The 109,797-nt window shown below is 71.0% G+C and carries 113 protein-coding genes (1 of these 113 only partly in view); 50 read left to right on the top strand and 63 right to left on the bottom strand.

Annotation, left to right across the window (positions count from 1 at the left end; all coding sequences use genetic code 11):
* Nucleotides 1-1,622 carry the 3' end of a family 78 glycoside hydrolase catalytic domain gene (locus GH747_RS01990; RefSeq protein ID WP_205602721.1) on the top strand. It extends 1,663 nt beyond the left edge of the window, so only the last 1,622 of its 3,285 coding nucleotides appear in the window; its start codon lies off the left edge, out of view; it ends in the stop codon at nucleotides 1,620-1,622.
* A 93-nt stretch (nucleotides 1,623-1,715) separates the two neighbouring features.
* Here the strand turns inward: GH747_RS01990 and GH747_RS01995 are convergent, their stop codons facing one another.
* From GH747_RS01995 to GH747_RS02040, 10 genes are all read right to left on the bottom strand, one after another.
* Nucleotides 1,716-1,946, bottom strand: coding sequence for a helix-turn-helix domain-containing protein (locus tag GH747_RS01995; RefSeq protein ID WP_149767776.1), 231 nt, complete (start codon nucleotides 1,944-1,946; stop codon nucleotides 1,716-1,718).
* Nucleotides 1,947-1,990: 44 nt separating this feature from the next.
* A complete protein-coding gene (locus GH747_RS02000; protein ID WP_149767778.1) occupies nucleotides 1,991-3,220 on the bottom strand; it encodes an alpha-hydroxy acid oxidase in 1,230 nt (409 codons plus the stop codon).
* Nucleotides 3,220-4,677 (bottom strand): rhamnulokinase, encoded by a 1,458-nt coding sequence (locus GH747_RS02005; RefSeq protein WP_149767780.1) that lies wholly within the window; start codon nucleotides 4,675-4,677, stop codon nucleotides 3,220-3,222. The genes GH747_RS02000 and GH747_RS02005 overlap by 1 nt, the downstream gene beginning before the upstream one ends.
* Before the next feature lie 8 nt (nucleotides 4,678-4,685).
* Nucleotides 4,686-6,740, bottom strand: a complete 2,055-nt coding sequence (locus tag GH747_RS02010; RefSeq protein WP_149767782.1) for a bifunctional aldolase/short-chain dehydrogenase — start codon at nucleotides 6,738-6,740, stop codon at nucleotides 4,686-4,688.
* A gap of 5 nt (nucleotides 6,741-6,745) precedes the next feature.
* Nucleotides 6,746-7,909, bottom strand: coding sequence for an L-rhamnose isomerase (gene rhaI / locus GH747_RS02015; protein ID WP_149767784.1), 1,164 nt, complete (start codon nucleotides 7,907-7,909; stop codon nucleotides 6,746-6,748).
* A 1-nt stretch (nucleotide 7,910) separates the two neighbouring features.
* A complete protein-coding gene (locus GH747_RS02020) occupies nucleotides 7,911-8,330 on the bottom strand; it encodes an L-rhamnose mutarotase (protein WP_149767785.1) in 420 nt (139 codons plus the stop codon).
* 114 nt (nucleotides 8,331-8,444) lie between these two features.
* Nucleotides 8,445-9,491, bottom strand: coding sequence for a rhamnose ABC transporter substrate-binding protein (gene rhaS / locus GH747_RS02025; protein WP_149767786.1), 1,047 nt, complete (start codon nucleotides 9,489-9,491; stop codon nucleotides 8,445-8,447).
* Nucleotides 9,488-10,645, bottom strand: a complete 1,158-nt coding sequence (locus GH747_RS02030) for an ABC transporter permease (RefSeq protein ID WP_149767787.1) — start codon at nucleotides 10,643-10,645, stop codon at nucleotides 9,488-9,490. The genes rhaS and GH747_RS02030 overlap by 4 nt, the downstream gene beginning before the upstream one ends.
* The gene (locus tag GH747_RS02035) at nucleotides 10,642-11,685 is read right to left on the bottom strand and encodes an ABC transporter permease (RefSeq protein WP_149767788.1); all 1,044 of its coding nucleotides are present in this window, start codon (nucleotides 11,683-11,685) and stop codon (nucleotides 10,642-10,644) included. Before GH747_RS02035 ends, GH747_RS02030 begins: the two co-directional genes overlap by 4 nt.
* Nucleotides 11,682-13,199 (bottom strand): sugar ABC transporter ATP-binding protein, encoded by a 1,518-nt coding sequence (locus tag GH747_RS02040; protein WP_149767789.1) that lies wholly within the window; start codon nucleotides 13,197-13,199, stop codon nucleotides 11,682-11,684. Before GH747_RS02040 ends, GH747_RS02035 begins: the two co-directional genes overlap by 4 nt.
* Nucleotides 13,200-13,361: 162 nt before the next feature.
* Here GH747_RS02040 and GH747_RS02045 point away from each other — a divergent pair, with 162 nt between their 5' ends.
* Nucleotides 13,362-14,387 (top strand): LacI family DNA-binding transcriptional regulator, encoded by a 1,026-nt coding sequence (locus tag GH747_RS02045; protein WP_228552736.1) that lies wholly within the window; start codon nucleotides 13,362-13,364, stop codon nucleotides 14,385-14,387.
* A gap of 88 nt (nucleotides 14,388-14,475) precedes the next feature.
* Here the strand turns inward: GH747_RS02045 and GH747_RS02050 are convergent, their stop codons facing one another.
* The 3 genes from GH747_RS02050 to GH747_RS02060 form a co-directional block, all read right to left on the bottom strand.
* Nucleotides 14,476-15,912, bottom strand: coding sequence for an ATP-binding protein (locus tag GH747_RS02050; RefSeq protein WP_228552737.1), 1,437 nt, complete (start codon nucleotides 15,910-15,912; stop codon nucleotides 14,476-14,478).
* Nucleotides 15,909-17,597 (bottom strand): NAD(P)/FAD-dependent oxidoreductase, encoded by a 1,689-nt coding sequence (locus tag GH747_RS02055; protein ID WP_149767791.1) that lies wholly within the window; start codon nucleotides 17,595-17,597, stop codon nucleotides 15,909-15,911. The genes GH747_RS02050 and GH747_RS02055 overlap by 4 nt, the downstream gene beginning before the upstream one ends.
* A 78-nt stretch (nucleotides 17,598-17,675) precedes the next feature.
* Nucleotides 17,676-19,451 carry a cation:proton antiporter gene (locus GH747_RS02060; protein ID WP_149767792.1) on the bottom strand — a complete coding sequence of 592 codons (1,776 nt, stop codon included), beginning with the start codon at nucleotides 19,449-19,451 and terminating at the stop codon, nucleotides 17,676-17,678.
* Between the two features lie 193 nt (nucleotides 19,452-19,644).
* Between GH747_RS02060 and GH747_RS02065 the strand changes: the two genes are divergently transcribed.
* On the top strand, nucleotides 19,645-21,720 hold the full coding sequence (locus tag GH747_RS02065) for a PhoX family protein (RefSeq protein WP_149767794.1): 2,076 nt from the start codon (nucleotides 19,645-19,647) through the stop codon (nucleotides 21,718-21,720).
* Nucleotides 21,721-21,799: 79 nt separating this feature from the next.
* On the opposite strand, the gene GH747_RS02070 is transcribed toward GH747_RS02065, so the two are convergent.
* On the bottom strand, nucleotides 21,800-22,516 hold the full coding sequence (locus GH747_RS02070; RefSeq protein WP_149767796.1) for a hypothetical protein: 717 nt from the start codon (nucleotides 22,514-22,516) through the stop codon (nucleotides 21,800-21,802).
* Between the two features lie 132 nt (nucleotides 22,517-22,648).
* Between GH747_RS02070 and GH747_RS02075 the strand changes: the two genes are divergently transcribed.
* From GH747_RS02075 to GH747_RS02090, 4 genes are all read left to right on the top strand, one after another.
* Nucleotides 22,649-23,350, top strand: a complete 702-nt coding sequence (locus tag GH747_RS02075) for a GAP family protein (protein ID WP_149767798.1) — start codon at nucleotides 22,649-22,651, stop codon at nucleotides 23,348-23,350.
* Between the two features lie 137 nt (nucleotides 23,351-23,487).
* A complete protein-coding gene (locus GH747_RS02080; RefSeq protein ID WP_149767800.1) occupies nucleotides 23,488-23,988 on the top strand; it encodes a hypothetical protein in 501 nt (166 codons plus the stop codon).
* Nucleotides 23,989-24,097: 109 nt separating this feature from the next.
* Nucleotides 24,098-24,691: a DUF1707 SHOCT-like domain-containing protein gene (locus GH747_RS02085; RefSeq protein ID WP_149767802.1), complete on the top strand. Its 594-nt coding sequence runs from the start codon at nucleotides 24,098-24,100 to the stop codon at nucleotides 24,689-24,691.
* Nucleotides 24,692-24,826: 135 nt separating this feature from the next.
* Nucleotides 24,827-26,512: an ABC-F family ATP-binding cassette domain-containing protein gene (locus GH747_RS02090; protein ID WP_205602722.1), complete on the top strand. Its 1,686-nt coding sequence runs from the start codon at nucleotides 24,827-24,829 to the stop codon at nucleotides 26,510-26,512.
* A 50-nt stretch (nucleotides 26,513-26,562) separates the two neighbouring features.
* Here the strand turns inward: GH747_RS02090 and GH747_RS02095 are convergent, their stop codons facing one another.
* Nucleotides 26,563-27,081 (bottom strand): DUF222 domain-containing protein, encoded by a 519-nt coding sequence (locus GH747_RS02095; protein WP_149767804.1) that lies wholly within the window; start codon nucleotides 27,079-27,081, stop codon nucleotides 26,563-26,565.
* A 95-nt stretch (nucleotides 27,082-27,176) separates the two neighbouring features.
* On the opposite strand from GH747_RS02095, the gene GH747_RS02100 reads away from it, so the two are divergent.
* The 8 genes from GH747_RS02100 to GH747_RS02135 all read left to right on the top strand — a co-directional run bounded on the left by GH747_RS02100 (nucleotide 27,177) and on the right by GH747_RS02135 (nucleotide 38,627).
* On the top strand, nucleotides 27,177-27,908 hold the full coding sequence (locus GH747_RS02100) for an ABC transporter ATP-binding protein (RefSeq protein ID WP_149767806.1): 732 nt from the start codon (nucleotides 27,177-27,179) through the stop codon (nucleotides 27,906-27,908).
* Nucleotides 27,905-29,260, top strand: coding sequence for an FtsX-like permease family protein (locus GH747_RS02105; protein WP_149767808.1), 1,356 nt, complete (start codon nucleotides 27,905-27,907; stop codon nucleotides 29,258-29,260). The genes GH747_RS02100 and GH747_RS02105 overlap by 4 nt, the downstream gene beginning before the upstream one ends.
* A gap of 254 nt (nucleotides 29,261-29,514) precedes the next feature.
* Nucleotides 29,515-30,663 carry a hypothetical protein gene (locus tag GH747_RS02110; RefSeq protein WP_149767810.1) on the top strand — a complete coding sequence of 383 codons (1,149 nt, stop codon included), beginning with the start codon at nucleotides 29,515-29,517 and terminating at the stop codon, nucleotides 30,661-30,663.
* Entirely contained in the window at nucleotides 30,660-31,823 is a 1,164-nt protein-coding gene (locus tag GH747_RS02115) for a sensor histidine kinase (RefSeq protein WP_149767812.1), read from the top strand. The genes GH747_RS02110 and GH747_RS02115 overlap by 4 nt, the downstream gene beginning before the upstream one ends.
* Nucleotides 31,820-32,467, top strand: coding sequence for a response regulator transcription factor (locus tag GH747_RS02120; protein ID WP_149767814.1), 648 nt, complete (start codon nucleotides 31,820-31,822; stop codon nucleotides 32,465-32,467). Before GH747_RS02115 ends, GH747_RS02120 begins: the two co-directional genes overlap by 4 nt.
* Nucleotides 32,468-32,689: 222 nt before the next feature.
* Nucleotides 32,690-35,782: a M14 family metallopeptidase gene (locus tag GH747_RS02125; protein WP_205602723.1), complete on the top strand. Its 3,093-nt coding sequence runs from the start codon at nucleotides 32,690-32,692 to the stop codon at nucleotides 35,780-35,782.
* A 224-nt stretch (nucleotides 35,783-36,006) separates the two neighbouring features.
* Nucleotides 36,007-37,629, top strand: a complete 1,623-nt coding sequence (locus GH747_RS02130) for an ABC-F family ATP-binding cassette domain-containing protein (protein WP_149767816.1) — start codon at nucleotides 36,007-36,009, stop codon at nucleotides 37,627-37,629.
* A gap of 125 nt (nucleotides 37,630-37,754) precedes the next feature.
* The gene (locus tag GH747_RS02135; protein WP_149767818.1) at nucleotides 37,755-38,627 is read left to right on the top strand and encodes an AraC family transcriptional regulator; all 873 of its coding nucleotides are present in this window, start codon (nucleotides 37,755-37,757) and stop codon (nucleotides 38,625-38,627) included.
* Between the two features lie 47 nt (nucleotides 38,628-38,674).
* Here GH747_RS02135 and GH747_RS02140 read toward each other — a convergent pair whose 3' ends face one another.
* Nucleotides 38,675-39,505, bottom strand: a complete 831-nt coding sequence (locus tag GH747_RS02140) for an SDR family oxidoreductase (protein ID WP_149767820.1) — start codon at nucleotides 39,503-39,505, stop codon at nucleotides 38,675-38,677.
* A gap of 124 nt (nucleotides 39,506-39,629) precedes the next feature.
* On the opposite strand from GH747_RS02140, the gene GH747_RS02145 reads away from it, so the two are divergent.
* Complete coding sequence (locus GH747_RS02145; RefSeq protein WP_149767822.1) at nucleotides 39,630-40,580, top strand: AraC family transcriptional regulator; 951 nt, start codon at nucleotides 39,630-39,632, stop codon at nucleotides 40,578-40,580.
* Here GH747_RS02145 and GH747_RS02150 read toward each other — a convergent pair.
* Nucleotides 40,531-41,046, bottom strand: a complete 516-nt coding sequence (locus GH747_RS02150; protein WP_149767824.1) for an NUDIX hydrolase — start codon at nucleotides 41,044-41,046, stop codon at nucleotides 40,531-40,533. The two genes, GH747_RS02145 and GH747_RS02150, sit on opposite strands and share 50 nt — an antisense overlap.
* A 74-nt stretch (nucleotides 41,047-41,120) precedes the next feature.
* On the opposite strand from GH747_RS02150, the gene GH747_RS02155 reads away from it, so the two are divergent.
* The 3 genes from GH747_RS02155 to GH747_RS02165 all read left to right on the top strand — a co-directional run bounded on the left by GH747_RS02155 (nucleotide 41,121) and on the right by GH747_RS02165 (nucleotide 42,965).
* Nucleotides 41,121-41,708: a DUF1707 SHOCT-like domain-containing protein gene (locus GH747_RS02155; RefSeq protein WP_149767826.1), complete on the top strand. Its 588-nt coding sequence runs from the start codon at nucleotides 41,121-41,123 to the stop codon at nucleotides 41,706-41,708.
* Between the two features lie 61 nt (nucleotides 41,709-41,769).
* A complete protein-coding gene (locus GH747_RS02160; RefSeq protein ID WP_149767828.1) occupies nucleotides 41,770-42,105 on the top strand; it encodes a PadR family transcriptional regulator in 336 nt (111 codons plus the stop codon).
* A 5-nt stretch (nucleotides 42,106-42,110) separates the two neighbouring features.
* Nucleotides 42,111-42,965, top strand: coding sequence for a permease prefix domain 1-containing protein (locus GH747_RS02165; RefSeq protein WP_149767830.1), 855 nt, complete (start codon nucleotides 42,111-42,113; stop codon nucleotides 42,963-42,965).
* Here GH747_RS02165 and GH747_RS22135 read toward each other — a convergent pair.
* The 3 genes from GH747_RS22135 to GH747_RS02180 are packed head-to-tail and all read right to left on the bottom strand — an operon-like array spanning nucleotide 42,962 to nucleotide 45,312.
* Nucleotides 42,962-44,164, bottom strand: coding sequence for a putative protein N(5)-glutamine methyltransferase (locus GH747_RS22135; protein WP_149767832.1), 1,203 nt, complete (start codon nucleotides 44,162-44,164; stop codon nucleotides 42,962-42,964). The genes GH747_RS02165 and GH747_RS22135 overlap by 4 nt on opposite strands.
* 21 nt (nucleotides 44,165-44,185) lie before the next feature.
* Complete coding sequence (locus GH747_RS02175) at nucleotides 44,186-44,866, bottom strand: alpha/beta hydrolase (protein ID WP_228552738.1); 681 nt, start codon at nucleotides 44,864-44,866, stop codon at nucleotides 44,186-44,188.
* Nucleotides 44,863-45,312, bottom strand: coding sequence for a hypothetical protein (locus GH747_RS02180; RefSeq protein ID WP_149767835.1), 450 nt, complete (start codon nucleotides 45,310-45,312; stop codon nucleotides 44,863-44,865). Before GH747_RS02180 ends, GH747_RS02175 begins: the two co-directional genes overlap by 4 nt.
* Nucleotides 45,313-45,367: 55 nt before the next feature.
* Here GH747_RS02180 and GH747_RS02185 point away from each other — a divergent pair, with 55 nt between their 5' ends.
* The 3 genes from GH747_RS02185 to GH747_RS02195 all read left to right on the top strand — a co-directional run bounded on the left by GH747_RS02185 (nucleotide 45,368) and on the right by GH747_RS02195 (nucleotide 47,688).
* Nucleotides 45,368-45,916 carry a GNAT family N-acetyltransferase gene (locus tag GH747_RS02185; RefSeq protein ID WP_149767838.1) on the top strand — a complete coding sequence of 183 codons (549 nt, stop codon included), beginning with the start codon at nucleotides 45,368-45,370 and terminating at the stop codon, nucleotides 45,914-45,916.
* A 1-nt stretch (nucleotide 45,917) separates the two neighbouring features.
* The gene (locus GH747_RS02190; RefSeq protein WP_149767839.1) at nucleotides 45,918-46,367 is read left to right on the top strand and encodes a YdeI/OmpD-associated family protein; all 450 of its coding nucleotides are present in this window, start codon (nucleotides 45,918-45,920) and stop codon (nucleotides 46,365-46,367) included.
* A 211-nt stretch (nucleotides 46,368-46,578) separates the two neighbouring features.
* Nucleotides 46,579-47,688, top strand: a complete 1,110-nt coding sequence (locus GH747_RS02195; protein WP_149767841.1) for a fatty acid desaturase family protein — start codon at nucleotides 46,579-46,581, stop codon at nucleotides 47,686-47,688.
* On the opposite strand, the gene GH747_RS02200 is transcribed toward GH747_RS02195, so the two are convergent.
* The 3 genes from GH747_RS02200 to GH747_RS02210 form a co-directional block, all read right to left on the bottom strand.
* A complete protein-coding gene (locus GH747_RS02200; protein ID WP_149767843.1) occupies nucleotides 47,689-47,976 on the bottom strand; it encodes a DUF1905 domain-containing protein in 288 nt (95 codons plus the stop codon). It lies immediately after the preceding gene.
* A gap of 76 nt (nucleotides 47,977-48,052) precedes the next feature.
* The gene (locus GH747_RS02205; protein WP_149767845.1) at nucleotides 48,053-48,799 is read right to left on the bottom strand and encodes a VOC family protein; all 747 of its coding nucleotides are present in this window, start codon (nucleotides 48,797-48,799) and stop codon (nucleotides 48,053-48,055) included.
* On the bottom strand, nucleotides 48,796-49,296 hold the full coding sequence (locus GH747_RS02210; RefSeq protein ID WP_228552739.1) for a winged helix-turn-helix transcriptional regulator: 501 nt from the start codon (nucleotides 49,294-49,296) through the stop codon (nucleotides 48,796-48,798). The genes GH747_RS02205 and GH747_RS02210 overlap by 4 nt, the downstream gene beginning before the upstream one ends.
* A 102-nt stretch (nucleotides 49,297-49,398) precedes the next feature.
* On the opposite strand from GH747_RS02210, the gene GH747_RS02215 reads away from it, so the two are divergent.
* Complete coding sequence (locus GH747_RS02215) at nucleotides 49,399-50,601, top strand: thiolase family protein (RefSeq protein ID WP_149767847.1); 1,203 nt, start codon at nucleotides 49,399-49,401, stop codon at nucleotides 50,599-50,601.
* A gap of 13 nt (nucleotides 50,602-50,614) precedes the next feature.
* Here GH747_RS02215 and GH747_RS02220 read toward each other — a convergent pair whose 3' ends face one another.
* Genes GH747_RS02220 through GH747_RS02240 form a run of 5 tightly spaced genes read right to left on the bottom strand, consistent with a single transcriptional unit; the run spans nucleotide 50,615 to nucleotide 55,513 of the window.
* Complete coding sequence (locus tag GH747_RS02220; protein ID WP_149767849.1) at nucleotides 50,615-51,094, bottom strand: PaaI family thioesterase; 480 nt, start codon at nucleotides 51,092-51,094, stop codon at nucleotides 50,615-50,617.
* Entirely contained in the window at nucleotides 51,091-51,477 is a 387-nt protein-coding gene (locus tag GH747_RS02225) for a MerR family transcriptional regulator (protein WP_149767851.1), read from the bottom strand. Before GH747_RS02225 ends, GH747_RS02220 begins: the two co-directional genes overlap by 4 nt.
* 45 nt (nucleotides 51,478-51,522) lie before the next feature.
* A complete protein-coding gene (locus tag GH747_RS02230) occupies nucleotides 51,523-52,017 on the bottom strand; it encodes a GNAT family N-acetyltransferase (protein WP_163695256.1) in 495 nt (164 codons plus the stop codon).
* 29 nt (nucleotides 52,018-52,046) lie between these two features.
* Nucleotides 52,047-52,802 (bottom strand): class I SAM-dependent methyltransferase, encoded by a 756-nt coding sequence (locus GH747_RS02235; protein WP_149767852.1) that lies wholly within the window; start codon nucleotides 52,800-52,802, stop codon nucleotides 52,047-52,049.
* Entirely contained in the window at nucleotides 52,799-55,513 is a 2,715-nt protein-coding gene (locus tag GH747_RS02240; RefSeq protein WP_149767854.1) for an ATP-binding protein, read from the bottom strand. The genes GH747_RS02235 and GH747_RS02240 overlap by 4 nt, the downstream gene beginning before the upstream one ends.
* Before the next feature lie 139 nt (nucleotides 55,514-55,652).
* On the opposite strand from GH747_RS02240, the gene GH747_RS02245 reads away from it, so the two are divergent.
* Together GH747_RS02245 and GH747_RS02250 are read left to right on the top strand one after the other, a co-directional pair.
* Nucleotides 55,653-56,042 carry a cupin domain-containing protein gene (locus GH747_RS02245; protein ID WP_149767856.1) on the top strand — a complete coding sequence of 130 codons (390 nt, stop codon included), beginning with the start codon at nucleotides 55,653-55,655 and terminating at the stop codon, nucleotides 56,040-56,042.
* On the top strand, nucleotides 56,039-56,701 hold the full coding sequence (locus tag GH747_RS02250; RefSeq protein WP_149767858.1) for a sigma-70 family RNA polymerase sigma factor: 663 nt from the start codon (nucleotides 56,039-56,041) through the stop codon (nucleotides 56,699-56,701). The genes GH747_RS02245 and GH747_RS02250 overlap by 4 nt, the downstream gene beginning before the upstream one ends.
* Here the strand turns inward: GH747_RS02250 and GH747_RS02255 are convergent.
* Nucleotides 56,682-57,254, bottom strand: coding sequence for a dihydrofolate reductase family protein (locus GH747_RS02255; RefSeq protein WP_149767860.1), 573 nt, complete (start codon nucleotides 57,252-57,254; stop codon nucleotides 56,682-56,684). The two genes, GH747_RS02250 and GH747_RS02255, sit on opposite strands and share 20 nt — an antisense overlap.
* Before the next feature lie 77 nt (nucleotides 57,255-57,331).
* Here GH747_RS02255 and GH747_RS02260 point away from each other — a divergent pair, with 77 nt between their 5' ends.
* Nucleotides 57,332-57,910: a TetR/AcrR family transcriptional regulator gene (locus GH747_RS02260; RefSeq protein ID WP_149767862.1), complete on the top strand. Its 579-nt coding sequence runs from the start codon at nucleotides 57,332-57,334 to the stop codon at nucleotides 57,908-57,910.
* Nucleotides 57,911-57,914: 4 nt separating this feature from the next.
* Here GH747_RS02260 and GH747_RS02265 read toward each other — a convergent pair whose 3' ends face one another.
* A complete protein-coding gene (locus GH747_RS02265; protein ID WP_149767864.1) occupies nucleotides 57,915-58,289 on the bottom strand; it encodes a DUF4180 domain-containing protein in 375 nt (124 codons plus the stop codon).
* A gap of 66 nt (nucleotides 58,290-58,355) precedes the next feature.
* Here GH747_RS02265 and GH747_RS02270 point away from each other — a divergent pair, with 66 nt between their 5' ends.
* Complete coding sequence (locus GH747_RS02270; protein WP_149767866.1) at nucleotides 58,356-58,751, top strand: VOC family protein; 396 nt, start codon at nucleotides 58,356-58,358, stop codon at nucleotides 58,749-58,751.
* Between the two features lie 7 nt (nucleotides 58,752-58,758).
* Here GH747_RS02270 and GH747_RS02275 read toward each other — a convergent pair whose 3' ends face one another.
* Genes GH747_RS02275 through GH747_RS02285 form a run of 3 tightly spaced genes read right to left on the bottom strand, consistent with a single transcriptional unit; the run spans nucleotide 58,759 to nucleotide 61,184 of the window.
* Nucleotides 58,759-59,271, bottom strand: coding sequence for an SRPBCC domain-containing protein (locus tag GH747_RS02275; RefSeq protein WP_149767868.1), 513 nt, complete (start codon nucleotides 59,269-59,271; stop codon nucleotides 58,759-58,761).
* A gap of 56 nt (nucleotides 59,272-59,327) precedes the next feature.
* Nucleotides 59,328-60,212: a CAP domain-containing protein gene (locus tag GH747_RS02280; protein WP_149767870.1), complete on the bottom strand. Its 885-nt coding sequence runs from the start codon at nucleotides 60,210-60,212 to the stop codon at nucleotides 59,328-59,330.
* Between the two features lie 60 nt (nucleotides 60,213-60,272).
* Nucleotides 60,273-61,184, bottom strand: a complete 912-nt coding sequence (locus GH747_RS02285) for a M15 family metallopeptidase (protein WP_149767872.1) — start codon at nucleotides 61,182-61,184, stop codon at nucleotides 60,273-60,275.
* 79 nt (nucleotides 61,185-61,263) lie between these two features.
* Between GH747_RS02285 and GH747_RS02290 the strand changes: the two genes are divergently transcribed.
* Nucleotides 61,264-61,746 (top strand): YqeB family protein, encoded by a 483-nt coding sequence (locus GH747_RS02290; protein ID WP_149767874.1) that lies wholly within the window; start codon nucleotides 61,264-61,266, stop codon nucleotides 61,744-61,746.
* Between the two features lie 27 nt (nucleotides 61,747-61,773).
* On the opposite strand, the gene GH747_RS02295 is transcribed toward GH747_RS02290, so the two are convergent.
* Both GH747_RS02295 and GH747_RS02300 read right to left on the bottom strand, forming a co-directional pair.
* Nucleotides 61,774-63,891 (bottom strand): M1 family metallopeptidase, encoded by a 2,118-nt coding sequence (locus GH747_RS02295; RefSeq protein WP_205602725.1) that lies wholly within the window; start codon nucleotides 63,889-63,891, stop codon nucleotides 61,774-61,776.
* Between the two features lie 69 nt (nucleotides 63,892-63,960).
* Nucleotides 63,961-64,383, bottom strand: a complete 423-nt coding sequence (locus GH747_RS02300; RefSeq protein WP_194842875.1) for a DoxX family protein — start codon at nucleotides 64,381-64,383, stop codon at nucleotides 63,961-63,963.
* 42 nt (nucleotides 64,384-64,425) lie between these two features.
* Between GH747_RS02300 and GH747_RS02305 the strand changes: the two genes are divergently transcribed.
* Nucleotides 64,426-67,308 carry an AAA family ATPase gene (locus GH747_RS02305; protein WP_205602726.1) on the top strand — a complete coding sequence of 961 codons (2,883 nt, stop codon included), beginning with the start codon at nucleotides 64,426-64,428 and terminating at the stop codon, nucleotides 67,306-67,308.
* Here the strand turns inward: GH747_RS02305 and GH747_RS02310 are convergent.
* Complete coding sequence (locus tag GH747_RS02310; RefSeq protein WP_149767876.1) at nucleotides 67,230-67,868, bottom strand: TetR/AcrR family transcriptional regulator; 639 nt, start codon at nucleotides 67,866-67,868, stop codon at nucleotides 67,230-67,232. The genes GH747_RS02305 and GH747_RS02310 overlap by 79 nt on opposite strands.
* A gap of 284 nt (nucleotides 67,869-68,152) precedes the next feature.
* Between GH747_RS02310 and GH747_RS02315 the strand changes: the two genes are divergently transcribed.
* From GH747_RS02315 to GH747_RS02325, 3 genes are read left to right on the top strand one after another with little or no spacing between them, the layout of a single operon-like run.
* Entirely contained in the window at nucleotides 68,153-68,974 is an 822-nt protein-coding gene (locus GH747_RS02315) for an alpha/beta fold hydrolase (RefSeq protein WP_149767878.1), read from the top strand.
* Nucleotides 68,975-69,016: 42 nt separating this feature from the next.
* Complete coding sequence (locus GH747_RS02320; RefSeq protein ID WP_149767879.1) at nucleotides 69,017-69,859, top strand: alpha/beta hydrolase; 843 nt, start codon at nucleotides 69,017-69,019, stop codon at nucleotides 69,857-69,859.
* Nucleotides 69,859-70,635, top strand: a complete 777-nt coding sequence (locus GH747_RS02325; RefSeq protein ID WP_149767881.1) for an MBL fold metallo-hydrolase — start codon at nucleotides 69,859-69,861, stop codon at nucleotides 70,633-70,635. Before GH747_RS02320 ends, GH747_RS02325 begins: the two co-directional genes overlap by 1 nt.
* 50 nt (nucleotides 70,636-70,685) lie before the next feature.
* Here the strand turns inward: GH747_RS02325 and GH747_RS02330 are convergent, their stop codons facing one another.
* Together GH747_RS02330 and GH747_RS02335 are read right to left on the bottom strand one after the other, a co-directional pair.
* Nucleotides 70,686-71,882 carry a M14 family zinc carboxypeptidase gene (locus tag GH747_RS02330; protein ID WP_205602727.1) on the bottom strand — a complete coding sequence of 399 codons (1,197 nt, stop codon included), beginning with the start codon at nucleotides 71,880-71,882 and terminating at the stop codon, nucleotides 70,686-70,688.
* 85 nt (nucleotides 71,883-71,967) lie between these two features.
* Nucleotides 71,968-72,633, bottom strand: coding sequence for a 4a-hydroxytetrahydrobiopterin dehydratase (locus GH747_RS02335; protein ID WP_149767883.1), 666 nt, complete (start codon nucleotides 72,631-72,633; stop codon nucleotides 71,968-71,970).
* Nucleotides 72,634-72,667: 34 nt separating this feature from the next.
* Between GH747_RS02335 and GH747_RS02340 the strand changes: the two genes are divergently transcribed.
* Both GH747_RS02340 and GH747_RS02345 read left to right on the top strand, forming a co-directional pair.
* Nucleotides 72,668-73,165, top strand: a complete 498-nt coding sequence (locus GH747_RS02340) for a DinB family protein (RefSeq protein ID WP_149767885.1) — start codon at nucleotides 72,668-72,670, stop codon at nucleotides 73,163-73,165.
* Between the two features lie 38 nt (nucleotides 73,166-73,203).
* Nucleotides 73,204-73,677 (top strand): acyl-CoA thioesterase, encoded by a 474-nt coding sequence (locus GH747_RS02345; RefSeq protein ID WP_149767887.1) that lies wholly within the window; start codon nucleotides 73,204-73,206, stop codon nucleotides 73,675-73,677.
* Nucleotides 73,678-73,700: 23 nt separating this feature from the next.
* Here GH747_RS02345 and GH747_RS02350 read toward each other — a convergent pair whose 3' ends face one another.
* Nucleotides 73,701-74,138: a winged helix-turn-helix transcriptional regulator gene (locus GH747_RS02350; RefSeq protein ID WP_149767889.1), complete on the bottom strand. Its 438-nt coding sequence runs from the start codon at nucleotides 74,136-74,138 to the stop codon at nucleotides 73,701-73,703.
* Nucleotides 74,139-74,212: 74 nt separating this feature from the next.
* On the opposite strand from GH747_RS02350, the gene GH747_RS02355 reads away from it, so the two are divergent.
* The gene (locus GH747_RS02355; protein ID WP_228552740.1) at nucleotides 74,213-75,619 is read left to right on the top strand and encodes an MFS transporter; all 1,407 of its coding nucleotides are present in this window, start codon (nucleotides 74,213-74,215) and stop codon (nucleotides 75,617-75,619) included.
* A 1-nt stretch (nucleotide 75,620) separates the two neighbouring features.
* Here the strand turns inward: GH747_RS02355 and GH747_RS02360 are convergent, their stop codons facing one another.
* Both GH747_RS02360 and GH747_RS02365 read right to left on the bottom strand, forming a co-directional pair.
* Nucleotides 75,621-76,208, bottom strand: coding sequence for a TetR/AcrR family transcriptional regulator (locus GH747_RS02360; RefSeq protein WP_149767891.1), 588 nt, complete (start codon nucleotides 76,206-76,208; stop codon nucleotides 75,621-75,623).
* A gap of 9 nt (nucleotides 76,209-76,217) precedes the next feature.
* Complete coding sequence (locus GH747_RS02365) at nucleotides 76,218-76,841, bottom strand: TetR/AcrR family transcriptional regulator (protein ID WP_149767893.1); 624 nt, start codon at nucleotides 76,839-76,841, stop codon at nucleotides 76,218-76,220.
* A gap of 103 nt (nucleotides 76,842-76,944) precedes the next feature.
* Here GH747_RS02365 and GH747_RS02370 point away from each other — a divergent pair, with 103 nt between their 5' ends.
* Nucleotides 76,945-77,601, top strand: a complete 657-nt coding sequence (locus GH747_RS02370; protein WP_149767895.1) for a DUF998 domain-containing protein — start codon at nucleotides 76,945-76,947, stop codon at nucleotides 77,599-77,601.
* Here the strand turns inward: GH747_RS02370 and GH747_RS02375 are convergent.
* On the bottom strand, nucleotides 77,564-78,346 hold the full coding sequence (locus GH747_RS02375) for an MFS transporter (RefSeq protein WP_149767897.1): 783 nt from the start codon (nucleotides 78,344-78,346) through the stop codon (nucleotides 77,564-77,566). The genes GH747_RS02370 and GH747_RS02375 overlap by 38 nt on opposite strands.
* A gap of 78 nt (nucleotides 78,347-78,424) precedes the next feature.
* Between GH747_RS02375 and GH747_RS02380 the strand changes: the two genes are divergently transcribed.
* Nucleotides 78,425-79,012, top strand: coding sequence for a QsdR family transcriptional regulator (locus GH747_RS02380; RefSeq protein WP_149767899.1), 588 nt, complete (start codon nucleotides 78,425-78,427; stop codon nucleotides 79,010-79,012).
* A gap of 1 nt (nucleotide 79,013) precedes the next feature.
* Here the strand turns inward: GH747_RS02380 and GH747_RS02385 are convergent, their stop codons facing one another.
* Nucleotides 79,014-80,594 carry a carboxylesterase/lipase family protein gene (locus tag GH747_RS02385; RefSeq protein WP_149767901.1) on the bottom strand — a complete coding sequence of 527 codons (1,581 nt, stop codon included), beginning with the start codon at nucleotides 80,592-80,594 and terminating at the stop codon, nucleotides 79,014-79,016.
* 168 nt (nucleotides 80,595-80,762) lie between these two features.
* Between GH747_RS02385 and GH747_RS02390 the strand changes: the two genes are divergently transcribed.
* On the top strand, nucleotides 80,763-81,719 hold the full coding sequence (locus GH747_RS02390; protein WP_149767903.1) for a DUF389 domain-containing protein: 957 nt from the start codon (nucleotides 80,763-80,765) through the stop codon (nucleotides 81,717-81,719).
* Here GH747_RS02390 and GH747_RS02395 read toward each other — a convergent pair.
* The gene (locus GH747_RS02395; protein WP_149767905.1) at nucleotides 81,716-84,547 is read right to left on the bottom strand and encodes a M4 family metallopeptidase; all 2,832 of its coding nucleotides are present in this window, start codon (nucleotides 84,545-84,547) and stop codon (nucleotides 81,716-81,718) included. The two genes, GH747_RS02390 and GH747_RS02395, sit on opposite strands and share 4 nt — an antisense overlap.
* 169 nt (nucleotides 84,548-84,716) lie before the next feature.
* Between GH747_RS02395 and GH747_RS02400 the strand changes: the two genes are divergently transcribed.
* Nucleotides 84,717-84,884: a hypothetical protein gene (locus GH747_RS02400; protein ID WP_153816610.1), complete on the top strand. Its 168-nt coding sequence runs from the start codon at nucleotides 84,717-84,719 to the stop codon at nucleotides 84,882-84,884.
* A 1-nt stretch (nucleotide 84,885) separates the two neighbouring features.
* Here the strand turns inward: GH747_RS02400 and GH747_RS02405 are convergent, their stop codons facing one another.
* The 3 genes from GH747_RS02405 to GH747_RS02415 form a co-directional block, all read right to left on the bottom strand.
* Nucleotides 84,886-85,347 (bottom strand): VOC family protein, encoded by a 462-nt coding sequence (locus GH747_RS02405; protein WP_149767907.1) that lies wholly within the window; start codon nucleotides 85,345-85,347, stop codon nucleotides 84,886-84,888.
* 36 nt (nucleotides 85,348-85,383) lie between these two features.
* Nucleotides 85,384-85,845: an iron chaperone gene (locus GH747_RS02410; RefSeq protein ID WP_149767909.1), complete on the bottom strand. Its 462-nt coding sequence runs from the start codon at nucleotides 85,843-85,845 to the stop codon at nucleotides 85,384-85,386.
* 125 nt (nucleotides 85,846-85,970) lie between these two features.
* Complete coding sequence (locus GH747_RS02415) at nucleotides 85,971-86,531, bottom strand: TetR/AcrR family transcriptional regulator (RefSeq protein ID WP_149767911.1); 561 nt, start codon at nucleotides 86,529-86,531, stop codon at nucleotides 85,971-85,973.
* Nucleotides 86,532-86,630: 99 nt separating this feature from the next.
* On the opposite strand from GH747_RS02415, the gene GH747_RS02420 reads away from it, so the two are divergent.
* A complete protein-coding gene (locus GH747_RS02420; RefSeq protein WP_149767913.1) occupies nucleotides 86,631-87,482 on the top strand; it encodes a DUF4437 domain-containing protein in 852 nt (283 codons plus the stop codon).
* Nucleotides 87,483-87,529: 47 nt separating this feature from the next.
* Here GH747_RS02420 and GH747_RS02425 read toward each other — a convergent pair whose 3' ends face one another.
* Genes GH747_RS02425 through GH747_RS02440 form a run of 4 tightly spaced genes read right to left on the bottom strand, consistent with a single transcriptional unit; the run spans nucleotide 87,530 to nucleotide 90,227 of the window.
* Nucleotides 87,530-88,300 (bottom strand): MerR family transcriptional regulator, encoded by a 771-nt coding sequence (locus GH747_RS02425; protein ID WP_149767915.1) that lies wholly within the window; start codon nucleotides 88,298-88,300, stop codon nucleotides 87,530-87,532.
* On the bottom strand, nucleotides 88,300-88,671 hold the full coding sequence (locus GH747_RS02430) for a DUF1048 domain-containing protein (protein WP_149767917.1): 372 nt from the start codon (nucleotides 88,669-88,671) through the stop codon (nucleotides 88,300-88,302). Before GH747_RS02430 ends, GH747_RS02425 begins: the two co-directional genes overlap by 1 nt.
* A 22-nt stretch (nucleotides 88,672-88,693) precedes the next feature.
* Nucleotides 88,694-89,458, bottom strand: a complete 765-nt coding sequence (locus tag GH747_RS02435) for an ABC transporter permease (RefSeq protein ID WP_149767919.1) — start codon at nucleotides 89,456-89,458, stop codon at nucleotides 88,694-88,696.
* Nucleotides 89,451-90,227 carry an ABC transporter ATP-binding protein gene (locus GH747_RS02440; RefSeq protein WP_149767921.1) on the bottom strand — a complete coding sequence of 259 codons (777 nt, stop codon included), beginning with the start codon at nucleotides 90,225-90,227 and terminating at the stop codon, nucleotides 89,451-89,453. Before GH747_RS02440 ends, GH747_RS02435 begins: the two co-directional genes overlap by 8 nt.
* A 111-nt stretch (nucleotides 90,228-90,338) precedes the next feature.
* On the opposite strand from GH747_RS02440, the gene GH747_RS02445 reads away from it, so the two are divergent.
* Nucleotides 90,339-91,421 carry a cytochrome P450 gene (locus GH747_RS02445; protein WP_149767923.1) on the top strand — a complete coding sequence of 361 codons (1,083 nt, stop codon included), beginning with the start codon at nucleotides 90,339-90,341 and terminating at the stop codon, nucleotides 91,419-91,421.
* A gap of 18 nt (nucleotides 91,422-91,439) precedes the next feature.
* Here the strand turns inward: GH747_RS02445 and GH747_RS02450 are convergent, their stop codons facing one another.
* From GH747_RS02450 to GH747_RS02470, 5 genes are all read right to left on the bottom strand, one after another.
* Entirely contained in the window at nucleotides 91,440-91,991 is a 552-nt protein-coding gene (locus GH747_RS02450) for a mycothiol transferase (RefSeq protein WP_149767925.1), read from the bottom strand.
* A gap of 77 nt (nucleotides 91,992-92,068) precedes the next feature.
* A complete protein-coding gene (locus GH747_RS02455; protein ID WP_149767927.1) occupies nucleotides 92,069-92,947 on the bottom strand; it encodes an aldo/keto reductase in 879 nt (292 codons plus the stop codon).
* Between the two features lie 30 nt (nucleotides 92,948-92,977).
* Nucleotides 92,978-93,685, bottom strand: a complete 708-nt coding sequence (locus GH747_RS02460) for a flavodoxin (RefSeq protein ID WP_149767929.1) — start codon at nucleotides 93,683-93,685, stop codon at nucleotides 92,978-92,980.
* Nucleotides 93,682-95,103 carry an MFS transporter gene (locus tag GH747_RS02465; protein ID WP_149767930.1) on the bottom strand — a complete coding sequence of 474 codons (1,422 nt, stop codon included), beginning with the start codon at nucleotides 95,101-95,103 and terminating at the stop codon, nucleotides 93,682-93,684. Before GH747_RS02465 ends, GH747_RS02460 begins: the two co-directional genes overlap by 4 nt.
* The gene (locus tag GH747_RS02470) at nucleotides 95,100-96,149 is read right to left on the bottom strand and encodes an alcohol dehydrogenase catalytic domain-containing protein (RefSeq protein ID WP_149767932.1); all 1,050 of its coding nucleotides are present in this window, start codon (nucleotides 96,147-96,149) and stop codon (nucleotides 95,100-95,102) included. The genes GH747_RS02465 and GH747_RS02470 overlap by 4 nt, the downstream gene beginning before the upstream one ends.
* A gap of 101 nt (nucleotides 96,150-96,250) precedes the next feature.
* On the opposite strand from GH747_RS02470, the gene GH747_RS02475 reads away from it, so the two are divergent.
* Nucleotides 96,251-97,138: a helix-turn-helix transcriptional regulator gene (locus tag GH747_RS02475; RefSeq protein ID WP_149767934.1), complete on the top strand. Its 888-nt coding sequence runs from the start codon at nucleotides 96,251-96,253 to the stop codon at nucleotides 97,136-97,138.
* Between the two features lie 5 nt (nucleotides 97,139-97,143).
* Nucleotides 97,144-97,566, top strand: a complete 423-nt coding sequence (gene arr, locus GH747_RS02480; protein WP_149767936.1) for an NAD(+)--rifampin ADP-ribosyltransferase — start codon at nucleotides 97,144-97,146, stop codon at nucleotides 97,564-97,566.
* Nucleotides 97,567-97,583: 17 nt separating this feature from the next.
* Here the strand turns inward: arr and GH747_RS02485 are convergent, their stop codons facing one another.
* Nucleotides 97,584-97,970 (bottom strand): VOC family protein, encoded by a 387-nt coding sequence (locus GH747_RS02485; RefSeq protein ID WP_149767938.1) that lies wholly within the window; start codon nucleotides 97,968-97,970, stop codon nucleotides 97,584-97,586.
* A 139-nt stretch (nucleotides 97,971-98,109) separates the two neighbouring features.
* On the opposite strand from GH747_RS02485, the gene GH747_RS02490 reads away from it, so the two are divergent.
* Together GH747_RS02490 and GH747_RS02495 are read left to right on the top strand one after the other, a co-directional pair.
* A complete protein-coding gene (locus tag GH747_RS02490) occupies nucleotides 98,110-98,505 on the top strand; it encodes a VOC family protein (RefSeq protein WP_149767939.1) in 396 nt (131 codons plus the stop codon).
* 30 nt (nucleotides 98,506-98,535) lie between these two features.
* Complete coding sequence (locus tag GH747_RS02495) at nucleotides 98,536-98,895, top strand: MmcQ/YjbR family DNA-binding protein (protein ID WP_149767941.1); 360 nt, start codon at nucleotides 98,536-98,538, stop codon at nucleotides 98,893-98,895.
* A gap of 21 nt (nucleotides 98,896-98,916) precedes the next feature.
* Here the strand turns inward: GH747_RS02495 and GH747_RS02500 are convergent, their stop codons facing one another.
* Nucleotides 98,917-99,390, bottom strand: coding sequence for a VOC family protein (locus GH747_RS02500; RefSeq protein ID WP_205602728.1), 474 nt, complete (start codon nucleotides 99,388-99,390; stop codon nucleotides 98,917-98,919).
* A 69-nt stretch (nucleotides 99,391-99,459) separates the two neighbouring features.
* Complete coding sequence (gene sigJ / locus GH747_RS02505; protein WP_149767945.1) at nucleotides 99,460-100,389, bottom strand: RNA polymerase sigma factor SigJ; 930 nt, start codon at nucleotides 100,387-100,389, stop codon at nucleotides 99,460-99,462.
* 228 nt (nucleotides 100,390-100,617) lie between these two features.
* Here sigJ and GH747_RS02510 point away from each other — a divergent pair, with 228 nt between their 5' ends.
* Both GH747_RS02510 and GH747_RS02515 read left to right on the top strand, forming a co-directional pair.
* Nucleotides 100,618-101,193: a hypothetical protein gene (locus GH747_RS02510; RefSeq protein WP_149767947.1), complete on the top strand. Its 576-nt coding sequence runs from the start codon at nucleotides 100,618-100,620 to the stop codon at nucleotides 101,191-101,193.
* 129 nt (nucleotides 101,194-101,322) lie between these two features.
* The gene (locus GH747_RS02515) at nucleotides 101,323-102,270 is read left to right on the top strand and encodes an NAD-dependent epimerase/dehydratase family protein (protein ID WP_149767949.1); all 948 of its coding nucleotides are present in this window, start codon (nucleotides 101,323-101,325) and stop codon (nucleotides 102,268-102,270) included.
* A gap of 28 nt (nucleotides 102,271-102,298) precedes the next feature.
* Here the strand turns inward: GH747_RS02515 and GH747_RS02520 are convergent, their stop codons facing one another.
* The 3 genes from GH747_RS02520 to GH747_RS02530 all read right to left on the bottom strand — a co-directional run bounded on the left by GH747_RS02520 (nucleotide 102,299) and on the right by GH747_RS02530 (nucleotide 104,590).
* Entirely contained in the window at nucleotides 102,299-103,303 is a 1,005-nt protein-coding gene (locus tag GH747_RS02520) for an RNA polymerase subunit sigma-70 (RefSeq protein WP_149767951.1), read from the bottom strand.
* A 124-nt stretch (nucleotides 103,304-103,427) separates the two neighbouring features.
* Nucleotides 103,428-103,775 (bottom strand): hypothetical protein, encoded by a 348-nt coding sequence (locus GH747_RS02525; protein ID WP_149767953.1) that lies wholly within the window; start codon nucleotides 103,773-103,775, stop codon nucleotides 103,428-103,430.
* 83 nt (nucleotides 103,776-103,858) lie between these two features.
* Nucleotides 103,859-104,590 (bottom strand): hypothetical protein, encoded by a 732-nt coding sequence (locus tag GH747_RS02530; protein WP_149767955.1) that lies wholly within the window; start codon nucleotides 104,588-104,590, stop codon nucleotides 103,859-103,861.
* Nucleotides 104,591-104,688: 98 nt separating this feature from the next.
* Between GH747_RS02530 and GH747_RS02535 the strand changes: the two genes are divergently transcribed.
* The 3 genes from GH747_RS02535 to GH747_RS02545 are packed head-to-tail and all read left to right on the top strand — an operon-like array spanning nucleotide 104,689 to nucleotide 108,202.
* A complete protein-coding gene (locus GH747_RS02535) occupies nucleotides 104,689-105,126 on the top strand; it encodes a hypothetical protein (RefSeq protein WP_149767957.1) in 438 nt (145 codons plus the stop codon).
* Nucleotides 105,123-106,310, top strand: a complete 1,188-nt coding sequence (locus tag GH747_RS02540; protein ID WP_149767959.1) for an ATP-binding protein — start codon at nucleotides 105,123-105,125, stop codon at nucleotides 106,308-106,310. Before GH747_RS02535 ends, GH747_RS02540 begins: the two co-directional genes overlap by 4 nt.
* The gene (locus GH747_RS02545; RefSeq protein WP_205602729.1) at nucleotides 106,307-108,202 is read left to right on the top strand and encodes a T6SS immunity protein Tdi1 domain-containing protein; all 1,896 of its coding nucleotides are present in this window, start codon (nucleotides 106,307-106,309) and stop codon (nucleotides 108,200-108,202) included. Before GH747_RS02540 ends, GH747_RS02545 begins: the two co-directional genes overlap by 4 nt.
* 22 nt (nucleotides 108,203-108,224) lie before the next feature.
* Here GH747_RS02545 and dnaB read toward each other — a convergent pair whose 3' ends face one another.
* Complete coding sequence (gene dnaB / locus GH747_RS02555) at nucleotides 108,225-109,589, bottom strand: replicative DNA helicase (RefSeq protein WP_228552797.1); 1,365 nt, start codon at nucleotides 109,587-109,589, stop codon at nucleotides 108,225-108,227.
* Nucleotides 109,590-109,797: the final 208 nt, after the last annotated feature.

Genomic DNA, 109,797 nt, shown 5'->3' on the forward strand with positions numbered 1-109,797 from the left:
AGATGCGGGCCGGGTACACCCTCAACGAGGACGGCCGCGTCGGCACGTCCACGCTGCAGACGCAGGGGACCAACATGGTGTACCCGTACACCCAGGTCGACGGCGAGCAGTCGTTCGAGGCGTTCACGCACCTCGGCTTCCGCTACCTCGAGATCCCGGCGGCCGGGGAGGAGATCGATCGCCGCGACGTGTCCGCCGTCGTCGTCCACACCACCGTGCCCGAGGGGCAGGAGGCCACGTTCGACAGCGACGACGAGACCCTCGACGCGGTGTGGGACATGATGCAGCGCTCGGCGCTGTACTCGGTCCAGGAGGCGTTCGTCGACACCCCGACCCGCGAGAAGGGACAGTTCCTCGGCGACGCCGCCAACATCTCGTACGCGACGATGCAGGGCTTCGCGGAGCGGGACGCGACGCAGCAGGCGATCCGCGAGTTCCTCGCCTCGGAGAAGCGGCACTGGAGCTCCAACCCGAACGATGCCGGCCGCTACAACGCCGTCTATCCGAACGGTGACGGCAAGCGCGACATCCCGGACTACACCGAGATGTTCGTCGACTGGGTGTGGCGCTACTACCAGGTCACCGGCGATCGGGCGCTGCTCGAGGAGGCGTACCCGTCGATCCAGCGGACCGCCGAGTACGTCCGCCGCCACATCCCCACGTCGGGGCCGACCGCGGGGCTGGTCACGAACCTGACCGGTGGCAGCGGGGCATACCAGTACGGCATCGTCGACTGGCCCGAGCCCGGACGCTTCGGGTACGACATGGGCACCGCCGCGCGGACCGTCATCAACGCCCTTGGCGTTGAGGTCCTGCGCCGTACGGCCGACATGGCGGAGGCGCTCGACCGGCCCGCCGCGGAGGCGGCGGCGTACCGGTCGGCGGAGGACGGACTCGTCGAGGCGATGAACGGGAAGCTCCGCCGTACGGACGGGGTGTACGTCGACGGCCTGCGCGCCGACGGGACGCAGAGCGACCACGCCGGACAGCACAGCACGTCGTTCGCGGTGGCGTTCGACGTCGCGCCGGCCTCGGACCTGCCGGCGCTGGCCGAGCACCTCGCCGGGATGGGGATGAAGCAGGGGCCGATGACCGTGCACCGCCTGCTCCAGGCGCTGGGGAAGGCCGACCGGCCCGACGCGGTGCTGCGGCTGCTGACGAATCCCGACGACCTCGGGTTCGCCAACATCCTCGCGCAGGACGGCACGTTCACCTGGGAGGCGTGGACGCTCGACGCCGGCTCGAACCACAGCCAGTCGCACGGCTGGGGAGCTCAGGCGGCGGTCGACGTGACGGAGACGCTGCTGGGCATCCGGCCGGACGGCGCGGGCGGGTCGACCGTCCGGATCGTCCCGCCGGCGTCCGGGCTCGACCGCGCGTCCGGCTCCGTGCCGACGCAGCGCGGCGAGGTCGCGCTGAGCTGGGAGCGCAAGCGGCACGGCGTACGCGCGTCGCTCGAGGTGCCGGTCAACGTGACGGCGCGGGTGGAGCTGCCGAAGATCGACGGTGCGTCGTACAAGGCCGTCGGCAACACCGATGCACGACTGGTCGGGACGGTGGGTGACCGCGTGGTCTTCGAGGTCGGGGCAGGGAAGACGCAGTTCGTCCCGCTCCCCCGCTGACGCCCTCCCCGGGACGCTGTCCTGGCTCCCCGGGTCACCGCTGGTGACCCGGGGAGCCAGGGAGTGACCGCAGGACGCCAGGACGTGGTCGGGTCAGATGAGGTCGCGGCGGACGGCCCAGACGACGGCCTCGATCGGCGTCGAGACGTCCAGGGTCGAGCACACCGCCCGCAGTCGTCGGCGCACCGTCCGCTCCGAGAGCAGCAGACGACGGCCGACCGCCTCCACGGTCAGGCCCTGCGAGACCAGGTCCAGCAGGACGAGGTCCTCGCGGTCGAGCGGGCTCGGACGACCGACACGCCGGACGTGGCCACCCCGCGTCATCGTTCCCCCCATCCCCCTCATCGAGGTCAGCCCCTCACCTGTGGTCAGCTCCTCGGCAGGAGCCGTTGCAGCTGCGTCACGTGTCCGGGCTCGAGCTGGTCGAGGCTGCTGACCCCGAGCAGTCGCATCGTCCGCTCGATCTGGGTGGAGAGGATCTCGATCGCCCGGTCCACGCCGGGGCGCCCGCCGGCCATCAGGCCGTACAGGTACGCGCGGCCGATCAGCGTGAAGTCCGCCCCGAGCGCGATCGCCGACACGATGTCGGCACCGGACATGATCCCGGTGTCGAGGTGGATCTCCGTGGAGCCCTTGACCTCCCGTGCGACCTCGGGCAGCAGGTGGAACGGGATCGGCGCCCGGTCGAGCTGGCGGCCGCCGTGGTTGGACAGCACGATGGCGTCCACGCCCATCTCGGCGAGGCGCGAGGCGTCCTCGACGCTCTGCACACCCTTGACGACGAGCTTGCCGGGCCACTGCTCCTTGATCCAGGCGAGGTCCTCGTAGTCGACCGTCGGGTCGAACATCGTGTCGAGCAGTTCCGCGACGGTGCCGGACCAGCGGTCGAGCGACGCGAACGCGAGCGGCTCGGTCGTGAGGAAGTTGATCCACCACGCCGGGCGCGGGATCGCGTTCAGCACGGTCCTCGGCGTCAGGGTCGGCGGGATCGTCATGCCGTTGCGGGCGTCACGCAGGCGCGCGCCGGCGACGGGGACGTCGACCGTCACGACCAGCGCCTCGAACCCGGCGGCCGCGGCGCGCTCGACCAGCGCCATGGAGCGGTCGCGGTCCTTCCACATGTACAGCTGGAACCAGTTGCGCCCGGCCGGGTTCGCGGCGCGGACGTCCTCGATGGAGGCGGTGCCCATCGTCGACAGCGCGAACGGGATGCCCGCCGCGCCGGCCGCCGACGCGCCGGCGTACTCCCCCTCGGTCTGCATCATCCGTGTGAAGCCGGTCGGCGCGATCCCGAACGGGAGCGCCGACGGGGCCCCGAGGACGACACGCGACGTGTCGACCTTGGAGACGTCGCGCAGGATCCGCGGGTGGAACGTCACGTCCTGGAACGCCTGACGTGCACGAGCCAGCGACAGCTCCTCCTCCGCGGCGCCGTCGGTGTAGTCGAAGGCCGGCTTCGGGGTACGCCGCTTCGCGATGGCGCGCAGGTCCTCGATCGTGAGCGCCGCGGCGAGCCGGCGCTTGCGCGGGCTCAGCACCGGCTTCTTGAACTTGAGCAGCGGTCCGAAGTCACGGGGACGGGGTACGCGGCGATCCATCAGAAGACCTTTCGAGCGACGAGCGGGTTGGTGCTGCGGAGCGGGCGAGGGCGGTAGTGCTTCTGCTCCAGCGTGCGCCCGACCAGGGCACGCAGCGCATCCAGGTCCCCCGAGACGGCGCCGAGGGTACGACCCTGGACGAGCGCGTTGCCCAGCGCGGTGGCCTCGACGGGGCCGGCGAGGACCTCGAGGCCCGAACGGTCGGCGGTGAGCTGGCACAGCAGGGTGTTGAGGGCGCCGCCTCCGACGACCTGGATCCGGTGGATCCGGCGGCCAGCGAGCTCGGCGGCCCGGTGCAGCGTCGTCGCGAAAGCGTCGGCGAGGCTCTCCAGGATCGCCCGTGTCGTCTCGACGCGGTCCGCCGGCGGGCGCAGCCCGTGCTCGGACGCGTACGCCCGGATGCGCGCCGGGATGTCGCCCGGCGGCAGGAAACGGGGGTCGTCGACGTCGAACACGAGCGGCGCCTCCACCTCGGCCGCGGCCGCGAGCAGCGACGGCAGGTCGATCGCCCGGCCGTCCTCGCGCTCCCACGTGCGCACCGACTCGCTCAGGAGCCAGAGCCCCATGACGTTGTGGAGGAACCGGACCCGTCCGTCGACGCCGCCCTCGTTCGTGAAGCCGGCCTGGCGCGCCTCGTCCGCGAGGACGGGACGCTCGAGCTCCAGGCCCGCCAGCCCCCACGTCCCGCAGGACACGTACGCGTCGTCCGGCCCGAGCACCGTCCCGGCGATCGCCGAGGCAGTGTCGTGGGAGCCGACGGTCGTGACGGCGAGGTCGTGGCCACCGAGCTCCGCAGCGACGTGCGGGAGCAGCCCGCCGAGCGTGGCGCCCGACGGCGTCAAGGGCGCCAGGATCTCCGCAGGGATGCCGAGCGTCGTGGCCAGCTCGACGTCCCACGACGCGTTCGTCACGTCGAGCAGGCCGGTCGTCGAGGCGTTGGTGACCTCGGCCCCGACGTAGCCGGTGAGCCAGTGCCCGATCAGGTCCGGGACGAGCAGCATCGTGTCGGCGTGCTCCAGGTGGGCGCCGTCGGCGACGAGCTGGAAGACCGTGTTGAACGGCAGGTGCTGCAGCCCGTTGCGGGCGTACAGCGCGGCCGGGTCCACCGCCGCGTGCACAGCCTCGACCGCGGCGGCGTTGCGGGAGTCGCGGTAGTGGAACGGCGTCGAGACCATCCGGCCGTCGCGCAGCAGGGCGTAGTCGACGGCCCAGCTGTCGACCGCCACACCGGCGACGTCGGGTGTCGAGCGTACGGCGAGCCGCAGGCCGTCGACGACCTCCCGGAACAGCCCGACGACGTCCCAGTGCAGGCCGTCGGTCAGGCGTACCGGGGTGTTCGCGAAGCGGTGCACGACGTCGAGCCGTACGCCGCCGGGGCCGACCTCGGCCACCACCACGCGTCCGCTGGTGGCACCGAGGTCGACCGCTGCGACGTGCACGGGACCGGGCTCAGCCATGCCCGCCCTCAGCGGAGGAACGCGGCAGCGACGCCCGCGTCCACCGGGATGTGCAGTCCGGTCGTGTGGCTCAGCTCGGCGCTGCAGAGCACGAAGACCGCGTTGGCGATGTTCGACGGCAGCACCTCGCGCTTGAGGATGGTGCGCTGCGCGTAGAACTTGCCCAGGTCCTTCTCCTCGACGCCGTAGACCGCGGCACGGTTGGCGCCCCAGCCGCTGGCGAAGATGCCGGAGCCCTGGACGACGCCGTCGGGGTTGACGCCGTTGACCTTGATGCCGTGCTCGCCCAGCTCGGCGGCGAGCAGCCGCACCTGGTGCGCCTGGTCGGCCTTCGCCGCGCCGTACGCGACGTTGTTCGGTCCCGCGAAGATCGAGTTCTTCGAGGAGATGTAGACGATGTCGCCGCCCATCTCCTGCTCGATCATCACCTTCGCGGTGGCCTTGGCGACGAGGAACGAGCCCTTCGCCATCACGTCGTGCTGGAGGTCCCAGTCCTTCTCGGTGGTCTCGAGCAGCGAGCGCGAGAGCGAAAGGCCGGCGTTGTTCACGACGAGGTCCACGCCACCGAAGGCGAGGACCGCCGCCTCGACCATCGACTGGACGGCGTCGGCGCTCGACACGTCGACGTGGACGCCGACGGCGACGTCGGTGCTGCCGATCTCGGCGGCGGCCGCCTGGGCGTTCTCCAGCGACAGGTCGGCGATGACGACGCAGGCGCCCTCGGCGGCGAGCTTCTCCGCCGTGGCCTTGCCGATGCCGGATGCGGCGCCGGTGACGAGCGCGACGCGGGTGGCGAGCGGCTTCGGCTTCGGCATCCGCTGGAGCTTGGCCTCCTCCAGCGCCCAGTACTCGATGCGGAACTTCTCCGACTCGTCGATCGGCGCGTACGTCGACAGGCCCTCGGCGCCGCGCATCACGTTGATCGCGTTGACGTAGAACTCACCGGCGACGCGGGCGGTCTGCTTGTCCTTGCCGAAGCTGAACATGCCGACGCCCGGGACGAGCACGATGAGCGGGTCCGCGCCACGGATGGCGGGGCTCTCCGGGGTGGCGTGCCGGTCGTAGTAGGCCTGGTAGTCCTCGCGGTAGGAGACCGCGAGCTCCTTGAGGCGGGCGATCGAGTCCTCGACCGAGGCGCCTGCGGGGAGGTCGAGCACGAGCGGCTTGACCTTCGTGCGCAGGAAGTGGTCAGGGCACGACGTGCCGAGCTCGGCCAGCCGCGGGTGCTCGGCATGGGCGAGGAAGTCCAGCACGACGTCGGCGTCGGTGAAGTGACCCACCATCGGCCGGTCCTGCGAGGCGATGCCGCGGATCGTCGGCGCCAGCGCGGCAGCCTTGGTCCGGCGGTCGGCCTCGGGCAGGGCGGCGTACCCGTCGAGGGCCGGGCCGAACGGCTCGGCCACGCTGTGCTCCTCGATGTACGCCGCGGCCGTGCGGATGATCCAGAGCGAGTTCTGCTCCGCCTCCTCGGACGTGTCGCCCCAGGCGGTGATGCCGTGGCCGCCGAGGATGCAGCCGATCGCCTGCGGGTTCTTGTCCTTGATCTCGGCGATGTCGAGACCGAGCTGGAAGCCGGGGCGGCGCCACGGGACCCACACGACCTTGTCGCCGAAGATCGTCTCGGTGAGCTTCTCGCCGTCGGCCGCGGTCGCGATCGCGATGCCGGAGTCGGGGTGGAGGTGGTCGACGTGCGCGGCGTCGACGAGGCCGTGCATCGCGGTGTCGATCGACGGGGCGGCGCCGCCCTTGCCGTGCAGGCAGTAGTCGAACGCGGCGACCATCTCGTCCTCGCGCTCCACGCCCGGGTAGACGTTGACGAGCGAGCGCATCCGGTCGAGCCGGAGGACGGCGAGGCCGGACTCCTTGAGCGTGCCGAGGTCTCCGCCGGAGCCCTTCACCCAGAGCAGCTCGACGGCCTCGCCCGTGACGGGGTCGGTCTCCGTGCCCTTGGCGGACGTGTTGCCGCCGGCGTAGTTGGTGTTGCGCGGGTCGGCGCCGAGGCGGTTCGAGCGCTCGATCAGCGACTGTGCAGTCACGTTCGTGTGGGACTCGGTGGTGGTCATCGTGTTCAGCTCCATCCGGCCTGGGTGCCGCCGACCCGCTCGGCCTCGATCTGTTCCTGGTACCCGCTGGCGAGGTAGGCCTGCATCGGGTTGCCCGGCAGCCCTCGTTCCTCGCGCCACGCGGCGAGATCTGTGCGCACGTCGGTGTAGAAGGCGTCCATGAAGATCTCGTTCGCGAGCAGGACGTCCCCCTCCTCCTGTGCCGCGGTCAGCGCGGCGGTGTCCACGAGCAGCGCGCGCGCCGTCATCTCCTGGACGTTGAGCACCGAACGGATCTGCCCGGGGATCTTCTTCTCGATGTTGTGGCACTGGTCGAGCATGAAGGCGGTGTCGCCGTCGGTGCCGTACCCGCCGCCACGGATCACCTCGAAGAGGATCCGGAACAGCTGGTACGGGTCCGCGGCGCCCACGATCAGGTCGTCGTCGGCGTAGAAGCGCGAGTTGAAGTCGAACGAGCCGAGCTTCCCGAGCCGCAGCAGCTGGGCGACGATGAACTCGATGTTGGTGCCCGGTGCGTGGTGGCCGGTGTCGAGGCACACCAGGGCGTTGTCGCCGAGCGCTGCCACCTGGGTGTACGCGGTGCCCCAGTCCGGCACGTCCGTGTGGTAAAACGCCGGCTCGAAGAACTTGTACTCGAGGACGAGGCGCTGCTCGTCCGAGAGACGCTCGTAGATCGTCGCGAGCGACTCCGCGAGGCGGTCCTGGCGTCCCCGGATGTCGGCCTGGCCCGGGTAGTTGCTGCCCTCGGCCAGCCAGATCTTGAGGTCGCGCGAGCCCGTCGCGTCCATGACGTCGATGCAGGCGAAGTGGTGGTCGATCGCCTTCTGGCGGATCTTCGCGTCGGTGTGCGTGAGGGCACCGAGCTTGTAGTCGTCGTCCTGGAAGGTGTTGCTGTTGATCGTGCCGAGCCCGATGCCCTGGTCCTCGGCGTAGCGGCGCAGCGCCGCGTAGTCGTCGACCTCGTCCCACGGGATGTGCAGCGCGACGCGGGGCGCGAGGCCGGTGAAGCGGTGTACGGCGGCCGCGTCGGCGATCTTCTCCTCGACCGTGCGCGGGGTGCCGGGCGAGCCGAAGACCTTGAACCGCGTCCCGGAGTTGCCGTAGGCCCACGAGGGGACCTCGATCTCCTGCTCCGCGAGCCGCGACGAGATGTCAGCGAAGTTCGTCATGTCAGTTGCTCTCTCCATGCGCACGGGTCTCGTACGCGCTCGTCTCTTCCGTCGGGATCTGTGCCGCCGGTGTCGTGGCCGCCTCGTGATGAGCGGCCAGCTGGTCCTCGAGGTGGAAGATCTCCTCCAGCTCGAGGAAGCCTTCGTCGGGCGCTCCGTCGAGGTCCTCGAAGAGCTCGCCCATCTCGGCCTGCCAGCGACGGTTCACGTCGGTGGCCGCCATCTGGGCCTGCGCCGCCTCGAGCGACTCCGTCTCCAGGTAGCCGATCAGGAGCCCGTCGGGCCGGAGGAACAGCGAGTAGTTGTGCCAGCCGGCGGCGTACAGCGCCTCGAGCATCTCGGGCCACACCGCGGCGTGGCGGCGCTTGTACTCGTCGATCCGGTCGTGCCGGACCTGCAGCTGGAAGCAGACGCGGCGCATCGTTCCTCCGAGTGGTGTGGTGTGTGGTCCCCGGCCGCCCCATGCCGCAGCGGCGGCCGGGGACCACGTTCGTCGCCAGGCGGTCAGCCTGGGCGGTCTGTCAACCTCGTCGACTCAGAAGTTGAAGTCGTCGATGTTGTCCTTGTTGAACTCGAGCGGATCGCCGAGGATGACGGTGTTGTCGGCGCCGACGGTGTACTCGCCGAGCTTGCCTGCCTCGAACGTGTCGCCCTCGTCGCCCTTGATGTCACCGTCGATGAGCGCCTTGGCCGCGAACGCCGTCAGGTAGCCGAGGTCCTCGGGGCTCCACAGCGCGAACGAGCCGACGGTGCCGTCCTTGACGTACTCACGCATCTGGTCCGGGGTGCCGAGACCGGTCAGCGCGACCTTGCCCTTGTACTGCGAGTCCGACAGGTAGCGGGCCGCAGCGGCGATGCCGACCGTCGTCGGGGAGATGATCCCCTTGAGGTCGGAGTGCTTCTGAAGAAGCGCGGCGGTCTTGTCGAACGACGTCTGGTCGTCGTCGTCGCCGTAGACCGTCTCGACGAGCTCGATGTTCGGGTGGTTCGCCGCGAGGTCCTCCTCCATCAGCTTGATCCACTCGTTCTGGTTCGTCGCGTTCGCCGAGGCGGAGAGGATCGCGATCTTGCCCTCGTCACCGATCGCCTTGGCGATGAGCTCGACCTGCTTGGTGGCGATGCCCTGCGCGTCGGCCTGGCTCACGAAGAGGTCGCGGTACTCCGGGTTGGTGTCGGAGTCGAAGGTCACGACCTTGGTGCCCGCGTCGCGAGCCTCCTGCAGCGCGTCGCCGATGGCCTCGGGGTCGTTGGCGGAGATCGCGATCGCGCCGACGCCCTGCTGGGTCAGCGTGTTGATGTAGCTGACCTGCGAGTCCGGCGTCGACTCGGACGGGCCGACCTCCTTGAAGGTGCCGCCGAACTCCTCGACGGCGGCCTTTCCACCGGTCGAGGATGCGTCGAAGTACGGGTTGCCGAGGTTCTTCGGCAGGAAGGTCACCGACAGGTCACCGCCGCCGTCGCCGGAGCCGCCCTCGTCGTCGCCTCCGCCACAGGCCGTGAGCACCAGGCTCAGGCCGAGAACTGCGGCGACGGCCGGGACGAACCGGGCGAGGCCGCGTCGCCTCGGGGTTGCTGTAGTCATCGGTCATCTCTCTCTCGCTCGCCGACCGGTCCGTCCGTGTCGGTCAGGGTGTTGCCAGGCTCTGTCTGTCCGGATCCGGTCGTGCCGGATCCGGTGCTGTCGTGCTGGGGTTCGGGGGCGCCACGCCTTCGCCGCTTGCTGCTGATCCAGCCGAGGACGCTGGAGCCCACGACCGAGACGACCAGCAGCAGGCCGGTGACGATGTTGATGACGTCGGCGGTCTGGTCGGCGAGGCGCAGCGCGCTGCCGATCGCCCCGATGAGGAGCACACCGGCGATGACGCCGGGAAGTGCACCTCGTCCGCCGAAGATCGAGACTCCGCCGAGGAGCACCGCGGCGATGACCTGCAGCTCCATGCCGTTGGCGTTGTCGCCACGGGCGCTGCCGTAGCGGAGCGTGTAGTAGATGCCGGCCAGCGCGGACACCGCGCCGGCGAGCACGAACAGGATCAGCTTGGTGCGCTCGACCCGGATGCCGGAGAAGCGTGCCGCGCCCTCGCTGAGGCCGATCGCGTAGACGCCGCGTCCGAAGGCGGTGAAGTGGAGCAGGATGATGAACGCGATCGCGAGCACCGCGAACGGGATCATGATCGACGGGATGTCGGACTCGCCGATGCGGCCCCGCGCCCAGTCGGTCCAGCCGTCCGGGAAGTCGGTGATCGCCGTCGTGCCGAGCAGGCCGACCGCGATGCCGCGGTAGAGGGCGAGCGTGCCGATGGTGACGGCCAGCGACGGCAGCCCGACCACGGTCACGAGGAACCCGTTGAACGCGCCGCACACGACGCCAACCAGCAGGGCGGCGACGGCCGCGAGGACGATCGGCGCACCCTTGTCGTACAGGACGCCGAACGAGACGCTCGCGAGCGCCACGGTGCTCGCCACCGACAGGTCGATCTCGCCCGTGATGATCACCAAGGTCATCGGCAGCGCGATCAGCAGGATCGGCGCGACGTCGAGGAGCAGGTACGTGATGGTGATCGGCCGGTCGAAGAACGGCACGGTCGCCGACGCGTACAGGTAGACGACGACCAGCGCCGCCCACACGGCCACGTCGCGGCTGAACAGGACCCGCTGCCACAGCGGGCGCTGGTGGTCGCGGTACGTCCGGGCGCGCTGCTGCGTGGAGGTGTCGGAGGGGTGGATCAGGCTGGTCATTCGGCGTCCCTCTCTGCCAGCAGCTTCTTGTGCTGTCGGTCCTTGAGGACCTTGTCCAGCACGATCGCGACGATGATGAGCAGGCCGACCACGGCGCGCTGCCAGAAGTCCTGGATGCCGAGGATCGGCAGACCACGGTTGATGGTCATCAGGAGGTAGGCGCCGACCGCGGCCCCGAGGACGGTGCCGCTGCCGCCGAAGATCGCGACGCCGCCGATGACCGCGGCACCGACCGCCTCGAACTCGATGCCGAGACCGGCGCCGGAGCTGATGGTGCCGTAGCGCGCGACGTACAGGACGCCGGCCAGACCCGCGAGACCACCGGAGGCGGCGAACGCGACCAGCGTGCGCTTCGTCTTCTTGAGGCCGTAGAGCGTGGCCGCGTCGGGGTCCGAGCCGATCGCGTACATCTCGCGGCCGCCGCGGGTGCGGCCCATGAGGTACGCCCCGATGGCGAGGACGATGAACGAGATCCAGGCGAGCGACGGGATCCAGAGGATCGACGACGTGCCGAACGAGAGCAGACCGCTCGGGATGTCGGAGGCGTTGATCCGGTCAGAGCCGGCCCACGACATCATCACGCCGCGGTAGACGTACAGCGTGCCGAGCGTGATGACCAGCGCTGGCACCTTCGCGAACGCGACCAGCGCGCCGTTGATCAGTCCGAGCACGACGCCGAAGAGGACGCCGAGCAGCAGCACGACGAGGATCGGCAGGCCCGTGTCGACGAACATCCGGCCCGTCGCGTACGCCACCAGGCCAAGGATCGAGCCCACGGACAGGTCGACGTTGCGGGTGATGATGACGATGGCCTGGCCGACGGCGAGGACGACCAGGATCGACGGCGTCAGGAAGAGGTCGCGCCACCCGTCCTTGCTGAACAGGAACGACGGGTTGATCGCCGTGGTCACCGCGAGCACGGCGAGGAACGCGAGGACGATGCCGGTCTCACGCGCCTGCAGCAGCTTGCGGACCCGGTCGCCGGTGGTCGGCGGGGGCGGCGGCGCGGTGGTGGGCGCGGTGGGCGTGGCGGTGCTCATGCGGAAGCCCCCTGGGTGTTGGTCGCGGCATACATGACGGCTTCGGGTGTGGCGTCCTCGCGGTTGAGCTCGGCCGTGATGCGGCCCTCGTGGACGACGACGACCCGGTCCGCCATGCCGAGGACCTCGGGGAGCTCCGACGAGATCATCAGCACAGCCATCCCCTCGCCGGCGAGCTCGGAGAGCAGCCGGTGGACCTCGGCCTTCGTGCCGACGTCGATGCCACGGGTGGGCTCGTCGACGATCAGCACGTCCGGGCGGGTGCTCAGCCACTTCGCGAGGACGACCTTCTGCTGGTTGCCACCGCTCAGGGTGCCGGCGAGCGTGTCGAGGGTGGTGGTCTTCACCTCGAGGCGCGATGCCCAGTCACGCGCGGTGGTGACCTCGGCGCCGGACGAGAGCAGTCCGGCGCGGCTGAGCCGGCGGCGGATCGCCATCGTGATGTTGCGGGTGATGGTGGAGTCCAGGACGAGGCCGTGCTTGCGGCGGTCCTCGGGGACGAGCGCGATGCCGAGCCGGATCGCGGCCGCAGGGTCGTTCGGTGGCACCTTCTTGCCGTTGACCTTCACCGTGCCCGCGTCGTACGGGTCGACACCGAAGGCTGCCTGCACGATCTCGCTGCGGCCGGCGCCGACGAGGCCCGCGAGGCCGACGATCTCACCGCGGCGCACCTGGAGGTCGACGTCGTGGAAGAGTCCGGCGCGCGTCAGGCCGGAGATCTCGAGGACGACCTCCCCGATCTCGGCCTCCTGCTTGGGATAGAGGTCGTCGACGTCGCGCCCGACGAGGCGGCGGACGATGTCGTCGACGGTCACGTCCGCGATGCGGTCGGTGGAGACGTACGCGCCGTCGCGCATGACCGTGATCGTGTCGCAGAGGCTGAAGACCTCGTCGAAGCGGTGCGAGATGAACACGAGTGCGCGACCCTCGTCGCGCAGCGCGCGGGCGATCGTCATGAGGCGCTCGACCTCGACGCCGCTGAGTGCCGCGGTCGGCTCGTCCATGATGAGGACGCGGGCGTCGAGGGAGATCGCCTTCGCGATCTCGATGATCTGCTGGTCGGCGATCGAGAGGCCGTCTGCGGGGCGCTCGGGATCGATCGGCACTCCGAGCCGCGCGAACAGCGCGCGCGCCTCGGTGTCCATCGCCTTGCGGTCGATGCGTCCGAGGCGGCCGCGGGGCTGACGGCCCATGAAGATGTTCTCGGTGACGCTGAGGTCGGGGAAGAGCGTCGGCTCCTGGTAGATCACGGCGATCCCGGCGTCCTTGGCCTCCGCGGTGGTGCGGAAGTCGACGGCCTCGCCGAAAAGGGCGTACGTGCCCCCGTCGGGGCGGTACAGTCCGGCGATGATCTTGACCATCGTGGACTTGCCGGCGCCGTTCTCGCCGACGAGAGCGTGGATCGACCCCGTCGTCACGGTCAGGCTGCCCGAGCTGAGGGCGACCACCTGTCCGAAGGTCTTGGACACGTCACGCAGCTCGAGCGCGACCGTCCCGGGGGCGGCTGTTGCCATCGACTAGTTCACCGACTTCCGTTCGCACGGCGCAGAGGGTTCCGCGTTTGAATCGTTTCAATTAACCTGGCGTTCACAACGTATATGACCTGGGACACATGGTCAAGAGAGATTTTGAAACGATTCAGTGGCAGACTTCTGTCACCCGTACGAGGAGTTCCCGTGGCAGCACAGCACCCCCACCCCGCGACCAGCCTGCGCGACGTCGCGGCGCGCGCCGGCGTCTCCGTCGGCACGGTGTCCAACGTGCTGAACCACCCGACCAAGGTCTCGGCCCAGACGGCGGAGCGCGTGTTCGCCGCGATCGAGGAGCTCGGGTTCGTCCGCAACGAGGCCGCACGTCAGCTCCGCCAGGGCCGCTCCCGGTCCGTCGGGCTCATCGTGCTCGACATCCGCAACCCGTTCTTCACCGACGTCGCCCAAGGCGTCGAGGACGAGGTGACGGCGCGGCTGCGCAGCGTGCTGCTGGCCAACTGCGCGGAGGACGCCGCCCGCGAGTCCGCGTACCTCGACCTCTTCGAGGAGCAGCGCGTCGACGGTGTCCTCATCTCCCCCGTCGGCGACGTGCTCGACCGGCTCGACCGGCTCCGCTCCCGCGGGATGGCCGTGGTCCTCGTCGACCGGCTCGCCTCGACCGAGTCGTACAGCTCCGTGTCCGTCGACGACGTCCTCGGCGGACGCCTCGCCGTGGCGCACCTGCTCGAGACCGGCCGGCGGCGCATCCTCTTCGTCGGCGCGTCCACGGAGATCGAGCAGGTCCGGGACCGCCTCGAAGGCGCACGACAGGCGGTCGCGGAGTGCGCGGGCGCGACCCTCGAGTACCGCGAGATCGCAGGCATGCACCTCGAGCCGGCCCTGGCGGAGGGCCAGCGCATCGTCGCGCTCCCGCCCGACGAGCGCCCCGACGCGGTATTCGCGGCCAACGACCTGATCGCGATCGGGATGCTGCAGGCGTTCACCCTCGGCGGCGTGAGCACCCCGCAGGACGTCGCGCTGATCGGCTACGACGACATCGAGTACGCCGCTGCGGCGGCGATCCCGCTGTCCTCGATCCGGCAGCCGTCGCGCGAGATGGGCCGGCGCGCCGCGGAGATGCTGCTCGCCGAGATCGAGTCAGGCAGCGACGGCGAGCGACAGCACATCGTGTTCGAGCCCGAGCTCGTCGCGCGCGCCTCCACCCTCGGCTGACCCTCCCGTCCGCGATTTGTGGCATTCAGCAAGGAACTCCCGCCTCGATTCCTTGTCAAAGCCCACAAATCGGGGACGCGGCCGGTCGTCAGGTGGCCGGGGTGTCGTACGGGATGCGGACCGTGAAGCGCGTGCTTCCTGGCTCCGACTCCACCCGGAGGTCGCCGTGGTGCTTGCGGACGACGATGCGCCACGAGATGTCGAGACCGAGCCCCGTCCCCTCACCAACCGCCTTCGTCGTGAAGAACGGCTCGAAGATCCGGTCCCGGATGTCGGGCGCGATCCCGGGACCGGTGTCGCCGATCTCGACCTCGCACCAGTCCTCGACGCGCCGCGTGGTGATCGTGAGCGTGCCCGACCCCTCCATGGCCTGCACGGCGTTGACGATCAGGTTGGTCCACACCTGGTTCATCTCCGCCGCGTACATCGGCACCTCCGCGATGCTCCGGTCGTACTCCTTCACGACCTGCAGACCCGTCAGCTTCTTCTGCAGCATGACGAGCGTGGCGTCGAGCAGCGTGTGCACGTCGGTGCGTACGAACGGCGCACGGTCGAGCTGCGAGTACTGCTTGGCGGCGTCGACCAGCGTCGAGACCCGGGTGGTCGCGTCCTCGATCTCGGCCATCAGCTCCTCGGTCTCGAGGGTGTACGAGAGCCAGTGCAGCGCACCTCCGAGGGCGTCGGCGTCGACCCGGTCCTCGACGCTGCGCAGCCACTCCTCGTCGAGTCCGCTCTGGACGAGCACCGGCGCGACGTCCCAGGCATCGGTGAGTCCGTGCTCGTCGAGCCAGTCGGCGATCCGGTCCTCGCGGTCGGTGGCCTCGAGCGCGCCCACGGGCTCCTGCTGCAGGGCCTTCGCCCGACGCTCGAGCGCCTCGTCCTGCAACCGCATGAGTGCGGCGATCGTCGCGCGGTCGTACGGGCCCTCGGCGATGAAGGCGAGCTTGCGCCGCATCGCCGCCACCCGCTCCCGCAGCGTCGACGTGGCACGCACCGCCGCCGACGCCGGATTGTTGAGCTCGTGGGTGAGCCCGGCCGACAGCTGCCCCAGGGCCTGGAGCCGCTCGCGCTGGCCGATCGCGGCCTGCGTGTTCTGCTGCCCGAAGAACAGGCCTTCGAGCAGGTGCACCGCCATGGGGAACCAGTCGTGCATGAGGGTCGAGAAGTCGGCAGCGTCGATGACGAAGAACCGCGACGGGGCGAGCACGCGGGTGGAACCGCCGTACCCCTGGGGGGCGCGGTCACCGAGGTACGCCGACCACGCACCGGTGTACACACCCGGCTGCGTCGTGCGCGAGACCTCGACGTCGTCCCCGCCGACGGTGCGGAAGAGCGCGACCGACCCCTCGAGCATCACGTAGAAGCACGTGGCCGGGTCGCCTTCCCGGACCAGCCACCCGGGCTCGACCTGCTCCACGTGCCCGTGCTCGCACAGCCACACCAGCTGCCAGTCCTCGAGCCGCTCGAACAGGAACATCGTGCGCAGCTCGGCGATGTCGCACGGGAGGTGTCCGGGCGTACTCACAGCTGCTCCAGATAACGGTGCACCAGCATCACGGCCATCGCTCCTTCTCCCACGGCGGAGGCGACGCGCTTCGCCGACTCCGCGCGGACGTCGCCGGCCACGAAGACGCCGGGGACGCTGCTCTCGAGGTGGTACGGCATCCGGTCGAGGGTCCAGCCCGGCGGCCTCGCGCCGTCCTCGACGAGATCCGGCCCGGTGGGGACGAACCCGTGCGGGTCGCGTACGACGACGCCGTCGAGCCACTCGGTGCCTGGCACGGCGCCGATGAAGACGAACGCCCACCCGCACGCGACCGTCGTCGTCTCGCCGGTCTTCACGTCGCGCAGGACCAGACCCTCGAGGTGGCCGTCGCCACACCCCTCCGCGACCTCCGTCGAGGTCATCACGCGGATCCGCGGGTGCGCCTCGACCTGGTCGACGAGGTAGGCCGACATCGACTGTGCGAGCGACGGCCCACGGACGAGCAGGGTGACGCTGCGAGCCTCGCGCGCCAGCGCGATCGCTGCCTGGCCGGCGGAGTTCGCGCCGCCGACGACGTACACGTCCTGGTCGGAGCACGCGTTCACGTTGGTGAGCGCCGAGCCGTAGTAGAGACCACGCCCGCTCATGTCGTCGAGGCGCGGCCCGTCGAGGCGCCGGTACGCGACACCTCCCGCGAGGATCACCGTCTGCGCGTCGAGGCTGCTCCCGTCGGCGAAGCGTACGCTCCGCGCGGAGCCGTTGATCTCCAGGCCGACGGCGTCTCGGGTCGTGACGATCTCGGCACCGAACTTCAGCGCCTGCCGCCGCGCCCGGTCCGCGAGCTGGGCGCCCGAGACCCCGTCGGGGAACCCGAGGTAGTTCTCGATCCGCGAGCTCTGCCCGGCCTGCCCGCCGGTCGCGGTGCGCTCGACCAGCACCGTCCGCAGACCTTCGGACGCGCCGTACAGCGCGGCGCTCAGGCCGGCCGGACCACCGCCGACGACGACGAGGTCGTAGAAGTCGGAGCTCGGCTGCGTCACCAGGCCCACCCGGTCGGCGATCTCCGCGTCGCTCGGCGCCTCGAGCACGTCGCCGGCCGGCGTGACGACCACCGGCAGCTCGGGGCTCTCGAGCTCGGCAGCGGCCACGAGCGCGCGACCCTCGGACGAGTCGGAGGCGAACCAGCGGTACGGGACCTGGTTGCGTGCGAGGAACTCGCGCACCTCCGACGAGCGGGCCGACCACCGGTGCCCGATCAGCTTGGTCTCGCCGACCGGGTGCCGTTCGCTGCGCGCCCACGCGGCGAGCTGGTCGTCGACCACCGGGTAGAGCTTCTCGTCCGGCGGGTCCCACGGCTTCAGCAGGTAGTAGTCGAGGTCGACCAGGTTGATCGCGTCGATCGCGGCCTCGGTGTCGGCGTACGCCGTCACGAGGACGCGACGCGCCGCCGGGAAGAGGTCCATAGCCTGCTCCAGGAACTCGATCCCCGTCATCCGCGGCATCCGGTGGTCGGCCAGCAGGACGGCGACCTCCTCGCCCCGCAGCTTCAGCTCACGGAGCGCTTCGAGCGCCTGGTCGCCGGACTCGGCGCGCACGATCCGGTGCGTCGAGCCGTACCGGCGACGCAGGTCCCGCGCGATCGAGCGCGAGACCGCAGGGTCGTCGTCGACTGTCAGCAGCGCCGGGCGCTGATCGTCTCCCCGGCGAGAGGACGTGTCCGTCATGCAGATCCTTCACGAGTGGCGCACAGCATCGGATGTCCATCCTCTCCCCACCAGCCCAACCGGTCCAGGCGGGCCCGGTCACTCGGGATCGCCGGGAAGGGGTCTCGCCTTGAGCTCGAGGCTGATCTGATCGGCGTCGAGCATCCGCAACGCCTCGGACAGCGCTGCGGAGCTGTAGGTCCCCAGCGAGCGTGCGCGCAGGAGCGCGCGTCGTTCGGCCTCGAGCGTGCGCAGGCGCAGCTCCAGCATGTGCGCCCGCACCGTTGCCGTCTCGGTCGAGTCCTCCTCCTCACGGTCGATCTCGCGCCGCATGCGCTCGGTCGCCAGCCGAAGCACCTCGGCGTCGTACGGCGTGCCGTCGCTCGCCCGCAGGTCGGGCTTCTCGAGGAGCGCGACCGCCGCGCGGTTGAGCTCGGCCCGCAGCTGGGCCGCCTCCGCCGCCTCGCCCTCGTCGTCGTGGGCGAGGCCGAGGACGCGCACCACCCACGGGAGGGTGCCGCCCTGCACCAGCAGCGTCCCTGCCGCCACCACGAATGCGATCAGGATGAGGAACGAGCGTTCGGGAGTGTCCTGCGGGAGCGACTGGGCCGCCGCCAGCGTCACGACGCCCCGCATGCCCGCCCAGACGAGCACGACGCCTTCCCGCCAGCCGAGCGGCACGGCCATCACGTAGTCGACGTCGGCCAGCAGCTGACGGATCCGCCGGCGTACGCGCTGCTCGTGCTCGGCGTCGCGCTGCTGCGCCCGAGGGTCGTCGGAGGATCGCTGGCGTCCGTGGCCCCTGCCGGGCCGCTCGGGGATGTTGCCCGCGTCGAGCTGGTCCTGCATCCCGGCGATCAGCTCACGCCGCTCGGGTGCCCTGCGCCGTCGGTTGCGCGCCGAGATCAGCAGCGGCAGCACGTACACCGCGCGGATCACCAGGATCATCGCGCCCGTGGCGACCCCGATGAGCAGCGCCCGCACCGTGCTGTCGTGCGCGTCGCGGACGTCCTCCAGCACGCCGTACAGCTCGAGCCCCATGAGCAGGAAGACGCCGCCTTCGAGGAGCAGCTCGATCGTCCGCCAGTTCGACGCCTCGTACATGCGGTCCTGGGGACGGAGGAACTTCGCGGAGCCCTGCCCTGTGACCAGACCCGCGGTGACCGCGGCGACGAGACCGGACGCTCCGAGGTGCTCGGCGGGGACGTACGCGACGAACGGGACGACGAACGAGATCGCGGTGCTGAGCGAGGGTTCGGCGATGCGTTTGCGCAGGATGAGGTTGATCCGTCCGATGATCGCCCCGATCACCGCCGCCGCGACGACCGCCCACACGAAGTCCAGGGCGACACCCCACAGCGTGACCGATGCGGCGGTGGCCACGATGGCCGAGCGCAGCAGCACCAGGGCCGAGGCGTCGTTGAGCATGCTCTCGCCCTCGAGCACCGTGACGACCCGGGGCGACACTCCGAGGCGCTTGACGATCGACGTGGCGACGGCGTCGGTCGGGCTGACGATCGCGCCGAGCGCGATCCCGGTCGACAGCTCGATCCCCGGCACGACGGCGGTGAAGAACAGGCCGAGCAGCAGCGCACTGATGAGCACGAGCAGCACAGACAGTCCCGAGATCGCCGTGAAGTCGCGACGGAAGTCCATCGTCGGCATCGACACGGCCGCCGAGTAGAGCAACGGCGGGAGCACGCCCGCCAGCACCAGCTCAGGGTCGATCTCGATCGGCGGCACGACCGGCAGCAGGCTGATGGCGAACCCGAACAGGACGAGCAGGAGCGGCGCGGCCACGCCGATGCGCGGTGCGATCACCGTGACCCCGACGATGGCGACGATCGCCGCGATGCCGACGAGCAGGTAGTCCATGCGTCGTACCCTCCTCCGTCACCAGCTGCCGTCGGCCTGCCTCCGACGACCCGCCGCCGTCGACCCTGCACCATGCTGCCGCGCCGAGGGCGGCCATGCAGTGTTCACCCGTCGTTCGTGTCGGGGTCGGAGCGACGACGCGTCAGATTCCTAGCGTGCCGAGAGATCGTGCATCTCGACATCAGGAGTCTCCGTGCCCCCCTTGCTCCCGTTCCTCAGCTCCGGATCGTCCGGCTCGCCCTGTGCGTCCGGCCGGTCTGCGCTCACGTGCCGCATGCGGTGCGGCGACGCGTGCGCCCATGACGAGCCGAACACCTCTGACAACGAGTACTTCGGCGACGTCGCCACCGGCCTGTCCCGTCGCGGGCTCCTCCGCACCGGAGCCGTGATCTCCGTCGCCGGCGTCGCCGCAGGCGCGTCGCTGGGTACGGCGGGCGCCGCTGCCGCCGCCCCCGCACCGGCCGTCGCCGGTCTGGGTGCGCGTCGCGGCCACGGCGGTGGCACCGGCCGTGGCCTCGACTTCGTGCCCGTCGAGCCGAACACCCTCGACCAGGTGACGACTCCGCCGGGCTACGCGCAGGCCGTCGTGATGGCCTGGGGCGACCCGCTCTTCAAGGGCGTGCCCGCGTTCGACGTCGACAAGCAGACGCCCGCGGCGCAGCGCAAGCAGTTCGGCTTCAACAACGACTTCCTCGGCCTTCTCCCGCTGGGTCGTGGCCAGCACCTCATGGTCGTGAACCACGAGTACACGACCGAGCAGATGATGCACCGCGGCTACGACGCGGCCAACCCGACGCGCGACCAGGTCGAGATCGGCTGGGCCGCCCACGGGCTGAGCGTCGTGGTCGTCCAGGAGGAGCGCGGTACGGGCAACCTCAAGCCGGTCGTCGGCCACAGGCTGAACCGTCGCCTCCACACGCAGTCCGAGTTCGAGCTGACCGGCCCGGTCGCGGGCCACGCGCTCGTGCGCACCAAGGCCGACCCGCGCGGACGTACGGCGCTGGGAACCCTCAACAACTGCGGTGGCGGGCTCACCCCCTGGGGTACGTGGCTGACCGCCGAGGAGAACTTCAACCAGTACTTCGCCAACGGCTCGACGGTCACCGACCCGACCACGCTCGCGCGCCTCAAGCGGTACGGCGCCGCCAACGCCGCGACCGAGCGCAAGTGGGAGCGGTTCGACGACCGCTTCGACCTCGCCAAGGACCCGAACGAGATCAACCGGTTCGGCTGGATCGTCGAGATCGATCCGTACGACCCGACGTCGACGCCGAAGAAGCGCACCGCGCTCGGCCGCTTCAAGCACGAGGCAGCGGAGCCGTTCATCACCGACGACGGCCGCGTCGCGATGTACATGGGTGACGACGAGCGGTTCGACTATCTCTACAAGTTCGTCTCCGACGGCAAGGTCGCCCGCGGCAACGACGCGAACGCCCGTCGCCGCAACCGCGACCTCCTGGACCACGGGACGCTGTACGTCGCGCGCTTCCTGGGCAACTCCTCGCAGGCGGAGATCGACGGCACGGGCGCCCTGCCGAGCGACGGCGCGTTCGACGGAGCCGGCGTCTGGGTGCCGCTGGTCAGCGGTACGACCTCGTACGTCAAGGGCATGACGGCCGAGGAGGTGCTGCTGTTCACGCGGCAGGCTGCCGACATTGTCGGCGCGACCAAGATGGATCGTCCCGAGGACGTCCAGCCGCACCCGAAGACCGGCAAGGTCTACGTGGCGCTCACGAACAACACCAACCGCGGTGCTGCCGGGCAGGCCGCTGCCGATGAGGCGAACCCGCGCAGCGCCAACAAGCACGGGCACGTCCTCGAGCTGAGCGAGCTCGGCGACGACGCCGCGGCGAACGCGTTCACCTGGAACCTGCTCCTGGTGTGCGGTGACCCGAAGGACCCGAACACGTACTGGGGCGGGTTCGACCCGGTGCGCGTCTCGCCGATCTCCTGCCCGGACAACCTGGCCTTCGATCCGGACGGCAACCTGTGGATCTCGACCGACGGCAACGCGCTCGGATCGAACGACGGGCTGTTCGGAGTGCCTCTCGAGGGTTCGAAGCGCGGTCAGGTCAAGCAGTTCCTGACCGTCCCGGCGGGCGCGGAGACGTGCGGACCCTGGATCGACGAGGACCGGGTGATGGTGTGCGTCCAGCACCCGGGTGAGAAGACCGGCGCGAGCGTCGACAACCCGGCGTCACAGTGGCCCGATGGCCCGGGTTCCGTTCCGCGCCCGGGTGTCGTGGCGGTCTGGCGAAAGGGCCGCTGAGCGGCGCGCCGAGCCTGACACCCATCCGAGGACGCCTGTCCGGTGCCACCCCACCGGGCAGGCGTCGTCGCGTTGCCGCTCAGGCGACGCCGACGAGCGCGACGCTCAGGGCGAACCCGGCGACCACCGGGAACGCACACAGCACGCCGAGGCGCGCGTACGAGGTCGGGACGAGGTGGGCGACGATCGTCGACAGGACCACACCGCCGGCGAGCGAGAGGAAGACGGCGACGAGGTTGCCCGCGGCGGAGGACACGACGAGGTGTGCGACGACGGCCACGACGCCGCCGTACCCCATCAGCGCCACCCAGGTCTCCATCACCCTCCGGCGGCTGGCACCCTCCGCCCGCAGCGTCACCGTGCCGACGATCGCCTCCGGGACGCCGCAGAGGAAGACGGCGACGATCACGGCGAGGCTCAGGCCGTGCCCGAGCGCACCCACGATGATGACCACCTCTGACGCGACGGACAGCAGCAGCGTCGCGAACCGGTGCTGGAGAGCGGGGGCGCTCGTCACGGCGTCGGCGAAGGCCTGTCGGAGCCCGCCCCGCCCGACGAAGATGCCCGCCGCGAGGAGCGCCCCCGCGAGCAGGCCCGCTGCGACGACGAACGGCCGGCCGGCGTGCGCGCCGGCCTCGTCGATCAGCTCGTACGCGACCGCCCCGATGAGCGCGCCGGCGCCGACGCCTGCACCGACGGCGATCCACGACGGACGCGGCGGACGTACGAGAGCGATCGCTCCACCCAGGACGAACGACGACGCAGCGACGACTCCCCAGATCACAGCAGCGAGCATGGGGAGACAGTCCCACACCAATCGCGTCCGTGCGTGCGGACGTCCAGGGGTCGAGCACCCCCTACCAAGGGCGGGGGCTCCGATGGACCTCTGGCCGATGTGCCGGCGCCGGGCGAAGGCCAGGCTGGGACCATGACCCTCGAGCTCGCCGGTTTCCTCCTGGTCATGGCGCTGGTCGACAGCACCAGTATCGGGACGCTCGTGATCCCGGTCTGGCTGATCCTGGCGACCCGCCGCGGGCACCTCGGCAGGGTCGTGGTCTACCTGGTCACGATCGCGGTCTTCTACCTCGTGCTGGGACTCGCGCTCGCCGCCGGCGCCCATGCACTGGTGCCCGTGCTCGGTGACCTCTTCACGTCGACCGCGGGGTACGCCGTGCTGACGGTCCTCGGTGTCGGACTGTTCTGGTTGAGCTACCGGATCGACCCGAAGGCGAAGGCGAAGCGGGGCCAGGACCCTGCGGAGTCCTCACGGCGCTGGCAGGCCCGCATCACGCGCGCCCTGGCGACGCCAGGCGGCATCGCCGGGCTCGCGCTCGTCGCGGGGGTCATCGAGGCGGCGAGCATGCTCCCGTACCTCGCGGCGATCGGCGCCCTGTCGGCGGCCGACCTCGGTGCAGCGACGACGGTGGCGACGCTGGCCGCATACTGCGTCGTCATGATCCTCCCAGCGCTCACGATCCTCGCGCTGCGGATCGTCGCGGCGCGGTGGGTCGATCGTCCCCTCGAACGTCTCGGCGCCTGGGCGGAGCGCAGCGCCGGCTCCGCGACGGCATGGACGGTCGGCATCGTCGGGGTGCTGCTGGCACTCCACGGCATCGGCGGGCTGCTCTGACGGCGGGGGCGCCGCAGCCCTGTGACCGGCTTCACGCTTCCTCCTGCTAGCAGACGCTTGCAATTGCAAGCGTCTGCGCCAAGACTGGACACGTCCCAGTCAACCGACAGGGGCAGCCTGACCGAGGGGACATCAGCATGGCCATCAAGGAACAGCTCACGAGCCCGACCCCGCTCTTCGCGGTCGTCGGCGCCGGCGACATCGTCGTCGCCAAGGTCCGCGCGTCCATCCCATCGGCCGACGAGGTCGACGGTTTCGTCGGCGAGGTCAAGGGTCTGCCCGAGCAGCTCAAGACCGTCCCGGAGCAGCTCAAGACCCTGCCCGACCAGCTGAAGGTGCTGCCGGAGAAGGCTCAGGCAGCCGCGCTCGATGCACTCAAGGGGCTCGAGTCCACCTACGCCGAGCTCGCCGTCCGCGGCGAGTCGCTGGTCGGCCGTATCCGCGCCCAGCGCGCGACCACCGACCTCGAGGACTCCGCCAAGGCGACCGCGGCGAAGGTGAAGGCCGCCTCCACCACCGCGAAGAAGTCGGCGAAGGCCACCAAGTCCGCCGCCAAGGGTGCCGCCACGTCGGCACGCAAGACCGCCGCCGCCGCGAAGAAGGCCGCGACGGCCGCCGCCGACAAGGTCGGCGACTGACCCGACGGGCGCGAGATCGACCCTCCAACGGTCTCGCGCCCGTCGGCCCTCCCCGTGGCGGCGCCCGGTGACGCGCGGCTTAGCCCTGCCCGCTGGGTAGCCTGAGCCCGTGGAGACACCCGAGCAGCCGGCGCAGCACATGCGCGTGTCCGACGCGGACCGCGAGCGCGTCGCCGAGATCCTGCGCCAGGCCGCCGGGGACGGCCGCCTCGACCCGGACGAGCTGGACGAGCGGCTCGGCGCCGCGTACGGCGCCAGGACCGTCGGAGACCTTGCGCCGCTGACCGTCGATCTCCCGTCGGCACAGCCGTACGCCCCCGCTGTCCCCGTCCGGCGCGGCAACGTGGTCGTCCCGGGCAGCGAGCCGACCCGCGAGCGCGGGATCGCCGTGCTCAGCGGCTTCGAGCGGCGCGGCGACTGGCTCGTCCCGCAGGAGCTCAAGGTCGTCGCCGTGATGGGTGGCGCGCACATCGACATGAGCCAGGCTCGCTTCAGTGCCTCCGAGGTCGTCGTCACCGTCAACGCCGTGATGGGTGGTGCCGACATCGTCGTCGGTCCGACGACCCGTGTCGTGATCGAGGGCATCGGCATCATGGGCGGCTTCAGCGGCCCGCACGACGATAGCCAGGTCACCCCGGACAGCCCGACGCTACGTATCCGCGGCGTGGCCTTCTGGGGCGGCGTGAGCGTGCGCCGCGACTGACGCCGAACGCCCCCCTCAAAATTCGCTTGCTCCTCCGTGCCATCCTGGAGGGGCGATGAAGAACTGACTCCGAACCCGCTCGCGCCCGAGGCGATCCGCCCGGCGAGCCCCTCCGAACCCCCACGAGGTTCCTCGGTGTCTCAGTCCTTCTCCAGCCAGTCCTCCCGCACTCCCGCCGCTCCGGCGGCCGCCATCACGCGGGCTCTCGTCGCACGAGGGATCACGGTCGCGTACGGCTTGCGTCCCGTCCTCGACGACCTCGACGTCACCGCCTCACCCGGCGAGCGCCTCGGCGTGGTCGGCGAGAACGGCGTCGGCAAGTCGACGCTGCTGCGTGTCCTCGCCGGCATCCAGGTCCCCGACCACGGCACGGTGACACGGCCGGCCCACGTGACGTACCTCGGTCAGGTCCCTGACCTCCCGCACGACGGCACGGTCCGGGACGCGATCGACGGCGCGCTGGCCGACTTCCGCACGCTCGAGCAAGAGATGCGCACGCTCGAGGCGGCGATGTCCGACGGCGACGCGGAGGCTCTCGAGTCGTACGGCGACGTGCTCGACGAGTACGACCGCCGCGACGGCTGGTCGGCGGACGCACGTGCAGCACGCGCGATCGCAGGGCTCGGGCTCGCCGACCTTGCCGACGAACGTCCCCTCATGACTCTGTCGGGCGGCCAGCGTTCGCGCCTCGCGCTTGCTCTCGCCCTGGTGACGTCAGCCGACCTGATGCTGCTCGACGAGCCGACGAACCACCTCGACGACGCAGCTGTGGACTACCTCGAGCGGGCCTTGAAGGAGCAGCACGGTGCGGTCGTCGTCGTCTCCCACGACCGCGCGTTCCTCGATGCCGCGTGCACGGCCGTGCTCGACCTGGACCCGACCCTGCACCTCGCCGCGGACGGCACGCCGTCGACCGGGCCGGCCCGCTACACCGGCGACTACTCCGCGTACCTCGATGCGAAGGCCTCCGCACGCGTGCGCTGGGTCCAGGCGCGGGACGCGTGGGACGAGGCGTACGACGAGGCGAAGGCCACCCTCACGGGCGGGAGCCGCCAGATCGGGCACGGTTATCGGACGCCTCGCGACAACGACAAGTTCATTGGGCACTTCCTCGGCGAGCGCAAGGACGCGGCGGTGTCGCGACGGGTGCGGGACGCCGAGAACCGCCTGGCTCGCCTGGAGAAGAACGTCGTGCCACCGCCTCCGGAGCAGCGCGCGTTCGCAGGTCTCGCCTCCGCCACGCCGAGCGACGGCGTCCTCGTGTCGGTCCGCGACGTCGAGGTCCGTGGTCGTCTGAGGATCGAGGCGCTCGACGTCACCGCCGAGACGCGCCTGCTGGTCGTCGGGCCCAACGGCGCCGGCAAGTCGACACTCCTCGGCGTCCTGGCTGGAGCGATCGAGCCGGATGAGGGTGCCGTACGACGGCAGCGGCGGCTGCGGGTCGGCTACCTGCCGCAGGAGGACCGGTACGCCGATCCGAGCGCGAGCGCGTTGGCGGTGTTCGCGGACGGGCACGAGGGTCCGGCCGAGGAGCGGCGCGACGCGCTGCGGCGTACGGGGTTGCTGCATCCGCGGGATCTCGACAAGCCGGTCGGTGACCTGTCGGTGGGCCAGCAGCGACGACTCTCTCTCGCGCGGGTCGTGAGTGACTCCCCTCAGCTGCTGCTGATGGACGAGCCGACGAACCACCTGTCGGTCGCGCTCGTCGAAGAGCTGCAGGACGCGCTGGTGACGTCGAAGGTCCCGGTGGTGCTGGTCACGCACGACCGCTGGTGGCGTCGGCGCTGGGACGGCGCGACGCTGGCGCTCAACCCGACGTGACAGACCTGCGCGCACGCGCGCAACCACGCGAGGTCTGACGTTGGCGGCCACTACTGCGGCCACCAGTCGAGGTGGTGCAGCTCCAGAACGGTGCCGGTGCACCCGGGGCTGGCGCAACGGCCGCCCTGGCGCAGGTGCACAGCGGTCCGCTGCGCCGGGGTCGCCAGCCGCGCCGGCTCCGCTCCGCGCGTGCCCTGCAGACGGTCGAGGTCGACGGTCACCTGCAGGTGCGGACGGATCCCCTTGCGGGTGGGCAGGCCATGGTCGAGGACGGCATCGAGCAACGCGCCCAGCCCGTCGAGGCGACGCTGCGCGGGAGTCCGGTCGTCGTCGCGGTCGACCGCGGAGCCGAGCGAGCTGAGCACCGTCTGCAGCTTGGCACCGGTGGGGATGTCGAGGAATCCGTCGACGGCATGTCCGTCGCCCACCCGCGACACCTTCAGGTCGCGCTTCCATGCCGCTGATGTAGGCCTCGTCGAGCCGGTCGGGGTGGTCCTCGCCGAACACGATGGCGTCGTCTCCGCCCTTCTTGAGGGCCGACGAGAACTCGTGCACAGGCTTCTCGCCATCCCCGCCCGACCCTCAGCCCGGAGTATGACGCCCCGCGCAGAGACCGGTCCACAGGTGGACGCGCGAAAGGGCGCGCCGTTCCTACGGTCGGTGCATGACCTCACCGCTCGTCGCGTCCGACCTCGTCCAGACCTACGGCGAGGGCTCGACCGCCACCCACGCCCTCGCAGGCGTCAGCCTCACCGTGGCACCCGGCGAGTCGCTCGCGATCATGGGTCCGTCGGGTTCCGGCAAGACGACCCTCCTGCACTGTCTCGCCGGAGTCATCTCGCCCACCGCCGGGTCTGTCGTGTGGCGCGGAGCCGATCTCGCCGCCCTCGGCGACCGGCGCCGTACGGCATTGCGTCGTACGGACTTCGGGTTCGTCTTCCAGTCCGGCCAGCTCCTTCCCGAGCTGCCCGCGGTCGAGAACGCCGCCCTCCCGCTCATGCTCGCCGGCACGTCCCGAGTCGAGGCGACCCGCGTGGCCGCTGCGTGGCTGGCCCACCTCGACCTCGCAGGGATGGAGCGCCGTCGCCCCGGCGAGCTGTCCGGCGGCCAGGCGCAGCGGGTCGCGATCGCTCGGGCGCTCGCGACCGCACCCGGCGTGGTGTTCGCCGACGAACCGACCGGGGCGCTCGACCAGGCGACCGGCGCCGACGTGCTGAACGTCCTCACCGGGGCCACCCGGTCGACCGGAGCGGCGCTGGTCGTGGTCACCCACGACGAGGCCGTGGCGCGGCACTGCTCACGGATGGTCACGATGCGCGACGGCCGGATCACCGGCGCGTACGTGCACCACGACACCGCGGACCAGCCGGCGTACGACCCTCAGGCCGCACGATGAGGGCCACCGTCGCCCTCTGGTCGATGCTTCGGACCCGCAGCTCGCGGAGCCGTGACCCGCAGCGCCTCACCGAGCTGCTCGCCGTGATCGCCTTCGCGACCACGACGGCGGTGCTGCTGATCGTCATCGGCGGCTTCCAGGCGTTCTGGGACCGGGCCGGCGGGGCAGACGGCATCCGTGCCGGGCTCGAGACGGCGGAGACGCCGTACGACGTCCAGTACCCGTTCCTCGCCGGCATCGCCGTCCTCCTCATCCTCGTGCCGCTCGGCACGCTCGGTGCCGCAGCCGCGCGCATGGCGGCCGCACGACGAGACGCCCGCCTCGCGGCGCTCCGCCTGTGCGGCGCCACGCGCAGCCAGGTCGCGGGTCTGACCGTCATGGACGCCGTCGCGCAGGCTGCCGTCGGAGCACTCGCGGGAACGATCGGGTACGCGCTGCTGGTGCCGGTGGTCGCACAGGTGCGGTTCCAGGGGCGTACGTTCGCGCTGTCCGAGCTCGTCGTCGGCGTGCCTGTCGTGCTGGGCTCGCTCGTCGCCGTGGTGCTCATCGCGGTGCTGTCGGCCTTCGCGAGCCTGCGGCGAGTGGCGATCACGCCGCTCGGTGTCGCTAACCGGGTGACGCCTCCGGCGATGCGCGCCGTGAGGCTCCTGAGCACCGTCGCCGCAGCGGCAGCGCTGATCGTCGGTCCCCAGCTCGCGGGGGGCTCGGCGGGTCTCGCGCTCGGCGTGCTCGTGGCGCTGCTCCTCATCACGTTCGCCACGATGAACGTCGTCGGCCCGTTCGTGCTCTGGGTGGTCGGGCGCATCACGGCGGCCGTCGCACGATCGGTCCCGACGCTGCTCGCGGGCCGACGGATCGCCGACGCTCCGAAGTCGGCGTGGAGGTCTGTGGGCGGCGTGGCTCTCGCCACCTTCATCGCCGGGCTCACGGCCACCTTCTCGCTCCTCGACCCCGCCGGCGGCGTACGACCCGACGAGGCCGCCTTCATCGCCGACCTCAAGACCGGAGGGTTCCTGACCCTCGCGATCGCCGGGCTCCTCGCCGCGGTCTCGACCGGCGTGATGCAGGCGGGACGCGTCATCGAGCAGCGCGAGGAACACCGGGCGCTGGTGCTCGCGGGTACCGATCGCCGGACCCTCGACCGCGCCCGCATGCGGGAGACAGTCGTACCCCTCACCGCCAGCGTCGGCGTCGCCACGGTCACCGTCCTGATGGTGATGGTCCCCGTCGTCGGGCTGCAGCCGGTGTCGGATCCCGGCGTGGTCGTCCAGTACCTGCTGTGCGTCGCTGCCGCGTCGGGACTGGTGCTCGCTGGCGCGGCGGCGGCAGGCAGGGTGGCGCGGGTGGGGTAGGGGTTTCGACTCGCTGCGCTCGCTCAACCAGCGGGGGTGCTGCGCTCGCGCGGCCAGCGGGAACGGCGCTCGCGCGGCCAGCGGGGTTTCGACTCGCTGCGCTCGCTCAACCAGCGGGAACGGCGCTCGCGCGGCCAGCGGGGGTGCTGCGATCTCACCCGCTGCTCGCCCGGACCTCCCCCGTACGGGGGACCCGCAGGCCGTCTCCGATCGCGAGGCTCGAGAAGTCCCGATTCCTCTCCAAGGAGATCATCGTGCTCCACGACCTCGGTACGCGCGTACGCGCTCCGCTCGCGCTCGGCGCCACGTCCACGCTCGTCGGCATCCTCGCGGTGTGGTGGCTGGCCGCGCCGGACGACAACCCCTTCCGGCACACGGCTGGCGCCGTCTCGCTCGTCGGTCTGCTCCCCGGCTCCGCCTCAGCGGTCCTTCTCCTGGTCGCCAGCGCCCTCGGCCTTGCCGTCGCCGCCGGCCTCCGTCGCGGGTCCGCCCCGCGCGGGCTCCTCGTCCCGGCCGCGCTCGTGGCCGCGGCCCTCACGGCGTTCTGCATGGACACCCAGCTGATCTCGTTCGTCGGCTACCTCTGCGCGATGACCATCCCTCTCGTCGGCGTGATCCTCGTCGTGTCGGCACTCGGTCGCTCGACCGCCGCACGCGTGACGGCGCTCGTCGCCGTCGGCCTCGTCATCTGGTGGGGCGTCGCCTCGGGCTCGCTCGCCCCCGACGCGATCGCGGAGCTGGTCCGCAACCTCGGCTCCGGGTACGCCCGCGTCGGCGCCCGGCCGTGGCTCCTCCTGGGGCTCGCCCTCGCGACTGCCCAGTGGCTGTCGCTCACCGCGACGCTCGCGTCACCGCTGACCGACCGCCTCGCCCGACCCTCCGCGCGCCTCGACCGGATCACGACGGTCGCCACTGTCGTCGCCGCGCTCGGCCCGCTCCCGTACGTCGCCGTGCGTGCCACCTGGTTGCTTCCCGACGGGTTGTTCACGGGCCCCATCACGCCGGCCGACCTCGACCCGTCGACGCGTCTGTGGGGTCTCCTGCTGGGCGCCGCCGCGCTCGGAGGCTCGATCCTCACCGTCGGTCTCATCCGGCCGTGGGGGCGAGTGTTCCCCACCTGGATGCCGCACCTCGGCGGTCGGCCCGTTCCTGTCGCCGCGGCCGCCGTACCGGGCTACGCCGTCGCGTTCGTCCTCACCGCCTCCGCCCCGTCGATCGTGCTCCTGTCGTTCGAGCAGGCCGCCGACGGCGACCCGGACGCGCTCTGGATGCTGCTCCTGCTGCCGTTCTGGATGTGGGGCCCAGCGCTGGCGGTCGCCGTCTGGGGCTACGTGCGCCGCAGGAGGCTGGAAGCGCTGCCCGCTCCGCGGCCGACACCCACCCCGGGCAGGATGGCTGCATGAGCGCACGGACCGGGGCCAGGACGGCGCTGCTCCGTACGGTGTTCCTCCTCATCGGAGCGGCGCTGTTCCTGGCCTTCGGCCTGCTCGGCCTCAGCGTGGCGGCGACCGGTCGCGAGGCCGCCAACGCCGTCGTCGCGGTCGCCGGTGCTGCGTTGGTTCTCGCTCTGCTGGTGTCGGTCTCGTCGTTCCCGGGCGTCCGCGACATGGAGGTCGCCGCCGCGCGCATCCTCCTCGACCCGCCGGGCGAGCTGGTCGACGAGCCCGTGGACCGACGCGGCCACCGGTGGCGGACGACGGGGTTCGTCCTCGCGCACGTCCTCGCCGGTGGGGCGGTCGGCACCGCTGTCGTCGTCGGCATCCCGCTCGCCTACTCGGAGCTCCCCTGGTACGCCGCGACGGTCGCCGTCGTCGCCGACCTGGCGGTCGTGGTCGTCGCCGGCATCGGGATGGCACGCCTGGCGGTCGTCTGCCTCGGACCGACCGACGCCGACCGGCTGGTCATCGCCGAGCAGCGAATCCGGCGCGAGCAGGCGCAGCGCGCGATCGCCCGCGACCTCCACGACGGGATCGGCCACGCGCTGAGCGTCATCTCGCTGCAGGCCGTGGGCGGCCGTCAGATGGTGTCGAGGGATCCCGAGCACGCCGCGGAGTCGCTGCGGATCATCGCGGACACGGCACGCCAGGCGCTCGACGAGCTGGACCACGCGCTCGGTGTCCTGCGCGACGAGCCCGGCCCCTCCGGTCGAGTGCCCGTGCAGGGGCTCGACGACGTCACGCTGCTCGTCGCGTCGTACGTCGCGGGCGGCGCCGACGTCCGCGCCGACCTCGCGGACCCGGTCGGCGTCCCAGCGCTCGTCTCCCACGAGGCCTTCCGGATCGTCCAGGAAGGCCTCACCAACGCGTACGAGCACGGGGACGGCTCCGCCATCGACCTCGAGACCCGGGTCGCGGACGCTCTGGTCGTCTCCGTGCGCAACGGGGTGTCCCCCGACAGACCTCACGGTCGCGCCGAACGGTCCGCGGGGCGAGGTCTCGCCGGGCTGCGCGAGCGGGTCACGCTGCTCGGCGGCGAGCTCGACGTACGCCGCGACGCCGCGACGTGGCACCTCGTCGCGCGGCTCCCGCTCCCTCCCGGCCCCGCCGAGGAGGATGAGCGATGAGCGCGACGGTCCGCGTCCTTCTCGTCGACGACGAGCCGCTCGTACGCCGCGGCCTGCGAGCGATCCTCGAGAACGATCCAGGCATCGACGTGGTCGGCGAGGCGGGCGACGGCGCGGCGGCGTTGGCGGCAGCGCGGTCGCTCACCCCCGACGTCGTGTGCATGGACGTGCGCATGCCCGGCGTCGACGGCATCCGCGCGACCGAGCTCGTCCTCGCCCTCGACGCTGCACCGCGGGTGCTTGTCGTGACGACGTTCGAGAGCGACGACTACGTCTTCGACGCCCTCCGGGCCGGCGCGTCGGGCTTCCTGCTGAAGCGAGCCGATGCTGACGAGGTCGTCGCGGCCGTGCGCGCCGTCGCCGCCGGCGAGAGCCTGCTCTTCCCCGAGTCCGTCCGCCGCATGGCCGTCCGCCACGCCCCCGCCCGCTCGACGTACGAAGGCCCGGCGCTGACGCCGCGTGAGACGGAGGTGCTCACCCTGGTCGCGCGTGGCATGTCCAACCCCGAGATCGCCCAGGAGCTCGTGCTGGGCGTCGAGACAGTGCGCACCCACGTCGCGAACGTGCTCGGCAAGCTCGGCGCGCGCGATCGTACGCAGGCGGTCGTGATCGCGTACGAGTCCGGGCTGGTGGCGGTGGGGTAGGGGTTTCGACTCGCTGCGCTCGCTCAACCAGCGGGAGACCGCGAGCCCCACCAGCGGGAGAGCGCGAGCCCCACCAGCGGGAGAGCGCGAGCCCCACCAGCGGGAGGATCCACCTGCGACAGATGGTTGCGTGCAACAACCATTGACACAAAGGGGTATCGCTGGAAGATTTCCGGCAGTACGTGCTTGCCCAAGCACGTCCTCATCCTGCGGAGGACCAGCATGAGACGACCTGCTGCGATCTTGTTCACCACCGCCCTCGTCGGAGGACTCCTCGGAGTCATCCCGGCGACCGCATCACCCCCGACAGCCCCCACCGACTCTCCACCGGGCGACCTCGAGGTCTACACCGGCACCGTCGACGCCCGCGGACTCGACCTCCTGGGCGAGGCAGGCGTCGACCGCGGACACGACGTCCTCGGCGCCAGCAAGGACGGCAAGGCCAAGGTCGAGGTGGTCCTCCCGGAGAACGAGGCCGCGAAGCTCCAGGACCAGGGCGTCGACCTGACGCTCAAGAAGATCGACGGCGTGAAGTCGTCGACCCTGATGGCTCGCCAGGCGCGCGCCGGCTACGAGGTCTTCACCTCCTACAGCGAGGCCGGCGGCATCAAGGACGACATGGTCGCCACCACCCGCGCGAACCCGAAGCTCACCAAGCTCGTCAAGGCCGGCACGTCGGGCCAGGGCCAGGACATCCTCGCCGTCAAGGTCGGCAAGAACGCGTCCAAGACGAAGGACGGCAGCAAGCCCGCCGTCCTGTACGGCGCCACGCAGCACGCTCGTGAGTGGATCACCCCCGAGATGGTGCAGCGCTTCATGCACTACGTCATCGACCAGTACGGCAAGGACAAGCGGATCACCAAGATCCTCGACACCACCGAGCTGTGGTTCCTCCCCGTCCAGAACCCCGACGGCTACGACTACACGTTCACCGAGGGCAACCGCCAGTGGCGCAAGACGCTGCGCGACAACAACGGGGACGGCCAGACCGCTGTCGGCGACGGCGTGGACATGAACCGCAACTTCCCCTTCAAGTGGGGCTACGACAACGAGGGCAGCTCGCCGCAGACCTTCAGCGACACCTACCGCGGCCCGTCAGCCGGCTCCGAGCCGGAGACGCAGGCGACGACCGGGCTCGTCGACAAGGTGGGCTTCGAGTTCTTCATCAACTACCACTCCGCCGCCGAGCTGCTGCTCTACGGCACGGGCTGGCAGGTCGAGACCCCGACGCCGGACGACGAGATCTACACCGCGCTCGCCGGCAACGACGCGAACTCGGCGATCCCGGGCTACGACCCGGACCTCTCCGCCGAGCTCTACGTGACCAACGGCGACACCGACGGTCACACCCACGAGGTGCAGGGGACGCTGGCCTTCACGCCGGAGATGTCGACCTGTCAGACGATCAGCAACCTCTACCCCGACGACGAGTGGGTCGCGGACGACTGCGCGAGCGTCTTCACCTTCCCCGACGACGAGGAGCTGGTGCAGGCGGAGTTCGAGAAGAACATCCCGTTCGCGCTGTCGCTGGCGGAGTCCGCGCACGACCCCGACGACCCGCGGTCTGCGATCGGTCTCAAGGCCGACGACATCACGCCGGACGCGTTCACGACGTCGTACGGCAAGAAGCAGACCGTCGCGGTCACGGCGAAGCGCAACCTCAAGGGCCTGCTGATGTCGTACTCGATCAACGGCCGCTTCCGTGGCATCGCTCCGATGAAGGAGTGGAAGGGCGGCGAGAAGTACGGAGGCGAGAACGACAAGTACTACGCCGAGTACCGCGCCACGGTGAAGGGGCAGAAGCCGGGCGACACGGTCAAGGTCACCTTCACGGGGATCAACGTGAAGCCGTTGCGTGCTGCGAAGGAGTCGTTCAGCTACACCGTCGCGGACGACATCGGAGGTGACGTGCTGATCCTCGCCGCCGAGGACTACACCGGTCTGTCGCCGGTGCAGGGCGTGACCGCGCCGAAGTACGTCACTGCGTACGCCGACGCACTGAACGCCGCCGGCTACAGCACCGACGTGTACGACGTCGACGCCAACGGCCGGAAGGCCCCGCACGACCTCGGCGTCCTGTCGCACTACGACGCCGTCGTCTGGGAGACCGGCGACGACATCATCCCGAGGAACGTCGGGCAGGTCGGCGGCACCGCAGCCAAGTGGGGGTACGACACGGAGCTTCGGGTCCGCGACTACCTCAACGAGGGCGGCAAGGCGCTGATCGCCGGCAAGTACGGGCTGTACGCGCAGGCCGCGGACGGCTCCTACTACTACCAGCCGGACGAGGAGACGGCCGGATCGTGCACGACGCCTGAGGTGTACCCGTGCCTGCCGCTGGGCAACGACTTCCTCCAGTACTGGCTGGGGTCGTACCAGTACGTCGACAACGGCGGCACCCGTGACGACGGGACGACGTTCCCGCTGTCCGGGGACGAGGGTGGACCGCTGGAGGGCTTCGCGGCTCAGCTCGACGCCACCCAGGACCACACGGGCGCCTTCGTCTCGACGTCGTCGTTCCTGCCGGTCGACGAGTTCCCGCAGTTCGAGTCGAGCGCACCGCTGTCGTGGGATCGCGGCTTCGGTGACCCGTACGCGCCTTACACGGGCGACTGGTTCATGAGTGCGGGCTCGGCCGACTCGTCGTACAAGCGGTTGGCGACGACGGTGGACCTCGCCGGGAAGTCGTCGGGGCGGCTGGACTTCAAGTTCAGCGCCGACGTCGAGGCTCACTGGGACGCACTGTTCGTCGAGGCCCGTCCGGTGGGCACCGACGAGTGGACCACGCTGCCCGACCTCAACGGTCACACGTCGCAGGACACCGGTGACAGCTGTGCCTCCGGCTGGGTGGACGAGATCCACCCGCAGCTGGGTCACTACATGAACGCGGCCTGCGAGCCCACGGGCTCGACCGGCGCCTGGAACGCGTTCAGCGGCAACTCCGCCGGCTGGCAGGACTGGACGGTCGACCTGACGCCGTACGCCGGCAAGCAGGTGGAGCTCGCCATCGTCTACGCCACCGACTGGAGCACCACCAACCTCGGTGTCTGGATCGATGACGCCAAGGTGACCCTGGACGGCGCGACCGCCAAAGAGACCTCGTTCGAGTCCGACCTCGGTGCCTGGACGGTGCCCGGAGCACCGGCCGGGTCGCCGGGCAACCCGAACGACTGGGAGCGCGGACAGGCATCGGTCGACGAGGGCGCCGCGGTCATGACGCCCGACACGATGCTGTTCGGGTTCGGCCTCGAGGGTCTCGACGCGGCGTCGCGCCAGGATCTGCTGAGCCGGTCGATGGAGGCGCTGCTGGAGTGACGACAGGCTCCGCTGGTTTTCGACTCGCTCCGCTGGTTGAGCGAGCGGAGCGAGTCGAAACCAGAGCGCGGGGCGCTGCAGCCGGGAAACCGGTTGCGGCGCCCCGTTAGCATGGGCACGTGCAGTACTACTTCTTCATCTGACGGCTGACTCCGACGCGACCCCTGCGTCGTCGAGTCCCCTGGTCGCCTGCGCGACCCCCGTCATCTCGAGGAAGCACTCCTATGAACGTACGCACCACCCTGCCCGCGCGCGCCCGTGCACAGCTCACTGCCGCCGACCTCCACGTCGTACGCGGTGGCCGAACCGTCCTGTCCGGTGTCGACGTCGCCGTGTCTCCCGGCACCCGTCTCGGTGTCGTCGGTGAGAACGGACGCGGCAAGACGACCCTGCTCCACCTCCTCGCGGGCCGGCTCGACCCGGACGCGGGCACCGTCGCCCGCGTCGGCACGCTAGGCATCGCCGAGCAGGAGATGCCCTCCGACGCGGGGCGCACGGTCGGCGACCTCGTCGACCTCGAGCTCGCCGACGCGCGTACGGCCCTGGCCGAGCTCGATGCCGCCACGCTCGCCCTCACCGAGGGGCGGCCCGGCGCGGACGACGCGTACGCCGCCGCCCTGCACGCCGCCGAGACGCTCGACGCGTGGGACGCCGATCGCCGGGTCGACGTGGCCCTCGAGGCCCTCGGTGCGATCAGCGATCGTGCCCGCCCGCTCGAGACGCTGTCGGTCGGGCAGCGCTACCGGGTGCGGCTCGCGTGCCTGCTCGGCGCCGACCACGACCTGCTCCTGCTCGACGAGCCGACCAACCACCTCGATGCCGACGGCCTGGCCTACCTGACGGAGCGTCTGCGGACGCACGCGGGCGGTGTCGTCCTGGTCAGCCACGACCGAGCGCTGCTCTCCGATGTCGTCACCACGGTGCTCGACCTCGACCCGAGCGTCGACGGCCGTCCGCGGACCTACGGTGGCGGGTACGCGGGCTACCGCGAGGGGCGCGACGCCGAGCGGGCGCGCTGGGTCGACACGTACGAGGCCCAGCGCGCCGAGCACGCGCGTCTGACCGCAGACCTCCAGACCGCGCAGGACCGCCTGGCGTCGGGCTGGAGGCCGGAGAAGGGCACGGGCAAGCACACGCGTGCGACGCGGGCGCCGTCGCTGGTCCGCCAGGTCAACCGCCGGCGGGACGCGCTCGACGCGCACGCGGTCACCGCGCCCGCGCCCCCGCTCAGGCTGCAGGTCCCGACGCTCCCCGTACGCGCGGGCGTACGCCTCGTGCGGGCCGAGCGCGTCGCCCTGTCGGGTCGACTCGCCGGACCGGTGACGTGCACCCTCGAGTCCGGTGACCGTCTCCTGCTCACGGGGCCGAACGGCGCCGGCAAGTCGACGCTGCTGCAGCTGCTCGCCGGCGAGCTCGCGCCGAGCGAGGGCGAGGTCCGCACTGCACGGCACGCCCGGGTCGGGCGGCTCCACCAGGAGTCACCGGCACCTTCTCCGCTCCGTGCGGCGGACGCCTACGAGCAGCACGTCGGCCGACTGGTCACCTCGGGCCGGCTCGCGGAGTCGGAGACGGTCGCGCTGTCGTCGCTCGGGCTGCTGACGTCGGCAGATCGCGCCCGTCGGGTCGCAGACCTGTCGACGGGCCAGCAGCGGCGGCTCGACCTCGCGCTGGTGCTGGCCGCGCGTCCGCACGTCCTGCTCCTCGACGAGCCGACCAACCACCTGTCGATCGCGCTCGTCGACGAGCTGACCGAGGCGCTCGGGGCGACCGGTGCCGCCGTCGTGGTCGCGACGCACGACCGGCAGATGCTGCGCGACCTCGACGGGTGGGAGCGGCTCGAGCTCTGAGCGGGCTCACCCTCCGCTGGTTGAGCGAGCGGAGCGAGTCGAAACCCCGACCGGATCGGTCCGCGATGATCGGGTGAGAGGGTCCGCGTGCCTCGCAGACTGGGGAGCGAAAGGAGGACCCCTGAATGATCGCTTCACTCAACTCGACCGTCGACGCCGTCGAGACGCGCCTGGCCACCGACCCGACGACCTCCGTCGACGCGGTCGACCTGGCGCGACGGCTCGGCACGACCGAGCACCATCTGCGGCGCATGTTCTCGTCGTTGGCCGGCATGCCGCTCTCGGAGTACGTCAGGCGGCGCCGTATGTCGCTCGCGGCCGCAGATCTTGTGTCCGGCGACGACGACCTGCTCACTGTCGCGGTTCGCTACGGCTATGGCTCGACCGAGGCGTTCGGTCGTGCGTTCCGTGCCGTTCACGGCGCCGGCCCGGCCGACGTTCGTCGCGACGGGGGTCCGCTTCGCACACAACCACGGATCAGGTTCCAGCTGACCGTGCAAGGAGGAATCCCCATGGACACCCGCATCGCCGATCTTCCCGACGTTCGACTCGTCGGTCACGCCACTCGGGTGCCGCTCGTGCACGAGGGCGTGAACCCCTTCATCGCCGAGCACGTCGCCGCGATCCCTGCCGAGGAGACCGCTCGGCTGAAGTCTCTGAACGACACCGAGCCGTCGGGGGTCCTCGCCGTCAGCGACGACCTGGACCCCGACCGCGCCGAGGGCACCGAACTGACGTACCTCCACGGTGTGGCGACGACCGGCCGGCCTGACGGGCTCGACACCATCGAGGTCCCCGCAGGCACGTGGGCCGTCTTCCGCACCGAGGGCCCGCACCCGCAGGCGCTGCAGGATGCGTGGGCCGCTACTGCCACGGAGTGGTTCCCCTCCCAGCCCTGGCGGTTGCGGCCGGGCCCCGAGATCGTCGCGATGCTCGCGTTCGACACGACGACCGGCACCGCCACCTGCGAGCTCTGGCTGCCGGTCGAGCCAGACTAGCCACGGGCGTCCGAGGTGGCGATGCCGGTGCTGCGTTCGGTCGACCGTCACCGCGCGAGGATCGCGACGTCTCGCCGGGCCGCGTCGCGCAGCGAGGTCGCGGGCCTGCCGAGGACTCGCGCGATCGTGTCGGTGGTTGCGACGTTGCGGCCGTCCATCACCTCGGCGAAGAGCGCGCACAGGCCGTACGCCACCTCCGCCGGCTCGCCGACCGAGACCATGGCCGTGACGAACTCCTCGTCGGAGATCGCCTGGAACGCGCCCGGCCGGCCGTACGCGTCGCCGACGACTCCCCACGCCTCGCCGAAGGTCAGGGCCGCCGGTCCGGTCAGCTCGAGCACCCCGCCTGCGTGGGAGTCGTCCCCCAGGGCGGCGACGACCACGTCGGCCACGTCGTCGAGGTCCACGAACGGCTCGGGCACCTCGGTCGGGACGGGGATCGCGAGCTCACCGCCGAGCGCGTCGAACGAGAAGGCGCCCTCAGTGAAGTTCTGCGCGAAGAACGCGCACTGCACGACGCTCGCGGTCGGGACCGACGCGAGGAGCGCTTCCTCGGACGCCCGCGCACCGACTTCACCTCGGCCCGAGAGGAGGACGACGCGCTCGATCCCGTGATCGGCGATCCTGCGGGCGAGGGCACCCACCTGGTCGGACGCGCCGGGGAAGGAGAGGTCGGGGACGTACGTCAGGTAGACGGACGCGGCGCCGTCGAGCGCGGCATCCCAGGTGCCGGGGTCCGACCAGTCGAACGGGACGTCGGTCGTCCGCGAGACGGGCCTGGTGGCGACGCCGAGCGCGTCGAGGCGCGTGATGACGCGCCGCCCGGTCTTGCCGTGGCCTCCGACGACCAGGACGGGGGCTTCGTAGGTTCCTGACATGGGGTCCTCCTCGGATCGTGCTGTCTGATGAGGACTTCATCCCATCGCGATCCGGCGAGACGATCCATGGCCAGGAAGGCCGTTGCCATATCCACGCGTCTCAGATCGGGTACGCTCGACGGCCATGGACATCCTGGGCGGACTCCTCGACGGGCCACGGGCCGACGGCGCGTTCCTGCTGCGCTCGGTGTTCGCTCCGCCGTGGTCCCTCCGGATCCGCGACCGTGCGCCGCTGTCCGTTGTCGTGGTCGCCCAGGGTTCGGCGTGGGTCGTTCCCGGCTCGGGGCCGCCGACCCTCCTCGAGCCAGGCGACCTGGCCCTGGTCCGTGGACCCGACGAGTACACGATCGCCGACCTGCCCGAGACCCCTCCGCAGGTGTTCGTCGAGCCGGGCCAGCTCTGCACCGACGCCGAAGGCAACTCGATGTCGGAAGCGATGATGCTGGGCCTGCGGACGTGGGGCAACGCCGCGGACGGCGCGGCGATGCTGGTCACCGGGACGTACGAGCGGGCGTCCGCGGTCAGCGATCGCCTCCTCCGCGCGCTGCCTCCGACCGTCGTCCTGCGCAGGGACGCGTGGAGCTCAGACCTGGTCACGCTGCTGTGCGACGAGATGCAGCGCGACATCCCCGGACAGGAGGTCTTCCTCGACCGGCTGCTCGACCTCGTGGTCCTCGCGGCCGTGCGGACGTGGCTGCGCGATCAGGAGGACGCAGCGCCGGGGTGGTACCGCGCCGCCGCCGATCCCGTCGTCGGTCCCGCGCTGGACGCGTTGCACCAGCGGGTCGCCGAGCCCTGGACGGTTGCGACCCTGGCGGCGGAGGTGCAGGTGTCGCGGGCGGTGCTCGCGCGGCGCTTCACCGCGATCGTCGGCGAGCCGCCCATGTCGTACCTGACCAGCCTCCGTCTCGCCCTCGCCGCCGATCTCCTCGAGCGGTCCGACCGCACCCTCACGTCGATCGCGCACGGGGTCGGCTACGCGACGCCGTTCGCCCTGAGTGCTGCGTTCTCCCGCGAGCGCGGAGTCAGCCCGACGCAGCACCGGTCCCGAACGCGGGCCCTGCACCCTGCCTGAGCAGGAACTCCCTCGCCAGCCGGAGGCGTACGACGCTGGTCTCGGTGAGGTCGCCGGGGACGTCGTCCCACGCGAACCACGCGACCTCGAGCGACTCGTCGTCGGCGACGTGCGCCCGGTCGGCGGCAGCGGCGTCCACCGGACGGCAGACGAAGCAGAGGTCGAGGTACTGGGCGAGGTCGCCGTTCGGGTAGCGGTGCGGTTCGGTCACCGTGACTGACGCGAGCGCCTCGACGGTCACGTCCACGCCGGTCTCCTCACGGACCTCGCGCACGATGCCGACCGCCGGCTCCTCGCCCGGGTCGAGGATGCCGCTGATCAGGGCCCACCGACCCGAGTCGGCACGACGACCGAGCAGCACGTGCTCGCCGGCGGCGTCGAGGACGAGCGCCGTGACGCCCGGCAACCAGAGCAGGTCGGTGCCGATGCGGGCGCGGAGCGCGGCGACGTACGGCGGGATCGGCACGAGTCGAGCCTACGGTGGCAGCGAGCGCCACGGCGCGGGAGGACGGGTTCACGCTGCCCGCTACGGTGGGCGCCATGGACCGCATCGACCCGCGCGACATGCGTGCCGGCGATCCCGATCGCGAGCACACCGCCGACATCCTGCGCCGCGCCGCCGGCGAGGGCCGGATCGACATCGACGAGCTCGAGGAGCGCCTCGAGCGCGCCTACCGCGCCAAGACCTACCGCGAGCTCTCGGCGCTCGTCGCCGACCTGCCGGACGGCACCGCGCTGTCCCCCGCGGCAGCCGCACTCGCCCCGTCGACCCGCGCAGAGCCGCTCCAGCTCAAGGCGACGATGAGCGACGTGGAACGCTCCGGGACGTGGGCGGTGCCGCCCCGGATCCACGTCTCCCCGGCGATGGGAAACGTGAAGCTCGACTTCCGCAACGCCGACTGTCCTCACCGGCTGGTCGAGATCGAGGTGAAGGGCGGCACCGGCAACGTCGTGCTGATCCTCCCGAAGGGGTGGGCTGTCGACGCCGACCAGCTCCGTACGGGGTGGGGCTCGGTGAAGAACAGGCGCGAGGGCTCGCCGTCGCCGGACGGTGTGCTCGTCCGAGTCACCGGCGGCATCGGGATGGGGTCGCTGGTCGCGCGCGACCCCCACTTCTACGAGAAGTAAGCGCCGCCCCGCGTGCAAGGCGATTGACCGTGACCCCCACGGGTGCCTAGCGTTCCTAGGCATGAAGGGAAACGTCCTCAAGGGACATCTCGAGATGCTGGTGCTCTCCGTGCTCGCACGACAGCCTCGCCACGGCTACGCGATCATCGAGGACCTCCGCGTGTGGAGCGACGACGCGTTCGAGCTGCCCGAGGGCACGCTCTACCCGGTGCTGCACCGCCTGGAGAAGAGTGGGCTGATCAGCGGGTCGTGGGACGACGTGGACGGACGGCGCCGCAAGTCGTACGCGCTGACCGACGGCGGTCACGCCGCGCTCGACGAGCAGCGTCGGAGCTGGCACGAGTTCTCGGTGGCGGTCGAGTCCGTGATCGGAGGCGTGCCGTGGCCGAGTCGATGAGAAGCGTGGGCACGCTGACCGAGACCGAGGACGGCACCACCGACTCCGTCGCCACGGGCAGCCCGATCGACGCGTACGTCGTCGCGCTGGGCGTCACGCTGCGCCGCCGCGGCGACCGGGACGACATCCTCGCCGAGACCGCAGACCACCTCTGGCTCACCGCCGAACGCCTCGTGTCCACCGGCGTCGCGCCGCTCGACGCCGAGCGGGCCGCCGTCGAGCGCTTCGGCGACCCGGAGGTGCTGGCACGGGTGTGGGCGACGGTCCCCAGCAGGCACCGCCCCCTCCTCGCAGCACCTGCCGCGGTCTCCGGGCTCGTCGGAGCAGCTGCCCTCGCGGCATCCACGGCCGTCTACCAGCTCCGGGCGATGACCGGCGGCTGGGACCAGTCCGAGTACCTCACGTGGAGCTCGGTCGCCGGCGTCGCGCTGCTGCTGGCGTGCGCGCCGCTGCTCAGCCTGCTCGCTGACGCCGACCGACGAGGGCTCGGCGTCCGCTTCGCGGTCGGGGCTGCCGCGGTCGCCCTCGCCGCGACGTGGTTCGTCGGCGGGCTCGGGTGGGCGTGGCCCGTTCCGGGACTGCTCGTGAGTGGTGTCGCGGTGCTGGCCGTACGCCGGTGGCGCGACCAGCGCGTCGGCCTCGGGCTGGTCGCTGCCGCGTGGCCGCTCGGCACCCTCGCGTACGTCGTCGGCGACGCGCTGCACCTCGGGCCCGTCGACTACACGTACCTGCAGCCGATCCTCCCGCCGGTGGTCGGCTTCTGGATCGGGGCGACCCTGATGGTGGCCGGCGTGGTCGCGGTCGCACGCACCCTGCTCGCCGTGCGGTCCACCGACCGCGCGACGCCGACTCCTGCCTAGCCGACGACGCGCAACCGCTCCAGCACCACCAGCGTGTCGTCGTCGACGGTGAATCCGGGGTCTCCGAGGAACGCCCGCATGTCCTCGCCCTCCCAGAACCGGGTGTGGCTCGCGCGCCACCGGGCGACCGTCTCGTCGCCCTCTCCCTCGTCGACCGCATGCCGGAGGTCGACGTCGGCGAGGCGCGCGACGCGGAGCTCCACGGTCTCGACGACGCACACGACGGCGTCGTCGGAGTCGACGACGCGCCAGCGCTCCCCGACCGCGGGCATGCCTTCGTCGTCCTCGTCGCCGCCGACGAAGAGCTCACGCACCAACGACGTGGTCGTGGTCTTGCCGCCGGCCAGCACGAGCCCCGCGAGCCGGTCGCGGAGCGGCCCCGCGAACGCGAACTCCAGCGGCGGCAGCTCCTCCACGGGCAGGTCGGGGCGGACCGGCGTGCCGGCCACCACCGCCGTACCGATCTCCTCGTCCCACCGCACCACCCGCGCACGCATGCCGTGCTCGGCCAGCGCGAGCGCCGTCCACGGGACCTGAGCCTCGCTGGTCTCGACGAGGACCTGACCGCCGGGCGCGAGCCACGGGACCACGCCGGCCGCGACGCGCCGGTGCACGTCCACGCCGTCGGCACCGCCGTCGAGCGCCACGCGTGGCTCGTGGTCGCGCGCCTCCGGCGGCATCAGCGCGATGTCGGCGGTGGGGACGTACGGCGCGTTCACGGCGATGACGTCGCACGCGCCGCGAAGGTCCTCGGGGAGCGCCGCGAACAGGTCGCCGGCGTAGGCGGTGCCGCGTGCCAGGTTGAGCCGGGCACACCCGACCGCAACCGGGTCGATGTCGCTCGCGACGACCCGGACGTCGTCGCGTTCGTGCTCGACGAGCGCCGCCACCGCGCCCGTGCCGCAGCACAGGTCGACGACGACGCCGTTGCGCGGGGCAGCAGCGACGGCAGCGCGCGCGAGCAGCTCCGTCCGCCGACGGGGGACGAACACGCCGGGCACGACGCGGATCCGGAGACCGCCGAACGCCGCCCATCCGACGACCTGCTCCAAGGGCTCCCCGGCGAGCCTGCGCACCGTCATCGCCTCGAGCTCGTCGGCGGACCCCGACGACGCACGCAGGACCCGTGCCTCCTCCTCGGCGAAGACGGAGCCGGACGCACGCAGGCGCAGCACGAGACGATCATCGTCGACAGTCACCGGACGATCCTCGCAGCCAGGTCAGACCTCGACCCGCGCGGCACCGGAGAGGATCGCTCTGACCGCGTCCTCCCGAGGCGGCCGGTCGAGCAGGGCGGCGGTGACGAAGTCGGCAGCCAGCCCCTCGAACCGACCTCGCCGACGGATCATCCCGTGCCGACCGCCCTCGACCAGCACGAGACCGGCCTGCGTCCTACGGCGGAGCGCGTCCATGACCCGCACGGTGCGCCCGAGGTCGGAGACGCGGTCCTCGCTGCCGTGGACGGCGAGGATCCGGCATCCCGACGGGTCGACCTTCGTGCCGTCGTCGGCGTACACCCAGGGGGCCAGTGCGACGACCACGCCGACCTCCGGCTCGCCTGCGGACAGCAGCGCCGCCCGCCCGCCGAGCGAGTGACCGACCAGCGCCACGGGAAGCGTGCCGTGCCGCTCACGCAGCTGGTCGAGGGCCCACCGCACGTCGGCCAGGGGACTGAGCCGCGCGTCCCACCCTCGGCGCGAGTTGAGCAGGCGGTAGACCGCAAGCCTCCCCCGCCCGGCCCGCGCGAGCCGGCGCGCGACGGGCACCATCCGCAGCACCGACAGCTGCGCGGGACTCACGAGGGCGCCCTCCTCACGAGCGGCGCCGCCGTGCAGGACGAGGACCGCGCCGCTCGCCGCGCGCGGCACGGACACCGGGAGAAGGCGTGCCGCCGTGCTCACCCGGTGGATCCCGGCGGGCTGCTCAGGTCGATCCCCTTGCGCCGCGCGAGGTCGGCAAGCTTCTCCTGCGCGTCGATGTCCACCGACACGTACGCGTGCAGGCCGTCGGCGTCTCGCCGGAGGAGGTATTCGTACGTGCTGTCGGCGAGCAGCTCACCGCCCTCGCCGTCGAACAGCCAGCGGACCCGCACCCGCACGAGCGCGTCGGTCAGGTCGACCGTGTCCTCCACCTCGTAGCGCACCCCGGCGAGGCCGAGCGCGCGGTAGAGCGGGTACGAGCTGCGCAGCCCTTCCACCATCTCCTCGCGAGAGCCGACCGACGCGGTGAAGCTGTCGGAGACGAGCGTGCCCGGGGTCCCCCACAGCGCGGCAGAGCGCTCGGCGTCGAAGGTGGCGAGCGACTCGGCGTACGCGGTGAGGAACTGCGAGACGTCGTTCGGGGGCATGGTCCGACCGTAGCGCGGAACCACGACGGACCCGAGGCATCGTAGGCTCACCGGCATGGTGTTCGAGGTCCGCGACGCAACCGCCGACGACGCAGCCGCGTGCGTGGCGATCTACACCCCGTACGTCGAGTCGACCGCGATCACCTTCGAGACGACGCCGCCCAGCACCGCCGAGATGGCCGAGCGGATCGCCGCTGCGCAGGAGCGGCACGCGTGGCTCGTGCTCGACGACGGCGAACGGATCGCGGGGTACGCCTACGGCGGGCCGTTCAAGTCCCGACCCGCCTACGCCTGGTCCTGCGAGGTCAGCGTCTACCTCGACCGTGAGCAGCGCCGGTCCGGTGGCGGGCGGGCCCTGTACGAGGCCCTTTTCGCGCGGCTCGAGAAGATGGGCGTCCGCACGCTCGTCGCGGTGATCGCGCTCCCGAACGCGGCGAGCCTCGGCCTCCACTCCGCGCTCGGCTTCGAACCCGCCGGGACGCTGCGCCGCATCGGATGGAAGCACGGCTCCTGGCACGACGTCGCCTGGATGCAGCGCCGGATCGGCGACGACTCCTGGGCGCCCGCGCCGGCGCCACCTGCAGGGGCGGACGAGAGGACCTGACATGAGGCTGACCGCAGAGCTGGAGGCGACCGGCGGAAACACCACCGGGTTCCGCATCCCAGCGAGCGCCGTCGAGGAGCTCGGCGGTGGGCGTCGACCCAAGGTGGCGGCCACCATCAACGGCGCCACGATCCGCACGACGATCGCGAAGATGGGTGACGACTTCTGGCTCGGCCTGAGTGCTGCGCGTCGCGAGGAGACGGGCGCCGCGGCCGGCGACGTGCTCGACCTCGAGATCGTGCTCGACACCGCCCCGCGCGAGGTGGAGGTGCCGGACGACCTGGCGCAGGCCCTCGCGGCGGACCCCGCGGCGTCGGCGACGTGGGACACGCTCTCGTTCAGCAACAAGCGGTGGCACGCAGAGCAAGCGACGGGCGCGAAGAAGCCCGAGACGCGCGCAGCCCGGATCGCGAGGTCCGTCGAGATGCTCCGCGAGGGCAGAGCACGCTGACGCCGCCTACGCCGCGAGCGTCGAACGGTTGATGATCGCCCCGCACCGCGCCTGCACCAAACGGATTTCCTTGCGGTCAGAACGGACTCAAGGGTGCTAGCACCACCTCGGTCCTGGACCTGGATCTATCGGCCCGGTGCCCACAAGAGCAGTAGCGTCGAGACAGGAGGGCGAACGTGCGCTCGCCGACGACACGGATCGAGGCCCGCCCATGACCGTCCACACAGCATCCCCTCCGACAGGACCGCCTGGCCTCCCGAGACCGCAGGGCGAGCACGCGGCGACGGCCCGCTTCTCGGACCTGCTGCAGCAGGTCCGGACCCGTGGTCTGCTCGAACGACGCGTCGGCTGGTACGCCGTCCGGATCGGCGGCACGATCCTCGCGTTCGCGGGACTCTGGGCCGCCTTCTTCATCCTCGGCGACTCGTGGTGGCAGCTCGCGATCGCGGCTGCGCTGGGGCTCGTCGTCACGCAGTTCGGGTTCCTCGGGCACGATGCGGCTCATCGCCAGATCTTCCGGTCGGCCTCCGCTAACGCCTGGACCGCCCGGGTGCTCGCCGGCGTGTTCGCCGGCCTGAGCTACGGCTGGTGGCGGGCCAAGCACAACAAGCACCACCAGGGCCCCAACCAGGAGGACGTCGACCCCGACATCGGACCGGGTGCGCTGGCGTTCACCCCGGAGATCGTCGGGCGACGGACGAGCGGGTTCGCCGGCTGGTTCGCGGCACGCCAGGGCTGGCTCTTCTTCCCGCTGCTCACGCTCGAGGGTCTGAACCTCCACTACGCGAGCGTGCGCACGTCGATGGACCGCCGCGCGCCGCGGCCGTGGCAGCGCCTCGAGCTCGCCCTGGTCTCGGCACGCCTCATCGCGTTGGTGGTGGTGCTGCTCGTCGCGCTTCCCCTCGGGCTCGCCGTGGCGTTCTTCGCCGTGCAGATGGCGGTGTTCGGAGTCTCGCTCGGCATGTCGTTCGCACCGAACCACAAGGGGATGCCGATCGTCCCGCCCGACATGCGCCTGGACTTCCTGCGTCGTCAGGTGCTGGTGTCGCGCAACGTCCGCGGCAGCTGGCTCGTCGACGCGGCCATGGGCGGGTTGAACTACCAGATCGAGCACCACCTGTTCCCGAGCATGCCCCGCGGCAACCTGCGCAAGGCACGGCCGATCGTCCGCGACTTCTGCCTGCGCCACGACATCCCGTACGCCGAGGTCGGGCTGTTCAGGTCGTACGGGATCGTGGTGGGCTACCTGAACAACGTCGGGCTCCGGGCACGCGACCCGTTCGACTGCCCGCTCGCGGCCCAGCTGCGGACGACGGTCTGATCAGGTCAGCCGCTCGGCCAGGTGGACGGTGACCTCCTCGCCTGCGCCGTCCTTGCCGATCGCCCGGCACAGGTCCTTGCGGACGGGGAGCCAGTGCGGGCCCTGACCTGACGGCATCAGGGTCGCGGCGAACGGATGCCCGTCCATCGTGCCGGTGACCTTCACGGCCTTGCGCGTCCCGAGGAGGTCCGCCGACCCGGGGACGGTCAGGAACGTCGCGAAGGCACCGTCCTTCTCGATCGGTGCGGTGAACGTGTGGTCGAGCGGGCCTGGCACCTGCGCGGTCATCTCTGGCTCCTCCGTGACGGGGTCGTGCTCAGTGAGACCGGCGGCGTGTGCCGGACTCATCGGTCGTGGACGACCGTCACGGTTCGCGGCGGGTCACGCAGAAGATCCTCCCGAACGGGTCGACCAGCGTGATCCACCGGTCGGACCGCCACCGCTCCACGGGTCCGAGCAGGCGTAGCCGCTCGACCTCGGCGTCGGCGCCCTGCTCACCGGCGGCCAGGTCGAGGTGGGCGGTGACACCGCCGGACGGCGGCGGCGAGTCGAGGCGCTGCAGCAGGATGCCGAGCGGCATCGAGCTCGGGCGTACGAGGCGTAGGAACTCCTCGCGCCCGCCGTCCTGCACGGTCCAGCCGGTCACGTCCGCCCAGAACGCGCACTCACGCTCGAAGTGCTCGGCGGGGATGTCCAGGCACACCTGGTCGACCACGCTGCGGTGCCCGCCCGGCCACGTCGGGGCTGGCGGCACCTCCCGCTCGCCCTCGTCCGGGACCACGCAGAACGGCATCCCACCGGGCGACGCGAGGACCACGTGCGTGCCGGGCTCGGCCACGACGTCGGCGCCCGCGGCGACCGCCGCGTCGCGTCCGTCGGCGATGTCGTCGACGTGCAGGTCCAGGTGGACGCGCGGCATCCCATGGCGCACGACCTGGAAGCGGAGGTACGCGTCGCCGCGCGGCGGCAGCAGCGTACGAAACTCTCCTCGCTCCCCGCGGGTCGGTGACGCCTCCGTGCCGGTGATCGCCTGCCAGAGGCCGAGCGCGCCCGTGGCGTTCGCAGCGGGCTGGTCGAGGAAGGCCGTGATCCAGCGCGGCGAGACCGTCATGCGTCGGACCCGCCGGACGGCACCGGGCGCTCACGCCGCGCGATGCGCAGCTCGACGTCGTCGAGGCCCACCAGGTGGCCCTCGGCGCAGCGCACCTCGACGTCGACGGTGGCGCCGCAGTCGTGATGGGTGAGCTCGAGCGGGGTGGGGCTCGGGCTGTGCTTGCCGCCCCACTGGAACAGCGCCCACACGACCGGCACGAGGTCGCGGCCGCTCTCGGTGATGACGTACTCCTTGCGGGTCCGCTGGCCCGGCTCCTGGTAGTCGCGCTGCTCGAGGAGCCCGGCGTCGACGAGCGCGGCCAGCCGTGACGCGGTGGCGGCGCGAGTCATGCCCACGCGCTCCGCGAAGTCGTCGAACCGCGTCGTGCCGTAGTAGGCCTCGCGCATGACGAGCAGCGCCGTACGGGTGCCGACGATCTCGACGGCCTTCTCGATCGAGCACCTCCCGACGGCGCTCCACGCGTCGCGGTCGCTCAGCACACCTTTCAGGATCACGTCGTCATCGTCGCACCCGATCTAGGTCTGTTCAACTGAACTCAGCGGTGCTAGCGTCAGCCTGAGTTCACCAAACCAGACTCAGACCTGATGGAGGCCCGCATGTCAGCACCTCGCTCCGCCCTGATCGTCGACGCCGTCCGCACGCCCGTCGGCAGGGGCAAGCCCGACGGCGCGTTCGCGTCCGTCCATCCCGTCGACCTGCACGCCCACGCTCTGCGGTCGCTCGTCGAGCGCACGGGCATCGACCCCGCGGAGCTCGACGACGTCGTCAGCGGCGCCGTCGCCCAGGTCGGCGAGCAGAGCGGCAACACCGCGCGGTGGGCCGTCCTCGCCGCAGGCTTCCCCGAGTCGGTCCCGGCCGTCACCGTCGACCGCCAGTGCGGCAGCAGCCAACAGGCGCTGCACTTCGCCGCCCAGGGCGTGATGAGCGGCGCGTACGACGTCGCGATCGCGTCCGGGGTCGAGTCGATGAGCCACCTCCCGATCGGTTCCCAGACGCTCGGGCGTGACATCGCCGGCCCCGAGGTCGCGCGCCGGTACGCGTCCGGACTCGTCCCGCAGGGCATCAGCGCCGAGCTGATCGCGCAGCGGTGCGGCCTGAGCCGCACCCAGCTCGACGCGTACTCCGCCGAGAGCCACCACCGTGCCGCGCAGGCCCGCGACCACGGCCTCTTCACCCGCGAGATCGCCCCGCTCAAGGTGACGCTCGAGGACGGCTCGGTGCGCGAGGTGTACGACGACGAGTCCGTACGGCCAGGGACGACCGTCGAGACGTTGGCCGGTCTCCGCCTGGCGTTCAAGAACGATTACTGGGCCGAGCGCTACCCGGACCTCGCCTTCTCGATCACCGCCGGCAGCTCGTCGCCGGTCAACGACGGCGCGGCAGCCGTCCTCGTCACGAGCGAGCGCGCCGCCGAGCGGCTCGGACTGACGCCGCGCGCACGCATCCACGAGGTCGCCGTCACCGGGGACGACCCGGTGCTCATGCTCACGGGCATCATCCCCGCCACCGCGAAGGTCCTCGAGCGGGCCGGGCTCACCATCGACGACATCGACGCCTTCGAGGTCAACGAGGCGTTCGCGAGCGTCGTCCTCGCCTGGCAGGCCGAGACCGGCGCGGACCTCGCGAAGGTGAACGTCAACGGCGGTGCGATCGCCATCGGGCACCCGCTCGGGGCGAGCGGGGCACGCCTGACGACGACGCTGCTGTCGGTGCTCGAGCAGCGCGGTGGCCGCTACGGGCTGCAGGTGATGTGCGAGGCAGGCGGTCTCGCGAACGCGACCATCGTCGAGCGGCTCTAGGACCTGGCCCTCGTCAGGCCGCCGAGGGGGCCGCGGCCCGGCGGGGGTCGACGTTGCGCGCGGTGGCGATCATGGTCGCGCACAGCGTCTCGACGCCGTCCGCCACCGCGTAGACGTCGGCCGCGCACACCGTCAGCAGCCGTGACACGCTCACGACCCGGCCGCGCGCGACGAGGACCTCGCCGACCGCCGGCGCGACGAGCTTGAGGCTCGTGTCGACGGTGGCGTTGATCCATCCGAGCGGGAGCGTGGTGCCGGCGGCGGACACCGCCGCGAAGTCGGCGACCGCGTAGACCGCGGTCGCCTGCAGCTGCCCGGGCCGGAAGGTGAGGCCGTCGCTCACCGGGAGCTCGATCTCCGACTCGCCGGCACCCAGGTGCCGGAACCGCAGCCCGAGGGTCTGCGCCATCGGCATCGCGAGGACGGCCTGCTCCACGCGGCTCGGCGGGGTCGTCTCGGTCGTCGTCGTCTCGCTCGTGGTCGTCGCACTCATGGTGTCTCCTTCGTGGATCGGGCTCCGAGGGCCGCGGCTCGGCGCTGCTCGAACCAGCCGACGTGGTCGACCAGACGGTCGCGCAGCTCCTCGCGCTCGGCGATCTCCGTCTCGACGACCGCGATCCGCGCGCGGAGCCCGGCGACCATCTCGTCGATCGACAGCGACCCGTCGCGGTAGCGCGGCAGGAGCGCCCCGAGCTCGTCGAGCGAGAAGCCGAGGTCTCGGCCCATCGCGAGGAACGTGACCTCGCGAACCGCCGCCTCGTCGTACGCGCGGTAGCCACGGTCGGTGCGCCGGGCGGTCACCAGGCCGAGGTCGTCGTAGCGCCGCAACCGGTGCGTCGACACCCCCGTCCTTCGAGCGAGCTCGGAGATGCGCATGTCGGGGACGTTAGCAACGTTCGCGCTGTGCGAAGCAAGCACCGATCAGTCGCCGAGGTGCTCCAGCCACACGTACGGCACCGGCTGCGGCGCGTTCCACTCGGCGGTCCGCGCGGGGTCGACGTCGACGAAGCCGGCCGACCGGTACGCCGCGAGGGCCGCGCCGTTGTCGGGAATCACGCGCACGAAGCAGGCCGCGAGCCCCTGATCTCGGGCGTCCGCGACGAGCAGCGTGGCGAGCGCGCGACCCACCCCGCGGCCCCGCGCGGCGGGGTCGACGAGAACGCGGGCGATCTCCCCCTCGTCCTCGTCGTGGTCGACCCACACCTCGCCGTACGCGACCGGGGCCGTGTCCTCGACGAGCAACCACGGACGTACGTCGTCGTCGTTCCACCAGCGACGGACGCGATCGGGATCGAACGGGTGCTCCACCGTCGAGCACCACCGGCGGGCCTCGTCCGCCGACCGCGACCAGGAGGCGACGAGCGGCGCGTCGTCTGCCGTGGGGACGACGAGACCGGGCTGCGTGGGCGACCTCACCCTGCCGAGACTAGTCCTGGACTGCGGGTTCAGCGCCGCCGCGCCTCGACGAGCGTCCGCGTGGAGTGAGCGACGAACGGGCCGTCCGACGCGATCTGCTCGTGCAGGCGTCGCAGGTCGTCGGCGTACTGCCCGACGGTGAAGCCGGGCACGATCCAGATCACCTTCCGCAGGAAGTAGACGATCGCGCCGACGTCGTCGAACTCCATGCGCAACCGCTCTGTCCGCAGGTCGGCGATCTCGAGTCCCGCCGCCTCCGCGGCCGCGGCCTCGTCGTCGGGGTGACGCCCACGCCGGTGCTGCGGTCCGAGGGGCCCGAGGAGCTCCTCGGCCAGCTCGAACACCGACTCCGGCCCGACGTGCTGGGCGAGGTACGTGCCACCCGGGGCGAGCACCCGCGCGATCTCGCCCCACCAGATGGTCGCTGGGTGGCGACTGGTGACGAGGTCGAATGCGCCGTCCGCGAACGGGAGCGGCGGCTCGTCGGGATCGGCGACGACGACGACCCCGCGCGGATGCAGCAGGCGGGTCGCCTTGGCGAGGTTCGGCGGCCACGACTCCGTCGCGACGGCGACCGACGGGAACCGCTCGGCCCCGGCGAGCACCTCGCCACCGCCGGTCTGGACGTCGAGCGCGGCGGTGGCCGTCGCCCAGCGGTCGCTCATCAGCCGTTGGTAGCCCCACGACGGTCGCTGCTCGCTCGCGCGCCCGCTGAGCCAGGAGAAGTCCCAGCCGGCGACGTCGGCGGCCTCGGCCTCCGCGACGAGCTCGTCGTACGACCTCACGCGAGCTCCTTCGCGAGGGCGCGCGTCTCGCCGCTCTCGTACGCCGCCCCCATCGCGTCCCAGGCGCTCTCGGACGCCGCCAGGAGCGCGGGATCGCGATCGCGGCGGCCGCGGGTGCGAAGCAGCGCCGCCGCCACCCACCGGTGATGTGCGGCGTAGGTGTCGGCGCGCTCGATCAGACCGTCGGCGTCCGGGGCGTCGAGGACGACGGCGAGCTCAGCGGCGGCGACCGCGGCGTACCCGTCGAAGCGACCGGGGACGAAGGTCTGCGCGACCTCGGCCAGCGCGCCCGTCAGGTCCCCGCCCTCCGCGAGCGCCACCCGGGCACGGACGAACGCCGCCCACGGGGCGAGGTTCGGCGACTCGGAGAGCGACGCGGGGCCAGCCACGCGCCGTGACCGCTCCCACCACAGCGCGTACGCCGAGCGGTCTCCGCGCAGCCCGGCTGCGAGCGCCGCCCCGAGGAGCGGACCGGCGAGGGAGACGTTGCGGAAGCGGCGGGTCGCCTCGACGTTGCGCCAGACTTCCGCAGCGGCGCGCTCGGCGTCGTCGAAGGCGCCGGCGAGCGCGAGCGGCGCGATCGCGCTGCCCTTCGCCCAGCACGGGTGAGGCTCGAGCGCAGGGTTCGCGTCCACCCGGTGACAGGCGTCGAGGGCCAGGTCGAGGCGACCTGTCGCGACGGCGTACGACGCCACCGACCGCAGAGCGTCGACAACCTCGACCGCCCCACAGGGCTCGCGCTCGGCGGAGGCCGCCGTGACGATCTCGAGGCGCTCTGCGGAGAGGCGGAGCGACTCGTCGGGCCGACCGTCGAGCGCGGCGGCGGTCGAGGATGCGTCCAAGGCGGCGCTGAGGACGAGGATCTCGCCGCCGTGGCGCGCGGCAGCCACCGCCTCCGCGGCGGCTGCCGGCAGGACGTGCTGGTGCTCGGCTCCGGAGGCCCAGGCGCGCGCGGTCGCGAGGGAGGCGCGAGCGTGCTCGCCACCGCCCCCGAGCGCCTCGGCCTCCGTGAGCAGGGCAGCGAGCGTCGCGGCGTCGGGGTCGGCGAGGAATCCCGCACCGCGGAACCGCTCGGCGACCGCCACGGCCGTGGCGAGCGCGACGGCGGCCGCGCCGGGATCGTCCACGCGTGCGGCGTCCGCCGCATCGAGGAGGAGCTGGTAGGCCTCACGGGCGTCGGACACCAGGTGGACGCAGGCCGCGGCGTCCGTGAGGTCGACCGCGGCGTCACTCCCCCGTACCGCCAGCGCCGCCGCCGTACGGAAGTGCTTGCCTGCCTCGGCGACGAACCCCCGCGCAAAGGCGAGCGTCGCCACGTCGCGGGCGAACGCCCGGGCTCCGGCGTCGGCAGCGGCCCTGGACGGGACGCAGCGGCGCAGGTCGTCCATCACGCCGTCGACGTCGTCCGCCCAACCGCCGAGCGTCGACGCTCCGTACGGGCGGGCCTCGACGAGGTCACGGGCTCGCGAGCGGGCCCACGCCGCGTACCGGCGCCGGGTCTGCGCCTCGTCGTCGGACGCGGCGAGGTGCTCACGGGCCAGCTCACGCACACCGACGAGGAGGGACCACCGGTCTGCCCCGTCAGCCCCGGCCGTACGGCGGACCAGGCTCTTGTCGGCGAGACGCCCGAGGAGGTCCGCGACGCCGCCGCGCCCCTCGTCCGGGAGGAGCGCCGTGGCCGCCTCCAGATCGAACGGACCGGCCATCACCGAGACCGTGCGCAGGGCAGCCCGCTCGTCCTCGTCGAGCGCGGCGTGGCTCCACTCGACGACCGCGCGCAGCGAACGGTGCCGCCTGTCGGCGGGGCGCCCGAGCGTGAGAAGGCGGAGGACGTCGTCGAGACCCGCCTCGACCCCGGCCAGACCCATCGACGCCACCCGTGCCGCCGCGAGCTCGATCGCGAGCGGTGACCCGTCGAGACGTCGCCCTAGCGAGGCTGCCGCGTCGGTCGGCACCTCGACGGTCGGGTCCACGGCAGAGGAGCGCTCCACGAACAGCGCTGCCGCATCGCTGTCGGAGAGGGGACCGAGGTGGAAGACGGCTTCACCGGGGACGCCGAGGCGCTCGCGGCTGGTCACCAGGACGTGCAGGTCGGGCAGCGCGTCGGCGAGGTGGACGACGAGTGCCGCGACGTCGTCGGTGACGTGCTCGGCGTTGTCGAGGACGAGCAGCACCCGGCCCCGAAGCACGGCGGCGACCGCCTCCGTGAGGGTCACCTGCGGGCGTTGCGCCACCCCCAGCACGGTCGCGACCGCGGCGTCGACGGCACCCGCGGCGGCCGGCACGAGGTCGACGAACGCGCCTCTCGAGGCGAACCAGGAGCGCGACCGCTCGGCGACGGCGACGGCGACACGGGTCTTGCCAGCACCTCCCGGTCCGAGCACGGTCGTGATCCGGGACTCGGCGACGAGCCTGGCGACCGCGTCGACCTCCGCCGTACGCCCGACCAGGGACGTCCGGCCCCGCGGGAGACCGACCAGGTCGCCGACGGCACCGGTCTCGGCCCGTGCGGCCGCGCCCGCCGCCAGGGCCGCCAGCTCGCGCCGGTCGCGCGCCCCGAGCTTGCGCAGCAGCGACGAGACGTGGCTCTCCACCGTACGGACCGAGAGGTGGAGGCGGTGCGCGATCTCGGCGTTCGTGCGGTGCTCGGCGACCGCGGCGAGGACGTCACGCTCCCGGGGCGAGACGGCGTCAACAGGCAGGTCCGGCACCCGCCCAGTATGCCGCGCCACCGCCGTACCGATCGTGTCGATTCCGTGGTGGATCCGTGCTCGCCACGGATCCGCGCGGCGGTGCCACCGGCCGAGGATCGAAGCATCACCTCACCGATCCCGCACGAAGGAGACTCACATGCTGATCGTCGCGAAGGAGTCCGACCTCCGCCTCCCCGGAAGCCGCACGACGCGTTTCGAGGGCGAGGCGTACGGCTCGGGTGTCTCGTTCTTCCACGTCGCCAACGCGCCGGGGACGGGCCCGGACGCCCACGTCCACCCCTACTCCGAGACCTGGGTCGTCCTCTCGGGCATCGCGCACATCCGCACGGCCGACGGCGAGACGTACGGCGAGCCGGGCGATGTCGTCGTCGTGGGGCCGGGCACCGCCCACGGCTTCCGCGCCGTCGGTCCCGACGTCCTGCGGATGCTCTGCATCCATGCGTCGCCGCGGATCGAGCAGGACTTCCTCGACCATGCCCGTGCGAGCGAGCTCGCGGTGGTCTTCGACCCGGAGCCGGTCCGATGAGTGCGACGACGCTCGTCGACCGGCCGACCGTGGACCTGCTCGAGCTGGAGGAGTACCGGCACGAGCTCACGGCGTTCTTCCGGCGCCGGCTCGCCTCGGCGGCAGAGGCCGACGACGCGCTCCAGGAGACGATGATCCGCGCCTGGCGTGGCCGCGCGACGTACCAGGGACGGGCCTCGGTCCGGTCGTGGCTCTACGGGATCGCGACGAACGTCTGCCGTGATGCCTGGAGGTCCGCCGCACGCCGTCCGCGCCCGATGGATCTCGGCGCGACCGACGGCGCGGCGCTCGCCCTCGTCGGTGCCGCGGCAGATCCCGACCCGGCGGACGCGGCGGACGAGCGTGAGGACGTGCGGGCAGCGTTCACCTCCGTCGTACGACGCCTCCCGCCCCGCCAGCGTGCCGTGCTGGTGCTTCGTGACGTCCTGCGCTGGCGGGCGGCGGAGGTCGCGACGCTGCTCGACACGTCCGTGGCATCGGTGAACAGCGCTCTCCAGCGCGCCCGCGGGACGATGCGGGACGCCGACGCCCGGGACGACGTCGTCGGCGCGGCGGACGCGCGGCTGGTCGACGAGTACGACGCGGCCTTCGCGGCGTACGACGTCGACCGACTCGTCGCCCTGCTGCGCGCCGACGCGCTCACGGCCGCGCGTAGCTGAGCACGGCGCACCCGTTGTCGAACGTCGCCACCTGCTCGAGCGCGAAGGACGTCGGCCGGAAGCCGGTGACGAACGCGGGGATGCCCGAGCCGGCGACCACGGGGTACTTCTTGACGACGACCCGGTCGATCTCGTCCAGCAGCAGGCCAGCCAGCGCGCCCCCACCCGCGAGGTAGACGTCGTGAGGCGAGTCCTCGGCCTTGAGCTCGCGCACCCGAGCCACAGGGTCGGCCGCGGTGACCTCGACGTCTGGGTCCGCCGGCATGAGGGTGCGGCTGAAGACCACGGTGCGCAGGTGGGCGTACGGGTTGGTGACGCCGAGCGCCAGCGCGGGGTCGTACGTCCGCCGGCCCATGACGATCGTGTCGAAGCGTGCGTTCGGGGTCTCGTCCACGCCCATCGCCCGGCGCACGTGGGTGGGGAGGGCGTCACCGAAGTCGGTCGCCATGAACCGGGTGAACTCCTCGGACAGGGGGAAGAAGTCGACCTCGTCGTCGGGTCCGGCGATGAAGCCGTCGAGGGTCGTGCCGATGTAGTAGGTCATCTTTCGCATGGCCCTAGCCAACCACTACAGATGAAGTACGTCAAGCGTAGTTGTTTTCGTCGTCGCAACGCGGCAGGATGCACCCCATGGTCAGCAACCCTCGACGTCGTACGACGCTCCTCGACGCGGGAATCGACGTGCTCGCGCGCCTCGGCGCCCGCGGGCTCACGTTCCGTGCGGTCGACGACGAGGCCGGCGTGCCGACGGGGACGACGTCCAACTACTTCGCGAACAGGGACGCGCTGCTGCGCGAGCTGGGCGACCACGTGTTCGTCCGCCTCGCGCCCGACCCCGCCGTCGTCGCGGAGCGATTGGCAGCTCCCCCCTCACGCGCGCTCGAGGTCGTGCTCATGCAGGACATCGTCGAACGCGCGCAGGCCGACCGGTCCGGCTATCTCGCGATGTTCGAGCTGCGCCTCGAGGCGTCCCGGCGCCCGGAGCTCGAGGTCGCCTTCACGGCCGGCTACCGCGCCAACCTCGACGACATCACCGCAGCGCACGTCGAGGGTGGCTTCCCGGGCGGCGACGCGACCGCGCTCCTGCTCTATCTCGCGATGAACGGACTCCTGCTCGAGCACCTCACGCTGCCCGGCGTCCTCCCTGGCGGCGACTCCGCGCTGCCCGGGCTCGTCCAGCAGCTGGTGGAGACCATCGTCCCCGAGTGAGCTGTCAGGCCGACGCGCTCGCCGGGCCGAGGCGCGCCTCGAGGCTGGCCGCGTCCGGGACGAACCATGCCTGGGAGCCCTGGTTGGACTCGCGCACGAGGTCGCGGAGCGCGTCGCTGTCCTCGACGTACGCACTGATGTCCCCGACGACCGCGAGCTGGATGCGGTAGTTCACGAGCTTCTGGAGGATCTCACCGGCGAGGCCGGAGCGGAGCTGGAAGAACGACGGGTCGAGACGCGACACGGGGACGGCGACCATCTGGGCCTCGTGGCTGAACACGTCGCCCACGAGCTGCGAGCCGTCGGACGGCGTCGCGATGAGCGGGCCCTCGGCGTCGAGGAAGAGGACGCGGACGCTGCCGTACTGGTCGATTCGCATGCGCCGACCGTACGCTGATCCGCGATCGCCCCGCACCCCGATTCCGCGCGGCGGCTACGCTGCAGCATGCTGCGGATCCAGGACGTCACCTACCTCGTCTCCGACCACGACGAGGCGATCGCGTTCTTCGTCGACGTCGTCGGCTTCGAGGTCGCCCAGGACGACACCTTCGAGGGTGGGTGGCGCCGAGTGGTGGTCCGACCGACCGGAGGCGGCGCCGGGCTCGTCCTCAAGCTGACCGAGGCGGACGACCCGGCACTGGGGCGCCAGGCGGGCGGTGACGTGGCGTTCTTCCTCGAGACCGATGACTTCGCCACGACGTACGCCCGGCTGAAGGCGCACGGTGTCCGCTTCCGTGAGGAACCGCGCTACGAGTCCTACGGGACCGTCGTCGTCTTCGAGGACCTGTACGGCATGCCCTGGGACCTCATCCAGCCGCCGGCGACCGCGACCGCTCCGTGACCAGGCGTCAGGAGAACGCCCCGCGGTAGTACTCGGACTGGTCCGCGAGGTACTGCTCGAAGTCGATGTCGTCGAGGTCCTCGCCGCGCTCGGACGCGACCATGCGGTCCAGGTAGTAGTCCCATCCCGGACCGACGCTCGCCGCAGTCTCGGCGTCCGGCATCGCCTGGGCGAACGTCAGCGTCGTGAAGCCCTCGTCGTCGTCGAGGTCCAGCTCGATGACCCACTCGTCACCCGGCACACCCGACGGGGAGGCCGAGCGCGTGACCAGCCGTCGAGGCTTCTCGCACACATCGATGGTGTAGGTCTGACCGGGCACGTCGTCGCCCTCCGCGGTCATGTAGAAGGTGACCTCGCCGCTCTCCGGGTCGCCCTCCCAGGTGCCGATCCACGGAGACAGACGGTCGGGGTCGGTGATCGCCGCCCACACGTCGTCGATCGGGGCAGCGAACCGCCTCCGGTAGACGAGGTAGTCAGTGCCGTCCCGGTCCTCGCGACGTCCCGTCGGTGCGATCGTCATGGTGTTCCCCTCGTGGCCCTGCTCAGCACCCTAGGCCACGGGCGACGCGGACGCCGTCAGCCGCGGTGGCGCCCCGCGCCCGCGGTGGCACCCGCCGTACGGCGGCGACGCCCGAGCAGCAGCGCTCCCAGGCCGAGGACCACGGCCGCTCCCAGCGCACTCGCAGCGACGCGGGTCGTCACGGGTGAGGACGCACCCGACGCGGCGGTCGACGACGGCGGCTCCGCGCCGGAGGCAGCGACTGCCCCGTCGGTGGGCGCCGTGGTCGTCACGGGCGCGGTTGTCGCGGTGGGCGTCGGGGTCGCGGTCGTCGCCGCGGACGGACTGGGCTCGGTCGTGGGTACGGCGGTGGTGCGCGGCGGTGTACGGGGCGACGGCGTGGTCTTCTTCGCGGTCGTCGGCTTCGCGGTCGTCGGCTTGGTCGTCCTCGGCGCCGACGGCGTCACCGGAGCGGGCCGGTTCGCGGAACCCGGGTACTTCGCGAAGACCTGGACACCCCAGGTCGTGCCGTCCTCACGGATGAAGGCGACGCCGATGTCGGTGTAGTCGCCGAGGATATTGGCGCGGTGGCCTGACGAGCCCATCCAGCCCGCGTGCATCGCCGAGCCGCTCCCGTACCCCTGGGCGACGTTCTCGCCGATCCGCTGCCACCCCGAGGGCACCGCGCCGGAGAGGTCCGGGTTGTGCGACAACCGGCCGTCGTCGGCCATCTCTCGGGCCCAGTCCAAGGCTGCCGCGTCGAGCGCCGGGTTGCGAACGAGCGGCGCCAGGCCCTCGTCCGCACGCGCGGCGTTCGCGCGAGCCGTGATCGTGTCCGACTCGGAGGCGGCGGCGACCGGGGGTGCGATCGCCAGGACCAGAGACACGACCGCGGCAAGGACGGCGAGCGCCCCGGCGGACGCGCGAAGGTGCCACCTCGTCGTCACAGCTCCCGGCGTCACGCGGGGAGCCTAGCGAGATCAGCGTCCGCGTGGCGATCCGGGGCCGTGACGTCTCGCCGCTCAGCGACCGTTGCGGCTGAAGTGCTGGTAGTCCACGAGGTTCTGCCAGCTCCCGCCCCAACCCCAGCCGATCGCGGTGAAGGCCCGCACCACCACTCCGTCGGCCGTGATCATGCCCGGCCGCACGCGATCGCGATCGACGTAGGCGGACGCCAGCTCCGGAAGCACGACGTCGCCCTTCACGTACGGGTTCTGGAACGGGTTCAGGTCGACGGCCAAGCCGTACGCGTGCTGCGAGAACGTCGAGGTCCCCCGCGTCGGCCGGCAGTTGAAGGCCCCGGTGTTGTTGCCGTCGCCGGTCGGCGGTGCCGTCTGCTCGTCGCGGCGGGTGATGCGCATCTCCTCGATCGGGAAGCGCTCGGCGTACAGCTCGCGGAAGACGCGGACCAGGTCGCGTGCGACGGCGCGGTTGACCAGCAGCTCGCCGGTGTGGCGTGCGTCGTCGAAGCCCCAGAAGGTGAGCCGGACCCAGGCGAGGTCGTCGCGCCCCACCGGGCAACCTCGTCGCCAGGTGGACCGGGCGATGACGTCGGCAGGTGCCGGATCGGCGATCCGGCTCGCGAAGCCCGTACCGGGGAGCGCGGGAAGCTGGTCGGGCAGGGTGAAGCGCCGGTTGCGGAGCTCGCGCGGGGTCGGACGGATCTCCCCGAACCCGTCGGCCGTCCGAGGCAGCACCCGCGTGCCGAGCCACGCCGGCGGCACGGTCCCCGGAGCGGGAGGCGCCGGCGCTGCGGTGGTCGGCGCTGCGGTGGTCGGCGTCGTCGTGGCAGGGCTTGGTGAGGCAGTCCGCGACGCTGTCGGAGCGGTCGTCGAGACCGTCGGATCCGCGTCCGGATCACCGGCGCACCCGGCGAGCACGAGGACCAGACCGAGCCCGAGGGCCGGGAACGAAGTCCGTAGGCGGTGCCGCACCCCTTCGAGTCTGCACCCTCCGAGCCAGGCAGCACACCCGTCCACCCGCTGCCGCCACCACTGTCGTACGGTCGGCTCCGTGTCCGACGACTCGACCCCCACCACCCTCGGTCTCACCCGCGAGGACAAGATCTGGACCGTCGTGCTCCTCGGCGGGGGCGGTCTGCTCGTCTTCCTTCTCGCTCCCCTGCTCGCGGCGTGGCTCGCCGACGTCCCCGTCGTCCCCTTCAAGGGCCCGCTCGAGTGGGTCGGTTCGTTCGACCAGCCGTGGGCCTGGGTGGCGCGGCCCGTCGTCGGTCTTCTGGTCGGGATCGTCGTGGCGGTGGTCGTGATCGCGGACGCCTACAGGCTCGACGTGGACGCCGAAGGCATCGTCGTGCACCACGGCGACGACCGCCGCCGGATCGACCGTACGCAGGTGGTGGCCGTCTACCGCGACCGCAAGAGGGTCGTCATCGACGGTCGCGACGGCCGGCGTCTCTTCGACAGGGAGGTCGAGGCATCGCGCGACACGGTGGCGACGGCGTTCCGTCGCCACGGCTACCCGTGGGAAGGGATCTGACGCCGGGCGAAAGTCAGCGCCGGCGCGTCACCGCCGGCCCACCGTCGAGCCGACCAGCGGCGGCAGCCCCGTCGCGGGCGACCGGCGGGCCGCGAACGGGCTCGCGACCTCCGGCCGGCTGCCCGTGTAGAGCCAGGCGTCGAACAACCCGTCCAACTGCTGGCCCGACACTCTCTCCGCGAACGCGATGAACTGCGGCGTCGTGACGTTGCTGCCTTCGTAGCGCGCCGCCCAGCCCCGCAGGATCGCGAAGAAGTCGTCGTCGCCGACGGTCACCCGCAGCTGGTGCATCGTCATCGCACCTCGGTCGTACACCGCTCCGTCGAACAGGTGGTCCGGGCCCGGGTCGCCGATGACGAGGTCCCAGAACGGGTCGTCCGCCGGGTTCGACGCGTACGTCGCGTCGAAGATCTCCTGCGCCGTGGCGACGCCCTGGTCCTCCCACCAGAGCCACTCCGCGTACGAGGCGAAACCTTCGTTGAGCCAGATGTCCTTCCACCGCTTCAGCGCAAGGCTGTCGCCGTACCACTGGTGCGCGAGCTCGTGCACGATCACGCCCTCGGCGACCTCCTCCGAGCTGCCGAACCACTCCTGCGCGTAGATCGGCCGCGTCTGGTTCTCCAGCGCGAAGCCGAGCCCGGGATGGGCGTCGACGATGCCGCCGGAGGCCGAGAACGGGTAGTCGCCGAAGCTGTCCTGCAGGAAGTCGAGGATCTGCGGGTGCTTCGCGAAGGCGGCCTCGGCGTTCTCACCGAGCGTCGCTGGCCCCTCGTCAGGCGTCCCGACGATCCAGTCGTTCGGGTTCGGGTCGCTCCCCGCCGGAGCCCCTGGGACGACCCAGCCGTCCAGCTCGTCGCCGTCGTCCTCGAACGACGTGCTGCCGGCCCCGGTCGGTGTCGTCACGTCGTCGACGAAGACACCGGCGCCTTGGACCACGTCGTCGCTGGCGTAGGTGATCGCGACCTCGACCGAGCCACCCGACCACGCGCCGAGGTCCACGCGCCACTGCTCGTAGCCGTCGGACTCCCCGGTGGCCGCGTTCCACGCGCCGCTGCTGCCGGTCGCTGCGCACGTGCCGTCCGGCTGCGCGGTCTGGTAGTGCGAGAGGAACGGGTGCAGAGTCAGCCAGAACGGGCACGAGTCACCGGTGCTGGTGCTCGTCGCCCCGCCGAGGTCGGGGAGCGTCGTCCAGTCGTCCGTCCCCGGCGTGCGCGCCTCGACGAAGAAGAAGTCCCAGTCCTCCTCGGTCGAGCGGTCCACCCAGAAGGACAGCTGGCCACCGGCCGCCGGGACAGCGACGGTCCGGGTCAGCCGCTTGTACGACTGCGCGTCCGTGGACGACTGCGAGATCGCGTACTGCTCGCCCGTGCGCGTCGGCACCGGCTCGTACAGCGTCGGGTCGATCGCCTCGATCACCCGGATCCCGTCGTGGCGGTAGTCGGTCACGCGGAAGTCGCTGATCGTCGCCGTCGTCAGGTACGACGCCATGGGCTCGCGCGCCTCCCACGACCACGTCGTCCATCCGTGCTTCGTCCGGTGCCCGCGCGGCACGCCGTTGGCGACGGCCTTCAGGCCCTGCGGCGCGGTGATGCGGAACGAGTACGACGCCTTGTCGCTCGGGTGGTCGTTCACCGGGTACCACGTGTCGGCGACGTGGGGCTGCCCGACCACGAGCGCGCCGTCGTCGGTGTGGATGAATCCGGACCCGTCCTCGAGCGTCGCCGGGACACCGTCGTACCGGACCTCCGTGACGAAGGTGCTGCGCTTGCGCAGGCCCTTCCTCGGGATCACGGTCAGCTCACCGCCGCTGTGCCGCCACGTGGCGCGGCGGCCGTTGACACGCACGGACCGGACGGTCAGGCCGTCGAGGTCCAGGTTGAACCGCGACAGGTTCTGCGTCGCCCGCGCCTTGATCCGTGCGTCGCCCACGAGCCGGTCCGTGGCCGGGTCGTAGCGCACGTCGAGCGAGTAGTGGCGCGCGTCGTACCCTCCGTTGCCGTCGGTCGGGAAGTACGGGTCGCCGATGCCCGCGGCGCCTGGCGTGAAGTGCGGCCGTGAACGCGCGGAGGCGGGGCCGGCGAGGAACGCCGCGCCGAGGGCGAACGCTGAAAGAACCGAGACGAGGACGAGACCGGTGCGACGCATGGGGACCTCCAAAGATCCTGGTCGCTCTTCACTGTGCGCCCGACCCTCGGTCGGTGCAAGTGCCGGCCGTCAGCGGCGACGGTCGCGCCACGCCCCCGTCGCCCACAACGCCCACAGCACGAGCAGCGGCTGGAACAGCAGCCGGATCGCGCGCGAGCGGTCGTCGTTGAGGCCGAAGGCGTCAGTGTGCGTGACGTACTGCGAGATGTTGCCGGGGAAGATCGCCACGAAGAACGCAGCCGTCAACCATCCCACCGCGACCCGTCGTCCGGGCAGCCCGATGAGCGCGCCGCCGAGCCCGACCTCGACGAATCCCGAGGCGATCACGACGGTGTCGCCGTCCAAGGGCACCCAGTCGGGGACCTGGGCGAGGAACTCCTGCCGAGCCCACGTCAGGTGGCTGATGCCGGCGGTGAGCAGGAACGCGCCCAGCGCGAGCCGACCGATCGTGCGGGGGACGGACAGCGGCGCAGTCGACTTGTTCGATGGCATGCGACCTCGCTCAGGGACGGGAACTGCGACCAACCCTAGGGTTTGATCCGCGACGCGTCAGATGACTGGACTCCGAGGCATCGGCTCACCTCGACCACTAGTCTTCTCGACATCATCGAGATACCTCCGCGCCTGGTCGGCCGCGACGACGAGATCCGCACGCTCCGTGCACTGGTGACGGCTGCCCGCAACCGGGCCGGCGGAGCCCTGGTCGTCCGTGGCGAGCCCGGGATCGGCAAGACGTCGCTGCTCCACGCCGCGACCGCGCGGCTCCCCGGGGTGCGGGTGATCCGGGTCGACGGGTACGAGGCCGAGTCGGCGATCGCCTTCGCGGCGCTGCACCGGCTGGTGGTGCCGCTGCGCGCGTACGAGGAGGCGCTGCCGGCCGCGCAGCTCGCCGCGCTGAGGACGGCGACCGGCTCCGCGGAGGGCCCGCCGCCCGATCGGTTCCTCGTGGGTCTCGGGCTGCTCGGTCTGCTGGACGTCGCCGCCGGTGACCAGCCGATCGTCTGCGCGGTCGACGACGCGCACTGGCTCGACCCGGAGTCGCTGGAGGTGCTGGCGTTCGTGGCGCGGCGACTCCAGGCGGAGTCGTTGGCGATCATCCTTGCTGCGCGAGACGACGACGCGGTGGGGGCGCGGACGGCCGGGGTGCCGGTGCTGCAGCTCGAGGGGCTCGACCGGAACGCCGCGCTCGCGCTGCTGACCGCGTCGGTGCCGCAGACCCTCGACCCGCTGGCGGCCGCCGCGATCGTCGCGGCGACCGGCGGCAACCCGCTCGCGCTCGTCGACCTGAGCCGTGATCTCGATGCGGCGGAGCTCGCCGCGATCGGCCTCGCGGACGACCCGGTCCCGATCGGGCGGACGCTGGAGTCCCACTACGTGCACCAGGTCCGCCGCAGCGGCGAGGAGTCCCAGCGGTGGATGCTGGTCGCCGCCGCAGGGTCCTCGGCGGACACGGAGGTGGTGCTTCGCGCCGCGCGCGCGCTCGGCATCCCTGCATCGGCGGCCGACGGCGCTGAGGCCGCCGGCCTGGTGGTCCTCGGGTCGACGGTGCGCTTCCGTCACCCGCTCGTGCGCTCCGCCGCGTACACGTCCGCGTCGGGCGCGGAGCGTCGACGGGTCCACGCCGCCCTGTCGAGCGCTGCAGCAGAGCTGGGGCTGACCGAGCTCGAGGCGGTGCACGCCGCGAAGGCCACGCTCGGCACCGATCCTGCCGTCGCGGACCGGCTCGAGCAGGCCGCCGACCGGGCCGGCGAGCGTGGCGGGTTCGCTTCCCGCGCCAGCGTCCTGACCCGCGCGGTCGAGCTCACCCCGGCCGGGCCCGACCGCGTACGCCGCCAGGTCGCTGCCGCCGAGGCGGCCCTCGCGGCCGGCGCTGCGCACGTCGCGTACGAGCTGCTCGCCGGCATCGACCGGTCCGCGCTCGACCCTGTGCTCAGCGGTCGGGTCATCGCCGTCGAGACAGCGCTCGCGATCTTCGTGCCGGAGGGCACCCGGATCGTGCACGCCAGCGAGCTGATGCTTCGTGCGGCCGAGCTGTTCCACGGGCGCGACCTCGAGCGCGAGCAGCTCGCGCTGGTCCGCGCGTTCGAGTACGCGATGCCACCGGAGCGCCTGATGGAGGGCGTCACCCTCGACGAGCTCGGCCGCCGACTCACCGCAGGGTCGGAGCTCTCCGAGGGAACCGTGTCGACCGTCCTGCGCGGTCTCGGCGCCCACATCCTCCTCCCGTACGCCGACGCCGTGCCGTTGATGCGCCGGGCGGTCGACGCACTCGCGAGCATCGACGACGCCGACGCGCTCCAGCTCGGCACGATCAGCGTCGCGCTCACCACGGCGCTCTGGGACGCACCCGCCCGCCACGCGCACCTCGTGCGGTGCGCCGCCGCGGCACGCGAGAGGGGTTCGCTGCACGTGCTCGACACGGTCCTGTGGATCCTGTCGCTCGTCGAGGTCAACGGCGGCAGCCCGCGGCGCTCCGGCGAGTACGTCGAGCACGTCCGCGAGCTACGTCGTGCGATCGGCTACGACGCCGAGAACGTCGTCAACGTCGCCTACCTCGCGTGGCAGGGGGCGCCGCGCGAGCAGGTCGAGGCGATCGCCGAGGGTGCAGGCGCGCTGGGGTTCGGCGGCGTCCAGGCATCGGCCGCCAGCGGCCTGGCGGCGAGAGCCCTCGCCGAGGGCGCGTACGCCGAGGCGTACGCGTTGCTGAAGCCGCTGGTCGACGACCCGTACCTGCAGGTGACGCCACTGCAGTACCCCGACTTCGTCGAGGCCGCGGTGCGGTCCGGGCGTCCGGCGGACGCGGCACCGTTCGTGGCGCTGCTCGCCGCGTCGGCCGACGCGAACGGGTCGCCGTGGAACCGCGGCGTCTCCGAGCGCTCTCGCGCGCTCGTCGCTGCGAACGATGATGCAGAGGTCCACTACCGCGCGGCGATCAGCGCGCTCGACGGCGCGGGGGTGGACCTGGAGATCGCGCGGGCCCACCTCCTGTACGGCGAGTGGCTGCGCCGCTCCCGCAGGCGACGTGAAGCACGCGAGCACCTCGCGACGGCGGCGGAGGCGTTCGAGCAGATGGACGCGAGCGCGTTCGCCGCGCGCGCACGGGCAGAGCTGGACGCGGCCGGCGGGAGCGTGCGTACGAGCGCGCCGGGGCAGGCGGTCCACCTGACGGCGCAGGAGTCGACCGTCGCTCGACTCGCGGCCTCGGGACGGACGAACGCGGAGATCGGCGCCACGCTCTTCATCAGCCCCAACACCGTCGACTACCACCTGCGCAAGGTGTTCCAGAAGCTGGCGATCACGTCGCGCCGTCAGCTCGCCGACCGCCTCGACGCGCTGCGCTACGGGCAGAGCATCGCGAGCAGCCCGGCGCACTCGCGCCGAAGCGTCTCCGCGGACTCCGGCTTGCCGGCGAGGTAGTCGATGAGGGCTCGGAGGAACAGCCCGTCGTAGAGCGAGTACGCGACCGGCGACGACATCCGGGAGGGGCTCTCCGCCAGCTCGGAATAGCGCGAGACCACGCGCCAGACCATCTGCTCGAGCAGCTGGTCGATCTCCTGGATGACTCCCACGAGCTCGCACGTGTACATGCTCTGGTTGCGGAGGTCGTACCACATGCGGTGGAGGGTGGTCTCGTCACGCAGCGTCATGACCATCGCGTCGGCGAAGCCCTCGCGGAGCTCCTTCGGTGTGGTCGCGGTGTCGAGGATCTCGTCGTAGTGCTTCACGCAGTCCTGCTTGTACTGCCGGATGCAGTGCTGCATGAGCTCGAGCTTGTCGCTGAAGTAGTAGTGGACGACACCGTGCGAGTAGGGCGAGTTCTCGGCGATGTCCCGAAGGCTCGTGTTGGCGAAGCCGCGGTCGGCGAGCGTCGTCAGCGCCGACGAGGCGAGCTCGGCCCGTCGCTGCTCGAACTTGTCGACGGCGGCGCGTTCCGCGCGTACCTGCCGACGTCGTGCGGGACCCTCGGTCGTGGTCATCCACCCCATCGTAGTCGCGACCGTCTGCGGCGACACCAGCGATGCAGAAGATTCTTGACGAGTGTCTGCAAAAATCTTGTCAAGCGTCAAGATCTCTGGTCTTCTAAGAGCAGCATCACTGGCTCCGGCCGGTGATCGGAAGGGGCTCGGCGCCGGCGGGGGCGGCACCGAGCCCCTCGTACGTTCCCTCCCTCCCCTCTCTTCTCCGACTACGTGAAACACGTGGTCCACGCGCGGGAGCGCTCCCGCGAGGCTCGACACGTTGGCAGACCGAGGGGGTGCGCATGCCGTTCATCACCGTCGACGACGGTGCCCGGATCTTCTACAGGGACTGGGGAGTCGACGGCTCCCCCGTCGTCCTCGGGCACGGGTGGCCGCTGAACTCCGACGCGTGGGAGGCAGCCGCGCTGTTCCTCGCCGAGCACGGCCACCGCGCCGTCGCGCACGACCGCCGCGGGCACGGGCGCTCGTCGCAGACCTGGCACGGGAACGAGATGGACACCTACGCCGACGATCTCGCGACCCTCCTCGAGACGCTGGACCTCACCGACGTCACGCTGGTCGGGCACTCCACCGGCGGCGGCGAGGCCGTCCGCTACCTCGCCCGGCACGGCAGCGCCCGCGTCGCGCGACTGGTCCTGGTCTCCGCAGTACCGCCGTACATGCTGCGCACCGACGACAACCCGCACGGCATCCCCGTCGACGTCTTCGACACCCTCCGCGCCGGAGAGCTGGCCGACCGCTCGCAGCTCTACCGCGACCTCGCCGACGGGCCCTTCTTCAACCACGACCGCGAACCGGTCGACCAGGGCTTCCGCGACGCGTTCTGGGTCCAGAGCATGGCGTGCGGGCACCGCGCCGCGTACGAGTGCATCGCCGCGTTCTCCGCGACCGACTTCCGGCCGGACCTTGCGGCGATCGACGTGCCGACCCTCGTCATCCACGGCGACGCCGACCAGGTGGTGCCCCTCGACGTCGGCGGCCGCCGTACCGCCTCGCTCGTCGACGGTGCCGTGCTGTCGGTGTACGAGGGCGGGGCGCACGGCCTGCCGGACACCTCGCGAGACAGGCTCCACGACGACCTGCTGGCCTTCGTCGAAGGCTGAGCGTCTCCAGCACCACCCACGGAAATGACAGGAAGGGACACGATGACCGACACCACCGCACCCGACACGATCGTGCTCGTGCACGGCCTCTGGATGACACCGCGCAGCTGGGAAGGCTGGGTGGACTACTACGGCGCGAAGGGCTTCACCGTCGTGACGCCGGGCTACCCGGGCTTCGACATCGAGGTCGAGGCGCTGCGCGAGAACCCCGAGATCATCGCCAACCTGACGGTTCCCGAGACCGTCGACCACCTCGCCTCGGTGATCGAGGCGCTCGACGCGCCGCCGATCATCATGGGGCACTCCTTCGGCGGCACGCTGACTCAGCTCCTGCTCGCCCGCGGGCTGGGCGCGGCAGCCGTCGCGATCGACTCCGCGCCGACCGAGGGCGTGCACGTGAACCCGCTGTCGCAGGTCAAGTCGCTGTTCCCGGCGCTCAAGAACCCCGCCAACCGGCACAAGGCGGTCGGCTTCACGGCCGACGAGTTCCACTACGCCTTCACCAACACGCTCACCAAGGAGGAGTCGGACAAGGTCTGGGAGCGCTACCAGATCCCCGCTCCGGGGAACTGGGTCTGGGAGTACGGCCTGTTCGCGAACTTCAAGCCCGGTCACCAGGACACGTGGGTCGACTACGGCTTCGACGATCGCGCACCCCTGCTGTTCATCGGCGGCAGCGAGGACCACATCATGCCGCCGTCGGTGAACAAGTCGAACGCGAAGCACTACAAGAAGTCGGCCTCGCTCACCGAGTACTACGAGTTCGAGGGGCGCGACCACTGGACGTGCGCAGCGCCAGGCTGGGAGGCCGTCGCCGACTACGCCCTGGAGTGGGCGCTGAAGCACGCCGGCGCGCCCAGCGCATCGCCGGCGACCGAGGGCTGATGCGCCTCACCCACCTCGGTGGACCGACCGTCCTGGTGGAGGTCGACGGCTGGCGCATCCTCACCGATCCCACCTTCGACCCACCAGGACGGCGGTACGCCTTCGGCTGGGGCACGTCGTCGCGCAAGACCGCCGGGCCGGCGCTGGCCGCTGACGAGGTCGGCCCGGTCGACGTCGTGCTGCTCAGTCACGACCACCACGCCGACAACCTCGACGACGCCGGCCGTACGGCGCTGGCGTCGGCGGGCGTGGTGGTGACGACCGCTGCCGGCGCACGTCGGCTCGGGAACGGCGCGCTCGGACTCCGGGCCGGTGAGGAGACGGTGCTCTCCGAGCCCGGCAAGTCCTCGCTCACCGTGCGTGCGACCCCGTGCCGTCATGGGCCGCCGCTCAGTCGCCCGATCGTGGGCCCGGTCGTCGGGTTCGCCCTGCGCCTCGGCGACCAGCGCCGTACGGCGTTGTGGATGACCGGTGACACCGTCCTCCACGGGCCGCTGCGGCGGACCGCGGACGAGCTCGACGTCGATGTCGCGCTGGTCCACCTCGGCCTGGTGCGGTTCCCGATCACCGGACCGCTGCGCTACTCGATGGACGGCAAGGACGCGGTCGAGCTCATCGCGGCGCTCGAGCCGCGGGTGGCCGCGCCGGTGCACTACGAGGGGTGGTCCCACTTCAGCGAGCCGCCGGCGCACCTACGCGAGGCGATCGCGGCAGCACCGCCGGCCGTGCGCGAGCGCGTCGTGTGGCTCGAGCCGGGAGCGGCGCGGGAGGTGTAGACGCGACGAGGGGCCCGGGCACACAGACCCGGACCCCTCGCTGCGTGGGTTCAGCTGCGCGGGATGTTCATCCGCTCCGGGATGGACTCGTAGCGCTCAGGATCGATGCTGTCGAGCGTGTCGTCGGTGATCGCGTCGACGAGCCCGGACAAGCCGGTCTCGATCTGCTTGGTGAGCTGACCGTGCTGCTTCTGGCCCCACGACTGGGTCTGACCGCGGGTCTCGAACAGGATGGTCGCGCTCCCCCGGAGGGCGTACGCGCCGAGCGCCGTACCCGGCAGGTTCGTGTTCTGCGGGTAGAGCGTCACGTCGCCCTGCGGCGCGTTGCCACGCTGGAGCGCGTCGTAGACCGCGACGTTCGCGCGACGGGACGCGTCGTAGTCGAACTTGGGCCAGTCGCCGTGCTGGCTCGGGTCGTCGATGAACTTGCCGGAGATCGAGAGCGTCGTGTAGTCGTCCATCCCCTCGCCCGTGTAGCAGGCAGCCTGGTTGTGGAGGTCGACGAAGACGTCGACCGTCCCGAACTCGTGCTCGAGGCCGCGGTAGACGTCGCGGCTCGTCTGCGCCTCGGGTGTGAGGAACCAGCCGACCGACGCGCTGCTGCCCGGGAAGTCCGACGCCTGCGGCACGAAGTCGAGGTCGGGGTTGAAGTCACGGTTGACGTCGAACCCTCCCGCCCGCGCGCTGTAGTTCCACGACGGCGACGCACCCGCGAGCTGCGGGAACCCGGCGACGACGTCGTCCCAGGTCATGTCGTTCTGGCGGGTGTCGTTCTCCGCCCCGTCGCCGTTGAGCTGCGGCACGGCGACGACGGTGACCTGCTCGCGGATCTCCGCCGAGCGCTTCGAGCTGTTGCCGAGGGTCGCGAGCAGGTTGAGGAGTGCCGGGGTGCCGTGCATCTCGTTGCCGTGGATCTGACTCTGGATCATGACGACGGTGTCGCCATGACCCACTCGGGCGCTCCAGATGTCGCGGCCCTGGTTCGTGGAGCCCGCGACCTCGACGTCGACGAGCCCCTTGCTGGTCTTCTCGATCTGGGCCAGCTTCTGGCCGACCTCGGCGTGGCTCAGGAAGCCCGTGATCGACTTCCCACCGGTCTCGTTGCCGCAGTGCGCCGTCAGCGGCTGGGCGGCTGCGGGAGCGGAGACGGCGGCAACGGCGATGCCCGGCAGGCCGACCAGGGTTGCTGCGGCCAGGGCCAGTCCTCGTCTGCGACGGGTCGTCGCCGCGGAAGATGTGGTTCGCACAGTTATTGCCCTTCTGGTGAATTCCGGCTGGTGCGTGGATTCAACCAGTGGTGAGATTCACCCGCAACAGATGCGAGGACGGCTGTCAGCGGCGGTCCTGCCAGGTGCAGAGGCAGACCTTGTTGCCCTCGGGATCGGCGAGGATCCAGAAGCTCGGCGCCTCCGCGTCGCTGACGAGCGTGCCCCCAGCGGCGAGCGCGGCGTCGATCCTGGGCTGCACCTGCTCAGGCTCGACCCAGACGTCGAGGTGCCACCGCTGGCGGCCCGACTCGTCGCCGGACTCCTGGAACCAGATCGTCGGCAGCGCGCCGTGCGGGTCGTTGAGCTCGTCGTCGACGTCGTCGAGCGGCGACTCCTCCAGCGCGAGCGCCGCCTGCCAGAACGGGAGGACCGCGCGGTGCTGCGGGCTGTCGAGGGCCAGCTCGACACGCGAGACCGTGGCTGACTGCAGGGAGGTGTCCTCGCCGGCTCCAGCGACGATGTCGGCGATCCGTCGCGCCAGGCGGACGTCCCGCTCGGTCACGCCGTGCGCGTCGTGGCTGGTCAGCCGGACGTCGACGTGCGAGTAGCGCAGGTCGACGTCGGGGTGATGGTTCATCTCCTCGGCGGCGGCGGCGATCGCGTTCACGATCGTGAGGCCAGTGGCGAAGTCGGGGGTGACGATGCGGGTCTGGAGGCCACCGATGAGGTAGGCCCATCCGTCGAGGCGCTCGTCGGCGATCTGCTGCCCGGTCAGAGTGTCGGTGCTCATGGCCCCATGCTTGCGCCATGAGAGGCTGGCGCGCATGTCCGCCTTCCCGCCGACCTCCGCCGACGACGTTCTCGCGGCTCCCGCGCACCGGCAGCTCGAGGTGTTCCTCGACGAGCACCGCGCCGCGATCCACGACGCGCTCGACGGCCTGACCGAGGAGCAGGCCCGTCGTCGGCTCGTCCCGTCGAAGACCACGCTCCTCGGCCTGGTGAAGCATGCGATCTTCGTGGAGAAGGTGTGGTTCGACGAGGCGATCACCTGCCGGCCGCGCTCCGAGATCGGCATCCCGGCGTCGCCCGACGAGTCGTTCGACCTGACGGACGACGACACGATCGCGTCGGTCCGGGCGGCGTACCGCGACGCCGTCGAGGCCTCACGCCGCTCGGCAGCGCCGCTCGACCTGGACGACCTCGTACGAGGCAACCGCCGCGGGCCGCTGCCACTGCGCTGGGTCTACTTCCACATGCTGCGCGAGAGCGCCCAGCACTGCGGGCACGCCGACATCCTGCGGGAGCAGATCCTGGCGAGGTAGCTCGTGACATTACGACCGATCGGTCGTACTGTTTCATCATGACACTCACGAACGAGAAGCCTGCCCTCGAGAGCCCGTCGTGCGGCGTGGTGGTCCCCGCCCGGGTCTACCTCGACGATCTCGACGGCTTCGGGATGCTCAACCACGTCGAGTACGCCCGCCTCTTCGACCACGCGGTGATCGACTACTGGACCGACGCCGGCTGGGTGCTCGACCCGACCGAGTCCGTGCAGGTCATCCGCGACCTCCACCTGACCTTCCACCAGCCCATCACCCAGGTCGGCGACGTGGCCGTGCACCTGTGGGTCGAGCAGGCGGGTCGGACCAGCGTGAACTACCGCTTCCGGATCCTCTCAAGCGACCAGCAGACGCTCCACGCCGAGGGCACGCGCCGGCTGATCAACCTCGACCCCGCAACGCTACGTCCGGTGCCGCTCACCGACGAGCAGTGGGCCTTCGCGACACCGCTGCTCGCGCCCGACGTCGTACGCCCGTCGCCCGACGCGCGCTGATCCAGCGGCCCGCGCTGTTCGGGTCAGCGGGCGGAAGCGTCGAACTCCGCCCGCGCCCGGACGATCTCCTCCTGGTGCTGCTCGGTCCACCGCACGAGCGACTGGATGGTGCCCAGCAACGTGCACCCGAGCGGAGTGAGGTGGTACTCGACGCGCGGCGGCACCTCGGCGTACACCGTCCGGCAGATCAGCCCGTCCCGCTCGAGGTTGCGCAGGGTCACCGTCAGCATCCGCTGGCTGATGCCGTCGATCGCCCGACGCAGCTCGTTGAAGCGCATCGTCTTCTCCTCGAGCAACGAGATCACCAGGAGCGACCACTTGTCGGCGATCCGATCGAGGATCTGGCGCACCTCGCAGTTCTCGCGCGCGTCCCACTGGAGCACGTCCCAGCGGTCGCCCTCGTGGCCGTCCACGGTCACCTCGGAGGAACCAGGTGAGGTTGAAGTGCGTACTTCCGCCATCCCCCCATCCTCACCGAGACTGGAGCAGGTTACAAGAAGTAACCAGTATTCGATCCGATAACCGGAGGCTCCCCGTGACCGCTGCACCCATCATCGACAGGACCGAGCAGCGGATGACCGCGCGAGCGTGGGGCGTCCTCCTCGTCCTGTGCGGCGCACTCTTCCTAGAGGGCGTCGACATCGCGATGCTCAACGTCGCGGTCCCCGCGATCGTCGCCGACCTCGACATCCCGACCGGGTCGGCGCACTGGGTCATCAGCGCGTACGTCCTCGGCTACGCGGGGTTCATGCTGCTCGGCGGACGCTCGGCCGACCTCTTCGGGCGGCGGCGGGTCTTCCTGGTCGGGCTCGCCGTGTTCGTGGCGTTCTCCGGCATTGGCGGGCTCGCCGACGCCGGCTGGGTCCTCGTGGCGGCACGGTTCGCGACCGGTGTCGCAGCCGGGTTCATGACACCGGCGGGCTTCAGCATCGTCACGACCAGCTTCCCCGAGGGCCCGCTGCGGATCCGCGCGCTCACGGTGTACGGCGCCGTCGGGGCCGGCGGGTTCACGCTCGGGATGGTCGCGGGCGGGCTGCTCACCTCGGTCGGGTGGCGATGGGTCTTCTTCGCCCCCGTCGTCCTCGGCGCGCTCCTGCTCGCCGCCGGACACGCTCTCATCCGTCCCGACCAGCCGCGCGACCGTACGACGACCGGTTTCGACGTCGCCGGCGCGGTCACGGTGACCGGCGCCATGGTCACGATCGTCCTCGGACTGGTGAATCTGGGTGAGGGACACACGGTCAGCGGACTCCTGGCACTGGCCGTCGCGGCAACGCTGCTCAGCGCTTTCGTCGCGATCGAACGTCGCTCGAGTGCACCTCTCCTGCGGCTGGGAATCCTCCAGCACGGCCAGCTCGCCTCGGTCAGCGCCGCCGGACTGCTCTTCATGGGCGCATTCTTCGGGTTCCAGCTCGTGGTCACGCTCTACCTGCAGGACCTTCGGGGGTGGACTCCCCTCGAGAGCGGCCTCACGTTCGCGATCATGGGTGCCGACATGGTGCTCGCCCCGCTGCTGACGCCCCTGCTGGTGCGCCGGGCGGGCAACGTTGCCGTGATGACGGCCGGGTTCGTCAGCGCCACGGCCGCGTTCGCTCTGCTCCTGCGCCTCGATTCCGACTGGGCGTACGTCGACTTCCTCCCGACCCTCCTGCTGATCGCAGTCGCCTTCGCCCTCGTCTACGGCCCGCTCACCGCCGCCGCGACGGCAGGGCTCAGCGACTCCGAGCACGGCGTCGCCGGGGGCATCGTCAACACCGCGTTCCAGTTCGGCGCAGCCTTGGGCCTGTCCCTGGTGACGATCGTCCTCGTCGGAGACGGTTCCGGGGCCGCGACGCTCGACGACTACCGGCGAGCCCTCGTCGTCCCGGCAGTCGCGGCACTGCTCGCGGTCGCGATCGGCGTCGCACTCTGGCGGCGGGAGCGCGGTGCCGCCACGGTCTGAGTCAGGCGAGCGCGTCGATCACGTCGAGCGCACACGCCAGCGCGAGGTCGAGCTCGTCGTCGGAGTCGAACAGGACGGACCGCGTGATGCCCGCGGCGAGGAACGCGTCGACCTGGAACGCCACCGTACGACCGTCGCCACCGGCGGCAGCCACATCAGCGGCGAGCAGGTCGAGCCACTCGTGCTTGAGCGCGCGTACGGCGTCGGCGACGGGGCCGGCCTGCGCGCCGTACTCCGCCGACGAGGTCACCAGGAAGCATCCACCAGGGAAGACCCGCCGACGCACGTAGGCGGCCCAGCTCTCGACCAGGGCCCGCAGCCGCTTCGCGCCCGGCTCGGCCGACCACACCGGCGCCACCACCTCTGCGATCACGACCCTGCGCGCCTCCCCGATCGCGGCGAGCTGGATCGCCTCGCGGTTCTCGAACACCGTGAGGATCCCGCTCTTGCTCACCCCCGTCGCCGTCGCGAGACCGCCGACCGACAGCGAGTCGAGACCGTGCATCGTCGCGGTGTCGGCAGCCTGGCGTGCCACCTTGCGTCGCGTCGCGTCACCACGGGCGCGGCGGCCGTCGGTGGTGGTGCTCATGGTCCGAGTCTAGGCCGCGGCATAGGCGGCCAGGAACGTACGGACGGCGATCGCGGCCTGCTCCGCCACATCGACCGGATCCCCGCCGGCGCCGTGGAACATCGCCCGATTCACGGGGATCCACAGCACCAGTGCCGCGAAGTGCTGGGCAGCCATCGCCGAATCGTCCATACGGAGGAGGCCGGCGTCCGACAGTCGCGCGAACGAGTCGGCGAGCGTCAAGAGGACCCGCTCGAAGCCTTCCTCGTACCAGGAGGCGCTCACGTCGGGGAACTGTTCGGCGTTGGCGATGACGAGTCGACGGAGAGCGATCGTGCCGGGTTGAACGACCGCGCCGAGGAGCTGTTCGGCGAGGACCTGGAGCTTCGGCTCCAGGTCGTCGGCATCGGCCGAGATGTCTGCGACGAGCGAGACGATCCCGTCGACCCGGTCCGTGGTCGACAGGACGACCTCAGCGAACAGACGTTCCTTGTCCGCGAAGTGCTTGTAGACGGTCTGCTTCGACACGGCCGCGACCCGAGCGATCTCGTCCATGCTCGTTCCCGCGTAGCCCTTCGCGACGAAGGTTGCCGTCGCGGCGTCGATGATCGCGCGGTGCTTCCGCTCGGTACGGGACAGGTCGACGGTGTCCATGGCTCGGGTTTCCTCTCGGGGCAGGTACTGGACAGTCTAGTTCACAACTGAGTACTGTACCGTCTAGTTTGCAGAACGGAACCGTCCAGTACTAGGAGAACCCATGACCCTCACAGAAGCCGCGACCGAGACCACAGCGAGCTCCCGCCTCATGCTCCGGTGCGGGGCGGCAGCCGGGGTCGTCTTCGTCGCCTCGAGCCTGATCCAAGCCCTGACTCGCCACGGATTCGACTTCACGCGCAATGCCTTCAGCCAGCTGAGTCTCGGCGGACCCGGATGGATCCAGGTCACGACGTTCCTGCTCACTGGAGCGCTCGCGATCGCCGGCGCGTTCGGGATGCGATCAGCGCTGGTTCCCGGCCGAGGCGCGCGGTGGGCTCCGATCCTCGTCGGCGTGTTCGGGCTGTCGTTCGTCGTCAGCGGACTCTTCAAGGCCGACCCGGGCGAAGGTTTCCCGACCGGCGCGCCCGATGCGATGACCGTCACCACCGAGGGAGTCGTGCACCTGACCTCCGCGAGCGTCGGCTTCATCGCCCTCTGCGTCGCGTTGGGCGTCCTCGCCTCGCGGTTCCGTCAGGACGGCGAGAGCGGCTGGGCCGCCGTCTGCGTGGTGATCCTCGTCGTCGTCCTGGGTGGTTCGTCAGCGTCGTCCACGAGCGTGCTCGCGTTCACGATCGGCGGCTCCACCGGACTCCTGGGGCTGACCGCGGTCCTTCTCCACCTCAGCTCGCGCGCCGCCGGAGGATCAGCAGCGCGTTGATCGCCACGATGGCCACCGCCGCGACGACAGCGGTCACGACCAACGCTCCAGACGTGTCGCGTACGGCGACGATCACCCCGACCAGCGCCCACACCAGTGCGGCGGCGTACGCCCAGGACCCGCCGATCAGGACGCTGAAGCCGACCGCGACCAGGGCCGTCACCGCCAGCGCCCACACCTGCCAGCCCGGGTCCGCACCATCGACGTCGCCATCGGCCACCAGCGCCGTACAGACGTTGAGGGAACCGGCGGCCGTCACCCAACCGGCGTACAGCCCGGTCGTCACGCGCGCCAGCGGTGAGAGCCATCGCGGCTGGTCGGCGTCAGGCCCGGGGAAGACGGCGACGTGCGCGGCGTCGATGGCGATGACGACCATCACGAGCAGCACGGCGGCCGTCCCCCACGACCACTCCAGCGCGGCCGCGACGATCCAGACCGCCGCACCGACGTACAGCAGGACGAGATCGCCCAGCAGCCGGTCCGACGCCCGGGTCCCGGTCGACCTCGTGACGATCACGGCGATGCCGTACGCGATCGTCAGCAGGTAGACGACGCTCCAGATCGAGAACGTGTAGCCGGCTGGCGTGATCAGCAGGTCCTCGCCCTGGCTGCTCGCCGGAGCACCGAGACTCCAGATCGCCTGGACGGCCGGCACCACCACCTGCAGGACGGCGGCCGCGAGGGCAGCCCAAGCCAGGGCAGGCGAGGGTCGGGTCGGGGCGGTCGTGGCCGTCGGAGTCGTCATCCCTCGCCACGCTACCGGCGGACAGGCGTGGGCACAGACCGCGAGAAGGCTTGCTCGGACGCTGTCATCCGTGGTGACATGACCGCCATGTCGACGCGCGTCATCACCCCGAACGACGCGCTGGTCGTCGCGCGCGCCTGGTTCCTCGAAGGGCGGACCGTCGACATGCTCGCGCTGGCGGACGAGCTCGCCATCGGTCGCGCGACGCTGTACCGCGTCGTCGGGAGCAGGGAGCGGCTCCTCGGAGACGTGGTCGCGTCGCTCGCGTTGCCGACGATGGCGGCGTCGCTCGCACGCGCCCGCGACGATGGCCTCGCCCCGGGGGTCGACCGGCTCGTCGGTGCCGCGCGCATCATGAACCACGCCGTGATGGGGTTCGCACCGCTGCGCGCGTTCCTGACCGCCGAGCCCGAGATCGCATTCAAGGTGCTCTTCATGCCCGCGGCACAGGTTCACCTCCGCATCGTCGAGGCCTGGCAGCAGGTCCTCGCGGCCGCGGTCGCCCGCGGAGACCTGGCCCCCGACGCCGATCCCGAGCGCCTCGCGTACCTCTTCGTCAGGATCGGCGAGTCGATGATCTACGCGGACCTGCTCGCCGGCCGCGAGCCCGACCTCGACCTCGCGGCCACGCTTCAGCGCTCCCTGCTGGCGCCCGCGCCCGTGTGACTCAGTCGAGCACCGACCAGAAGCCGCAGTGGCTCGCCTCGGCGACGTCCTCGACCGCGATCCCGCCGTTGCTCGCGAGATCGAACGCCAGGACGTCGCCCGGCCCCTCGTACGCCGGCCACCGCGGGAGGCCACGTCCGTGCGGGCGACCGGTCGCGGCGAAGCTCGTCCAGTACGCGACCATCGCGTCCGACAGCCGCTCCTGCTCTGCTGTGAGCCCGTCGCCGAACAGTCCCGGGAAGAGGAACGGCAGCTCGGTCGCGTGCGCGGCGCCATCCTGGCCCGCGAGCAGCGGGATCAACGGGTCGGCCGTACGGTCCTGGAACTGGTACGCGAACACCCGCGCGCCGCGGCGAGCAGTCGCGAGGTCGTACGCGCTCACGTGCGTGCACGTCGAGAGCGGAGACCCGTAGTCGCTGAACACGGTGGACAGCGCGACGATCGGTGACGGGTACGCAGCGACCGGGTAGCGCTGGAGGACGCCGGCGGCCATGGGTCCGAAGGTGGCGCCGATCGCGCCGGTGTACTGCGCGGCGGACAGTGACGTCCCGTACTGGAGCGGGATGAACAGCCGGTTCTCGTCGAGCGTGTTGCCGTGGACGAGGTCGACCCGGTTGGCGGTCCCGTCGGCGATGGCCTCCGCAGGCTGGTGCGGGAGCACGTCGTCACCGACGACCGGGGCGCCGCCCGGCCACGCACGCAGCAGCGTCTCGACGTCGACCTCGCGCAGGCAGGCGGCGACGTCCGAGGAGTCGTCACAACCGACTGCGCCCGCGACACGCTCGCCCGTCTCCTCGGCAGCCTCCCTGGTCGCGAAGTCGCTCGCGCACGAGTAGCTCTGCGCGATCGCACGTCGGAACAACCCCCGCGCGCGCGGCGAGGCGACGTTGGCGCACACGGAGGCGCTGCCCGCGGACTCGCCGAAAACCGTGACGTTGTGCGGGTTGCCGCCGAAGGCCGCGGCGTTGCGCTGCACCCACCGCAGGGCCGCCTGCTGGTCGAGCAGCGCAGCGTTCGACGAGCCGAGGGCCGGGTGGGCGAGGAACCCGAGAGGCCCGAGCCGGTAGTTGATCGTCACCACCACGACGTCGCCCTGCGTCGCGAGCCTCGAGGCGTCGTAGCTGCCGCCGGTGCCGGTGAGGAACGACCCTCCGTGGATCCACACCATCACCGGCAGTCCGGCACGCCGCGCGGAGCGGCCCGCCGGTGTCGTGACGTTGAGGTAGAGGCAGTCCTCGTCGACGGTCGTCGTGTTGCCGGTGCCGTTCGTGAGCTGCGCGCACTGCTGCCGCGGCGCGCTCGCATCGAGGACGCCGCGCCACGGAGTGACCGGACGAGGGGCGCGGAAGCGCAGCTCGCCGGTCGGTGGCGCGGCGTACGGGATGCCCTCGAAGGTCCGGAGGCCGGGTTCGACGGTGCCACGCACGGCGCCGGAGGCCGTCCGCACCACGGTGTCGTCGTGCCGGGAACGATCCATGCCTTCGGCCGGTGACGCGAGCGACGCGGCGACGACGCCGGCCGCCAGCGCACCCGCGAGCAGGGCAGGGCGAAGAAGAGTGCGACGTCGGTGGGAAAGCTGCACAGAGGGGCTCCTTGGATCGGGAGGTGAAGCGATCACACCTCGGCCGCGGTGCGACGCTAGGGCGTCGCCGATGCGGCGCGCCAGGTTCGGCGAGGAACGTGAGATCGCGTCCCACGCGCATCACCACGTCACCCGGCCGACCGCGCACGGATGCGGGACACTGCGAACGTGCTCCACCTGCGCCTCGTCGTCCCGGCGAGCCTGACCGACGCCGTCGAGGATCTGCTGCTCGCCGACGACGCCGTGAGCAGCGTCGTCGTCCTCCGGGGCGTCGCTCTGAAGCCGACCGGCGACCTGGTCCACGCCGACGTCGCTCGTGAGGCGGCGAACGAGGTGGTGCAGGCGCTCCGCGCACTCGGCGTGCACCGGCAGGGGACCCTCCACATCGACCCGGTCCAGACATGGCTCTCACAGGCTGCGTTCGATGCCGAGCAGAAGGCACCGGGGAGCAGTGCCGACTCGATCGTGTGGGCCGGTGTCGCTCAGCAGGCGTACGAGGACACCGAGGCGAACTGGACCTTCATGTCGTTCATGGTGCTCGCCACCGTGCTCGCGTCGATCGCGCTGGCGATCGACTCGCTGGTCCTCGTCATCGGCGCGATGATCCTCGGTCCCGAGTTCGGTGCCGTGATCGCCCTGGGCGTGGCCCTGGTCCGCAAGCGGTACCACCTCCTGCGACGAGCGGTCCGGACCCTCGCGCTGGGGTTCGGCGGCGCGATCCTGGTCACCACCCTGCTCGCCCTCGCGGCACGCGCCCTGGGATGGATCACCCCTGCGATGCTGTCGGCTCCGCACCCGCAGACGGCGTTCGTCTCGGCTCCCGACCAGTGGTCCTTCGTCGTCGCCGTGATCGCCGCGTCCGCCGGAGTCCTCTCGGTGACGTCCTCGCGCGTCGGGGGTCTGTCCGGCGTCTTCATCTCGGTGACGACGATCCCTGCCGCCGGCGACATCGCGATCGGCCTCGCGTTCGGCCAGTGGAGCGACGTGCGGGGAAGCGGCCTGCAGCTGCTCGCGAACCTCACCGGCATGGCGCTCGCCGGCTGGTTGACGCTCCTGCTCCAGCAGACGCTGTGGTCCAGGATCTCGCGACAGCGCGCACGCCTGCTGGGGCGTCTCGCGCGCTAGCGGCGGATCGTCTTCGTCGCGCGGGACGTCCGCGTCACGGTCGTGTAGCCCGACTTGCGCCCCGTCACCTTCACCACGATCTTCTTGCCGCGATCCTTCTTGGTGAGGCGGTACTTGAGGCCGGTGGCGCCCTTGATGGCCTTGCCGTTGCGGTACCAGCGCTGCGTGAGGCGGGTGCCGGCGGTCCACGTGCCCCGCTTCACGGTGAGCTTCCTGCCCACGCGCGGCTTGCCGCTGATCTTCGGCGTGCTCGACGCCAGCCGGCCGGCCAGCACGGTCGTCGCGTTGCTCGTCGCCGTGCGCGCGACGTGACCGGCCTTGGTCGCCGTCACCCGGACCGAGATGCGCTTGCCGACGTCGGCTGCCGTCAGGGCGTACGCGCTGCGGGTGGCGCCCGCGATCGATGCTCCGTTGCGCAGCCACCGGAACGTCCTCGTGACGCCCGTCGGGGTCCAGCGGTCGGAGGTCACCGACACCGTCGCGGGATACCTCAGGGACGTCGTGATCCGTGGAGCCGCGGTGAGCCCGATCCGCGGCAGGTCGCAGGTGTAGACCTCGATGTCGTCGAGGTACCAGCCCCACATGGCCGCGTAGGCGTCACCGCGGACGGTGAACGACGGGCGTACGGACTTGCCGGCGAACGACGACAAGTCGAGACGGCTCGCGACCCACCCGCCGCTGTCGCCGGCGAACGCTGTCATGCCTGCGTACGCGTTCGGGAAGCCGTCACCCTGGACCAGGACCTGCTTCGGTCCGTTCAGCCACGGAAGGCTCGCGGTGCCGACCTTCGTCGCGCCGACCGGCGTCATCTCGACCGTGCCGCCGTCGAAGTAGTCCGGGAGGTCGTCGTCGTCGTGATCGGAGTCCGGGTACCACTCGAAGATCCGCCACTGCTGGAAGTGGACATACGTGCGTTGCCCGGCGGGGATGGCGATCGCGTTCTTCGTCGTCAACGACGAGCTGTCCGGCTCGCCCTGGTTCGGAGCTGGGTCGGAGCCGAACCACGAGTCCTTCCCAGACGTCGCGTTGCTCGGGATCGCTCCCTGCGGGGCTCGCTTCCAGTGCGCACCCGCCGTGAACGTGTCCTCGGCGATGCCTTGCTCGCTGTCGAGGAGGGTGCGCTTGGTCGTCCCGACCGGACAGCTGTCGGGGGCGTCGGCGTACGGGGTGGTGTCGCCGGGCGCGGTCGCGAGCTCGGTCGCGGCGACCGCCTCCTGCACCTGGGTGCAGTGAGCGCTCGTCATCCCGGCGGTCCCGGACAGCGCCAGGTCCTTGCAGGTCTGCACGAGGACACGACCGAGATCGGCGTAGTCGCTGCCGGACGTCAGCGCCTGCAGCGTCGCGACGTACAAGGTCGCCGAGCGGGTCAGCGTCGGATCGCCGAGGTCCAGGCCTGTGATCGTACGACCGTTGAACGGGCCGCCCTGCGAGATCAGGTAGTACGTCTTGTTGCCGACGCCGCTGTTGGTGTGGACTCCGCCGCGGTCGCCGTACGGGAGCGCGACGTCCTCGTTCCACTCAGGGGCCGTCATCCTGTCCGGGTCACCGAACATGGTCGGGTCGGCCATGCTGCGCACGGGCGAGAGATCCTCGCCGAGCTCCCACTCCGGCTCGGCGCCCTCCGAGTCGTCGCGCCGGTCGACGATCTCGCCCATCACGTCGGCCATCGACTCGTTGATCGCGCCGGACTGGCCCCAGTAGAAGAGGTTCGCGGTCTTCTCGATCACGCCGTGCGTGAGCTCGTGCGCCACGACGTCGTCAGCCTGGGCGAAGCCGTCCCCGAGAACGATGCGCTCACCGTTCCAGGACGCGTTCGCGTAGGGGCAGGAGCTATCGGTGGCGCAGAAGCGCACGGTGGCGGCGAGCGTCTTGGGGTACCCGCTGCCCCCGGGGCCCACCCCGATGAGTGCCGTGAGGTCGATATCACCGACCTCCGCATAGAAGTCGGCAGTGGCCCCGAGGACGTCGTACGCGGTGTCGACGTCAGGGCGGTCCATCGGGGCGTCGCCCTCGTCGCGGATCGGCGACGCGCAGTCCTTGGGGTCGTCGAGGGGGACGTTCTCGGCGTCGCAGACGGTCCTGTGGAGGTGGGCGACCTGGTCGACGTCGGCGAGGATCCGGCCAGTGCCGGCATCGACGAGGATCATCCGGCGCAGTGCTGCGCCGTCGCTCGCCTCGAACCACCACGCCGTGCTCACGCCCGGCACCGAGGTGAGCCCGGAGACCGCGGGGTCGACCAGCCACTGGCCCTGGTTGTCGAGATCAAAGTCGCCCGTCGTGGTCTTCTCGACGGCGGCGCGCGCGGTCGCCTCGGCGTCGGCCCTGGGCACCGTCACTGCAGGCGGCTCGGTCACCGTCGACGCCGTCGACAGCATCGAGCCGAGCTGCCGGTCAGGTCTCAGCGACACCACGACCTCGCCGCCGAGGACCGGGACCCCGTCCACCTTCTGCTGGTATCGGACGACGTCCTGTCCAGCGGCGCTGTGCTTCTGGTCCTTGCGGGTGAGCGACGACTCGCCGCCCTCCGCGACACCGAACGCGGCGCCGTACCTGGTGAGGTGCCGGCGGGCTGCCGTGCTCGCGCTGTCGAAGCGGTCGACCTTCGGGTTGTCGACCCGACCGTCCTCCGCGCCCGCGAAGGCGAGCAGGCCGTTCTCGCTCGATGCCGTGGTCAGCGCCGTCGTCGCCTCGGACCGGAGCAGGGCCTCGGCCGCGGCTTCGGGATCGGCCGGATCGGCTGCCTGGGCTGTCGCGGTGAGTCCCGAGGCGGCCAGCGCCGCGCCCAGCGCGAGCGCGGCGGCGGCGCGGCCTGGGAGTCGTGACACCATCGGTCTCCTCGAACGACAGGCAACCCGAGCGGCCCGTCACAGCAAACAATGCTTCGACGGTACCCGGCGGTTGCCCGCCTGACGAGCGTTTGGCAGACCTAGTTCGGTGGTCCCCAGATGGGCAGGAATCGAGAAGTAGGCACCCCAGGACGCCCGTAGCGTGGTCGGCATGTGCACCGACTTCTCGCTGAAGGCGGCCGCGGGGACCCCACCGGCCGTCAGCGCCACCGCCCAGGAACGACTCGACGACCTCGTACGGCTGCGCCGGGAGCGAGACCGGCTGGCTCGCGAGGGAGCGCTCCCACGCGTCGCGGAGCCCGCGGAGACAGCCGGGTAGCTCAGTCGAGGCAGAACTCGTTGCCCTCGGGGTCGGCCATCACGATGTGACCGGCGTCCATCGGAGGCGCCGGGTCGAAGCGCCTCACCCGGCTCGCCCCCAGCGCGACGAGCCGGTCGCACTCGGCCTCCAGCGCCGACATCCGGTCGTCGCCCTCAAGCCCGGGAGCCGCCCGGACGTCCAGGTGCACGCGGTTCTTGGCGACCTTGTCCTCCGGCACCTGCTGGAAGAACAGGCGTGGGCCCTCACCCTCGGGATCCTCGATGGCCGAGCGCGAGTTGCGGGCCTCCTCGGGGACGCCGATGCCCGCGAGGAAGTCGTCCCACGCCGCGAGCGGATCGGCGCCCTCGGGAACGTCGACCCCGGGCGGGCCGGGGTGGACGTAACCGAGGACGTCGCGCCAGAAGGACGAGAGGGCGCGCGGATCGTGGGCGTCGAACGTGATCTGCAGTTCTCTGCTCATGCCGTCACTCTGGCACGTCGCGCCGACAACCGGTCCTCAGCTCACGGCACGCTTGACGAGGTCCTCGACCCGCTGCGCGTCGGCGTCGGTCAGCTCGGTCAGTGCGTACGAGGTGGGCCACATGCTCCCCTCGTCGATCTTCGCCGAGGCCTCGAAGCCGAGCGTCGCGTACCGGTCACCGAACTTGTCGGCGGCCTTGAAGAAGCAGACGACCTTGCCGTCCTTGTCGGCGTACGCGGGCATGCCGTACCAGGTCTTGGCGTCGAGGTCCGGCGCGACGCGGGTGACGATGGCGTGGATGCGCTCGGCCATCACCCGGTCGGAGTCCGGCATCTCCTCGATCTTGGCGAGCAGCGCCTTGAGGTTGTCGGCCTTCTTCGCCCCGCCGCGTCCGCTCGCCTTGAGCTCCTCGGCGCGCTCCTTCATCGCAGCGCGCTCCTCGTCGGTGAAGCCGGGGCCCGAGGTCGTCTTGGTGCTGGCCTTCTTGGTGGTTGCCATGGTCGTCACTCCTGGATGTCGGTGGAACCCTCGGTCCCGGGTCGTCGTGAGAACCACGATGCCGCAGCCGCTCTGGCGGGGCTTCTCGATTCGTGATCGATCGGCCGACCAGTCCGCGGGCCGGGTCAGCCGGCTTGCAGCGACCCCAGGTAGAGGTCGACTGCTCGGTGCGCTCGGGCGCGCGCTGTCGGGCGATCGAGGAGCAACGCGTCCACGAGCAGCGGCGAGACGATCGCCGCGACGACGTCGTCCACCCGCTGGCGTGGAAGGTCGGCACCCCCGAGCGCGCGACGGAACGGCGCCACCAGGTCGTCGACGTAGCGCTGGCGCAGCTCCACCGCTGCGGGGTCCGTCGCGGCCATCGTCACCAGGGCCTGGAGGAACGCACCCACTGGCTTGTCCCTCAGGCGGTTGCAGAGGGCGTCGACCTCGGCGTGGGCGTCCTTCACCGGGTCACCACTGAGGGCTCGCCGCGCGGTCGGGGCCACGTCGATGAGCGCCGCGAGGACGTCCGTCGGTGTCGCCCAGTGCCGGTAGATCGTGGAGCGGGAGACGCCCGTCGCCTGGTGGAGGCGCTGCGGGGTCAGGGCCGCGCCACCCTCCACGAGGAGCAGCTCCAGCGCAGCCGTCAGCACTACGACGGCGGTGTCGGCGGAAGGGCCGACGGGTCGTCCGACTCGAGTCACGAATTAACAGTACATCTTGCACTGGGCTTGCGTCTGGGTTACCGTCTCGCTCAGGAAATAACCGATACAACCTGTATCGCCAAGTTTGAGGAGGTCGATGTGCGAGCGCATGTCGAGATGATTCACGAGGACGACTACGTCTGGCACCCGGCCGAGCTGCCGGGCGGACAGGGCGAGGTGCTGGAGCAGCGCTTCTCCGTCGACGAGGAGGACGGCTCGTCCTCGCTCATGCTGTCGTTCACGACGGACTGGAGCCGCGGTGCCGGCGTCCCCCACGCCGACACGGAGTTCTTCGTCGTCGAGGGCTCGATGGAGTACGACGGCCAGACGATGGGCACGTGGGAGTACATCCACGTCCCGAAGGGCGTGCCGATGGCCGAGCTGAAGGTCGCCGCCGGCAGCCGCCTGCTCCACTGGCGCGAGTACGGCCCGAGCACCTTCGACCTCGGCGGAGAGCGCACCGCCCCCGCCAGCGACGAGGTGACGATCACCAACCCCGCGGACCTCGAGTGGGCGTCGACGATCGACCGCACCCCCGGGCCGATGGCCCCGCTCTACATCAAGATGCTGCACCACAACAAGGAGACGGACTTCTACACCCGCCTCATCAAGGCACCCAAGGGCTGGGAGGAGCCGCGCCTCCCGCACCACCCCGTCTTCGAGGAGTTCTTCACCCTCGAGGGCCGCACCGCCTCGGTCCACGGCGACTCCACCGCCGGCACGTACGCGTTCCGCCCGGCGTGGATCAAGCACGGCCACTACGAGACGCTCGAGGACACCATCTGGATCCTCCGGTGCGACGGCGTCCTCGTGAACCTGTACTCGACCGACACCTGGATCGACTGGGGCGGCACGGCCGAGAACTACGACCCGGAGACCCAGTCGCCGATCCCGTCGACGCTCCCGGTCCGTTCACGCAAGACCGGCCCGTGGGACCCGAAGCTCGCCTGAGCACCTCGGCAGAGTCCGGCGGCGCACCGAGGTGCGCCGTCGGGCCGCTAGGCGCGCGCCATCATCGTCCAGCCGGTCCAGCCGCGCTCCTCGAGCAGCTGGAGGAGCCGCGGTGCGCACGGGAAGGACTCGAGGAACGCGGAGTCGAGCAGAGCGATGAGGTCGTCGTCGAGCGGTTGCTCGTACTCCTCGACACCGGCTTCCTCCGCCCTCTCCACCTCGCCCTCGATGAACGCGACGATCCGGTCGACGATCTCGGCGAGCCGCGGATCGTCGGGTCGTGCGTCGACCACCTCACCGAGGTCCCGGTACAGCACCTGCAACGACCCCACGTCCAGCTGCTGCCGCTTCATGGCCATGAGGTCCGGCACCACGTCGGGCGCCTGGGCGGCGATGAGGATCCAGCTGTCCCGCTCGACCTCGATCAGCCGATCGGAGAACCCCAGCTCCCGCATCCGGGTGAAGTAGTCCACCGCCTCGGGGGGGAGCGCGAGACTGTCCCCGGCCGCGAGCTGGGCGATCCGTTGACGGTGGCGCTGCAGCTCGCGGATGTCGGTGCGGAGGCGGCGGTCGATGACCTCGACCGCCGCCTCGAACTCCTCGGGACCAGCTGCGAGGAGGTCGCTCACCTTCGACAGCGGGACCCCGGCATCGGCCAGCGTCCTGATCCGGATCAGCTCGACGACGGCCCGGGCGTCGTACCGCCGGTAGCCGGAGCGGTCGCGCTCCGGCTCCGGCAGCAGCCCCTTCGCGTGGTAGTGCCGGACTGCGCGAACCGTCACCCCGGCGTGCGACGCCAGCTGGCTGATCGTGAGCATCAGGCCTTCTTCTTCACGTCCTGGTCGAGGGCGACCTGGTTCAACGCGACCTGGTTCAACGACGTACGCCACTTCGCCAGGTAGCCGTCGTACGGCTTCGCGCCCTGCAGGCGATCGTCGCAGAAGGCGGCCACGTCCTCCCCCGTCACCTCGAGGACACCCAAGCCATCGGCCGCTCCGGCCTCGAACGTCGCGAGCACGTCGTCGAGGATAGCGACGATGTCGGACCCGTCCCCCGACGTGAACCGCCACATGTAGCGCTTGATCTCGTCGTACACGACCCGGTAGTCGCGCGGCAGTTCGCCAGCACGCGCCTCCATGCGCTTCCACTGCTTCTTGTCACCGATGATCTTGTTCAGGATGTTGGTCATCTGTCTTCTCCTTCGAGGGTGGTCAGGCGAACTTGCGGCGGTAGGTGGCCATCGCGAGGGCGTACGCGGCGACGAGGATGCCGACGCACCAGGCGAGCGCGATCCACACGTCGTTGCCGACGGGCTGCTGCGCGAACAGGTCGCGGATCGTGTTGACGATGGACGTCACGGGCTGGTTCTCGGCGAACCACCGCACCGGGCCCGGCATGTTGTCGGTGGGCACGAACGCCGAGCTGATGAACGGCAGGAAGATGAGCGGGTACGAGAACGCGCTCGCACCGTCCAGCGTCTTCGCCGTCAGGCCGGGGATCACGGCGAGCCAAGTCAGGCCCAGCGTGAAGAGGATCAGGAGACCCGCGACCGCGAGCCACGCCAGCACCCCTGCCCCGGTGCGGAACCCCATGAGGAGCGCGACGCCGACGACGACCACCAGCGAGACGAGGTTGGCGACCAGTGATGTCAGCACGTGCGCCCACAGCATCGACGAGCGCGCGATCGGCATGGACTGGAAGCGTTCGAAGATCCCGCCCTGCAGGTCGGTGAAGAGCCGGTACGCGGTGTAGGCGACGCCCGACGCGATCGTGATGAGCAGGATGCCGGGCAGCAGGTAGTCCACGTACGAGTCCGATCCCGGACCGGTGTCGATGGCACCGCCGAACACGTAGACGAAGAGAAGCATCATGGCGACCGGTGTGATGACGGTCGTGATGATGGTGTCGGGGCTGCGCCTGATGTGGCTCAGCGACCGTCCGGTGAGCGTGGCGGTGTCCGTGGCGAAGTTAGGCATCGTTGTCTCCTGAGGTGTCTGCGCCGACGACCGCGAAGAACACGTCTTCGAGGGTGGGCTGCTTCTCGACGTACTCGACCTTGGCGGGCGGGAGGAGCTGCTTGAGCTCGGCGAGCGTGCCGTTCACGATGATCCGTCCCTGGTGGAGGATCGCGATCCTGTCGGCGAGCTGTTCGGCCTCGTCGAGGTACTGGGTGGTGAGCAGGACGGTCGTCCCCTGGCCGGCGAGCTCCTTCACGGCGTCCCACACCTCGATGCGCGCCTGCGGGTCGAGCCCGGTGGTCGGCTCGTCGAGGAAGATGACCGGCGGATCCCCGATCAGGCTCATCGCGATGTCGAGGCGTCGGCGCATGCCGCCGGAGTACGTCGCCACCTTCCGCCCGCCGGCGTCGCTCAGCGAGAAGCGGGCGAGCAGGTCGTCGGCGATGGCTCCCGGGTTCGCGAGGTGGCGCAGCTTCGCGACCAGCACGAGGTTCTCGCGGCCGCTCAGGATCTCGTCGACGGCCGCGAACTGTCCGGTGAGGCTGAAGGACTCGCGCACCTGCGCGGCTTCCGAGACGACGTCGAATCCGTTGACGGTGGCCGTGCCCCCGTCGGCTTTGATCAGCGTGGACAGGATCCGCACGACCGTGGTCTTTCCGGCGCCGTTCGAGCCGAGCAGAGCAAAGATGCTCCCCTGCGCCACGACGAGGTCGACGCCCCGCAGCACCGGTTGTTCGCCGTAGGACTTCGTGAGTCCGGCTATCTGGATGGCTTGCGTTGTTGTCATGACTCAAGGTTGCGGCCCTGACGCAGGGTCAAGGTCAAGCATCAATTTCGGAGAGGTCGGCCGTGCCCGGCGCGAGGTGCGTGCACGCGCAAGCTGTCGCATCGTTGACGGGTGACCGAGCTCTCCGAACCGTTCCCCCGTACGGCGCGCGACGGGCTCGGCCGGCTCGTGCTGCGTCGCCACGCCGACGTCGTCGCGGCAGCGCACGACCCAGCCACCTTCTCCAGCGCTGTCTCCCGGTACCTCCAGGTGCCGAACGGCCTCGACGGCGCGGAGCACGCAGCGTTCCGGCGCCTGCTCGATCCGTTCTTCGCCCCGGAGCGGATGTCCGCCCTCGCCCCCGCGTTGGAACGCACCGCGCACGGCGTCGTGGCCGCTCTCGGCGTGGGGACGTTCGACGCGGTGTCCGTCCTCGGCGCGCGGTTCGCGGTCCGCGCGCAGTCCGTGTGGCTCGGATGGCCGACGGACCTCGAGGACGAGCTGCTCGCCTGGGTGGAGGACAACCGTGCGGCGAGCCGGAGCGGTGACGTCGCCCGTACGACGAAGGTGGCTGAGCGCTTCGACGCGATCATCCGGTCGTTGCTCGCGGCACGCCGTGACGACGGCGTACCGGTGGACGTGACGACGGAGCTGATGGGCCTGAAGACCGAGGACGGGCGCGGGCTCACCGACGCGGAGCTCGTCTCGATCCTGCGCAACTGGACCGGCGGCGACCTGTCATCGCTCGCGCTGTGCACGGGCGTCGTCGTGCACTGGCTCGCGACGCACCCGGCGCACCAACCGGCGCTCGCTGTCGCCGACGACGAGAGCCTCGACGCCGCGATCGTGGAGATGCTCCGACTCGACGACCCGTTCGTGTCGAACCGCCGGATCGCCACGTCCGACACGACGGCGGGTGGTTGTCCGGTCGCTGCCGGGGACCGGCTCGTCCTCGACTGGCGCGCGGCGAACCGTGACCCCGACGCGTTCGCCGACGCCGACTCGTACGACCCGGACGGGCACGCCGCGGCGAACCTCGTCTACGGGACCGGCCCGCACGTCTGTCCCGGGCGACCACTCGCGACGCTCGAGCTCCGCATCCTCGTGCGCACGCTGCTCGCCGCGGGGCGCGTCACGCTCGACGACAGCCACCGTCCCGTCCGTGAGGAGGCGCCCGCAGCGGGGTTCCGTTCGGTGTCCGTGACGTTGGCCTGAGCCGTGCACCCGCGTCCGTCACTGCCCGACGCGGCCGTCCACACACTCCCGTAGGAGGTCGGCGTGCCCGCAGTGCCGCGCATACTCCTCGACCCGATGCACCCACAGCTCTCGGACCGCGATGCGGTCCTTGCCGAGCCGCTCTCCCAGGTCCTCGTACGGCGCCAGCGCCGCGTCGGTCGCCGCCTGCTCGCGCGCAAGGTCGGCGTACGCCGCAGCCACCAGGTCCGGGTCAGCGTCGGCTCCGTCGAAGTCGGCGTCGTGCTCGCCGTACAGTCTCGGCTCCGGCGGGCCGAACCAGCCCCGCCAGTCGCGCTCGACCTCGGCGAGATGGCGGAGCAGACCGAGCAGCGACATCGTCGACGGCGGCACCGAGCGCCGGGCGAGCTGCTCGGCGTCGAGGCCGTCGCACTTCATCGTGAGCGTCAGCCGGTAGCCCTGCAGATAGTCCTGGAGCGTCGCGAGCTCGCCCTCCACCTCACCCGCGCTCTCGCGCGGGTCGTCGGCGGGATCGACCCACATGTCGGTGTACTCGGTGGCCTGGGTCCATCGCCTCGCTGGGTCGCTCATTCCGCCCATGCTTGTCGCAGGGCTCCCGGCGGGCAAGTGATATCCGGGGCACCGAGGCCACCCGCTGGCCGTGCTCCTCAGGCTTCGGGGATCTCGCGCCCGAAGCTCGCGAGAGTGATGTCCTCCGGCTCGGGCCCACCCCGTACGCCGGTGTCGAGGCCATCGATCGCCGCGAGCTGGTCGTCGGTGAGCGTGAAGTCGAAGACGTCGATGTTCTCGGCGATGCGCGACGGGGTGACGGACTTCGGGATGACCTGGCGGCCCTGCTGGAGGTGCCAGCGCAGTATTACCTGGGCCGGCGTCTTCTGGTGGGCCGTTGCGATCTCGTTGATGACCGGGTCCTCGAGCGTCGAGCCCTTCGAGCCATCGCGGTAGAAGGTGATCCCGCCGATGGGCGACCACGCCTGGTTGACGATCCCGCGCTCGCGGTCGTACGCCAGGAGCTCGGGCTGCCGGAAGTACGGGTGCACCTCGATCTGGTTGACCGCGGGGACGATCTCGGTCTCGTCGAGGAGCCGGTCGAGGTGTCGCGGCATGAAGTTGCTGACCCCGATCGCGCGGACCGAGCCGTCCGCGAGCAGACGCTCGAGGGCGCGGTAGGCGGCGATCGTCCGGTCGAACGCGCTGGGCAGAGCCTGGTGCAGGATCAGGAGGTCGATCTGCTCGATCCCGAGCTTCCCGGCGCTCTTCTCGAAGGCGTGCAGCGTGTCGTCGTACCCGTAGTCGGTGATCCAGACCTTGGTCTCCACGAACACGTCGTCGCGGGCGAGGCTCGACCGCCTCAGCGCTTCGCCGACCTCACGCTCGTTCATGTAGGCCGCGGCGGTGTCGATGTGGCGGTAGCCGGCGTCGAGCGCGGTCTCGACCGCCGTGATCGTCTCGTCGGGTCGGGTCTGGAAGACGCCGTAGCCGAGCGCCGGCATCGTGACGCCGTTGTTGAGAGTGAGGGTTTCCATGGATCGCTCCGATCAGTGGTGGGGTTTCATTCAGGTCAGGCCGACCCGCGACAACCAGGCGTCGACATCTGGACCCGCGTCCGCGACTTCCTCCCCGCGAACGGCAAGTCCTTCACCGAGAGTCGCGCCCCGGCAGGCGGCTGCGTACTCGTCTTCACTGGTCCCCAGCCCACTCATGGCGTGGGTGGTGACGGGATGGACGGGACGGTCGGTGAAGTCGAGCGACTCGACGAAAGTACGCATGATGCGTGGCGGTCGGACGTTCCAGATCGGGCTCGCCAGCACGACGGTGTCGTACGCCTCGATGCTCTGCAAGGGTTTCACGATTCCCGGTCGAGCGTCGACGGCCTGCTCGCGGGTGTTCCGCGTGACGGTCTCGTCGTAGTCGTCCGAGTACGGCTCGACGGCTTCGATCCGGTAGACGTCGCAGCCGATCCGGTCACGGATCATGCCGGCGAGGACCTCGGTGTTGCCGACCGCGAGGTCGATCCTGTCGCCGTAGTAGTAGTTCTCGCCCGGGCGCGAGAAGTACGCCAGAAGCACGCGGGGGCGGGCCACCGACGCGTCCGACGTGCTCTCGGTGGCCGGGCGGGCTCGGTCAGGCGCATCAGTCGACCTCTCGGAGCGGGAGCAGCCGCTCGCGGAGGCGAGCAGCACGCCGGCCGCGGTGCCGAGAAGCGATCCCAGCAGCGCACGCCGTGTCGTCGTGCTCGTGAGCGTGGCCCGCGCGTGCGTCATGAGACCTCCGTGGTTCGGTGCTGCGCAGGGCCGATGACGGTCAGGACGACCAGCAGGCAGGCGACCAGCAGTCCGGTGCCCCAGGTGAGGGCGGTCGACACCTGCGCCGTCAGGTCGATGGCGTCGGCGGACGCGGTGACCAGGACCGCGAGCCCGAGAGCCATGCCGAGCTGGTGGAACGTGTTGACCAGGCCGCTGGCGGCACCGGCGTCGTCGGCGCGGACGCCGATGATCCCGAAGCTGGTCAACGGGGCGAACGCCAGGCCCTGGCCGGCACCCACGAGGACCATCGGAAGCGCCACCCCGGTCAGGTAGGTGCTGCCCGGACCCACCTGGGAGAGCCAGCCCATCCCCACCAGCGTGAGGACGACGCCGGCAACGAGCACGTGCGCCTCGCCGTACCGCCGAGCGATGCGCGGCAGTGCCGTCGCGACGGCGAAGTTGACCACGGTCATCGGGAGAAATCCCAAGCCCGCCTGGAACGCGTCGAATCCGAGCGCTCCCTGCATGAGCTGCGTGGTGAAGAAGAAGAAGCCCATCATGGCCCCGAGGTAGAGCGCACGGGCGACGTACGCGCCGCTGCGACGCCGGTCGCCGAACAGGCGCAGCGGCATGATCGGCTCGGCCACGCGCCGCTCGTGCCAGACGAGGAACCCGAGCAGCAGGACAGCAGCCACGAGCGCACCGGTCACGAGCGGGTCGGTCCAGCCACGCTCGGCGGACTCGAGGATCCCCAGCACCAGGGCGCCGACGCCGAGCGTGGCGGCAGCAGCACCCGCGACGTCGAAGCGGCCCGGACGGGGGGACGACGGCGGGAGGAACCGCGGCGCGAGGACCGCCATCGCGATCCCGAGGGGGACGTTGATGAAGAACCCGGCACGCCACGAGACCCACTCGGCCGCGGCTCCGCCCACGAGCATCCCCACGCTGGCGCCGATGCCGGCGGTGGCGGCGTACCAGGCGACTGCACGGGAGCGCTGCTCTCCCTCACCGAAGCTCGCCGTCAGCAGCGACAGCGAAGCCGGCGCCACGACGGCGGCCCCGACACCTTGGAGCGCGCGGGCGCCGATCAGCCATCCGCCAGTCGGTGCGATCCCGACAAGGAAGGACGCGAGGACGAAGACCAGCAGTCCGCCGACGAACACCCGGCGCCGGCCCAGCAGGTCGCCGAGCCGGGCGCCGAGAAGCAGCAGCCCACCGAAGACGAGCGTGTACGCGTCCTGGACCCACGACAGGGCGGCGGCGTCCATGTCGAGCCCGGCGGCGATGCTCGGCAGCCCGGTGAAGATCACCGAGTTGTCGAGCAGGATCAGGAAGTAGCTGACCAGCACGATCGTGAGGACGGCGCGCGGGTGCGCCGGCCCGTCGGCCGCGGTCCGCGCTACCTGAGGGCGGTCGACGGTGTCGACGCGACTCACGGGGTGACCATCACCTTCAGTGCCTCGCGGGCGTCCATGGCGGCGTACCCCGCCGGCGTGTCGTCGAGGGAGACCGTGCGGTCGAACACCCTGCCCGGATCGACCGTGCCGTCGAGGACGGCGGGGAGGAGCTGCTCGATGTAGGCACGCACCGGGGCGGGGCCGCCGGTGAGAGTGACGTTGGGACCGAAGAGGCTGCCGAAACCGACCGGAGCGTCCTCGTACTGCGGGACGCCGACCCGGCTGATGACCCCACCCGGACGCACGACGCCCACCGCCTGGTCGTACGCGGGCATATGACCGACGGCCTCGAGGACGACCTGGCTGCCGCCACCGGTGAGGTCGCGGACGGCGGCGATCCCCTCGTCACCCCGCTCGGCGACGACGTCGGTCGCGCCGAGCTCGACGCCGAGCCGGGTGCGTACGTCGTGCCGTCCCATCAGGACGATCCGCTCGGCACCGAGCTGCTTGGCCGAGAGCACCGCGAGCAGGCCGACCGCGCCGTCACCGATCACGGTGACGGACGTGCCGGCACTCACGCCGCCCTTCACCGCCGCGTGCCAGCCGGTGCCGTACACGTCGGAGAGCGTCAGCAGCGATCCGAGCAGGGCGTCGTCGGTGTCCTCCGTGACACCGGGGACCTTCACCAGGGTGCCGTCGGCGAGCGGGACGCGGACCGCCTCCGCCTGACCACCGGCGGCGCCGATGCTCGGGTCGTTCCAGAAGCCGCCGTTCACGCACGAGGTCTGGAGTCCCGCGCGGCAGAACTCGCAGACTCCGCAGGAGATCGCGAAGGGCGCGATGACGAAGTCGCCCGGGCGCAGGGTGCGGACGTCTGCGCCGACCGCCTCGACGACGCCGATGAACTCGTGGCCCATCGTCGAGCCGGCGTCCGTGGGCGGCATGGAGTGGTACGGGTGCAGGTCGGAGCCGCAGACGCAGGACCGGGTGACTCGCACGAGGGCGTCGGTCGGCAGCTGGATCGTGGGATCTGGGGCATCGAGGACGCGGACGTCGCCGGCGCCGAACATGAAGGTGGCTCGCATGACTTCCATTCGACCCGGCCTCAGCGCGCAGCGGGAGTGCCGGTCGTTCCGGGTAACCGCAGTACCCCCCACTCCACCGGCTCCCGACCTACCGTGGAGGAATGCCACCGATGGACCTCCGTGCCGAGATCCGTGAGTTCCTCAGCTCACGGCGCGCGCGGATCACCCCCGAGCAGGCCGGGCTGCCCGCGTACGGCGGCAACCGCCGCGTGAAGGGCCTGCGGCGCGAAGAGGTCGCGATGCTGGCCGGCGTCTCGGTCGACTACTACGTCCGTATGGAACGCGGCAGCCTCGCCGGCGCGTCCGAGGGTGTCCTCGACGCGCTCGCCATCGCGCTCCAGCTCGACGACGCAGAGCGTGACCACCTGTACGACCTCGCACGCGAGTCGGGCAGCAGCCCCCGGCGGCGCCGCGCGAAGCAGGGCACCGTACGCCCTGCGATCCAGCAGGTCGTCGACGCGATCGGCGACGCGCCCGCGTGGGTGCGCAACGGTCGCCACGACATCCTCGCGATGAACCCGCTCGCTCGTGCGCTGTACGCGCCGGTCCTGGCCGACCCCCGCCGCCCCGCGAACACGACCCGCTTCATCTACCTCCACCCCGAGGCGGCACGCGAGCTGTTCGTGGACTACGACGCGGTCGCCCGCGACGCGGCGGCGATGCTCCGGCTCGAAGCGGGCCGCAACCCGCACGACAAGGCACTGATCGCGCTCGTCGGGGAGCTATCGACCTGCAGCGAGCTGTTCCGGCAGCGCTGGGCCTCGCAGGACGTCCGCTACCACCGCAGCGGCCGCAAGCGTCTGCGACACCCGGTCGTCGGGCAGCTCGACCTCGACTTCGAAGACCTCGAGTTCCCGTCCGAGCCGGGTCTGCACCTCAATGTCTACACCGCACCCGCGGGAAGCCCGACCTCCGACGCGCTCAAGCTCCTCGCCTCGTGGGTCGCGACGCAGGCAGCCACCGAGGCGACCTCCGCGAAGGACTCCTAGAACCGATGCCGGACCTCGAGAGCCTCGGCCCCGACCTCGGACCGTTCTTCCACGGCACGAAGGCGGACCTGCGGCCGGGTGAGCTCCTGGCGCCCGGGTACGCGTCCAACTTCGGCAGGCGCGCGACGGCGAGCTTCCTCTACCTGACCGCGACCTTGGACGCGGCGACCTGGGGCGCCGAGCTGGCGGTGGGCGACGCACCCGGCAGGATCTACGAGGTCGAACCCACGGGCCCGTTCGAGGACGACCCGAACCTGACGGACCAGCGGTTCCCAGGCAACCCGACACGGTCCTACCGCACCCGGCACGCGCTGCGTGTCGTCGGCGAGATCGAGCGCTGGGAGCCACATCCGCCCGAGGTGCTCCAACACATGCGCGACCACCTCGACGAGCTCGAACGGCAAGGCATCGAGGCCATCGAGGACTAGCCCGTCATACGCCTCGATCAGGGCCGACGGCTCGCCAGGACGCAGAACTCGTTGCCCTCAGGGTCCGCGAGGACGACCCAGCTGACGTCGCCTTGACCGACGTCGACGTATCGGGCACCGAGGTCGAGCAGGCGCCGGACCTCGTCGTCCTGCTCCCGGTCTGTGGGGTTGACATCGATGTGGAGCCTGTTCTTGACGTGCTTGCCCTCGGGAACACGCGCAAAGGTCAACGTCGGTGGCACCGGACCACGACGGTCCTTGCCCTCAGGCACCAGCGGGGAGCCGATGGTGACCACCTCGTGCTCGTCGCCCTGCACCTCGTAGTCGAGGACCGCGCACCAGAACCGGGCAAGCGCGTGGGGCTCGGCACAGTCGATCTCGAGCTCGGTGAACTTGCTGGCCACGTCGGAACCTCCCCCGGCAGGGTGACTCGGACACGACTCGGACGCAAGTGCTCCCCGCACCAAAAGGCGTGGCCCCGGCCGACGGTCCGGAGGGAAGATGGGTGAGTCCCCGCCGCCACCAGTGAAGAGGCGATCCAGCATGGACGACGATCACTCGACGCAGGCGTCGGTCCGCTACGTCGTCGACGACGTGCAGGCCGCGACCGACTTCTACGCGGACCATCTTGGCTTCTCCGTCGGCTTCGCCCGCCCGCCTGCGTTCGCCGAGGTGACGCGCGGTGCGCTCCGCCTGCTGCTGTCAGGGCCGACGAGCTCCGGCGCCCGCGCCACACCGCCGGACCTGGACGTCCCCGGGCGCAACCGCATCCATCTCGTCGTCGACGACCTCGACGCGGAGATCGCGCGGGTGGAAGGCGAAGGACTGACCTTCCTCGGTGATGTCGTCGAGGGGCCTGGCGGTCGACAACGACTGATCACCGATCCGGCCGGCAACCTCGTCGAGCTGTTCGAAGCGTCGAAAGCCGACCGCAGCTGACCGGGCTGAGCTCGGTGTGAAGGGGTAGGCATGGCGGTGATCGAGGACGTCCGGCCGTTGGGAGGCGAGCTGGAGCGCTCGTACGAGGTGTACGTGCGCGGCAGGCTGAAGTTCCGGGTGAAGCAGATCGTCTATGTGGCGTTCTCGCTCGACGAGACCGTGATGGAGTTCGCGTTCCCGAAGGAGGAGCGGGCAGCGCTCGTCGCCGCCGAGCCGCACAGGTTCCAGATGCCTGCCGAGTCGGACCTGCGCTTCAACTGGGTCCGCGCAGAGCTGGCCGCACTCGACCGGACCGAGGCCCGCGAGCTTGTCGTCGACGCGTGGCGCATGGTCGTTCCCAAGAAGCTGTCCCATGCGTACGACCTTGCGCACCCCGGCGGTCCGGGCTGAGTCGCCGGGCGGGCGCCGCCGTCACGACCCGTCGTACGCCGCCTGCAGCGCCGCGACGTCGATCTTGCCCATCTGGAGCATCGCCTCCATCACCCGCCGGTTCGCCGCGGTGCTGTAGTCCCCGGACAGCTCCTCCAGCTGCCGCGGGATGACCTGCCAGGAGACGCCGAACTTGTCCTTGCACCAGCCGCACGGCGCGGGCTGACCGCCGTCCGCGGTGAGAAGGTCCCAGTAGTGGTCGACCTCGTCCTGGCCGTCGACGAGGAGGTAGAACGAGAAGGCCTCGTCCAGAGTGAAGTCGGGTCCGGCGTTGAGGCCGGTCACCTCGTGGCCGGCGACGACGAACTCCACCACGAAGGGCTCGCCCTCCTCGACCCCGCCAACCCCTCCCGGTGCCGGGACCACCCTGCGGACTTCCGAGCCCGGGATGTTCTCGGCGTAGAACTGCGCCGCCTCGGCGGCCTGGTTGTTGCCGAACCACAGATGTGTGCGCACCGATGGCATCGTTGCCTCCTCGTCGATGGTCTTCGTGACAGGTAGTACGACCACCACGTGCCACAAGACTCATCGGTGGCTGAGCAGCTCCCACAGGTCACCCACCGGCCCGAGATGACCGAGCTTGTCCGGGTTGAGCACGTTGCGCAGCGCGACGATGCGTCCGTCGGCGACATCGATCGAGAGCACGCCGACCAGAGCACCATCACCTGCTCGCGTCAGGAGGGCCGGCTGACCGTTGGCGTCGGAGATCTCGAGGAGTACGCCGAACTTCTCGCCCGCCCGCATCAACCCGAGGAGGAAGCGGGCGACGGCGACGACGCCGACCATCGGCTTCTGGATGGCCGGTGCACGTCCGCCACCGTCACCGACGAAGACGACGTCGGTGGCCAGGAGCCGCTCAAGCCCGTTGAGGTCGGCCGCGGCTAGCGCCGCCACCAGCTCCCTGGCCAGCTGGTCGGCCTCCTCACGAGAGGGGCCCGACTGCAGCTGCGCGTCGCTGATCCGCCGCTTCGCGCGCGCCAGGATCTGACGGCAGTTGGCCTCGCTCTTGTCGACCACGGCAGCGATGTCCGCATACGAGTAGCCGATCACCTCGCGCAGCACGAACACCGCGCGTTCGGTCGGGCTCAGCGCCTCGAGCACGACGAGGAAGGCGGTGGTGACGGTCTCGTCCTGGTCGAGGCGGTGGGCCGGGTCGGCGTCCTGAGTGGCGACGATCGGCTCCGGAAGCCACGGTCCGACGTACTGCTCGCGCCGTACCCTGGCCGACCGGAGCGTGTCGATCGCGATCCGCGTGGTGACGGTCGTGGCGTAGGCGTCGAGGTTGTCGATCCGGCCGGATCCGCTGTCGCCGTCGGTGCTCCGATCGTGGCGGTGCATCTTCAAGAACGCCTCCTGCACGACGTCCTCAGCCTCCGCGACGCTTCCGAGCATCCGGTAGGCGATCGAGAACATCAGCGGACGGAGGTCGTCGTGCGCTGACGCGAGATCCAGCATGCAGGTCGCCCCCCGATCTGGCCGGCCGATGTGGTGATCACCGGAGCACACACTGCAAGGGATGCCGCATGACGTCAACCCAGATAGCCAGGCGCGCGGTCCCAGGCCGTACGGCACCGTCGCGTCCAGCGCCGAGCGCCGTTGCTAAGGTGCGAGTCCTCCAGACAGCATCCGGTCAGTGATCGGGCTTCGAGCGGGTTGCCTTGCTCAGGATGATGAGGTGTGTTGATGCGAGGTCGCGCGGCCCTCACGGGTCTGGCATTGACGCTGCTGCTGCTCGCGGGCTGCGGCGACGACGACGCCGATGCCGATGCTCCGACCCGGAAGTCTTCCTCGTCGCCGTCGACTCCGACGTCGCAGGCGCCGGCACAGCCGACGGTCACGCCGGCTGCAGGGCCGGTGATCGGCGACGACGTCCTCCAGCTCAATCTCGTGGAGGGCATCGACTGGCGCCTGGTCGGCGCCGACGCCGCGACGAAGCGGATCGACGCCGGGGTCGTTTCCGTCGTCATCGGGTCGCTGCTGGACGCGAACGTCGTCGACCCCGACCACAACTACTACGCCGACGGCGTGGAGGAGACCTATCGCACCGACGGGTACCGGACGCAGCGACTGGGAAACCGTGACGTCGCCGGTGTGGAGTCGTGGGTCGTCGAGGCGCGCAGGGGCGAGGAGCGCGCGTACACCGTGGGCGGCAGCCGGGCCGGCTACGCATGGGACATCACGTTCGTCGTGCCGGTGAACCTGGCCGAGGCCGACGACTCCATCGACTCGATGCTCGCCAGCGTCGCCTGGAAGGTCTGAGCCCCGCTCGTCGGTTCGGTGCGCGACCCGCTCCGCTCGCCGTACGAGGGCGCCCGGCGGGACGGCCCTGTCACAAGCGCGGGTGCTGCTTCGTCGGACGGGGAAACATCGACCGACAGGAGCAGAGAGATGCGAATCTTCATCGCCGGGGCGACCGGAGCGGTCGGGAGCCGACTGGTCCCACTCCTCGTCGAGGCGGGCCACGACGTCACCGGCTCGACCCGCCGCGACACAGGCTGCGAGGCCCTTCACGCCCAGGGCGCGACCGGCATCGTCATGGACCCGTTGTCGGCGGAGAGCGTGCTCGCCGCCGTCGCCGAGGCCAAGCCGGAAGTGATCGTGCACGAGCTCACCGCACTCAGCGGGCTCAGCGGCAACCTCAAGAAGTGGGACCAGGAGTTCGCGATGACGAACCGGCTGCGGACCGAGGGCACCGACCACCTGCTGGCGGCCGCCGCTACTCACGGCGTACGCCGCTTCGTCGCGCAGAGCTTCGGCGGAGGCTGGGCCTACGATCGCACCGGCGGCGCGGTCAAGTCCGAGGACGATCCCCTGATCGGTGACCCGGGCAAGGAGGCGCGCGCGTCGCTCGCGGCGATCCGTCACCTCGAGGACACCGTCACGGGTGCGCCGGGGATCGAGGGGATCGTGCTGCGCTACGGCAACTTCTACGGACCCGGCAACGCCACCTCCCGCGACGGCGCCCTCGCCGACCTGCTTCGCCAGGGCAAGCTGCCCGTGGTCGGCGGAGGCACCGGAGTGTGGTCGTTCGTCCACATCGACGACGTCGGTTCCGCAACCGTGGCTGCCGTCGAGCGGGGTGCGCCCGGCATCTACAACATCGTCGACGACGAGCCGGCGCCGGTGAACCAGTGGCTCCCCTTCCTGGCCGAGCAGGTCGGCGGCAAGAAGCCGATGCGGCTGCCCGCCTGGATCGCACGTCCGCTGATCGGCCAGTTCGGCACGGCACTGATGACCTCCGTGCGCGGATCGTCCAACGCCAAGGCCAAGCAGGCGCTTGGCTGGACTCCGACGTACGCGACCTGGCGTCAGGGCTTCAAGACCGGCATCGGGTGATCCCGCCGAGCCCTCTCCTGGTCTGTGTTCATGACGCGGGCAGGCGCTCTGGCAGCTCGAGCAGCGGGAACTGGTCCGCGTGGAACGTGATGATCTCGGTGATCGCTCCGCCGGCGATGCGTAGGACGTCGATCGTCAGCGGAAGGTAGGCCCCCTCCTCCGCGTGCCAGTGGTAGTAGGCAACGGCGGGCTGCCTGTTCACGGAGGTGGGGACCGTGCGCAGGCCCGTCATGCCCTCGAAGCCGCTCTCGACCCAGTAGTCCACCACCGCGTCGCGGCCGACGTACAGGCCCGGTGTCGGCGGCATCGAAGTGCGGACGTCGTCCGTCACGAGCGCGGCGAGCCTGTCGATGTCGGTGTCCACGCTGGCGTCGGTGTAGCGCCGTACGAGCTCGCGCGTTCCGAGGTCCTCGTCGCCGCCGGCCCAGTCCTGCCGCTCGGCAGGCAGGTGCTCGCGCATGCCGGCGCGGGCCCGCTGCAGCGCGCTGTTGACGGAGTTGACGGTGTCCCCCAGGAGCTCCGCGACGTCCTTCGCCGGCCAGCCGAGCACGTCCCGCATGATCAGCACGGCCCGCGGGCGCGGCGCGAGGTGCTGGACGGCGACCAGGTAGGCCAGCTCGATCGTCTCGCGGGCGACGGCGACGGCCTCCGGCTCGTCCGCGTCGTCGGCGGGCAGCTCGTCGAGCAACCGGTCCGGGTAGGGCTGCAGCCACAGCACCTCGCCCCCGGTCGCGGGTTCCGGGCGGCGCTTGGCAAGCAGGTCCAGGCACGCGTTGGTGGCGATCCGGTACAGCCAGGCCCGGAACGTCGACCGCCCCTCGAACGTCTCCCGCCGCCGCCACGCCCGGAGGAAGGTTTCCTGCACGGTGTCCTCGGCATCCTGGAACGACCCGAGCATCCGGTAGCAGTGCACATGAAGCTCACGCCGGTGCCGCTCCACCAACCGCGAGAACTCTGGCTCGTCGACCTTGCTGAGTCCGCTTCGTTCCGGTTCGTTCATGCCGAGCTCCTCCAGCCGCACGTCCGCACTCATCACGTCATCCTTCCGTCTCGTCGTCCCCTTGTACGTGTGACGGATACGGCGGCGACGACTCATCACTGTGCCGGCGGGCACGACGCCGAGGCGCGGGCGAGCTGGGCGGACGCTGCCTTTCAGCTCACGTGACCCAGATGAAGACCCACGCAGCCGGGACGAGGAGAACCGCCACGCGAAGGACGCCGAGGATCCGCGAGATCGGCGGAGGAGGATTACTGGATCGCAGCGTCGCCCATCGCACGCTCAGCAGCAAGAGAAAGGTTGCGGCGAGCGCGAACGGCACCACCCACAACCACAGGTAGGCGGCTAGGAACCCCTTCTCGCGGCTCGACAAGCACCAGTCGGGTGCCTCGCAGCCGGGCGGTCGCGCCTCCGAGAGCCAAGGCCAGAATCCGATCGCTGCGGGCAGGACGACGAAGCCCACAGCCACGGTCGCGAGCCATCCTCCCCACCACCGTGCTGTGCTCACAGCTCAGTGTCGCCGCGCCTGGGTTCACGTCGTGTTGATGAGGCGGAGCTCCTCCGCTTGGCGGCTGTCGGGCTACTGAGAGCTCACTCGACCGACGGGCCCACGCTCCCCCGCGCCGCACTCAGCGCGATCGCCACCGCGGCCGAGGTGAGCAGCGCGAGGGCCGGCGGGAGCCAGAAGAGCGGATTCTCGATGTCGCTCAACCGAATGACCATGCAAACGAGAGCCACCACCGCGAACAGCGCCGTACCGACCGCGGTTCGGAGCGCACGGCGTGCCCGGCGGCCGGCGACGTGCCGTCCTCGCCACCACTGCGCGACCACGTTGGCCGTGGCGAGGCTGTAGCAGACCGCCACGAACGGAAGCCCTTTCTCGGCGTCGGTGAACGGCGCGATCCCGATCCAGCCGACGGCCGTCGCCAGGAACGCGAGCGTCGTGAGAACCCCCGCAAGGCCGAGCCCGCGGTAGGCATCGAGCAAGCGGAGGGTCCTGAGCACCATCTGCTCCGGGTCACCCTTCCGCGCTTCGGTGGCCGCATCGGCATCGACTCTCGCGGAGACCTCGGCATGTCGGGCCTCGACCTTGTCCCGCAGACACCGATACATGTAGTCGAGCGCTTCGGAGTCCGTGGCGAACGATCGCCGGGTCGCCTCGATCGGTGCCGCCGCCGCGTCGGTCGCGAACACCGTCCAGGCGCCGTCGAGCGGCGTGAACACCACGGCATCGGCTCGCGTTTCGTCTCCCTCGTCGAGGAAGCAGGCGTTGCCGTAGCCCTGGGCCGCGACCCGCCTGGACTTCAGCTGCTTCCTGTCCACGGCGCGGATCGTACCCACGGTTGTCCGGCCGCCTGATCGCGAGGACCGACGAGGTGGTTGGCTTATCCCCGAACCTGACGAAAGCGGGCCGAACGACCATGGACAACACCCCCGAGATGGTTGCCGAGATTGACCGCCTGGACGAGGCGGTGAGAGCAGCGCCCGCCGGAGACACGACGGCGCAGATCGCGCTGTGGCAGCAGGTCACACGGCTGGAGCACTGGTTCTTCATCGCGAGAGGCTCGGCCGAGCAGCCTCGTCCGTACAGTGTGGCCTCCGCGCAGGGCCCGATGATCTGCCTCTACAGCAGCGCCGCGCGGGCCACCGACGCCGCCCGCGCCCTCGGCGTGGCCGACCCTGACGGTGCGCCGGTGCCGCTGTTCGGCGTGCCGATGCCTGCCGCCATCGACTACGTCGCGTCGTACGGGCAGGCCGGCGTCGTCGGCGTGACACTGGACCACCCACGGATCGGCCACTACATCCCGCTCGCGAACCTTGGTGTGCTCAAGGGCTGGGTCGAAGGATCCGCGCAGTGAGCGGCGCCGGCTCGGGCGACAGCTTCGTCGAGGTGATCGCGCGCGAGGTGGAGGGCAACCCCGGCAACCTGGCGCTGCGCGAGGACTTCGTCACGTTGCTCCTGGAGCAGGACCCGGACCGCGCCGCCATCGAGCTGAACACTCTTGAGACCCTCGGCGGTGATCCGGCGCGGGTCCGCCTCTTGCGCGCGCGACTGATGGCGGCGCGACTGCGAGCCTCGGACGCGGATCCGACCCCGGCCGTTCCTGCTCCGGCCGATGGCGACCACCACGACATCAGCGCTGCTGCGTCCGCGTCGCTGTGGGACGCCGAGCGGCCGGCGGTGACACTCGCCGACGTCGCGGGGCTCGCCGAGGTCAAGCAACACCTGGACACCACGTTCCTGGCTCCGCTGCGCAATCCCGACTTGGCCGCGGCGTTCGGGCAGACTCCGGGCGGGTCTCTGCTGATGTACGGCCCACCTGGGTGCGGCAAGACCTTCATCGCCAAGGCGATCGCCGGTGACCTCGGAGCGTCGTTCATCCACGTGACCCTCGCGGATCTGCTCAGCAAGTGGATCGGTGAGAGCGAGAAGGCGATCCAGAGCGTGTTCCGCGATGCACGCGCAGCAGCACCGTGCGTGATCTTCTTCGACGAGTTCGACGCGCTCGGCGGACGACGTACGTCCGGTGGCGGCGGGTCGCAGTCGATGCGGATGCTCGTCACCCAGCTCCTCGAGGAGCTCGACGGCGTCGCCAGCAAGAACGACGGCGTCTACTTCCTGGCTGCGACCAACCGCCCGTGGGACATCGACTCCGCGCTGCGTCGACCGGGTCGCATCGACAAGACGGTGCTGGTGCTGCCGCCGGACACGGTCGCCCGGGCGGCGATCGTCCAGGGTGCGCTGGAGGGCAAGCCGGCCGACGGTGTCGATGCCGTGGCGGTCGCGACTGCCACCGAAGGGTTCTCCGGTGCTGACCTCAGCCACCTGGCGACCACGGCGCTGCAGCAGGCCATGGCTCTGTCGATGAACAGCGGCACCCTGGTGCCCGTCACCACCGAAGCGCTGCTCACCGCAGCAGGCAGCATCACCCCGTCCACGACGTCCTGGTTCGACCAGGTGGCGCCCGTGCTGGAGTACGGCGTCGACGACGGCACTTTCGACCAGCTCCGGGCATACCGGGTGAAGCGAGGAATGCGATGACGAGCTCGGGCAGCACGACCCCCGACGGCCAGGACGCGGTGGAGCGGGACCTCGAGCTCGCCTGGGAGCTCTTCGAAGCGCAGCCCACGCACCCCAAGGTCGGCGAGCTGGCGCTGCGAGTGCTGGCTTCCCAGCCGGAGCGAAGCAGCGTGTCGCTGTTGCTCGGCAACCACCGTGAGGTCAGCGGCGAGGCCGACGAGGCGCGGCGCCTCTATCTCGAGGTGGCGGGCCGCCGCGACGGCCAGTTCATCAATGCGGCTCGCGCCGTCCGGCATCTTGCAGCCGCTGAGCACGACTATCCCGAGGCGCTGCGGTGGGCGCGCACCGTGCTCGGCGAGAGCCAGGAGGAGTGGGACGACTGGATGGAGCTGGGGTGCGCCCTGGCTTTCTCCGGGGAGCACGAGGTCGGCTGGAAGCAGCTCGACGACGCAGTGGAGCTGTGCGCCCGAACGGCTCCGGACGAGCTCTCCCAGGCACTCGGGATGCGGGCGGTGTACCTGCTCGGAAGCTTCGCGCCGCCCGACCGTTTCGTCCCCGCGGCCGAGGAAGCCATCCGTGCTGATGCGGCGAACTCGTGGGTGTCGGTGATGCTGGGCTGGTCGTACCTGGTGCAGTACCGGTTCACCGACGCCGAACAGCTCGCGCTGCGGCTGCTGCGCGAGGATCCGACCGAGGACCAGTTCCAGTACCTGGTGGGGACCGCGCGAACGATGCAGCGGATCGTCGAGAACGCCGACGCCCAGGGCTACACCATCGAGGACGTCCGACGGACCGGTGTGCTCGAGATGACGTGGCAGCAGCTCCGCGACCGGGAGCTCGGCATCGATCTGCGCTCCGCGCTGGCCGCGTTGGACGACGCGATGCCCGCCGACCTGCGCGACACGCTGCTCCCCGGAGCCTCGTTCTCTGACGAGGCCGACATGCCCGGCGCCATGGCCGCGGACGATCTGGTGACCTGGCGTGACGGCCAGCGGCCCGGCACCGGCGCCGCCTGGGCGCAGCCCGAGCCGTTCCGCCTGATGTCCGCGGCCGAGATCCGAGACATGACCAGCGCGATCGAGGCGGAGCCCGCGGCGTACCCGGATTGGCCTGAGAACGACGCCTGGGAACCGGTGATGACCGACGACGCTGGCGCGTACCTGGTCGTGGTGGCCTTCGGCGCGCTGATCAAGCGCCGCAGCGGGCAGCCCGACGAACCCGTCGCCGCGTCGATGGCGGACTGGATCTGGGACCGGGTGGCCGACTTCGGTGGTCGGGATCCGCGACCCGCACCGCGGAAGGACATCGTCCCCGCCAGCGCGGACGAATCGCCGGGGACTGCCTCGGAGCGCGTGTTCGAGATCGCAGACTTCGTCCCGCACGCGCCCGTCGAGCTCGACGTCATCGCGCGGTTCCGTGGACGCGTGCCCGACGAGCTCATCGCGATCTGGGAGCAGTACGGCTACGGGACCTTTGCCGACGGGTTCCTGCGTGTCATCAACCCCTCGCTGTACGAGGCGGAGGTCGGTGACTGCATCGGCAAGACCCAAGGCGACGGCATCGCCATCCCGATCATGGTGACCGGACTCGGCGACCTGATCACCTGGGAACCCAGCGTGGGGGTCATCGCCATCCTGTACCGCGAAGGGAGGACGGTCGGGCTCGGCAGCACCGTCCGCACCTTCGTGCGGCTGACCGTCCTGGACGGAGCCGAGGAGCTTTCGGAGACCTTCAACTGGGACGTCTTCCCCGAGGCGATCGCCGCTCACGGGGAGCTGCCGTACGACAAGTCGTTCATTTTCGTGCCCCTGTTGTCGCTGGGGGGATCCGCCACGGTGGAGAACCTGCAGGTGCGCGACACGATCACCGCCATCCAGATGATGGTCGAGCTCCAAGGCGTGATCGGTCACTGACCGATCAGCGCGTACGTCGTGCTCAGAACTCCTTGGGCATGTCGATGAACCGCGAGTAGTGGCCCTGGAACGTCACCGTCGCCGTACCGGGCTGGCCGGAGCGGTTCTTGGCGACGATGAAGTCGGCCTCGCCGAGGCGCTCGGACTCCTGCTCGTACATGTCGGGGCGGTGCAGCAGGATGACGATGTCGGCGTCCTGCTCGATCGAGCCCGACTCTCGTAGGTCCGACAGCATCGGGCGCTTGTCCGTACGCTGCTCCGAGCCACGGTTCAGCTGGCTGATCGCGATGATCGGCACCTCGAGCTCCTTGGCGAGCAGCTTGATCTGGCGCGAGAACTCCGAGACCTCGACCTGACGGTTCTCGACCTTCTTGCCGGACGTCATCAGCTGGAGGTAGTCGATGACGATCATCTTGAGGTCGTGGCGCTGCTTCAGCCGCCGGGCCTTGGCGCGGATCTCCATCATCGTCATGTTCGGCGAGTCGTCGATGAACATCGGAGCCGACGACACCTCGCCCATCCGGCGAGCGAGCTTGGCCCACTGGTCGTCGCTCAGCGACCCTGACCGCATCTCGTGCAGCCCGACGCGCGCCTCGGCCGACAGCAGACGCATCGTGATCTCGATGCGGCTCATCTCCAGCGAGAAGATGGCGGTCGTCAGCCCGTGCTTGATCGCCGCGGCGCGGCAGACGTCCAGGCCGAGCGTGGACTTGCCGACACCGGGTCGTGCGGCGACGACGATCATCTGGCCCGGGTGGAACCCGTTGGTCAGCCGGTCGAGGTCGGCGAACCCGGTCGGGACGCCAGCCATCTGACCGTCGCGGGCAGCGATCGCCTCAAGCTCGTCGAACGTCGCCTCCATGAGGTCGTTGAGGACCGAGTAGTCCTCCGACGTCCGCTGCTCGGTGACCCCGAAGACCTCCGACTGCGCGGTGTCGACGATGTCGTCGATCTCGCCCTCGCCGGCGTAACCCATCTGGGCGATCTTGGTGCCCGCGGAGATGAGCCGACGCAGGATCGCCTTCTCGCGCACGATGTCGGCGTAGTAGCCGGCGTTGGCGGCGATCGGCACGTTGGCGACCAGCGTGTGGAGATACGGAGCGCCACCGATCTTGGCGAGCTCGCCCCGGCGCTGCAGCGCGGCCGAGACCGTGACCGCGTCGGCCGGCTCGCCCCGCCCGTAGAGGTCGAGGATGGCGTCGAAGATCTCCTCGTGCGCCGGCCGGTAGAAGTCGATGGCTTTGACCGACTCCAGGACGTCGGCGATCGCGTCCTTCGAGAGCATCATCGCGCCGAGGACGGACTGCTCAGCGTTGTTGTCCTGCGGTGGGGTGCGGTCGACCTGGCTGCCGCCGTAGCCGTAGTCGTCGTCCGGCGGCTCCTGCACCGCACCCAGCTCGGCAACGCTCAACGCAAGTCCACCCCTCGTACGCTCGACCCCGTCACGGACTGCGAGGCCCACCCACGTCTCGGCGGGCGAACCACATCGGTGTGATTCACCCTCGAGCGTACGCGGGGCCTCCGACGGATCTCGAGGAGCCCGCAGCCACCCCTGCTGCTTCGACGAACTTCCCGACCACCCACCGAACGTGAAG

The organism is Mumia xiangluensis, from assembly GCF_010994095.1.
GTDB classification, from domain to species: Bacteria; Actinomycetota; Actinomycetes; order Propionibacteriales; family Nocardioidaceae; genus Mumia; species Mumia xiangluensis.

What these genes read in the sequence shown, in the direction of transcription:
- GH747_RS02495 (WP_149767941.1), top strand. Translation starts at nt 98,536, where the DNA reads ATGGCGGTGATCGAGGACGTCCGGCCGTTGGGAGGCGAGCTGGAGCGC.
- GH747_RS02270 (WP_149767866.1), top strand. Translation starts at nt 58,356, where the DNA reads ATGCTGCGGATCCAGGACGTCACCTACCTCGTCTCCGACCACGACGAG.
- GH747_RS02310 (WP_149767876.1), bottom strand. Translation starts at nt 67,868, where the DNA reads ATGACCACGACCGAGGGTCCCGCACGACGTCGGCAGGTACGCGCGGAA.
- GH747_RS02155 (WP_149767826.1), top strand. Translation starts at nt 41,121, where the DNA reads ATGGACCGCATCGACCCGCGCGACATGCGTGCCGGCGATCCCGATCGC.
- GH747_RS02255 (WP_149767860.1), bottom strand. Translation starts at nt 57,254, where the DNA reads ATGCGAAAGATGACCTACTACATCGGCACGACCCTCGACGGCTTCATC.
- GH747_RS02410 (WP_149767909.1), bottom strand. Translation starts at nt 85,845, where the DNA reads ATGGCAACCACCAAGAAGGCCAGCACCAAGACGACCTCGGGCCCCGGC.
- GH747_RS02070 (WP_149767796.1), bottom strand. Translation starts at nt 22,516, where the DNA reads ATGCTCGCTGCTGTGATCTGGGGAGTCGTCGCTGCGTCGTCGTTCGTC.
- GH747_RS02435 (WP_149767919.1), bottom strand. Translation starts at nt 89,458, where the DNA reads ATGCCTAACTTCGCCACGGACACCGCCACGCTCACCGGACGGTCGCTG.
- GH747_RS02080 (WP_149767800.1), top strand. Translation starts at nt 23,488, where the DNA reads ATGGCCATCAAGGAACAGCTCACGAGCCCGACCCCGCTCTTCGCGGTC.
- GH747_RS02030 (WP_149767787.1), bottom strand. Translation starts at nt 10,645, where the DNA reads ATGACCAGCCTGATCCACCCCTCCGACACCTCCACGCAGCAGCGCGCC.
- rhaI (WP_149767784.1), bottom strand. Translation starts at nt 7,909, where the DNA reads ATGACGAACTTCGCTGACATCTCGTCGCGGCTCGCGGAGCAGGAGATC.
- GH747_RS02325 (WP_149767881.1), top strand. Translation starts at nt 69,859, where the DNA reads ATGCGCCTCACCCACCTCGGTGGACCGACCGTCCTGGTGGAGGTCGAC.
- GH747_RS02365 (WP_149767893.1), bottom strand. Translation starts at nt 76,841, where the DNA reads ATGGACACCGTCGACCTGTCCCGTACCGAGCGGAAGCACCGCGCGATC.
- GH747_RS02125 (WP_205602723.1), top strand. Translation starts at nt 32,690, where the DNA reads ATGAGACGACCTGCTGCGATCTTGTTCACCACCGCCCTCGTCGGAGGA.
- GH747_RS02260 (WP_149767862.1), top strand. Translation starts at nt 57,332, where the DNA reads ATGGTCAGCAACCCTCGACGTCGTACGACGCTCCTCGACGCGGGAATC.
- GH747_RS02475 (WP_149767934.1), top strand. Translation starts at nt 96,251, where the DNA reads ATGCCACCGATGGACCTCCGTGCCGAGATCCGTGAGTTCCTCAGCTCA.
- GH747_RS02440 (WP_149767921.1), bottom strand. Translation starts at nt 90,227, where the DNA reads ATGACAACAACGCAAGCCATCCAGATAGCCGGACTCACGAAGTCCTAC.
- GH747_RS02115 (WP_149767812.1), top strand. Translation starts at nt 30,660, where the DNA reads ATGAGCGCACGGACCGGGGCCAGGACGGCGCTGCTCCGTACGGTGTTC.
- GH747_RS02350 (WP_149767889.1), bottom strand. Translation starts at nt 74,138, where the DNA reads ATGGCGGAAGTACGCACTTCAACCTCACCTGGTTCCTCCGAGGTGACC.
- GH747_RS02510 (WP_149767947.1), top strand. Translation starts at nt 100,618, where the DNA reads ATGCGAGGTCGCGCGGCCCTCACGGGTCTGGCATTGACGCTGCTGCTG.
- rhaS (WP_149767786.1), bottom strand. Translation starts at nt 9,491, where the DNA reads ATGACTACAGCAACCCCGAGGCGACGCGGCCTCGCCCGGTTCGTCCCG.
- GH747_RS02490 (WP_149767939.1), top strand. Translation starts at nt 98,110, where the DNA reads ATGGACGACGATCACTCGACGCAGGCGTCGGTCCGCTACGTCGTCGAC.
- GH747_RS02105 (WP_149767808.1), top strand. Translation starts at nt 27,905, where the DNA reads ATGAGGGCCACCGTCGCCCTCTGGTCGATGCTTCGGACCCGCAGCTCG.
- GH747_RS02405 (WP_149767907.1), bottom strand. Translation starts at nt 85,347, where the DNA reads ATGAGCAGAGAACTGCAGATCACGTTCGACGCCCACGATCCGCGCGCC.
- sigJ (WP_149767945.1), bottom strand. Translation starts at nt 100,389, where the DNA reads ATGCTGGATCTCGCGTCAGCGCACGACGACCTCCGTCCGCTGATGTTC.
- GH747_RS02160 (WP_149767828.1), top strand. Translation starts at nt 41,770, where the DNA reads ATGAAGGGAAACGTCCTCAAGGGACATCTCGAGATGCTGGTGCTCTCC.
- GH747_RS02455 (WP_149767927.1), bottom strand. Translation starts at nt 92,947, where the DNA reads ATGGAAACCCTCACTCTCAACAACGGCGTCACGATGCCGGCGCTCGGC.
- GH747_RS02320 (WP_149767879.1), top strand. Translation starts at nt 69,017, where the DNA reads ATGACCGACACCACCGCACCCGACACGATCGTGCTCGTGCACGGCCTC.
- GH747_RS02060 (WP_149767792.1), bottom strand. Translation starts at nt 19,451, where the DNA reads ATGGACTACCTGCTCGTCGGCATCGCGGCGATCGTCGCCATCGTCGGG.
- GH747_RS02425 (WP_149767915.1), bottom strand. Translation starts at nt 88,300, where the DNA reads ATGCTCACGATCAGCCAGCTGGCGTCGCACGCCGGGGTGACGGTTCGC.
- GH747_RS02190 (WP_149767839.1), top strand. Translation starts at nt 45,918, where the DNA reads ATGAGGCTGACCGCAGAGCTGGAGGCGACCGGCGGAAACACCACCGGG.
- GH747_RS02100 (WP_149767806.1), top strand. Translation starts at nt 27,177, where the DNA reads ATGACCTCACCGCTCGTCGCGTCCGACCTCGTCCAGACCTACGGCGAG.
- GH747_RS02370 (WP_149767895.1), top strand. Translation starts at nt 76,945, where the DNA reads ATGACCCTCACAGAAGCCGCGACCGAGACCACAGCGAGCTCCCGCCTC.
- GH747_RS02020 (WP_149767785.1), bottom strand. Translation starts at nt 8,330, where the DNA reads ATGCGCCGCGTCTGCTTCCAGCTGCAGGTCCGGCACGACCGGATCGAC.
- GH747_RS02265 (WP_149767864.1), bottom strand. Translation starts at nt 58,289, where the DNA reads ATGCGAATCGACCAGTACGGCAGCGTCCGCGTCCTCTTCCTCGACGCC.
- GH747_RS02215 (WP_149767847.1), top strand. Translation starts at nt 49,399, where the DNA reads ATGTCAGCACCTCGCTCCGCCCTGATCGTCGACGCCGTCCGCACGCCC.
- GH747_RS02095 (WP_149767804.1), bottom strand. Translation starts at nt 27,081, where the DNA reads ATGGCGAGAAGCCTGTGCACGAGTTCTCGTCGGCCCTCAAGAAGGGCG.
- GH747_RS02400 (WP_153816610.1), top strand. Translation starts at nt 84,717, where the DNA reads ATGTGCACCGACTTCTCGCTGAAGGCGGCCGCGGGGACCCCACCGGCC.
- GH747_RS02470 (WP_149767932.1), bottom strand. Translation starts at nt 96,149, where the DNA reads ATGCGAGCCACCTTCATGTTCGGCGCCGGCGACGTCCGCGTCCTCGAT.
- GH747_RS02140 (WP_149767820.1), bottom strand. Translation starts at nt 39,505, where the DNA reads ATGTCAGGAACCTACGAAGCCCCCGTCCTGGTCGTCGGAGGCCACGGC.
- GH747_RS02130 (WP_149767816.1), top strand. Translation starts at nt 36,007, where the DNA reads ATGAACGTACGCACCACCCTGCCCGCGCGCGCCCGTGCACAGCTCACT.
- GH747_RS02345 (WP_149767887.1), top strand. Translation starts at nt 73,204, where the DNA reads ATGACACTCACGAACGAGAAGCCTGCCCTCGAGAGCCCGTCGTGCGGC.
- GH747_RS02315 (WP_149767878.1), top strand. Translation starts at nt 68,153, where the DNA reads ATGCCGTTCATCACCGTCGACGACGGTGCCCGGATCTTCTACAGGGAC.
- arr (WP_149767936.1), top strand. Translation starts at nt 97,144, where the DNA reads ATGCCGGACCTCGAGAGCCTCGGCCCCGACCTCGGACCGTTCTTCCAC.
- GH747_RS02535 (WP_149767957.1), top strand. Translation starts at nt 104,689, where the DNA reads ATGGACAACACCCCCGAGATGGTTGCCGAGATTGACCGCCTGGACGAG.
- GH747_RS02335 (WP_149767883.1), bottom strand. Translation starts at nt 72,633, where the DNA reads ATGAGCACCGACACTCTGACCGGGCAGCAGATCGCCGACGAGCGCCTC.
- GH747_RS02460 (WP_149767929.1), bottom strand. Translation starts at nt 93,685, where the DNA reads ATGACGCACGCGCGGGCCACGCTCACGAGCACGACGACACGGCGTGCG.
- GH747_RS02075 (WP_149767798.1), top strand. Translation starts at nt 22,649, where the DNA reads ATGACCCTCGAGCTCGCCGGTTTCCTCCTGGTCATGGCGCTGGTCGAC.
- GH747_RS02220 (WP_149767849.1), bottom strand. Translation starts at nt 51,094, where the DNA reads ATGAGTGCGACGACCACGAGCGAGACGACGACGACCGAGACGACCCCG.
- GH747_RS02120 (WP_149767814.1), top strand. Translation starts at nt 31,820, where the DNA reads ATGAGCGCGACGGTCCGCGTCCTTCTCGTCGACGACGAGCCGCTCGTA.
- GH747_RS02300 (WP_194842875.1), bottom strand. Translation starts at nt 64,383, where the DNA reads ATGCCATCGAACAAGTCGACTGCGCCGCTGTCCGTCCCCCGCACGATC.
- GH747_RS02005 (WP_149767780.1), bottom strand. Translation starts at nt 4,677, where the DNA reads ATGGCTGAGCCCGGTCCCGTGCACGTCGCAGCGGTCGACCTCGGTGCC.
- GH747_RS01995 (WP_149767776.1), bottom strand. Translation starts at nt 1,946, where the DNA reads ATGACGCGGGGTGGCCACGTCCGGCGTGTCGGTCGTCCGAGCCCGCTC.
- GH747_RS02360 (WP_149767891.1), bottom strand. Translation starts at nt 76,208, where the DNA reads ATGAGCACCACCACCGACGGCCGCCGCGCCCGTGGTGACGCGACGCGA.
- GH747_RS02340 (WP_149767885.1), top strand. Translation starts at nt 72,668, where the DNA reads ATGTCCGCCTTCCCGCCGACCTCCGCCGACGACGTTCTCGCGGCTCCC.
- GH747_RS02430 (WP_149767917.1), bottom strand. Translation starts at nt 88,671, where the DNA reads ATGACCAACATCCTGAACAAGATCATCGGTGACAAGAAGCAGTGGAAG.
- GH747_RS02380 (WP_149767899.1), top strand. Translation starts at nt 78,425, where the DNA reads ATGACCGCCATGTCGACGCGCGTCATCACCCCGAACGACGCGCTGGTC.
- GH747_RS02520 (WP_149767951.1), bottom strand. Translation starts at nt 103,303, where the DNA reads ATGAGTGCGGACGTGCGGCTGGAGGAGCTCGGCATGAACGAACCGGAA.
- GH747_RS02295 (WP_205602725.1), bottom strand. Translation starts at nt 63,891, where the DNA reads ATGCGTCGCACCGGTCTCGTCCTCGTCTCGGTTCTTTCAGCGTTCGCC.
- GH747_RS02035 (WP_149767788.1), bottom strand. Translation starts at nt 11,685, where the DNA reads ATGAGCACCGCCACGCCCACCGCGCCCACCACCGCGCCGCCGCCCCCG.
- GH747_RS02145 (WP_149767822.1), top strand. Translation starts at nt 39,630, where the DNA reads ATGGACATCCTGGGCGGACTCCTCGACGGGCCACGGGCCGACGGCGCG.
- GH747_RS02395 (WP_149767905.1), bottom strand. Translation starts at nt 84,547, where the DNA reads ATGGTGTCACGACTCCCAGGCCGCGCCGCCGCCGCGCTCGCGCTGGGC.
- GH747_RS02275 (WP_149767868.1), bottom strand. Translation starts at nt 59,271, where the DNA reads ATGACGATCGCACCGACGGGACGTCGCGAGGACCGGGACGGCACTGAC.
- GH747_RS02180 (WP_149767835.1), bottom strand. Translation starts at nt 45,312, where the DNA reads ATGCCCCCGAACGACGTCTCGCAGTTCCTCACCGCGTACGCCGAGTCG.
- GH747_RS02000 (WP_149767778.1), bottom strand. Translation starts at nt 3,220, where the DNA reads ATGGATCGCCGCGTACCCCGTCCCCGTGACTTCGGACCGCTGCTCAAG.
- GH747_RS02250 (WP_149767858.1), top strand. Translation starts at nt 56,039, where the DNA reads ATGAGTGCGACGACGCTCGTCGACCGGCCGACCGTGGACCTGCTCGAG.
- GH747_RS02195 (WP_149767841.1), top strand. Translation starts at nt 46,579, where the DNA reads ATGACCGTCCACACAGCATCCCCTCCGACAGGACCGCCTGGCCTCCCG.
- GH747_RS02515 (WP_149767949.1), top strand. Translation starts at nt 101,323, where the DNA reads ATGCGAATCTTCATCGCCGGGGCGACCGGAGCGGTCGGGAGCCGACTG.
- GH747_RS02205 (WP_149767845.1), bottom strand. Translation starts at nt 48,799, where the DNA reads ATGACGGTCTCGCCGCGCTGGATCACGGCCTTCCTCGACCAGCCCGCT.
- GH747_RS02040 (WP_149767789.1), bottom strand. Translation starts at nt 13,199, where the DNA reads ATGGCAACAGCCGCCCCCGGGACGGTCGCGCTCGAGCTGCGTGACGTG.
- GH747_RS02450 (WP_149767925.1), bottom strand. Translation starts at nt 91,991, where the DNA reads ATGAGCGACCCAGCGAGGCGATGGACCCAGGCCACCGAGTACACCGAC.
- GH747_RS02135 (WP_149767818.1), top strand. Translation starts at nt 37,755, where the DNA reads ATGATCGCTTCACTCAACTCGACCGTCGACGCCGTCGAGACGCGCCTG.
- GH747_RS02545 (WP_205602729.1), top strand. Translation starts at nt 106,307, where the DNA reads ATGACGAGCTCGGGCAGCACGACCCCCGACGGCCAGGACGCGGTGGAG.
- GH747_RS02010 (WP_149767782.1), bottom strand. Translation starts at nt 6,740, where the DNA reads ATGACCACCACCGAGTCCCACACGAACGTGACTGCACAGTCGCTGATC.
- GH747_RS02200 (WP_149767843.1), bottom strand. Translation starts at nt 47,976, where the DNA reads ATGACCGCGCAGGTGCCAGGCCCGCTCGACCACACGTTCACCGCACCG.
- GH747_RS02055 (WP_149767791.1), bottom strand. Translation starts at nt 17,597, where the DNA reads ATGACGGACACGTCCTCTCGCCGGGGAGACGATCAGCGCCCGGCGCTG.
- GH747_RS02185 (WP_149767838.1), top strand. Translation starts at nt 45,368, where the DNA reads ATGGTGTTCGAGGTCCGCGACGCAACCGCCGACGACGCAGCCGCGTGC.
- GH747_RS02245 (WP_149767856.1), top strand. Translation starts at nt 55,653, where the DNA reads ATGCTGATCGTCGCGAAGGAGTCCGACCTCCGCCTCCCCGGAAGCCGC.
- GH747_RS02225 (WP_149767851.1), bottom strand. Translation starts at nt 51,477, where the DNA reads ATGCGCATCTCCGAGCTCGCTCGAAGGACGGGGGTGTCGACGCACCGG.
- GH747_RS02375 (WP_149767897.1), bottom strand. Translation starts at nt 78,346, where the DNA reads ATGACGACTCCGACGGCCACGACCGCCCCGACCCGACCCTCGCCTGCC.